Source organism: Solitalea canadensis DSM 3403 (assembly GCF_000242635.2).
Lineage (GTDB): Bacteria > Bacteroidota > Bacteroidia > Sphingobacteriales > Sphingobacteriaceae > Solitalea > Solitalea canadensis.
In genome coordinates, this window is sequence record NC_017770.1 from 2,249,187 (window position 1) to 2,364,529 (window position 115,343).

The window sequence follows — 115,343 nt, forward strand, 5'->3', positions numbered from 1 at the left end:
AACTGGCTTTATAAGCGTTTCCTATAGACTTTTAGTGAAACTTTCTGACCGGATAGATTATCTATCAAAAACTGAAACAGATTATTACAAACCTGTTTATTACATTGATTACGCCAACTTCATCTTTGCACTCCTAATGATCATTTTTGTAATGATTCCGTTAGCAAAAAAATGGCAGGCTAATCCTGCAGAATAGCATTATTAAATCCTGACATTAAAGTGTCAGGATTTGTTTTATATTTGATTATTACGCTTCCCTTTTCTACGCCTCAATCAATCTAAACTTTACATTTTCTCATGTATGTGACAACATACTTACGTTGTACGTAGGTAAACTTGCTTGCGTATTTTCTATTTTTGCAATTGTTTTTGAACCTAAAATTCTAATTGCTTTATAATTATGCATGCTATTTGCTTTAGATGCATACTTTAAAAAGATTATAGAAATAAACAGATCTAACATGAATAAAATCACGACCATTTTACTTTCGTTAATTGCAATAGGCGTAATGTCTTCATGCGGTAATCAGAAAAAGAAAGATCAGGAACAAGAGAAAAACTTGTTTTCTGAGAGCATGTTACTTCATGATGAAGTAATGCCTAAACAAGAAGAGCTTTTTAAATTGAAAAAGAAAATCTCTGGTTTAGGAGCTAAAATGGACAGCTTGAAAATTGCCAATCCTACATTAGATACTGCTGCTTTAAGAATTAAAATTAATGGATTATCAACCAAAATTGATTCTGCTGTTGATAATATGTCTGATTGGATGCATTCATTTACAAGTGATTTGGATCAAAAGTTTGAAGGTAAATCGCATGAAGAGATCATGAAATACCTTAATGATGGCAAACAAAGCATTGAGAATGTTCAAAAAGAATTTAACCAATCAATTTCTGACGCTAATAAATTTTTGAATGAATATAAAGTTAAGTAACCTTATTCCTTTAGTTGCCATTGGAATGGTATTAGCATTTGTTGGCTGCAATAAAACCGACGATAGTAAACTTCCAATCTTAGGTCGTAGAGAACCTGTAACCAAAATGGTTGACGGAAAAGAGGTTATTGATACGCTTTATCAAACTATCCAGCCTTTCCGGTTTGTAAATCAGGATAGCCAGTGGGTAAGCAATGAAACCTTTAAAGATAAGATCTACGTAGCTGATTTCTTCTTTACTTCCTGCCCTACCATCTGCCCTATTATGAAAAAAAACATGCTGGTGGTTTATGACAAATTTAAAGGTAATCCTGAAGTTGGGATCTTATCGCATAGTATCGATCCTCGTCATGATTCTGTTAGTGTATTAAAGAAATTTGCACATAAAATTGGCGTTGAGGGAAATCAATGGAACTTTATTACCGGTAACCGCGACACTATTTACTCTATAGCAGAAAGCAGCTATTTAACTACAGCAAAAGAAGATAATACACAACCAGGCGGAATTGTACACAGCGGTGCTTTCATTTTGGTGGATAAAGATCGTCATATCCGTGGTGTGTATGATGGAACAAATACAGAAGCAGTTGAGCAGATGATGAAGGATATGGATAAACTTCTTTTGGAATACAAAAAGCACTAAACTTCAATTTAAAAATAGGCCGAATTATTATTTAAAATCTCAACTAACACAAGATTGAATAATAACTATTTAAAACCTTGATGAAGAAAAAAATTACAGTTTTAGTTCTTTTGGGAGCTATCGTGGGTGGATTGATCGCTTGTTCTAATCCTAAAGAAATAAAAGAGAAACAATACTATGCTGAAGGCATGTATCTGTATCAAAAGTATTGTCAGAATTGTCATATGGAAAATGGTAAAGGTTTAGGTGAACTAATACCTCCGTTGGCTCAATCGGATTACTTATTTAATAATATGTCTGATTTAGCCTGCATGATAAAAAATGGGAAACAAGGAAAAATGATAGTTAATGGCAAGTCTTATGATGGAATTATGCCTGGCTATAACAACCTGAGCTCTATTGAAATAGCAGAGATCATTACCTATGTTACTAATTCATGGGGTAATAAATCTTCAACCTATTCAATAAAACAAGTTGAAGAAGATCTTAAAAAATGTAAGTAATTTGATACTTTTGCATCATACAAACTGGTCTGTCGCGCTGAAAAGTGAGGAAAGTCCGGGCAACATAGAGCATCCTGCTTCCTAACAGGAAGGTCTCGCAAAACGGGAACAGAAAGTGCCACAGAGAATATACCGCCCCGGCTCTGCTGGGGTAAGGGTGAAAACGTGAGGTAAGAGCTCACGGCTTTGTCGGGCGACCGGCATCGCGGTAAACCTCAGGAGTTGAAAGACCAAATAAACCGGAGCTTGAGGGCTGCTCGCTCAATTCCGGAGGGTAGGTTGCTAGAGATGAATGGTGACATTCATTCGAGATAAATGACAGATATCAATCTGACTTGATCGGATTGAGAAACAGAACCCGGCTTATACGTTTGTATTTTTTTATAAAAACCCCGCAATTATATTTTGAATAGTTGCGGGGTTTTCTATTTTTATATAAATAAATTCCTTGTTATAAGCGCTCTTTATCTTTTAACAAAACAAGAAATTAAATTAAGCTCTTTTTTATCGTTTAAAAATCTACTTAAACATATGGCAAAACTTCTGATCGTTGATGATGAGCGCAGTATTCGTAATACCTTGCGCGAAATTCTTGAGTACGAGAATTATGATGTTGATGACACCGATAATGGTGAGTCAGCACTTCAGTTAATTGCAAAAAACAACTATGACCTGGTGCTGTGCGACATTAAAATGAACAAAATGGACGGATTGGAGGTATTAAGCCGATCACAGCAAACCAATCCTGATCTACCATTTATTATGATCTCTGGCCATGGAACGGTTGAAACAGCCGTTGAGGCCAGCAAAAAAGGTGCATTTGATTTCATTTCAAAACCACCTGATCTGAATCGTCTTTTAATTACTGTTCGAAATGCGCTTGACAGAGGTGCTTTGGCAACCGAAACAAGAGTATTAAAGAAAAAAGTTTCGAAGACCAGGGAAATTCTGGGCCACTCCCCTGCAATCCAGAAAATTAAAGAAACCATTGAGCGTGTTGCTCCTACTGATGCCCGTGTGTTGGTTACGGGACCTAACGGTAGCGGTAAAGAATTGGTTGCGAGATGGATTCATGAAAAAAGCAACAGATCGGCCAGTACAATTATTGAGGTTAACTGTGCCGCAATCCCATCTGAATTAATTGAGAGTGAATTATTCGGACATGAAAAAGGTTCGTTTACCTCGGCAATTAAACAACGTATTGGAAAATTTGAACAAGCACACGGTGGAACATTATTTCTTGACGAAATCGGTGATATGAGCCTTTCAGCACAGGCAAAAGTATTGCGCGCTCTTCAGGAAAATAAAATTACCCGTGTTGGCGGTGAACGTGAAATCGATGTTGATGTAAGAGTAATTGCCGCGACTAATAAAGATTTGTTAAAGGAAATTGAAAAAGGAAATTTCCGCTTAGACCTTTATCACCGCTTGAGTGTAATTATTATCAATGTTCCTGCATTAAAAGAAAGGAAAGGTGACGTGACCTTGATAGCTGAAAGTTTTCTGGATGAAATTTGCTCAGATTACGGAATGCCAGTAAAACAGCTCACAAAAGAGGCTTTACGTGCTTTGGAAAACCTTGAATGGTCTGGCAATATTCGTGAGCTCCATAATATGATCGAACGACTGATCATTATGAGTGATAAAGTTATTACAGATGTAGACGTACAGCTATTCTCTCACTCTCCTCAGTTATCTACTTCGAATGAGAGTAATTTCGACTTTGAACGTTTCAGTAAATTCCAGGAATTCAAAGATCATATCGAAAAACAATTTATAAAGCATAAATTGGAGAAAAACAATTGGAATGTTTCAAAAACTGCTGATGAAATTGACATTCAGCGAAGTCATTTGTATAGTAAAATAGAAAAATTTGGATTAAAACGAGAAGAAATTGGGGCCAATTAAAATGAATCACTTTCTCAAATCCTAAAAATATTTTTTCACAAAAAGATGGCGTTAAAATCGCCATCTTTTTTTCATTATCAATTTAATAACAAATACTTATTTTTATTATAAAATTATTAATGTTTATTTCTTGATTGCAACCCAAACTAGAAAAATATCATTACACAAATCCCTACCAAGCCTTCTGATTGATTTTTCATTAACAAATTTGCAACAAATTGCCATGATTTAAAAAATTTTAGCAATTACATACAAAATCGTAAGTCTAACAGCTCCCTAATTGAAAGATTGGTGTATTTTTTACAAAAAGAAAAAAACATTCATATTTCGAGCTTCAAAGCTGAAAACCCATTTTTCCTACCAATCATTTAATCGAATACTTTTGTGTCATAAATGGCACTTACATTGTACCTCAATAGCGCTAACTATCAATATTAACATTAGCTAGCGATTAATGGATTAACAGTGCCGATCACAAAAAATCTATATTTATTATGTGTGGAATTATCGCTTATGTTGGCCGACAGCAAGCTCTGCCTATTTTGCTTAATGGCTTAAAACGTTTAGAATATCGTGGATACGACAGCGCTGGTATTGCTGTTATGAATCCAGACCTGACCATCTTTAAGAAGAAAGGTAAGGTTATCAATCTTGAAGAACATGCCAATGCAAACTCTATAGACAGCACTATTGGTATGGGCCATACCCGTTGGGCTACTCACGGCGAACCTTGCGACCGCAACTCTCACCCTCACCTTTCAGACAATAAAAAACTGGCAATTATTCACAATGGTATAATTGAGAATTATGCTACGCTTAAGAAAGAATTACAAAGCAAAGGACATATTTTTGATAGTGATACTGATAGTGAAGTATTGATTCATTTCATTGAAGATATTCAGGAAAATCTTAGATGCTCATTGGAAGATGCTGTTCGTATTGCACTTACACGCGTAACAGGCGCTTATGCAATTGTCGTAATGTCGCAAGATGATCCGGATTTGCTTATTGCCGCAAGAAAAAGCTCTCCGCTAATTGTTGGGATTGGTAAAAATGAATTCTTCCTTGCTTCAGATGCTACTCCTATAATTGAATACACTAACCAGGTTGTTTACCTGAAGGATTTTGAAGTTGCTATTATTAAAAATGGTAAACTCACCTTAACCGACCTTGAAAACAATATCCACGACACTTATATCAAAGAGTTAGACATTGAACTTGCTGCTATTGAAAAAGGAAACTTTGAGCATTACATGCTTAAAGAAATCTTTGAACAACCAAGCACCATTTTTGATTGTATGCGTGGACGATTGCTGTTAGAAGATAAAAAAGTATACCTGGGAGGAATCCGCGAATATATTGATCAGTTATCTAATGCTAAACGTATTGTAATTATTGCCTGCGGAACATCATTGCATGCAGGAATGGTTGCGCGGTATTTATTTGAAGAAATCTGTCGCGTGCCGGTAGAAGTTGAATATGCTTCTGAATTTCGTTATGGAAACCCGGTTATCCGTGATGGTGATGTAGTGATTGCCATTTCACAATCAGGTGAAACAGCCGATACATTAGTAGCCATCGAAAAGGCTAAAGAAATGGGCGCTATCATTCTGGGTGTATGTAATGTGGTAGGTTCATCAATTCCACGAGCATCTCATGCCGGTGTATACACACACGCAGGGGCTGAAATCGGTGTTGCTAGTACCAAGGCATTTACAGCTCAGTTAACTGTTCTGTACCTTATCGCGTTGCAGGTTGCAAAAGAAAAAGGTACGATCGATAATGAGCGCTTCAAAAAGCTTATTACTGAATTAGATCTTATCCCTGAAAAAGTGCAGCAGATTCTTGAGAACTCTTACATTGCACAATCATTAGCCAGCTTATACATGGATGCTAAAAGCATGATTTATTTAGGCCGTGGCTATAATTTCCCTATTGCACTTGAGGGAGCGTTAAAGATCAAAGAAATTTCATACATCCATGCAGAAGGCTATCCTGCCGCCGAAATGAAACACGGCCCGATTGCTCTTATTGATGAAGAAATGCCGGTTGTGTTTATTGCCACCAAAGATCATACTTACGAAAAAATCGTTTCGAATATTCAGGAAGTTAAGGCACGAAAAGGCAAAGTAATTGCTGTAGTAAATGAAGGCGATGACGTTGTTAAACACTTAGCTGACCATGTAATGGAAATCCCAGAAACCGACCCGTTACTAACTCCATTACTTGCCGTAATTCCATTACAGTTATTTGCATACTATACCGGTGTTTTAAAAGGTTGCAATGTTGACCAGCCACGAAATTTAGCTAAATCGGTAACGGTAGAGTAATTATATGATTATACCGATTAGTTTAGATTACACCGATTACTTTAAGTGTAATCATCAAACAATCGGTATAATCATTTTTTCATAAAATCTGTGTAATCAATAATTCGTGTAATCACAATCAATATATGGCATTAATAAAAAAGGATTCGATGTTGCAACTCGGTCATAATTTCATTTCGGGTGACCAGATTCCGGAAGGAAAGGACGAGTATTATTTACGCTTTGAGCAATCGAACTCAAATAATTATCGCCAGCTGCGTCGAGATGAGATTCAGCTTTTACAAGCTAACCAAAACCTCTCAGATGACTGGAATAACCTGTTGGTTACAGATAAATTTAACCCAAGTTTTGTAAGAAACTGTAATTTTTACGGTCTGGTTCGCATTGGTGATCTCGAGGAATATTTCCTCGAATATCACGACATGCGCTATCCGGTCGGTTTATATAATTCAACAATCGTTTCCTGTGATTTAGGCAATAACGTTTCGCTGAATAATGTAAATTATGTTTCTCATTACATCATTGGTAATGAAAGCATATTATTCAATGTAAACGAATTGCAGGTTTCCAATTACTCCAAATTTGGCAACGGGATTTTAAAAAAGGGTGAAGATGAGAATGTAAGAATATGGCTTGAAATATGTAATGAAAATGGCGGTCGCAAGATTTTACCTTTTGACGGTATGCTTACAAGCGATGCCTTTCTATGGTCGAAATACCGTGACGATGACGAACTCATGCACAAATTCGTCGAAATAACGGAAAATCAATTTTCAGCTACAAGAGGTTTTTATGGAACAATTGGCGAACAATGTGTGATTAAAAACTGCCAGATCATTAAAGATGTAATAATAGGGAATGGAGCTTATATAAAAGGGGCAAACAAACTAAAAAATCTTACCATTAACAGTTCTTTTGAAAGCCGCACACAAATTGGCGAAGGAGTTGAACTAGTAAACGGTATTATTGGTTTTGGTTGTAAAATATTCTACGGAGTTAAAGCCGTTCGTTTTTCGTTAGGCAATAATTCCTCTTTAAAATACGGAGCACGCTTAATCAACTCAATCCTCGGGGAAAACTCAACCATTTCCTGTTGTGAGGTATTAAACTGTTTGATTTATCCGGGTCACGAGCAACACCATAACAATTCATTTTTAATAGCAGCAACGGTTTTAGGTCAAAGTAATATTGCCGCCGGAGCTACTATCGGTTCTAACCACAATTCAAGAGCTAATGATGGTGAAATTGTTACGGGACGCGGTTTTTGGCCCGGCTTGTGCGTAAGCCTTAAACACAACAGTAAGTTTGCTTCATTTACGCTTTTGGCCAAAGGCTCCTACCCTGCTGAATTGAATATTTCGCTACCGTTCTCATTGGTTTCTATCAATGAACGTGAAGATCTTTTGCAAATAATCCCAGCTTACTGGTGGATGTATAATATGTATGCCCTGGCTCGTAATTCATGGAAATACCATGCCCGAGATGCCAGAAAGATTAGATACCAGGAGTTTGAATTTGATTATTTAGCTCCAGACACCATTGAAGAGATTTTTGAGGCGTTAAGCTTATTAGAAAACTGGGTAGGTGCTGATCGTTCACGTAAAAAAGACTTGAATGGACAAGCAGGTGCTGGTTATGAAGAAATTGGTCGTGCTACTTTATTAAATTCATCAAAAAAACTAAATCAAATAGAGGTTTTAGGAGGAATTGTAGAAGCCAATAGTCGTAAAACCGTAATTCTGAAACCTAGTGAGGCCTATAATTCATATCGGGAAATGATTCATTATTTTGCGATAAAAACGGTAATTGAGTACTCAAGAACGCATAAGTTGGCCAACTTAAACCAAATAATTGCCCGATTAGGCGAAGGTCAACGTAGTAAATGGATTAATTTAGGTGGACAACTGGTATCAGAAAATGATGTAGCCGAACTAAAAAGTAAAATCAAGGATGGTTCTTTAGATAACTGGAATAAAATCCATGATCATTACAATTACTTGCATCGCTTCTACGAGCAACGAAAAGCAGAATATGCCTTTGCTGTATTAAAAGACCTTCATTTAACCAGAACAGCTGTTGACATTGAAAATAAATGGAACGAATGGCTCGACTGGGCAATTGAAATTGCAGAAAAAGTAAAAGACCGTACTTTCGATTCGCGTAATAAAGATTACATGAACGAATTCCGAAAGCTTCCATACGATAATGAGAAAGAGATGGAAATGGTTTTGGGAAATATTAACGATAATGAATTTATTAAAACCGTTCAAACAAGCTATTTGCATTTCCTTGAACATGTAGTTCAATACAAATTTCCGGTAAACGCTTTATAATAAACGATTAAATAATCAGACAGGCTGCGAAAATACGGGGTAAAAGCGTATTTTTGCAGCCTGTTATTTTTTTAGGGTTATTAATTTGTTTTTTTAAGTATTCAAAAAACAAAACAAATGCTTACTCTGAAAAGGTTTTTTTGGCATATTTATAGGCTATTTTGCCATTGTCAAAAAACAAGTAACAATATACTTTTTAAATCAATTTTTGAGTGAAGAACATTCGTAACTTCTGTATTATTGCCCATATTGATCACGGTAAAAGTACCCTGGCCGATCGTTTATTAGAATACACCAAAACCATCAGTGCACGCGAGGCGCAAGCTCAATTGCTTGACAATATGGATTTGGAAAGAGAACGTGGTATCACCATTAAAAGCCATGCGATTCAAATGGAGTATAAAGTTGGAGGAGAGAATTATATCTTCAATCTAATTGATACTCCCGGCCACGTAGATTTCTCCTATGAAGTTTCACGTTCGATTGCTGCCTGCGAAGGAGCCCTGCTTATTGTAGATGCTTCTCAAGGTATTCAGGCTCAAACTATTTCTAATCTTTACTTAGCTTTAGAGCACGACTTACATATTATTCCGATTCTGAATAAAATGGACCTTCCTGGTGCAATGCCTGAAGAGGTTAAGGATCAGATCGTTGATTTAATTGGTTGCGACCGTGATGAAATTATCCCAGCCTCAGGTAAAACAGGTTTAGGTGTCGATAAAATTATTGAAGCTATTGTTGAACGTATCCCTGCTCCTCTCGGCGATCCGAACGGACCGTTACAGGCCCTGATCTTCGACTCAGTATTTAACTCGTTCCGTGGTATCATCGCTTATTTTAAAGTTCTTAACGGCGAAATCCGCAAAAATGATAAAGTTAAGTTTGTAGCTACAGGTAAGGAATATATTGCCGACGAAGTTGGAACACTTAAATTAAACCAGGAACCAAAAGATGTAATCAAAACCGGTGATGTTGGTTATATTATTTCTGGTATTAAGGAAGCCCGCGAGGTAAAAGTGGGTGATACAATTACTAAAATTGACAATCCTGGTGAAGCGATAATTGGTTTTGAAGAGGTTAAGCCAATGGTATTTGCCGGTATTTATCCTGTTGATACCGAAGACTTTGAAGAACTTCGCGAAGCGATGCACAAGCTACAGCTGAATGATGCTTCTATTGTTTTCGAACCTGAATCATCAGCAGCGTTAGGTTTTGGTTTCCGTTGTGGTTTCTTAGGAATGCTTCACATGGAAATCATTCAGGAGCGTTTGGAACGTGAGTTCGGCATGACCGTTATTACTACCGTTCCCAACGTATCGTACAAAGCATATTTAACTAAAGATACAGAAGAAGTAATTGTAAATAATCCTTCAGACTTACCGGATCCAAGTAAGATTGATTTTGTTGAAGAGCCATATATCAAGGCTAACATTATTACAAAGGCTGATTTTGTTGGACCTGTTCTTTCACTTTGTATTCAAAAACGCGGTACAATTGTGAACCAGTCTTACCTTACATCAGACCGTGTAGAATTGGTATTTGAAATGCCAATGGGTGAAATTGTATTCGATTTTTATGATAAGCTGAAAACAATTTCTAAGGGTTATGCGTCTTTTGATTATCATCAGATCGGTTATCGCCAGTCTGACTTGGTAAGAATGGACATTCGTTTGAACGGTGATCCGGTAGATGCGCTTTCTTCATTAATTCACCGTAGCAATGCGTATAACTTTGGTAAAAAAATCTGTGAAAAACTAAAAGAGCTTTTACCACGTCAGCAGTTTGAAATCGCTATCCAAGCTTCAATTGGTGCAAAAGTTATCGCTCGTGAAACGGTAAAAGCCATGCGTAAAGACGTAACTGCAAAATGTTATGGTGGTGATATTTCTCGTAAGCGTAAGTTATTAGAAAAACAAAAAGAAGGTAAGAAACGTATGCGCCAGGTTGGTTCGGTAGAGATTCCTCAATCAGCATTTATGGCGGTACTTAAATTAGATTAATGAAATTACGAGTTGCGTGTTACGAGTTACAAATTAGGTGTACTTATTATGCGCAATTCATAATTATTATAAATGAATTTCGGGTTATTTTTTCAAATAATCAATAACCGGAAACTCAAAACCCGAAACCCGTAATACACAATCATGCAATTACTTGACGGAAAATTAGTATCAGAAAAACTTAAGAATGACATCGCTTTAGAAGCAGCCGAATTTACTAAACAAAGTGGTCGCCAGCCTCATTTGGTAGCTATTTTAGTCGGAAATGACGGTGCTAGCGAAACCTATGTTGCCAGCAAAATGAAAAACTGTGAAAAAGTAGGTTTTAAATCTTCTTTAGTTAGGTATGATACTTCAATTTCTGAAGCGGAGTTACTTCAAAAGATTGATGAATTAAATAAGGATGAAGGTGTTGATGGATTTATCGTTCAACTACCTTTACCTAAACACATTAATGCTGAAAAAGTAACAGAAGCAATTGATCACCGCAAAGATGTGGACGGCTTCCACCCTATCAATCTGGGCAGAATGCAGCGCAATCTTCCTTGTTTTATTCCTGCCACTCCTTATGGCATTTTATTAATGCTGCAGGAATATGGTATTGATACTACAGGAAAATATTGTGTAGTAGTTGGACGAAGCAATATTGTAGGATCGCCAATGAGTATTTTAATGGCCCGCAACAACAATCCGGGCAATTGTACTGTTACTATTGTACACAGCAAAACTCCAGATATTACCGAGTACACTAAAAAAGCTGACATTTTGATTGCTGCAATCGGTAAAGCTGATTTTGTAACCGCTGATATGGTTAAGGATGGAGCTATCGTTATTGATGTAGGTATTAATCGTGTTGAATCATCTGAAACCAAATCAGGCTTTAAGCTTAAAGGGGATGTGAAATTCGACGAAGTTGCGCCAAAAGCATCCTTCATTACTCCTGTACCAGGCGGCGTTGGTCTAATGACTATCGTTAGCTTATTGAAAAACACCCTGTCGGCAGCAAAGAAAGAAATCTATTAATTTTTTAGTTAGAAGATGTGAGACAATAGATATGAGAAATAAAGATCATATCTATTGTCTCACATCTCAAATCTAAAATCTAAAATCTCAAATCTAAAATAAAAATGCACCAAATACCCGAAGATGGAACGTCATTGCCTTTAATGGAAGAATTTTACACTATTCAAGGTGAAGGTTTTAATACAGGAAAAGCAGCATATTTTATACGTTTAGGAGGTTGTGACGTGGGTTGCCATTGGTGTGATGTTAAAGAATCATGGGATGCAGAATTACACCCGCTTACTCCTGCTGATACTATTGTTGATAATGCATCCAAGTTCCCTTCAAAAGCTGTAGTAGTTACAGGAGGAGAACCGCTGATTTATAATTTAGAATATCTTACCAGACAATTACAATCAAAAGGAATCAAAACATTCATTGAAACTTCAGGTGCCTACCCTCTTTCTGGTAACTGGGATTGGATTTGTTTGTCTCCTAAAAAGTTCAAAGCTCCTCGTCCGGATATTTTGCCATTAGCCCATGAGCTAAAAGTAATTGTATTCAATAAATCTGATTTTGAATGGGCTGAGCAACATGCCAAAAGTGTTTCAGCAGATTGTAAATTGTATTTACAGCCAGAGTGGAGTAAGGCAAAAGAAATGACCCCTTTAATTGTTGAGTATGTAATGAATAATCCAAAATGGGAAATCTCTTTACAAACTCATAAATACCTCAATATTCCTTAAACGGATACCTTTCCCACATTCATTTTCTTGTTAAGTTTTATGCATTTTTGTTGAAAATCAATTTAAATGCATTTACTTTTTTGTTGGTTAGCTCACTGATTTTTCTATCAAATTCTCAGCTTAAAATTCACTTTTTAAAATAATTAGATACTATACCTTTAAAGCAAGTGAATAATCCATTATTTCAATTTGTATACAATCATTAACATCTTTTTGCTAACTTAATTATTCAATGAGGTATATAACTATCAAATAACTTATTTGCTAGAAACTAATAACTAATAAACAATTTATACAATTTAAATTTTAAAGTTTTATCTTGTACAATTAACCACACAAAATGAAGCTTAAATTATTGGCCCGAATAGTTAGCTTAGTTTTTTTGATGAGCTTGGTTTTTTCAACACTAAATGCCCAGGTTAAATATTCCACTCAGTCAAAGCAAGCAATAAAATACTATGAAGAATCGGATACATATCTGAATGTAAAAAATTATAAAGGAGCAATTGATGTACTCAATAAGGCTGTAGAAGAAGACAAATCATTTATTGATGCTTATCAGCGGTTAGGTGATATTTACCGTATTATTAAATCTCCTGACAAGGCTAAGCTGAACTATACTCAAGTTATCACCATCGACCCTGATTTTTCAAAAACGAATTACTTTTATTTAGGTGAAATTGAGATCAAAAAAGGCAATTATTCAGAGGCCCAACAACGGCTGAATAAATTCATGATGTATTCTGATAAGTCGCAGTTATTAGTAGCCAGATCAAAGAAATATCTTGAAGACTGCAAATTTGCTATCGACGCAATGAAACGTCCTGTTCCTTTTAGTCCAAAAAATTTAGGAACCGGTATAAACACCAATGCGGATGAGTACTTGCCAAGCTTAACCGCTGATGGAAAAATGATGATATTTACTCGTAAAGAGAATAATAATGAAGATTTTTATACCAGTTCATTAGTTGAAGGCCAGTGGACGCCTGCCAGTAAACTAAGCGGCAATATTAATACACCTAATTTAAACGAAGGGGCTCAAAGCATTTCTTCCGATGGACAGTATCTGTTACTAACTATTTGCAATGCCCCGGGAGGGTACGGTCGATGTGATATTTATTATTCCAGATTGAATGGTTCTGAATGGGAAGCTCCTATTAATATTGGCGCACCTGTTAATAGCGGTGCTTGGGAATCTCAGCCTTGCCTGGCTCCCGACGGACGAACACTCTATTTTGCAAGCGATAGAAAAGGAGGATTGGGAAAAATAGACCTTTGGAAATCCTATCTTCAGGATGATGGTACATGGACAGAGCCTGAAAATTTAGGGCCAAACATTAATACTCCCTATGAGGAACAATCACCATTTATCCATCCTGATAATGAAACATTATATTTTAGTTCAGATGGGTGGTCTGGAATGGGAGGAAGTGACATTTACTACTCGAGAAAAGATACCGCAGGTAAATGGCAGAAAGCTGAAAATGCCGGTTATCCAATCAATACCTATTTAGAAGACTTTTGCATGGTGGTAACCGGTAATGGTAGCAAAGGTTATTTCTCAACTAATAATCCCAATGGAAAAGGTGGTCATGATCTATATTCATTCGATATTCCGCAACAATTAAAACCAAAAGCCTTAACATTTGTCAAGGGAACGGTTTATGACGAGAAAACAAATGAAAAATTAGATGCGGTAGTCGAAGTTCAAAACATAAAAACGGGAGAAACTGTTTATAAATCAGTCTCAAACTCTGAAACAGGACAGTTTTATGCAAGTTTACCACAAGGTAGTCAATATGCGTTGAATGTATCACGAGAAGGATATTTATTCTATTCTGATCATTTTTCCATAAAAAAGGATAATAATACAAGTGTGTTTTCTATTAATGCTCCTTTAAAAGAAATTGCAGTCGGAGAGAAAATCATTCTTAAAAATATTTTTTTTGAAACCAACTCTTACAAACTAAGTCCAGAATCAATGGTTGAGCTGCAAAAAGTAGTTCAGTTTATGAAACAAAACCCTGCCATATCCATAGAGATTTCGGGTCATACTGACAATGTTGGTGATGATCATTCAAATCAATTGTTATCCGAAAACAGGGCTAAAGTAGTATACGCCTATTTACTTCGATCTGTACCTAGTCCTATTCGTTTTAAATTTAAAGGATTGGGAGAGACACAACCTATCGATTCAAATGACACCGATAAAGGAAGAGCAAATAACCGTCGAACAGAATTAAAAATTATTAGCATTCAATAAAAAATGGACACTCAAAATTATGCCAACCATGCCCGAATCGTGAAGGGATTTCATGGTTTATTGTTTTTTCTCCTACTGGCCGGATTGATCGGTTCAATTGTAAACCTCGTAAATGCAGGCAAGCATGACGGTAGTTTATACAGTGCCTCACTGATTCTGTTCTTGTTTGTTTGTGCATCGCTGTTGGCTTATTATTCAAGAGTTTTTGCGTTAAGAGCACAAGACAGAGCTATCAGAGCCGAAGAAAATTTACGACACCTGGCACTAACAGGCAAACTGCTTGACTCGCGTCTGCGTTTAAGCCAGATTATCGCACTTCGATTTGCACCAAATGAAGAATTTGTTGAGCTGGCACACAAAGCTGCTGAAGAGAATTTACCAAGTAAAGAAATCAAAAGGCAAATTAAAAACTGGAAGGCCGACCACCACAGAGTATAAATTTCAAGAGATCGAAATGAATGAAGAGCGTTTGATCGTGTTGTTTGATGGAGTGTGTAATCTCTGTAATAACACTGTCCAATTTATTATCAGAAATGATTCAAAGGGTAAGTTTCGTTTTGCTGCATTACAATCTGAAACGGGTCAGCGATTGTTAGAAAAATATCAACTTGATACAAAGAATTTCAACTCATTTATTCTGATAGATAATAATAAACCCCGGTTAAAATCAACCGGGGCTTTATATCTTGTTAAAAATCTAAGTGGATTGTTCCCTTTGCTTTTTGCTTTTATCATTATTCCTCCCTTAATAAGAGATTGGATTTATGATAAGGTTGCTCAGAATCGGTATAAGTGGTTCGGAAAAAAAGATCAGTGCATGGTGCCAACTCCCGAACTAAAAGCACGTTTTCTAAATTAAATAACTGCTTGACGAACTCTGATCAGTTTCTCCAGCAAGCCTTCCAATAAATCTAATTGAAGCATATTGGCTCCATCAGATTTAGCATTTTTAGGATCTGGGTGAGTTTCGATAAATAATCCATCGGCACCAACCGCAATCGCAGCTTTAGCAATTGTTTCGATCAACTCAGGTTTACCTCCGGTAACTCCGCTTTCCTGGTTAGGCTGTTGCAATGAGTGCGTACAATCCATCACCACAGGAACATTAAATTGTTTCATCTCAACCAGGTTGCGATAATCAACAATTAAGTCCTGGTAACCAAAAGAATTTCCTCTGTCAGTTAAAATGATATTGGGGTTACCTGCATCCTGAACTTTACCAACCGCATGTTTCATTGATGCACCTGATAAAAACTGACCTTTTTTGATATTAACAACTTTTCCGGTTTTAGCTGCTGCTACCAATAATTCTGTTTGACGACATAAGAAAGCTGGAATTTGCAGTACATCTACATATTCTGCTGCTATTGCAGCTTCATGACTTTCGTGAATATCTGTAACAGTTGGAATACCAAACTCCTTACCTACTTTAGCCAATATTTTTAATGCCTTTTCATCTCCAATTCCTGTAAAAGAATCTAAACGTGAGCGGTTAGCTTTGCGATATGACCCTTTAAAAACGTAAGGAATATTAAGTTTATCGGTAATTTTAACGATACGTTCAGCTATACGAAGCGCTATTTCTTCACCCTCGATTGCACAAGGTCCTGCTAATAAAAAGAAATTTGTTGAATCGCTATTCTTAATGTTTGGAATAATCATTTATAATAATGAATGTTTAGAATGAATGCTTAGTTTAAAAATGTCTATGATCTATGAACTATGATCAATTACCCAGCTCTGATAAAAATTTAATTCTCATCAACTGAATTTCCTCTCTCGAATAATCACCTTCTCCAAGTTCGGCTAACGCCAGATCTATCGAATCTTCTTCTGCGGTTCTGAAATAATCAAATACTTCATCCTGCTTATCCTCATCTATTACATCATCAATATAATAGTTCAGGTTTAGCTTCGTACCCGAAGAAACAATACTTTCTATTTCCTGAATAAGCGCAGGCATGCCCAATCCTTTAGAAGAAGCTATATCATCTAACGGAATTTGCCTGTCAATGTTTTGAATAATGGAAACCTTCAGACTTGATTTATTAACGGTTGACTTAACAACCATATCTTGTGGGCGGTCGATATCGTTCTCCTCTACATATTTCTTGATCAATTCGATAAACGGAGCACCATAACGCATGGCCTTACCATTACCAACACCTGAAATCTGCTTGAGTTCATCCATATTAATGGGATACTGACTTGCCATTTCTTCAAGCGAAGGATCCTGGAAAATAACGAAAGGAGGAATATTTTTTTGTTTCGCAATTTTTTTACGCAAGTCTTTTAACATGCCCAGCAAAACATCATCAAGCGCACCACCTCCACCTTTTACCTCATCATCATCAGAAGCTTTGATCTTATCAAAATCTGTGTTAATGATGAATTTAATAGAATAAGGAGCATCAATAAATGATTTTCCGTATTTCGTTAATTTCAGAATACCATAACTGTCAATATCCTTTCCAAGGAAATTATGAATAACAGCCTGGCGCAAAACTGACTTCCATATTACCACTCCCCTGTCTTTTCCACTGCCAAATTCAGGCATTTCATCGTGGCTAAAGGTGTTCATTTCAGCATCTTCCAATCCTGCCAAAATGTTTATAATATGCTCTGCATCAAAGTTTTCACCTAGCGTATTAATTAACCTTAATACCGCAAGTAAATCAGCCTCGGCTTCAAAACGCTCTTTCGGGCTACGACAGTTATCACACATATTAGAACAACTGCTTTCATTGTAGCTCTCACCAAAATAATGAAGAATTTGCTTCCTCCGACATACAGAAGACTCTGCATAATCGATTACTTCTTTCAAAATTTGAGTTCCGATTTCCCGTTCCGAAACAGGCTTATCTTTCATGAATTTAGCCAGCTTGTCGATGTCTTTCTGGTCGTAAAAAGCAATACAATTACCTTCACCTCCATCACGACCGGCACGGCCAGTTTCCTGATAATAGCCCTCCATGCTTTTAGGCATGTCGTAGTGGATCACAAAACGCACATCCGGTTTATCGATACCCATACCAAATGCAATGGTAGCCACAATAACCTGAACGTCTTCCATCAAGAACTTATCTTGTGTTGTCGCTCTCGTATTAGCATCCAAACCAGCATGGTAAGGTAACGCTTTAATACCATTAACATTTAATGTTTCAGCAACCTCTTCAACCTTCTTGCGGCTTAAACAATAAATAATTCCAGCCTTACCATTTTGCGATTTGATATACTTGATAATCTCCTTTAATTCATTCTTTTTAGGGCGAATCTCATAAAATAAATTCGGTCGATTAAAGGACGATTTGAAAACCTGAGAATTTTGCATTTGCAGGTTCTTCTGAATATCCTGTTGAACCTTGGGTGTTGCGGTAGCCGTTAGCGCAATAATTGGGATATTTTCACCTAACTGACCAATAATCTGACGTATTTTTCTGTATTCAGGCCTGAAATCATGTCCCCATTCTGAAATACAGTGGGCTTCATCAACAGCAACGAAAGAAATATCGATATCTCTTAAGAAATCAATATTTTCTTGCTTCGAAAGAGACTCCGGAGCTACGTATAACAACTTAGTTTCGCCGGACAGAACATCCTGTTTAACTTTTGCTGTTTCAGTTTTGTTTAAAGATGAATTAAGAAAATGTGCGATACTGTCAGTACTACCGAAGGCACGTAACTGATCAACCTGATTTTTCATCAAGGCTATCAATGGCGAAATAACGATGGCCGTACCATCACTCATTAAAGCGGGTAATTGGTAACACATTGATTTTCCGCCACCTGTGGGCATAATTACAAATGTATCATTCCCCGAAAGTATGCTGGTTATGATTTCTTCTTGCTCTCCTTTAAATTTTTCAAACCCAAAAAAATTCTGCAAGTTATCAAACAGCGACTTTTTAACCTCCATTATTCGAGAAAAAGTTAAGTAATATTATGGTTTGGATTAGTTTGCTAAATTAAAAATAACATAATTTTGCACATAATAAAAACATCGATCATTTAAATCTTTGAACAAATTGCAAGTATTAGAATCAGCCAAAAGAACGCTCCAGATAGAAGCCGATGCTTTATTAGGATTGCAAACTTACATAAATAACGACTTTGAAACAATCGTTAATATCATTCTTAATTCCAAAGGCCGTGTTGTTATCACCGGAATCGGCAAAAGCGCCATCATAGCGCAGAAAATTGTGGCAACAATGAATTCAACAGGTACTCCTGCATTGTACATGCACGCAGCCGATGCTATACATGGAGATTTGGGAATGATACAAAAGGACGATGTAACCATTTGTATCTCAAAAAGTGGAAATACACCAGAAATAAAAGTACTGGTACCGCTCCTAAAAACATCCGGAAATGTATTAATTGGAATGGCTGGTGATATGAAATCTTACCTGGCAACTCATTCTGATTATGTTTTAAATACAACTGTTGAAACAGAAGCTTGTCCATTAAACCTGGCACCCACCACCAGTACAACAGCTCAATTAGCAATGGGTGACGCATTAGCGGTATGTTTACTTCAGCAACGTAATTTCACCAGCCAGGATTTTGCACGTTATCATCCGGGAGGAGCATTAGGTAAAAGATTATACCTGAAAGTAAAAGACCTTTCTTCTAATAATCAGAAACCGGAAGTGGCCAAAGACGACGATATTAAAAGGGTTATTGTAGAAATTTCTTCTAAACGATTGGGTTCTACTGCTGTTGTGGATAATGAGCACCTTGTTGGAGTAATCACAGACGGTGATTTACGCCGAATGATGGAAAAGAATGAAAACTTTTCTACCTTGCGCGCCGTTGACATCATGAACAGCCAACCTAAAACCGTTGAGGCTTCAGCTATGGCTGTTGATGCTTTGGCACTAATGAAACAATACAATATTTCACAATTAATAGTAGTAGATAAGAATAAATATGCTGGTATTATACACCTTCATGATCTAATCAAGGAAGGAATAATATAATACAGTCGATACTTAAAATGAAGAGCAACAATTACGTAGTTATTATGGCTGGCGGGGTCGGGAGTCGCTTCTGGCCGGTTAGTCGTACCAATTTTCCAAAACAGTTTATTGATATTTTAGGAACTGGTAAAACGCTGATTCAGCAAACGTATGACCGGTTTAAAGACATATGTCCGTCAGAAAATATTTTCTTTGTAACGAATGAAAATTACAGGGAAATTATCAAAGAGCAATTACCGGATGTTATTGATGACAATATCCTGGGGGAACCAGTAATGCGTAATACAGCACCTTGTATTGCTTATGCCTGTCATAAAATATCAAAAATAAACAGTGATGCATGTATTGTTGTTGCCCCTTCTGATCATTTAATTTTACAAGAAGAGGTATTTAAAAACAATATAAGGGAGTCACTTGAACTTGCTGCTAAAGAAGACGTTTTGATCACATTAGGGATAGTTCCAAGCAGACCTGACACCGGATATGGTTATATTCAATACAATAATGTTGTAGTTGAAAATAGTTTTTATAAGGTAAAGACTTTCACTGAAAAACCTGATCTTGAGTTAGCTAAAACATTTATTGCCAGCGGAGATTTTCTTTGGAATGCAGGCATATTCGTATGGAATATGAATACAATTTTAGCTGCATTTAATAAGTATTTACCTGAAATGAATGAAGTTTTCTCCGAAGGAAAAGTTTACTATAATTCTGCCAGAGAAATTGATTTTATTAAAACAGCCTACACTCGTTGCAAAAATATTTCTATTGACTATGGAGTAATGGAAAAAGCAGAGAATGTATATGTTCGTCCAAGTGATTTCGGTTGGAGTGATTTAGGTACCTGGGCATCAGTATATGATGTAAAAAAAGACAAAGACTATGTTGGTAACGTAGTTATCGATTCTAACAAAGTAATGATGTACGATTCTGCAAATTGTATTGTAAGAACACCATCTGAAAAACTAGTTATTTTACAAGGTCTTGACGGGTACATTGTAGTGGAAGAAGACGATGTATTAATGATCTGTAAAAAATCCGAGGAGCAGGAAGTAAAGCAAATCGTAGCGGATGTAAAGCAGAAATTCGGCGAAAAGTATATTTAAAAAATTACGGATTGCGGGTTACGTATTTCGGATTAACTATTTAATTCACAACACGTAACTCGAAACCCGTAATAAATTTATTTTCTTTGTCGTATCGCTTCGTATAAAATTATCCCTGCAGATACAGAAACGTTAAACGAAGCAATATCCCCAAACATTGGAATTTTGGCTTTTGCATCACAGTACTTCATATACTCCGGTGATATTCCATCTTCCTCAGATCCCATTATTATTGCCGTTGGGCCCGTATAATCCACGTCTGCCAATACATTATCAGTTTTCTCTGTACAAGCTACCAACTGAATTCCAGAATCTTTAAGGAACTCCAACGTATCCTTTAATTTCATTTCACGACAAATCGGAACTCTGAAAATTGCACCGGCTGATGTTTTTACTGCATCCGGATTAACTTGCGCCGAACCTCTCGCAGGAACAATAACGGCATCTACACCCATACATTCCGCAGTTCTTACAATGGCTCCAAAATTTCTAACATCAGTTACCCTGTCTAATACCAATAACAAAGGTGTTTTTCCTGCAGCATAGATATCTGGAACAATATGTTCTGTTTTATGATAAACAATTGGAGATATGTATGCAACAACCCCTTGATGGTTCTTTGTTGTTAAGCGGTTAAGCTTTTCAACAGGCACCGACTGGAACGGAATATTGTATTCTGCTATTACTAATCGTAATTCTGCAAAAAGATTTCCAGTCAATCCTTTTTGAATATACAGGCTCTCAATTTCTTTGCCAGCTGTAATTGCCTCAATTACAGCACGAATGCCAAACACAAGTTCGTTGCTTTCTTTTTTAGCAGTGCCAAAATCTCTCATAGGACAGCAAAACTACGAATCAATTCTTTTAATATCTGAATATCTGCCATTTAAATTTTAAACATTTTTTAAGGCTAAAATGCTTTGCATTTTCACGTTTTCCACAAAAAAATAATTATCCACAGCCATCAATCTCCATCAAAAAAATTGAAAACTAGATCATTATCTAACCTTTTATTGTCAATTATTCCACTTATTAACAAACAATGTTAATAACTCTGATTTCATACATTGCTCGTTATCAGGTAGATTTAATAAAAGCAAAATGTCTGTTCAAAAGTCAAAAGACACCTTAAAGATTAAGTAAATATATTTGCGAGCTCAATAACTAAAAATATCTACTTCATCAATATGAGTACTGATAATTTCGATTCCAATTCACGTTCTAAAACTGACAGACGCTCCACAGGAAGAAAAAGCCCTGCACAGCTTATTGGCGGTAAATTACCTCCTCAGGCTGTTGAATTGGAAGAAGCAGTTTTAGGATCAATTATGATCGAAAAAAATGCACTAACATCAGTTATTGAATTCCTTCGTCCTGAGATTTTTTACAAAGACGCTCACCAAAAGATATTTAAAGCCATTATGGACTTGTACAGCGAGTCCTCTCCTGTAGATATTTTAACTGTTACTAATCAATTACGTAAAAGTGGTGATTTAGAAATGGTTGGTGGAGCTTTTTACATTACGGAACTAACTAATCGAGTGGCTTCGGCTGCAAACATAGAGTTTCATGCTCGTATCGTTGCTCAGAAATATTTGCAACGTCAGTTGATTGAAATTTCAACTGAAACGGTAAATATGGCTTATGAGGACACTACTGATATTTTTGAGTTATTAGATAAAGCAGAAGGTGATCTTTTCAAAATTACGGAAGGTAACTTAAGAAGAAATGCCGAAAACATGGCAGATCTTGTTAAAAAAGCTGTTATTGAAATTGAGAAACTCAAAGATAAAACGGATGGTTTAACCGGGGTACCTTCTGGTTTTACCGCCTTAGACCGTGTTACATCCGGTTGGCAAAAATCTGACTTAGTAATTATTGCAGCTCGTCCAGCAATGGGTAAAACGGCATTCATCCTGAGTGCTGTTAGAAACGCCGCAGTAGGCTTTAACTTCCCTGTGGCTGTATTTTCCCTGGAGATGTCATCGGTACAGTTAGTAAACCGTTTGATTGCAGGAGAAGCGGAATTAGAGGCCGAAAAACTTAAGAAAGGAAATTTGGCTCAGCATGAATGGCAACAACTTCATTCTAAAGTTGGTAAACTTGCTGAAGCTCCTATCTATATTGACGATACACCTGGCTTAAACGTATTTGAATTACGTGCTAAAGTTCGTCGTATGAAACAACAGTACGGTATCCAAATGATCGTAATCGATTATCTTCAGCTGATGCATGGTTCAGGTGATGCAAAAGGTAACCGTGAGCAAGAGATCAGTGGTATTTCCAGGGCATTAAAAGGTATTGCCAAAGAACTGAATGTTCCGGTAATTGCACTTTCTCAGTTAAGCCGTGCAGTAGAAACACGTGGTGGTGATAAAAAACCTATGCTTTCTGACTTGCGTGAATCTGGATCTATTGAACAGGATGCCGACATGGTATTGTTCTTATATCGTCCGGAATATTATGGATTTACTCAGGATGAAAGCGGTCGTTCAACTGCGGGGGTAGCAGAAGTTATTATTGCTAAACACCGTAACGGTTCATTAGAGAACGTTCCATTGAAATTCGTTGGTAAATACATCAAATACCAGGATCTTGACCCAGATAACTTTGATTTTGGCGGCTTTGATTCAGCTAATCTAAATGCCGCTTCAGGCTTAACACCTTCTGCCGGTTTTGATGATGAACGTCCTCAGAACTTTATTATCCGTCCGTCTAAAATGAATGAGTTCGATGATGGTAATGATGATTTTGCACCATTTTAGGTTGTCTATTAGCATTAACTCTCTGTAAAAAAAACTAAAGAATAAAAGCAAATAGCCATTAGGATTAATCAGTCGTAAAGGCTAACAAACTAAAAGCCAATACCTAAAATGGTAGTTAGGTATCAGTTATTAAATTTTGCCACTCGACAAGTAGCTAAAAGCTAACTGCTATAAGCTAATAGCTATATTAAAAAGCTTAATATAAGCCCGCTGAACATAATAATGGCTGCGGGTATTTTTGTGAACCTTAACAAACAAAATGTGACTACAATTATACCTATTGAGAAATAATTTATTCCGATAGGTTTTAAAAGAAGGAAAAAAGCTGCAACTACAAAACCAACAGAAACAGCGTTTACTCCAACTAGTGAATTCTTGATACGTGTGATCTTCTTAAGATCATTCCAGAATGGAACAATGAACAATATCAAGATCAATCCGGGTAAATTTATACCTAACACTGCTGCTAAACTTCCCAAAAGTTGCCCCCCTATTCCTCCATTTTTCATGGCCATTCCTCCTAAAAAAGAACTAAAGGAAAAAACAGGTCCAGGAATCACCTGTTGTAAAGCATAACCAGAAAGAAATTCCTGAGTTGTGAGGTATTTTTTAAGCTCAACGAACTCCGTGTACATGTACGGGATCAACACTTGTCCGCCACCGAATATCAATGCCCCATTACGATAGAAGTTCTCAAACAAACGGACAGGTAAACTAAAGAATGAAGTTCTATTGATTAAAGCACCTAACAATGCAAAAAAGATAAGGATACCAAAGAAGTAAGCCACTTTCTTTTTATTTACATTGATTACCAATTTTTCACCCAAATCCCGTTCTTCTAAATTCTTATTAGTTTTAGAAGTAATGTATCCACCAAAAAAAATCAAACCCGGAAACATAAATGGAAATACATGCGGATTTTTAAGCAAAAGCGAACAAGTAAGAGAAACAACGGCCAGCAAAATGGTTAACTTGTTATTCAGTACTTTTCTGGCAAAAATATACCCCGCATAGGCTACAAAACCCAGCGCCATAGGTTCTATGATTTTAAGCAATTTAGGGACCTCAATTTTTGAGGAATAAGTAGCAAAAAGAATTGCAGCCAAAGCCATCAGAATTGCTGATGGCAACAGCCAAATAAGAAAAGTTAAAATGGCAAACCACAACCCTCCTATTTTATATCCGATAGCCGTAATTGTCTGTGTTGATGCAGGTCCGGGCAATACCTGACAAAGAGCATTTAACTCCAATAATTCTTCTTCAGTAAGATAATTTCGTTTTTGCACAAATTCTCGCAACATTAAAGCCATGTGTACCTGCGGCCCACCAAAGGCAGTTAATGTATATTTAAGTACATCACGAAGAAAAAGATTTTTTTTTGGGGTCAAAATCGTATTGTTAAATGATGTCAATATTTAATCAACGTATTACCGTTAGTATAAATGTATCAGAAAGAATCAATTATAGAAATGATTAAAGGATTAATCATCCTCATAATCTAAACCCAACACCGAATTCAATGCCTGCTGCAATTCTGCTGCAGCATGCATTTTACCAGCCTTTCTGGCAATCATTAACCCTTTTTTATAGGTAGCTTCTGCATCATCCTTTTTGCTTAGTTTTTCATAAAGTTTACCCAAATGATAATAGGTACCTACATAATTTTCATCGGTAGTTACTAATTCTGTAAAATAATTTAATGCCTCATCCAGTTGATCAAGCTTAATATATTCGGTTGCTATTGCGTATTTTAGGAATGAATCATCAGGCTCATTCAATAAATATTGTTTCAATTGCTCTAAACGAGTGTTTTGCATTTTGAGAATCTAAGGTTTTAGGTATTTTTACGAAATCAATGTCTACAAAATTAGTAAAATTGAATTTGCTTTATATATTTGTATGCATGCATAATGAATTTTAGAAACCAATCAAATAATAATTATGAAAGTACTAGTTTGTATAAGTAACGTTCCCGACACCACAACAAAAATAGCCTTTACGGATAACAATACACAATTCAATACTGCTGGTGTGCAATATATCATTAATCCATATGATGAAATTGCCCTTGCACGTGCAATTGAGCTTTGTGAAGGTGGAAAAGGAACGATAACCGTTATAAATGTTGGGGATGCTTCAACTGAACCAACTATACGCAAAGCATTGGCTATTGGGGCAGATGATGCAATCCGTGTAAATGCAGCTCCTCGTGATGCCTACTTTGTGGCTAAGCAAATTGCCAATGTTGCTAAAGACGGTGGCTATGACTTTATTTTAACCGGACGCGAGTCAATTGACTATAACGGTTCTCAGGTGGCTGCCATGGTTGGTGAATTTTTATCAATTCCATCCATCTCTATCATTAAAAAATTAGCCGTAGAGGGTGACAAAGCTACTTTGGAGCGTGAAATTGAAGGAGGAAAAGAAGTTATCGAGTCACCTCTTCCATTTATTGCAAGCTGTGCAGAAGGTGTTGCTGAACCTAAAATCCCGAATATGCGTGGAATTATGTCGGCACGTACCAAACCATTAGCTGTAATTGAAGCAGTTGAAATCGCTAAAGTTGCTGAAGTAAAATCTTATGATACCCCTGCTCCTCGTGGTCAGGTTAAGATGATTGCAGCAGACGATGCAGCTAAATTAGTGGATGCATTACATTCAGAAGCTAAAGTGATCTAAATTAAGATATGAGATGTTAGATTGAAGATTTGAGACTTACCTATCAACACAATTCTAACATCTGGTTAATAAATTAAACTGTTTAAAACATTGGATTTGATTAGATAACTAAATAAATTGTTATTACTTACTTCAAATCCTAACCAAAATTATATTTAACAAGACTATGTCAGTATTAGTATATGTTGAAAATGCCGATGGCAAATTCAAAAAATCAACGTTTGAAGTAGTTTCTTATGCAAAAGAGGTTGCAAATCAATTAGGAACAAGCTTAACAGCTCTTTCTATTGGCAATGTAGATGATGCATCTTTAGCTGAATTAGGCAAATATGGTGCTCAAAAAGTACTTTTCGTAAATAATGATAAATTAAAAAGTTTTGTTAACCAAGCTTATGCATCCATTGTAGCTCAGGCTGCAAAAGCAGAAGGTTCTAAAATAGTAGTGCTTGCAGCAAGCTTTTCGGGAAAAGGTCTTGCCCCTCGCATTGCGGTAAAATTAGAAGCTGGTTTAGTTGATGGTGCGGTTGAATTACCTGAATTGGGTGGTGGCAAATTTATTGTTAAGAAAACTGCTTTTTCTGGTAAGGCATTTGCTCATGTTGAATTAACTTCTGATGTTAAGATCATTTCATTGGTTCCTAACTCATTTAAAGTTGTTGAGCGTGCTGAGTCTCCAGCAATTGAAGCTTTCTCGGCATCTACTGCTGAAAATGATTTTAGCATCATGATCAAAGACATCGTTCGCGCATCAGATAAGATCTCCTTACCTGATGCTGAATTAGTTGTTTCCGCTGGTCGTGGATTAAAAGGTCCGGAGAACTGGGGAATGATTGAAGAATTGGCTAACTTATTAGGAGCTGCAACAGCATGTTCAAAACCTGTATCAGATGCAGGCTGGAGACCTCACTCTGAGCACGTTGGACAAACTGGTATTGCTATCAGCCCTAATCTTTATATTGCAATTGGTATTTCAGGTGCAATTCAGCATCTGGCAGGTGTGAGTTCTTCAAAAGTGATCGTTGTAATTAACAAAGATCCTGAAGCTCCATTCTTCAAAGTAGCTGATTATGGCATAGTTGGCGATGCTTTTGAAGTTGTTCCTAAAATTATTGAGGCTGTTAAAAAGCTGAAAGACGCTGCGTAAATCAAGATTTTTTACTGATTTCGGATTCTAAATCCTATATTAGCGTGTCGTTCGGTTTTTAACACCGAACGACATTTTTTAATTAATGAAGAAGATTAAGCTTGATATTGTAGGATTATCATACAGCCAAACCCAGTCGGGGGCGTATGCATTAGTTATGGGTGAAGTTAATGGTCGTCGTCGTTTACCTATTATCATTGGCGGATTTGAAGCTCAGGCGATTGCCATTGAGATTGAAAAAATGACTCCTACCCGCCCGCTTACACACGATCTCTTCAAATCATTTGCCTTAGCCTTTAATATTCAGATTCAGGAAGTTATTATTTATAATCTTGTTGACGGAATATTTTACGCAAAACTTATCTGCTTTGATGGAAAAAAATCGTTGGAAGTTGATGCTCGCACTTCAGATGCAATAGCATTAGCAGTTCGCTTTAACTGCCCGATTTACACCTATGAATTTATCTTATCCCAAGCTGGCATATTGATCGAAGGCAACGAATTCGTTTTCCTTGAGAATGTTGAAGGTAAAGAAGATTCTCCTAATGTTTCATCTCCGGGAGTAAGTAGTTATGCTTCTTTATCAGATGATGAATTACGTGTTCAATTAAAAGCAGCCCTTGAGGAAGAAGCCTATGAAAAAGCAGCCAAAATACGGGATGAATTAAGCCGAAGAAAAGCTTCATAACCAGCAGTATATTTCCTCTAAAATTTTATTTTTGCACCCGTTAAATTAATCTTAAGAGAACAATCAATAATCATGGGTAGATTTACCGGTTTATTCGGCATTGCACTTATTTTGGGCATTGCTTTTTTAATGTCCAATAATAAAAGAAAAATTAATTATCGTGTAGTGCTGAGCGGTTTATTGCTCCAGGTAATCATTGCAGTATTGGTTTTTAAAGTTCCATTTGTACGTCATTTCTTTGAAATGCTGGGTCATGGAATGGAAAAAATTGAACATTTCGCATTTCAGGGTGCATCGTTTGTATATGGAGGTTTAGGTGTTGATAAAGGGAATGGTGTTATTGGTAACTATAACTCCGGTGGATTTGTATTTGCTTTTAATGTTACTGCTACCATTATATTAGTTTGCGCATTAGTGGCTGTATTTTATCATTTTGGTATAATGCAACGTATTGTATCTCTTATTGCTAGAGCAATGAACTTTATTATGCGTGTTAGTGGTGCCGAAGCATTAAGTAATGTTGCCAGTGCATTTGTTGGTCAGGTGGAAGCCCAAGTAATGATACGCCCCTATCTTAAGACAATGACCAAAAGTGAGCTTTTAGCAAGTATGAGCGGAAGCTTGGCCTGTATTGCTGGTGGTATTTTGGTTGTTTATGCTAAAATGGGTGCTCAAGCTGGAATGGACCTGGCTCCTAAATTAATTACAGCAAGTTTAATGGCTGCTCCCGGCGCTTTAGTTATTTCTAAAATTTTATATCCTGAAACTGAAGAAAGCCAAACATTAGGGCATGTTAAACTGGATGTAAAAAGTAATTATTCCAATGTAATCGATGCGATTTCTCACGGTGCGGCAGATGGTTTTAAAATTGCCATGAATGTAATCGCGATGCTGATTGGCTTCATTGCTATTATTGCTTTGCTAGATGCTTTATTGTTATGGACGGGACAACTTTTTAGTCCTGATTTAAACTTAAGCCTTAATTACATTTTCGGCAAAATCTTTTATCCTTTTGCATGGGCTATGGGTGTTCCAAGTGAAGATGTAAATAGTGTTGCTACTTTACTGGGTCAAAAAATAACAGTAAATGAATTTGTTGCCTTTTTGAATTTAACGAGCAAAACGGTGCCGGTTGTTACAGAAAAAGGATTAATGATTGTAAGTATTGCAATTTGCGGTTTTGCTAACTTCAGCAGTGTTGGGATGCAAATTGGCGGTATCGGAGCTCTTGTACCAGAACGTCGTGCGGACTTAGCCAAATTAGGCTTAAAAGCACTATTATGTGGTACATTAGCATCTTATCTTTCTGCTACAATTGCAGGTATCTTGATGTAAGCTATAAAAAAGATTTTAATAAAATTTAATTATTAGTTAAAGCTGTTCCGAAATACGGAACAGCTTTTTTATTTTAGTCCCGCAAACCATTCATCCTATCAATTATATGCACAAACATTACCGGAAAGAAAATAACTGTTTAAACTGCGGAACAACTGTAAATGGAAAATTCTGCTCTGAATGCGGACAGGAAAACATTGAAACAAAGGAAAATTTCTGGCATTTTCTTTCACACAACGTAGGCCATTATTTCCATTTCGATTCTAAATTCTTCAAAAGCATCATTCCACTGATCACAAAACCAGGTGTTTTAACAAAAGAATATATTGAAGGGAAAAGAGCCAGCCACTTCCCTCCTGCCAGCATGTACTTATTTATAAGTGTTATTTTCTTTCTGATTTTATTTGGACAGAAAAGTCTGGTTAAAGTAAATGATCACGGCAAACTTTTAAATGAACAGGAAAAAGAAGCTATTATCAAAAGTACTATTAAAGAAAGTTTAAGCAACTCAACTTTAAAAATTGACTCTGTTCTTTCAGACTCAACTAAAAATAAAGATAATGATCTTTATTGGAGAGGAAAAAAAGGATATACTGCCGAGCAGTATGAGAAAGATCAGCTTAAATTGAAAGAAGCTGACAGAGATGATAGTTTCACTCATTTTATAAATAAAAGAACAATAGAACTTGGGGAAAAAGAACGACAAGAGGCTTTTTGGGAATCATTTAAACATAATATACCAAAAACAATGTTCCTGCTGTTGCCTTTATTTGCAGTTTGTTTGCGTATCACTTTTTATAAGTCGAAACTTTATTATGTAGAGCATCTTGTTTATTCCTTACACCTGCACACGTTTATTTTCATATTACTCTCTGCATTCATCCTTATAGGAGCACTGCCTCTTCCGGCTAATGCTAAAGACTTCCTTACTTTTGCTTTTATTATGACTTTGATTTGGTATATATACCGGTCACTAAGGGTTGTTTACGGACAAGGAAGATGGAAAACTGCATTCAAAATAATGCTTCTCTATTTGCTCTATGCTATCTGTTTTGTTTTCAGCTTACTGCTTATTACGATGATCTTGTTTAGTACTTTTTAGAAAGTGTACAAAAAGATAAAACAAGAAAGCCTCCCGAAAATAATTTGGGAGGCTTTCTTTTATTTAGACTATCAATTTTTATCGTTTTTCAATGTTTACGTAATCGCGGTTAGTATGACCTACATACACCTGACGAGGACGGCCGATTGGCTCTTTATTTTCACGCATTTCTTTCCACTGAGCAATCCAACCAGGTAAACGACCTAATGCAAACAATACAGTAAACATATCGGTTGGGAAACCTAATGCACGGTAAATAATCCCAGAATAGAAATCTACGTTTGGATAAAGTTTGCGTTCAATGAAATACTCATCATGCAATGCAACTTCTTCCAATTTCTTAGCGATATCTAATACCGGATCCTGAATACCTAATTTATCTAAAACTTTATCACATGCTTCTTTGATAATTTTAGCGCGAGGATCAAAGTTTTTATATACACGGTGACCAAAGCCCATTAAACGGAATGGATCATTTTTATCTTTTGCTTTAGCAACCCATTTATCAACATCGCCACCATCTTTCTTGATCAATTCAAGCATTTCAATTACAGCCTGATTAGCGCCACCATGAAGAGGACCCCATAATGCCGCAACACCTGCAGAAATTGAAGCAAACAAATTACAATCTGATGAACCTACGATGCGTACTGTTGAAGTTGAACAGTTTTGCTCATGATCTGCATGTAGAATAAGCAATTTATTCATTGCATCTACAATAACCGGATCCAACTCATACTCTTCTGTACGGTGACCAAAAGTCATATACAAGTAGTTAGAAACATAATCCAGTTTATTTTTAGGATACATTACCGGATGACCGATTGCTTTTTTATAGATCCACGAAACGATAGTAGGCATCTTAGCAAACATACGAACAATGTTCAGGTCTACTTCTTCAGGAGTTTGATTTGGGTGTAATGATTCCGGATAGAATGCTGATAGACAACAAGCTAATGAAGCTAATTGTCCCATTGGGTGAGTTTTTGAAGGATAACCATCAAAAAACTTCAGCATATCTTCGTGAACTAATGTATGACGACTTACGCGAAATTGAAAATCAGTCAATTGCTCTTGTGTTGGCAACTCACCATAAATTAACAAGTAAGAAACCTCAAGGAAAGTCGATTTTTCTGCTAATTGCTCAATTGGATAACCACGATAACGTAAAATACCTTCTTCACCGTCTAAGAATGTAATAGCACTTTTAGTTGCTCCAGTATTTTTATAACCAGAATCTAATGTAATGTGCGTGCTAAGATCTCTTAGCTTACCGATATCAATGGCTTTTTCATTTTCCGTACCTGTAATTACCGGGAGTTCGTACGATTTGTCTCCTAACTTGAGTTGTGCTACTTCTGACATAACTTAATTAAAAATCTGAGTGATATATGGGGCCACAAAATACCCGCACATATTGATTTCCTGTTATGGATAAGAGTCTTACTTGATGCGGGTTTTTTATGGGAGTCCAAATTTAATTATTTAAGATAGATTTAAAAATAAATGTACTTTTCTTTGTCATTTTTTAAAAATCTCTAACGCTTTAGGCAATTTCTATGAAAAATTTCAAAAAGAACGTACTTTGTACCCACAAATAAATACTCCATTTGGAGGTAATGAAAGAATCCCTTCTTTTTCGGTCAGTTTTTGTGTACTGTACACAGAATCTGCGATGCCTTGCCAAGGTTCTAAACAAACAAAATCAGAATTTTGTTTTGCCCAAATCCCAAAAAACGGAAAGTTATTAAAGAAAAAATCTAAACCGCTGTTTTGTAACTGATTTCTGATACTGATTTTTTGGGAGTGTAATCCCTTTAAAACAATCGCATCGTCCTTAAATAATTCATAACTCAATGGAAGCACATTTTCGTTATTCAGAACAATCTTATAAGGCTTACCGATAAGACCATTTTCGACACTCCAACGTTTAATAGTTTCTGTTCTTTCAAATTCCAAAAAGTAATCCGAATATTTCTCGTTCACTGTTAACGGAATTTTGAAAGCCGGATGAAACCCAATTGAGAAATACATTTCTTTGTCATCAGCATTAATCACACGGGTTATTACTTCTAGCACTTCTGCCTCCATTCGATAAACAATTTCAAGACTGAAATTAAACGGATACTTTAACAAGGTTTCAGCATCACTCTCAAGCCTAAACACTAGCTCTTTATCATCATACGATGCGAGCTTAAAGTTCATATCGCGGGCAAAGCCATGTTGAGGCAGATTGTATGATTGCTCCTTATAGTAATAGGTATCGTTTTTGAGTTTACCAACAAAAGGAAACAGGATTGGAGCATGTTTCGGCCAAGTCTCCTCTGCCTGCCACATGTATTCCAACCCTGTTTTTTTATTAAATAAACTGCATAATTCAGCACCCTTGGTTTTTACCTTAATGGATAAAAATTCGTTTTCAAGAATATGCATGTATGTTATATGTTTTGGGTGAAAAGGTCAAAATACAAGAGAATTGATATCCTAATTTTGATTGAATAGTCATCCAAACTGACTCAAGACTATAGATTCAAGACTCCAGACTAAAAAACTAATCTCCGTCTATTAAATTGCCTAAGCCACCTAAAATACTACCTTCCTCTTTACGAGGTCCGGTTGCGAGCGATAAAATACGGCCAGCTAATCTGGATATTGGTAATGATTGAATCCAAACTTTTCCAGGGCCCCGTAATGTTGCAAAGAACAAACCTTCACCTCCAAACAATGAATTTTTTATTCCACCTACAAACTGAATATCATAATCAACGCCATGAGTAAAGGCAACGATACAGCCTGTATCAACTTTTAAAACTTCACCAGGTTGCAATTCGCGCTCAACAACCATTCCTCCTGCGTGTACGAAAGCCATTCCATCACCTTCTAATTTCTCCATAATAAACCCCTCTCCTCCAAACAAGCCTGTACCCAATTTTCGCTGAAATTCGATTCCGATAGAAACACCTTTGGCTGCACATAAAAATGCATCCTTCTGGCAGATTAACTTTCCATCTAAACGATGTAAATCCATAGGAATAATACGTCCAGGATAGGGAGCCGCAAAGGTTACATGCTTTTTACTTTGCCCTTGATTGGTAAAGGCTGTCATAAACAAACTTTCTCCAGTTAGTAAACGTTTTCCTGCTGAAAAAAGCTTACCCATAAAACCTGAGTTTTGCTGACTTCCGTCACCAAAAATTGTTTCCATTTGGATCTCCTGATCCATCATCATAAAACTACCCGATTCAGCGACAACAGTTTCCTGGGGATCCAATTCGATCTCTACGCATTGTAATTCTTCGCCAAAAATGCGAAAGTCGATTTCGTGATTGTTTTTCATTTTATTTTTAGAAATTATCCGATAAAAATACCATTACTTAGCATAAAGTATTACTATCAACAAAAAAATAAATGGCTGTAAAGTGGTACAAACTGGAAGGTATAAATTGGATTGAACAGGATAACAGAAATTATTCTTTAGCCTTTCAAAAAATAGGTTCTGCAAAGATTTGTCTGTTAAAACGAGGAGATGCTATTGACGCTTTTCAGAACAAATGCCCACATGCAGGAGGAAGCTTAAGTGAAGGATGGGTTGAAAATGACTCAATCGTTTGTCCCGTTCATAGGCATAAGTTCGATATCAAAAACGGCAGGGAGACAACAGAACAAGGAAACTGTATAAGAATATATCCTGTAAAAATAATTGATGCTGACCTCTTTATAGGCTTGCCGGTTTCTTACCTTAATCCTATTAACTGGTTTAAATAAACTCGATCAGTTAAAAAAGTAAAAAAACTTTATAGAACCGAATTGGCTTGCTTTAATAACATTTACCACTTCCTTGCTCCTATAGTTATAAGAAATATCCAGTCCAAATTTTCTTTCAGTAAACAAGAAGCCAATTTGCTGACTAAAAACAAGTCGTTGAGGCTCTTTAATTATTTCATTAGGCAAAGGCCCTGGTTCAAATATATTACCCTGTATTGTTGCATCGTATACTACCGAGCTGAGCATAGGAAGTGCATAAAATGACCATTCACTATTTCGTAGAGCACCCTCTCCACCAGAGGACGGTTTAGCATTAAACACCGCACTATTAAACATTTTTTCTAAACCACCGGCCCTGAGTAAAACTCCGGCAGAAGCTCCGATAAAAAATGTACCCAAACGGGCTTCTCCTATAAAAGAACAATCGAATCTTCGATTTTCCAATGAATTTTTAATAAACACTTTTTTATAGGTAGCAGTAAAATCTATACCATAAGAGTTCTTTATTTGATGCTCCCATCCCTGTGGTTCATAATAACCAAATGCATCATGCACCCAGCTTTGCAGCTTATCAACCCCGGTTGATGGACCAATAAGTCCCAGCGAAGCTGACAAATTCAATGCTGATTCTTTTTTATAAAAAAAATCATACATACCCTTCAGGTAAATATACCCGGCATAAGGTCTGTCAATAAGATCCTCGCTGTAATATCCTTTTTGGGCTGTAAAAGGCATAAATATCTCATGGCCTAACTCAAACCCATAAATCTTTTTAACTATATTATTTGAAGTAGCATAATTTTTACTGTCTATCGCTTTTCGGAATGAAAAAAACAATCCATTGGAATAGTACCTATCTCTTCCGGTAAAAGCATAAGAATCATTGTCTGTTTGTCCACCTACCTGATATGCATATTGCCTGTTGTCTTGCGCAAAAACGAACTGATTCATTAGAATGAAAACAGCGCAAAAAAAAGGAAAAAGCAGGCCTGTTCTTGATCTCCCCATTCGACAAATATGTGATTAAAAAACAGTAATGCAAAGAAAAAACAAGCGTTGAACCGGCCCTGGCCAACGCTTATTTCTTTAGATAAAACGGTTAGATCGAGGTATCCTCAACTAATCCAGGCAGAAGTGGGATAAAGAGATTCAACTCTTAAAGAGCAATAGATTTGTGTATTTTGATATGTAAAGATGAAAATGTATTAGTGAAAAACAAGCAGTATTACTACTCAACAAAATGCGTATAACTACGTAATTTTAATCAGTAGTTATACTTTTAATAGAAATTATATGTATAGATTAATCAGTGCTTCATACATTTGCCCATACAAAAACATCAAAATAAAAAACAAAAACAATGAAAAAGAAAATTTCGTTAGCTGAAGCAAAAGAACGAGTAAAAAAATACCGGGAAAACGCTCAAAAAAATACTACTAATATAAAGCTACCTAATTGTGTTGATTTTGATTTAGCTACAATTACCAACATCATCAATAGTCATCAGGTAAAAGGAGTTAGGGCATATTTTACTCAAATTGATGATAACCAGGTAAGTCTTTTTTTAGTTGGATATAATGAAGCAGGAGAAGATGTTTTATCTCATGTAGCAGAAAGTGGTTCAAAAACATTATTAAAAGCTGCTGCAATTGACGGTGAAGTTGATGATCCAATTAGAATGTGTCCACCAGATTGTACTAAAGGTTCTTATTAATCCAATTTTTATGTCATTAACACTAAATGATATAAACACAATCAGCCTTTGTATAGCCCTGCTAACTGGGCTATACAAAATAAATAGAATTGAGATAACTAATAGGGTAATTGTCTATTACATAGCATACACACTTGTTAATGACATTCTGGGTATTTTATTCCAATCACTCTTTAATAATAATCTAATTTTAATAAATTTTTATGTGATCATTAATTTTGTTCTCCTAACTACTCAGTTTAGGCTTTGGAAATTATTTGAAAATGCTAGAGTAACATTTTGGGGCCTTAATATTATTGTTATCTCAATATGGGTAATTGAAAGCTTATTAAACCGTAACTTATTTGTACTCAATAATTATAGTTGGGCTGTTTCGGCTTTTTTACTTGTTATATTAAGCATCCAGCAAATCAATAAAATACTTTTTAAAGAAAAGGGCATTATCCTTATTAACTACAAAATACTTGTGTCTTTAGGGGTAGTTCTTATCCATCTCCTTTATTGTTTAATTGCCTTATTTATTAATTTCAAATTTAATGCAAGCAATGCATTTTACATGAGTGTTTTGAAATTGCACACCCCAATAAGTATTGCTGTTAATATTTTATTTGCCTATGCTATTTTACAAATGCCTGAGCGTAAAAAGTTTCTTTCAATAGATTCCTAAAGATACCAGATCGGTAATTTATACCCAATACCTAATAAGAAAAGATTTTCTACTGCAATTGAGCAATTAAAAATTTCTTCAATATTTTTTTAGACCATAGTCCTTTTTTAACCTAGAATTAATATTTTCGCTTTAACTAACTGGAATTAACAATAATTGATGCAGGCTATTAAGCGTTTGTAATGGATCCAAAGGAAAAAGAACTATATCTTGCTATTATTGTCGCTATTGTGCTTTTCAGCATTATCATCATCTACTTCATCACCTCATTAATTCTTTACCAACGTAGGTTTATTACTTTGCAAAAGGAACGTATTAATGCTGAAATTAATACGCTTGAGAATGAGCGCCGAAGGGTGGCCTCTGAGCTGCATGATGGTATCGGGCCATTAGTTTCATCCGTGAAACTTTATATCAATAGTATTGATGTAGCAGCAGAAGATGAAGAAACCATTTATAAAGCGGGTGCCCATATTGACGATATTATGCAAAACATCAGGCAAATATCGAATAATCTTATGCCCAACACCTTGGTAAGAAAAGGACTTGATGCGGCTATTGCTGAATTTATTGCAAAGGTTGATAACCAGAATAATGTAAAAATTAGCTATTCATGTGAAGCGGCGTCTTTATCTCTTGATAAAGACATGGAAATCAACATTTTTCGAATTATCCAAGAAATTGTTAACAATACCATTAAACATTCGGGTGCGACACAGCTTATTGTCAAATTGAAAAAAGAAAGCAACCAACTGCTTATTCAAACCCGTGACAACGGAAAGGGCTTCGATTTTGACAGCATGAAAAATAAGGACGTAAGTAAGGATGGCGGACTTGGGTTAAAGAACCTTGAAAGCCGTGTGGAAGTCATGGGAGGACATCTTTTCAGAAAAGCTCACCTAATCAAGGTATCGCTTACCTTTTTGAAATACCATTGATTCAAACTCCAACTATTTAAGTACATTTACGTGCTTACAACATTAATGCTCTATGAATTCCCAAGAAATTAAAATTATTATTGCAGACGACCATGAAATTTTTCGTGATGGACTAAGCTTGGTCCTGAAAAAAGAAAAAGAATTTAATTTAGTAGACCAGGCTATTAACGGAGTTGATCTCATCAACAAAATCGGGATTCATGGGCCAGATGTAGTTATTACTGATATCAAAATGCCTATGATGGATGGCATTGAGGCTACAAAGGTTATTGTAGATAAATATCCTTCTGTTAAAATAATTGCGCTTTCAATGTTTGATGAGGATAACCTGATTGCCGAAATGTTTGATGCCGGCGCAAAAGGGTATTTATTAAAAAATGCTCATAAAAATGAGATCATTGAAGCTATTAAAACCGTTTTTGATGATGGCAACTATTTTTGTGAAGCAGCTTCTATGAAGCTGGTAAAAATGATTGCTAAAAGTAAACAGGCTCAAAAACAACATCAAATTGAATTTAACGACCGGGAGATTGATATTATTAAATTCATTTGCAAACAGTTAACTGCTCAAGAAATAGCAGATAAGGTGTTTTTAAGTAAACGTACGGTGGAAGGTTACCGCATGCGTATCCTTGAAAAAATGAATGTTAAAAACACTGCCGGTGTTGTGGTATACGCACTAAGAAATCAGCTTATTACAGAAGAAGAGATTTTGGATTAGATTTGTTAGATCTTTTAGATTATGGTTCATAGATCATGGTTCATAGCCCTATGAATCTATGAACTATTAACTATATGATCCATGAACTATTAACTATGAACTATTAACCTTTTTGCTTCCTCTAACTGCTCCTCTACCGATAACTCTCCGTTAATCCAATTAATAACAGCTCCGTCCTTTTCCATTTTTCGGAAGTAGGTCATTTGTCTTTTGGCGAATTGATGTATGGCTGCTTCTAAACGATCTACCATATCGTCATAAGAAAGCTCTCCAATCAAGTATTGAGTTATGAATTTATATTCCAGACCATAATAGATTATTTTTTCAGGAGGAATATTCCTGTTAAGTAACGCCTTTACCTCTTCCACCATTCCATTTTGTAATCGTGAGTGCAAACGATCCGAGATGCGTTGCCTTCGGGATTCCCTGGAAATATCTATACCAATGGTTTTGGTTTTCAGTGGAGTTTTTTCGTCAGCATTTAGTTGATTCTTTTGTAAATAGGTTCCAATTTCAATAGCCCTGATCAAACGTTTGTTTGTTGAAATATCAGCCAATTCAGTAAAGGATGATGGCAATCGCTGAAATAACTTTAACAACTCTTCTTTTGATAGATCATGAAGTTGACTCCTTAATTCCGGATCAATCGGGATGGCGGTGTACTTATAATTTTTTAAGATAGCATCAATATAAAGTCCAGTTCCTCCACACAGAATAGCCATTTTGTCTTTGGCCATAATCGAATCATAAGCAAGTGCAAAATCCTTCTGAAACTCAAAAATGTTATACTCCTCACCTGCTTCCCTAATATTAATTAGGTGATAAGGAATAGCCTCACCCTGCACAATATATTCTTCTAAATCCTTACCTGTACCGATATTCATATCTTTGTACACCTGACGAGAATCCGCACTGATTATTTCACCATTAATTTCCTTTGCCAACTGAACTGCCAAACGTGTTTTACCTGAAGCTGTCGGTCCAAGAACAATAATCAAATCCTTACTTTCCATCATCCACCAATAAACGATACTTTATATTTCCTGTATTGTAAACTTTAACAAAACCATTGCTTAGTAAATAAGCCTCCTCCGTTACATCTGCTTCCTTTTCGGCCATAATTTCTTCTGGTATCCTGTTAGGATAATACCTCACCCAGCTTCCTTTACTTAACCAAAAAAATTGCGGCTCAGTAATCGTTTCAAATTTAAATCCGAGTTTTTCATAACTTTTCCCAATAGACCAATCTCTATCAGCGTACGTCATGATATCACTTGGCTTCACTTCATTAATAAAATGTTTCAACAATTTGCTTAAGCCACCAACAACGGTATAACCGCTTAAACTCGCAAAACGAATTAATTCATACGATTTGTAATTAACTCCTCTTTTGGGCATAGGCGTACCTGCACTGAAAGAGCAAACAGCCACTAATTTCTCCTGATGAAAAAGTCCGTATTTAAATTTTGCCTGAGTTGGATTTTGCAAATGATTTTCCAGCAGAAATGATTCAAGTTCAGGTTTAGTGATCTTTCTTACTTTTGTAGCTCTGCCATGAATACGTTTTGAAACGCCAATTAACGTGTTTATTCTTCCTTTAACGAGTTCTTGTTTTAGCTGCCAAACATCTTCCCAAATACAAACTGTTTGAATACCATTTAGCCGGTAATTATCAACTAACGTTATCAGATCATTTAAATTATTCGTACTCGTACTAAAAGAATCAATCTCAACAAACAAAAAGCCTAACTTCTTTTCATCAAAAAGTATTAATTTTCCAAAAGCATATTCCGTAAATACACTTTTGAAAGATGAAAAACTAGTTTGAAACCATTGAAAAAAAGAATCGATTGCCGGCATTCACAAGTACTAATTATTGCAAAGGTGCATAAATAAACGAAAAAATGAGGGACATTCATCTTCTATTTTCCTTTTCTATAACTCAGCAAAGCCAGCCAAATTTATAAAGCCCATTTCATAACGTTTGGATTTCAATTAATAAACCTGAATACTATAACATAATTCAGATTAACCAATTAATCTTTAGCCTTATGAAATGATTTGATATTGTAAATGAAATTAAGGAAGAACATGTTTCCTTGAAATCTATTTTTAGCACCAAATTCAGTTATCCAACGAGCAGCAATCATCAATCTACTTTTAGGCAGAAAAACCCTCCCCTCTAAACCCGCTCCAAAAATATGATCCTTATCGCCTCCAAAATCAAGATTACCAATAGGAATTTCGTCTTCACTTACTTTAAATTGCATGTAATAAATAATGTCCGCATTAAAAATCTTTGGTATTGGACTTCCCTCAACCGGCTTGTAGATAGTTTTTGCCAAACCTCCTTGCAGAAAACTCGTTTATAAACATTCCTAAACCCGAGTTTTCTCCACCTAATGTGTATTTACCTGTAGGGATAAACATGCCATAGTCGACTGTGAAGTCAGCACTTTTTGTATGCCAACCCAATTGTATTGGCTGCAGGTAAATATCTGTAAAAGCAAAAACTCGAATTTGCATTTACTAAGTTACCTTCCACTTTATTTGATGCAAAAGGAATTAAGATGGTGTTAAATCCCCAGTTACCCCCAAGCACTTTAACATTCGTTATCCCTGTTACTCCTAATCCGGTAAGAAAAGTATTAAGGTCTGTATTTATGGAAGCATCGTTATCAATGGCATATTTTCCGGTAGTGTAATAATAAACCGGAAGAAAAACATTGATAGAAGGCGGGCCTTGCGTTCCTGCATTCAGGCCGAGATCACCCAAAATATTTCCACCTTTTAGCTGTGCAAAGCTGAAACAGAAAAAAAGAAATTAATGAATAGGATGCAGTACGTTAAAAGGTTAACTATCTTTTTCATAAGAGAGCATACATGAAATTAGTTTAGTACAGGTTAAAATGATTCTCCTGCATTTAAGTAAAAAGCTTTTGATTTGTGGCCCCAGGCATAGTTTAGGATCAGGTTTGTACGGGTTGCTTTATCAAGCAATATCCTGAATCCAACACCAAATGCCGGTTGGATAGATTTAAACAATTTTAAGTCACGATCTTTATCACTGGTAGTCGTAAAATCGGCGAATACGGTACCACTAAACAATTGGTTTTTACTAATTGGAAAACGATACTCAGTTTCGAGATAAACAAGATTGTTTCCCCTAAATAAACCTTGGGTATATCCTTTTCCACTTCTACTACGCTGATCCCAGCCGATAGATGGTAAATTAAGGTAAGGTATTTTACCTCCTGTTACAAAATTGCCATAGGCCCATACTCCAAACACGTGCTGGAGATTAGTTTTACTTAATGGCACAAAGTATCGAACTTCTGCAAATAGCACTGTGCTATTGTATTGGTTTTTACCTATTTTAGGATTTATACGAAAATTGATATTCCCATACCAGCCATGATTGGCATTGATCTGATTATCTCTTGAATCATATAGCAAATTTAAACTAACCCCATTTACGTAATAATTCGTTGGAGCAAAACCATATTTATGGTTGTATTCATAATGCGCTGTATAACGCTGATTGGCGGTATCAAGATCAATATCCTTAATTGACGTATACCCATCCAAGTGGATTCCTGCCCCTACATAAAAGTTTTCGGCCACAGACCATGACGCTGTTTGATGGAATTTTAAATAATTATAATCCATCGGTTGCGCTATAGAATCGATCTCAAAACCCTCATCTTCTCCACGTTTGGGAATAATATCCGTTCCTAACCCATAATTGGGCTGTGAGAAAATATAAAAACGCCAGTCGCCACTCAGAAAAATCTTGTTATTAGATAGCAAAACATTATTCTTAACATTGATCAACCATTGATTTTTAGTTGTATAAGTGATACTTGCATTAATGGTTGAATACTTATCTTCCGGTTTTTTCCCTTTAAAAGTATATTGCCCCGTTAACCCAAACATAAAACCGGTAGCAGGCTGAGATGCTATTACAGGTATGGCCAAAAAGAAACTGTTCTTTGATCTGGCAGTTCTTGAAGTATCCTGTTTCTTCTTTTTGAACAGCACATCACCAATATCTTTTATTGGGTATACCTTTGATGAATCGGTTATCGATTGAGCATTAGTAAAGCCATAACTAATGAACAGGATCAGTACGATAAGCAGATATTTTGAGTAGTCAGGCTTTACAAGTTTGACCATAAAAAACTAATTAGATGTATTTTTCATTAAGCATTGTTAATCAATGTCTTCTGAAACCACCAGCTCTACCCTGTCTTTGAAAGCGTTCCGTTTGCGTTTGGCCGCGTTCGCGGGCAGAGACAGAATGATCCAGATTCTGAAATGTATGCTCATTTGTAGGATTTTGAAACCCTCTGTTTTCAGGCTCTCGTTGCACTCCACCTGTACCTCCGATTGGATTGCTACCAGTTCTTTCAGGAATCGATGGGTGTTGTTCTGTTTTGCCTGCTAAATTACGTTGCCTATCAGCATCGGCTGTTTGTGCAGGTCTTTGTTGGTTAGTTCCCGCTGTTGCAGGCTTATGCTGAGTACTACCTAATGTACCTGCTTGTGTCCAGCCGCCATCTTTATTATTATAATGTTGCCAGTTGCCATTATTATCTTTCCGGTAAACATTACCGTCTTTGCCTGCATAAATACCGTTATTAGTACGAACCGAGGTACCTCCATTAATACCATGAGTAACTACTCCCGATTGTCCGCTTGAAGTACGGTAACCTGTGGTGGTACCATATCGTGTAGTCACATGCCCTGTTTGTACCCATTGTCCTCCACGGGTTGCAACTGAACTTCCCCATTGGGCATAAGCATTGTGCCCTTGTGAAGTAGCAGCATATCCACCCGTCCAGGGATTGTATGCCTGAGCCACCGTTCTTCCTCCATACCACCCCTGAACACTTGCAGAGCGACCGTAACGACCTGTTACCGGATTATACCAGGCAGAAGTTCCGGCTGCACCATAAGGACCATAGACACGTCGGCCGGCAACATATCCACCTGTCCATGGATTGTAAACTACTCCTGCACCATAAGTACAAGGCCATGGACGATAAACCGGATAAGGATACGGGCCCCAGTAAACATAAGGAGGATAGTAATAACCTGTTCCGTAGGTAAGGCACGCACCTAAAGCCATTCCAATAACAAACACACCGAGGTACCCCCCAGTCGTGCTGCTTTCAACAGTGGTTGGAGTAGCATTTGTTTGTGTTACGTAGGTAACATTATAGACCGGAGAACTTGGAGGAATAGTATAAATTTCTTTAGGTACAGAATCGGCAGTTTTCCAGGGTCCGGTTGCGGTGGTCGACATAAACCAAACTCCTTGAAAGCACAAATAATATAAGTCACCAACCTTAATTACTTTTTCTTGTGTATTGGTTGCATACTGCAGTGACGTTCCGGAAATTGGCTTAAACACCGGGGTTCCGTCGTAATTAACCTTTACTTTTTTCTCCACTTCAGCTTTGTTTACCACCGCCGTTGTTGGAATCTGCGCCAACATTACAGCATCAGAAGCCTGTTGCGTACCCGGAACTGAGGCCAATACATTACCTCTTGGAGAATCTTCAGGAATTTTAGTAAAATCGGCCGGCAAGGAGTTTCCTGCGTAAACCCAGGGTCCTGTTAATGATTTTGATGAAAACCATCTACCAGAAAGCAATACGTAGTATAACCCATTTTGCTCAGAAGCAAACACATCATTATCTGTATTATCAATATACATTAACTGCGTATTGGGGATCTTAACAAACTTGGGATCTCCTTCTACCAAAATCAATTCGGCAGGTGAGCTGCTAAAAAATATATTGGGAGCTACACCACCAACTTTAGGCGGAATCATTTTTTTAACCTCATCAAAGTTTTCGCCCGATGGCAGTTTGTCCATGTCGGCAGGAAGTTTGGTTGTAAGAGTCCAATTCCCTTTTAAATCTTTGGACGTTAACCACATATGGTCGACCAAGAGGTAATAACTCTTACTTGTTTTTTCGAAAAAGAGATCCCAATTGGTGTTAACCACATATTGCATGCTATTTTTTTCAATAGGTGCCAATACAGGATTACCTTCTACGATCAATAGAATTGCCGGTTTTTGGCTGTAGAATATTGGAGGAGGATCATTTTTTACGGCAACCGCCTTTGTTTGTATTTTACCTTTCTCCAAATCAGCCATTACCCGATCGACTGAAATAGGGTCGCCTGATTTAGGGACCAATTCTTTAAACAGGCCAGTCATTTTAGCTGATCGAGTATCATCAAGTGCCGGAAAACGAACATCATCCGCACCAATCTTTTTTAAATAGACGGTGTGATTCTCTTTATCCACCATTGTTTCAGCACTAATGGATGCAACTCCTAAAGCTTCTTTTTCTCCCTTCGGTTTTAAGGAAAAAGCTACTCTCGCAGATAATATCTTAAAATCTTTCCAATCATCAACCTGAGGCTGGTAGTAGGTTAAAGTATCTCCATCTTTGATTATTTCCCTCGGCCATCCCAAGTCTTTCGTTTGATCTGTAGTATCTGCAGCTTTACCACTTACCACTCCATCTTTCTTCTCATGCTTGCAGGCCTCAGCGACTAAAACAATGCTTAATAATCCAATAATTATAGTTGTATTGAAAAATGTTCTTCGAATGAGGATTCTCATAAATTGTATAATTAAAATTAAAGCATTTTAACTTCTATTAATTTACCATTTCAAACATTGAAAATCAATAAACTAGCTTATCAATTAATCTTGTTTACCGAAGGAATTTTATAGGTACCGTCGATCATTTCTTTCTTAGGCCAATAGACACGCAACAGTAGGTTAAAATCCCCTGCCGGAGCTGGCAACCAGTTACTTTCTTTATCTTTTCCGGGAGAATTATGTTGTATATAGATATCTGTAGAGCCATCAGTGTTAGTCTTAAGATTACTTCTATCGCCAATAGCATTACGATTGATCGGATTTTCAACCATGTACCCCTGTGGATCGTACATGGTTACTGACCAAAATGCATTAGCAGGTGGTGTTTGGCCTTTTTCAAACCGAATAACATAGTTATTGGCACCATTAAGGGAATTACCTTGACCATCAGAAAATGTAGAAGGGTATATCGCATCTTCAGGTAAATTAGCTCCTAACCCTCCAATAGCTATAAAAGCTCTTGAACTATAATCGGTACCATAACTACCGATTGTGCCTTTCATAGGATTCCACCCATTTACTAAACCTTTTGGCTTAGTGAAAAAATCATTGGCAATAGCAAAGAAATCAGCAGGTATTTTTTTCAAGGCTTCACGAGTAGCCTCATTAAATTTGCCGAGGTCAAATTTTCCTCCAGGAGTAATCCCTAGCGTAGCGAATTTATCAAGCATGGGTTTATCTGCTGCCGATGGTGGATTTTTTACCATTAGTTGATTGCTATAATTAAAAAACTCATCAATTGGCATGGCTTGCACAATTTCATTTGGGCCTACTTTACTGAGAGTTGAATCAGGTGTGGCCTTAGGCGGAGTATAACTTTTACCCCAGTAACTTAACGGTACCAACTTGTACTGACGTTGAAGAGGTACCACCACCTTGTCACCATCCTCTTTACTGTTTACCTGCGTACGGCCAATGATCCAAACCATATTGGTGGGAGCTTTTATTTGCTTCATTTGCGAAGGGACGGTGCCATTCCAACCAGGACCGGTTATCAAGAATGTATTAGCTTTAGTACCTGTGGTTCTACTGCCCGGAGACGTAAAAACATTCGTATATGCATCTAACATTGGCATCATGTAGTATCGGCCATGCGTATCCGGAAGTGATAACACCAAAGGTTCAACAGACAGATCTAATGAAGCGGTAGAATAATAAGTATCAGCATTGGGTCTTACTACATCACGAAAATGCGCATCGGGAAAGGAAGATTTATGGAAAAATGAATTAATCGCAGCTGCATCTTTATTATTTCCATCGTTCATCTTTCTACGTGTAATGTCCATCAATACAAGAGGAACACTAAATACGAATGCATCCTTTGCTGTTTGAACAACAGCGGTATCAACTTTATCTGTCGAAGAACTTTCCTTGTTTTCCTTTTTATTTTGCTTACAAGAATAAAGCACAAGAATAAGTAACAAAATAGAGAGCGTTTTTTTCATAGTTGTTTTTATTTCAGTTTCATGTAATACTCTTTTTCTTTTTTATCAAACTGTTCAATCGCACTACGTAATAATATTCGGGGCATGGTTGTCGCATGTTTATCTAAAAAATGCAAAAGTCTTTTTTTATCCTTTGCACCCGCAAAACGTAACATCCAGCCTGCAGCTTTTTGAACAATATCTTCTGAATCATTTACTAATAATTCACCAATCTTAAAAGTGTCATTAACATCACCCTTTCTTATAAAATAGCAGGTACTTAATATGGCCGTTCGCCTTTTCCATAAATTTGCCGAAACCGCTAACTGATACAAAATATCCCGTGGTTTATCGAAAAGATAACTTCCTGTCATATACAAACAGCCTAAATCAACCAAATCCCAATTGTTTATCCGATCATGCCTGCGCATGTACAATTCATAAAAATCTTTTAACCTTTCCGGTGCAATCTTTTTACTGCGCGAGGCTTTATCCATGATACTAATAGCCCCCGCCCTGACTTCATGAATCTCACTGTCCAACAATTTTTCAATCTCTTCTATTGGCATTTCCCCAAACCCTTTGGCCAATTCAAAGAGTTGTCCCATTTTCACTCCCATAAACACATCCTGTTCACTGTATTGTCCTTCCCCTGTTTTAAAGTAGCGTTGTATTTTTTCTTTTTCTTTATCCGATTGAAGTAATTGAAGTCTTTGGATAAAGTTTTCAGCTGTTAGGTTCATTCATTATATCATATAGATTTTCAAACTATTTCATTTCTTCAATATCATCCATTTTCCAGCTTTTATCAAAATAAGCCTTAGTTGGACCATAAAAGCGCACATAAGTAAACCAATGTTTTCCAGGAATTGTCTGTACCCAGTTCTTTTCTTTCCCTGCCGGAGCTGTTGGGCCAAAATACAGGTCTACTGATCCGTCATTGTTCTTAAGTAAATCTTTTCTTGAAGATAAGTCGGCATTCTTCTGTGGATTATCGATTAGGCAACGAGTAGCTGCATCATAAATGGTCACAGACCAAAAATTTGCGGCCGGAGGATTTGCAGGCATCCTTAAATGATAGGATTTTGCTCCATCCAGCCAATTTCCATCTTTGTCAGCATACGTGGCGAGATAGGCTTGTCCAAAATTAGGCGTTTTGCTGATCATAGCTTTTGAATAGCCAACCGCCTCATAGAAGTAAGAAGTTCGTTGAAAGAACTCATCATAGTTTTGAGCTCGTTGAGATGGATCACTGATAACCATTGGATAATCCCATTCTCTATCTGACCAATGTCGAGCATTTTCAAAACGTTTCTTAAACGAATTGGCAATAGCCATCAAATGCCCTCTATCGGCAGCAGCAGTCAGTATTTTCTTTTGACTTTCTGAGGGATTAAAAGGCTTACCAATCTTAATACCCAGGTTATCTAACCAGGCAATAAACAAGCGGTCACGTTCTTCAACCGGCTCGTTCTGTAAGATGTCATAAAGTCTTTTCCAATATTCTAAGCCTTGAGGCGGGGCCATAAGATATTTTTTCCCTCCTGGCGAAATTACTTTTGTTTGAGGTGAATTGTTTCGTTGTGAATATGGATAGAGTTTTACTGCATTTACTAGTGCTTCATCTTTTTTAGGGTCAGGATCTAGTGCACGCAGGCCAAACCAAATATTCATAGTAGGACAAGTTACATTAAAGTATCCAGGCAATTTATCTGCTACCGATCCGGGAGGATAAAAAATAAACTTCCCTCCATTACCTTTATCAGGGCCTGCTTCACCAATCGCAATGATCTCTCGCTGCCAGCAATCTGTTAAACCACCAGCAATAGCTCCAGGAGGCATTTCTATCACCATAGGACCTGTTTTAGCAAGATTAAAAAAAGACAAAATATACGGTGTAGTAGCATTGGCAGTTAAAATGCCCAGCTTGTCTTCGTAAGTGTTATATAACACTAGATCATTTGATGTCGCCCCAAAAACTTTCTCCTGTGTTTCCATTTCTGATGCAAAAGATACTAATGGAAATGCCCACAAATAACATTGTGTAGCTTGTTGATAATCCATTTCATCAAATAAAATAGGAACTGACTCTTTTGCTGGCAGTTCTCCGTCCATTTTTATCTGGATAGGCTCAAGCTCCGATGCTGCTGTTTGAATAATTTTATTGCTTTCCTTTTCATTTTTAGACTGTTGCTTACATGACAAGAGCACAACAAAAGGAACTAACACGAAAAACATTTTCATAATATAACTTTAACTAATTATGATTTAATTAACTTTTAACACTAATACGTTCGTCAATTTGGTTATTTCATTTCTTCTACATTTCCCATTTTCCATACCTTATCAAAAAATCCTTTTTCAGGACCATAAAAACGAGCCAATAATTCAAATTCTCGTTTAGGATCAGTCGGTACCCAATTAGACTCTTTCCCATCCGGTGCTTTTGGTCCGAAGTAAAGATCTACTGATCCATCTTCATTTTTTTGAATCCCGGGAGTTGTCGAAGCCTTACTAAAATGAGATACTCCTTTTAATAATGCGTGTGTATTACGATCGTATACGGTTACAGACCAATACAACTTTACAGGTACTTTAGCCGGTAAATGCAACCGATACTGTTTAGAACCATCAAATGATTTACCATTGCTATCTTTTATAGTAAGCAAGTAAAACTGACCGGATCCCAAATGCTTAACACTGAAATAAGCCATTGTATACGCTACGGCCTTACCATCAACCGGGTAATTATTGGGATCTGCATAGTTTTCTGACATTGCTTTGATCATTTCCGGTTTTGCCGGGATAGCCCAATGTGTTCCTTCATAAAACGGTGGATCAAATACAGCTTCATATTTTTCGTTGAGCCATTTATGAGCATCTGTTATTGCAGTTGTAAGAATTTCTTTGGTACGGGCATCAGGATTAAAAGCTTTTCCTTTTTCAATGCCAATGGTTTTGAGTTGATCGACCATCGCCATATCTCGAGTTAACCATGGTTCGCGTTGAATAAAGGTGTTCAATGTTTCAAAAAAGCGAAGATCGTAAGGAATAATGTTATCAAACGGCACTTGCAATAAATCAACAAATGTTGTTTGAGGAGGATTGGCTGCTTGTGAATATGAATAAATCTTAACTTTCTTTCCATAATCAACTGCCCGGACTATATCTTGCTTGCTACCATCTGTTAGATTTGAACGTAGTATAATAAACCCGGTATAAGTGGATGAAGGCATGGGAAAATAACCGGCAGGTACTTTATCCTTATATCCCGGAGGAAGAATCAAATATTTCCCACCTTTACCTTTATCAACACCTGCCGGGCCAACATCCTCTATAGCCGTTTGCCAACCATCATCTATTGAACCGGTAATGGAAGACGCACCCTTTGCAGGAGGTATTTCCAAAACTACCGGACCTTTTCGGGTGTCATAAAATGGATTAATATAAATGACATCCGGGTTAGGCGTTAGTGTTTGATTGTTTGCATTAATTAATCCCGACCAATACACCACTTGGTTATAATCCCCTTTTGCTTTCAGTAGGCTTTCGTGCATTAATTCAGAGTTGACAGCCGGCATACCCCATATTACTGCATTAAATGCACGACTATAGATAGCTTGCTCATTGGCGTTAGCGGGCTTAAATGCTTGAGATGTTGTGTCTTTTTTATTATTAACATCTCTTTTATTTTCAGCAGCTTTATTGCATCCTGTGAGCAATAAAATTGATAAACCATAAAGAACAATAGTTTCTTTCATAATCATTCTGGCAATGACTTGTATTAGTCGTTGTAAATGTGACACTTATCTATTAATTTGACGGAGTGCTTAACTTTCGCATCACTTCATCTAAATTAAAACTAGCAGGTTTTTGTCTGGGAGGATATTGTTTAAAGGATTGGAGCCATTGTCCTACCAAAGCTTGTGATCCGTAAGTCATAGGTGCGTGGTGAACCAACCACAAGTTGTACATAATTGATTCATCGCCGCGTTCAAAAGGATCAGCATAAATATCGAACACTTTAGGAAACCGAAGTTTTTCAAACCCCTTCATCCATACGTCGAGTCCAGTATGATTTTGTTCTAAAAAAACAATCTTCCATCGATTATAGCGGATAGCAAAGATATCACCATCATCGCTCCAATAAATGAATTCTTTACGAGGCGATTCTTTCACTTCACCTTTAAAGAAAGGAATTAAATTATAGCCATCAAGATGAACTTTTGCCGTTTTACTTCCGAGTTTATATCCATTAAGCGTTTTAGAAACTACATCAGCATCTCCTGCAGCAGCACAAAAGGTCGGAAGGAAATCTTCATGAGAAAACATCTCATTATAAACGGTTCCAGGCTTAATAACATTTGGCCAACGAATTAAAGCCGGCACTCTAAAACCACCCTCCCAGTTTGTCGCTTTTTCACCTTTGAAAGGAGTAACACCTCCATCAGGCCAAGTCATTACTTCTGCTCCATTATCGGTTGTATATACAACTATGGTATTTTCGGCTATACCTAATTTATCTAATTCGTCCAGAAGCCTGCCAACATTATCATCATGTTCAGTCATGCCATCGGCTTGTAACCCCAACCCTGTTTTTCCGTCGTATTTTGGACCCAAGTGAGTAAATACGTGCATACGAGTTGAGTTATACCAACAAAAGAAAGGCTTACCAGCTTTTACCTGTCTATCCATATAATCAATAGCTGCACTGGTAAACTCCTCGTCTACTGTTTCCATCCGTTTTTTGGTAAGAGGCCCGGTATCTTCAATTTTTCCATCTGCGGAAGATTTGATCACACCACGTGGTCCAAATTTCTTTTTGAATTCAGGCATTTTAGGGTAATCAGGATCTTCCGGTTCTTCTTCTGCATTTAGGTGGTAGAGATTTCCAAAAAACTCATCGAATCCATGTTTTGTGGGCAAAAATTCATCTTTATCACCCAAGTGATTTTTTCCGAATTGACCTGTAGAATAACCTAACGTTTTTAAGTATTCTGCTATGGTAGGATCTTCACCCCTTAAGCCAATATCAGCACCAGGCATCCCTACTTTAGTTAATCCGGTACGGATAGGTGATTGTCCGGTTATAAAAGCAGCCCGCCCTGCAGTACAGCTTTGCTGGCCGTACCAGGAAGTAAACAAGGCCCCACTGGATGCAATACGATCAATATTGGGTGTGGTAAACCCCATCATCCCCCGGTTATAACAACTTGGATTAAACCATCCAATATCATCTCCCATAATCACCAAAATATTGGGTTTCTTTTGGGCAAAAATTTGATTGCTTATCATCACTGTTAAAGCAACGATGAAGCATTTTCCAATTGTGATGACATTTTTCATATTCTTATTGCTTTTGTTTTTAACTATTGATTTTGCCTAAATAAGGCCAAAGTATTATCGCAAAACCGCTTCATTTTTTGTTGGATTCTAATCATTTTATGCCGGATCCACGTTTTATACTGAGATTCCGGTTCTAATAATTCTTTTTCTGAATCACTTGCAACTAAAACAGGTGGGGATTTTGTCAAAAAATGAGAGCGTTTTGTCATTCGTTTAAATGGTTTTTACATAAAGTCTGATGAATGTTGTTGCAAAAAATAATACCTGCCGGTCCGAAGACCGACAGATATAGCTAAACTATTAGAGAGCATGTTTCTTATTCAAATGAAAAAATCTTCTTCCAATCATTTTTCATGCTGATGATTATCCAGCCTCTTTTTGGCCCTTCATCTAAGCCCTTATTTAATGTGCCTATTTTTGACTGACGATCATAAGCAAACTCGCGATCGGCGTCATCATGATGAACGATTAACCCTAATCGTTTACCTGAAGCAGAAGTGGTGTATTCCAGCATTTGAAAATCGCCGTCTGAATTTCCAAAAGCAGCGATCGGAATTCGACCAATGTGCTCGTGTATGCCTACCGGTTTTCCCTCTTTATCATCCAATAAGCTTAAAGCCGGAGTTCGTAACAAAGAAGGGACTCCATCAACAACCTGATATTTCAGTTTCATTTTAGTACCCACGATCTGTTCCGGAGGAATTCCATAAACCCGTTCGGCCCAAACACGCATAAAATCAATATCTCCACCCGAAACAATAAATGTTTTAAACCCATTTGCACGTAGATAAGTCAAAACCTCTAACATGGGCTGAAATACACATTCAGTATAGAGTTTCTTAAATTTTGGATGTTGAGCGGATTCAATCCATTCTTTCACAGAAGCGTTAAACACATCAGTAGTCATTCCGGCATGGGTCGCCATCATGATGGCCAGCAGTGATTTCTCCCCTCCTGCCAAAGCACCTTTCATACTACCGGCCAGTACCGATTTAAATGGTTCCTTGGTTTTCCACTCCGGATGTTTAGGTGCCAATACTTTAACCTGATCCACGGCAAACAGAAACTGAAAATACAGCGGTTGTTCACTCCATAATGTTCCATCGTTATCAAATATGGCTATACGCTCAGGTATGGGTACAAAATCAGCCGATCCCTCCGTTGTAACAGCTTTCACAAAATCGATAATGGACTGTTTTGTTGCCCCTTCATTCCATGAGGGCAAGGGATCTTGTGCTAATAGGTTTAACGGAAAAATGAAAAGCAGGAAGAAGAACGACCTTAAAAAAGCTTTCATAACGTTTACATTAATAAGGCAATCTCATTAGTAATAAGATTGCCCTGATTCCTTATTTCTTACCAATATTTCTATTTAGTTCTTCAATAACCTGGTCTATTGAAAACGATGCAGGTCGCTGACGTGGTGGAAACTGTCGATAGGAAGCTAAATAAGCACCTACTTTCTCTACTGCAGGTAATATCAGGTATGCATGATGGGTTAACCAATCATCATAACCTGATGCACCACTATAAGAATATTCATAAGGATCTGACTTTAAATCAATAATTACCGGAGCACGCAGGTTCATCATTGGATTTCTCCAAATATCCATTCCGGTAGCATTTTGAATGGAGAAAATATATTTGAAACGTTCATCTCGATAAGCAACTAAATGTCCGTCATCATCAAAATAAACAAATTCTTTACGAGGGCTTTTGGCTGATTTTCCTTCTAGGTAATCAACCTGATTATAACCATCCAGGTACACTTTGAAGTTTTTACTACCAGCCTGAAATCCGTTCCTCACCTTAGTGGTTAAACTTTGATCATCTCCTGTAGCAGCTACAAGTGTAGGAAGCCAATCCTCTGCTGAAAAAAGTTCTGTTAAATTTGTCCCTGGCTTAATATGGCCTGGCCAACGTACTAAAGCAGGAACACGGTAAGCACCCTCCCAGTTAGTATCTTTTTCTGAACGGAATGGAGATGCACCACCATCAGGCCACTGATTTTTCATGGCTCCGTTACCAGAGGTATAAATAACAATTGTATTATCTGCTACGCCCAGTTCATCTAAAACTTTCAGGAGTTCACTAACCATTGCATCATGTTCAACCATTCCATCTCCTTGGATGCCTGCATCAGTTTTACCCTGTGAAGCTGGTTTTAAATGTGTATAAACATGCATTCGAGTTGAATTAAACCAAGTAAAAAATGGTTTTCCAGCCTTAACCTGACGGGTAATAAAATCTTTTGCTGCTGTAAAAAATTCTTCATCTACCGTTTCCATTCTTTTCTTGGTTAATGGTCCGGTGTCTTCTATTTTTCCATCAGCAGTTGATTTCAAAACTCCTCTCGGACCGAATTTTTTCTTAAACTCAGGGTCTTTGGGATAATCCGGACTTTCGGGTTCTTCCTCAGGATTAAGATGATATAGGTAGTGGTTTTTACCAAACTGTCCACATACATACCCTAGCGGTTTTAAAAATTCGGCAATCGTAGGATCTTCTTTTTGCAAGCCAATTGACGAGCCTGGTAGCCCAACTTTAGTTAATTCGGTTCGAAAAGGACATTGCCCCGTTATAAAAGCGGCCCTTCCGGCCGTACAACTCTGTTGCCCATAATAATTTACAAAGACACCACCTTCTGCTCCTATCTTATCAATATTTGGAGTCATAAATCCCATCAACCCTCTGCTATAAGCACTCACATTTGACACGCCAATATCATCTCCAAAAATGACCAGGATATTAGGCTTTTTTTGGGCTTGAGATTCGAAAGCATTAAGAAAAAGTAATCCGAATGAAAAGGAGTATATCGATCTTTTGATAACCCTTAGGAGACGCGTTCCGTTAATCATGAGAATTTAGTATTTGTTAAACATTATGAAATGATTTGCAATACTTATTCGCTCCGGAACGGTATTTAAAAAGCTAATACGAAATGTAAAGAGATACTACAGAATGAGAGCACATAAGTAAATTTTGATTACAACTATTAATTTACAATTTTAATTCAAACAAAAACAACATTTTATTTAAAAACAGGTATTGTTATTCATTATATCATTTGTCTTAATTAAAAAACAATCCTCCTCCACGATATTCATGTTATTCATTTTTTTTACTGATTAATTATTATTAATTTCCTGTATATCACTTTGATATAGAGTACTATGAAGCTTTGTATCATTAAATAACGCTATGCTCTCTTTTCAAAAAAAAACACAAACACCAAAAACTGAGGTGGCAGTAACACTTGATAGTTTACTGCTGCAACAATATCATTCATCATCACTACGCTTTTTTCTACATCAGCTTTCTTCTACTGTTTTAGCCGGAAGACATCTTTCTCACATACGCGGACGAGGTTTAGATTTCGAGGATTCAAGAATTTATGTACCTGGAGATGATATCCGCAACCTCGACTGGAAAATCAGTGCTCGCACCGGAAAAACACATACTAAGGTTTTTAATGAGGAAAAGGACAAAGTCTTGCTGGTAATGGTCGATCAAACTTCAGGTATGTTTTTCGGTACAATTAATAAAACAAAATCAGTTGTAGCGGCAGAGTTGGGTGCATTGATTGGCTTTAGCACGTTAGACAATGGTGACCGTTTTGGAGGCATTGTTTTTAATGAAACGGATAGTTTTTTATTGCGCCCATCGAAAATGAAGTCGTCCCTAACGCGCTTTCTTCAGGTACTTACAGACTATAACCAAAACCTAGTAAAGACCAAATCATATAGTGCAGAAAGTGAGAAATACACAGAGAACATACTTAAGCAATTAGCATCACTTACTTCTCAAAACATGATGGTTGCATTAGTAAGTGATTTCAGGCGATTGAAAAATGAAACTTATGAACATCTAGCTCATTTACGAATGCATAATGACGTAATTCTGTTCCATGTATATGATCCATTTGAATGGCAGTTGCCCGAACAAGAGTTTATTTATAGCAATGGTAAACGCCAGATCAGGGTTAAAAACAATCAAAAAAGTTTGATAAGAAAAATCAATAAACACTTTTCAGATAGTCGTAATGATTTTTTTGACAAGATATCTGGTCTCAAGATTCCGGTAATTCATATTAATACAGAAGAGCCAGTAGCTGAACAGTTCGGAAAATGGTTTGCCAAATAAACATTCATTATGGAGCCATCAAAAGCATTAGATACCCTTCCGCCTCCTGTCCTTCATCCCGCAATAGAGCCACCCCCTATTGAGTTCTCATACGCTGCGCCAGGATGGTGGTTATTATTATTGCTTATCATTGGATTGGTTTACCTAATTATTAAAACAACCATTCACTATCTACAACAAAATGCCTATAAAAAACAAGCGCTAAAAACAATTAAAAATATTACGTCTACTTCGCCGGAGCCTTATTTAACTGTATTAAAAAACACTGCAATTCAGGCGTATGGCCGAGAACAGGTGGCAGGATTGTATGGAAAGACCTGGATTGATTTTCTTGATCGCTCCATTAATGGAAAGCAATCCATAGCATCGATTGAACATTTCTTTGGTAATGAATTATATACTGAAACAGCTACGGTAAAAAACACAGAGGAACTAAAAAACTATGTAATTTTTTGGATTAAACATCATGCTGCACGACTGGCTTAATAGTATTGACTGGCACCACCTGGCTAAGCAATTTGGTGTTGATGCTGAAGGAACTTTTCAGTGGGGACGCCCCTGGGCTTACTGGTTATTGCCTGTACCCTTAATTGTTTGGTTGTTATATCCACCTAAGAAATACAAGGCAGCTTCTTTACGATTCCCTTCCTTTGACCGTTTGCATGAGGCCTCAGGAATTCGCACCAAAAAAGGAACCAGGATTTTACACCGCAGTTTACTTCAGTTTATCAGCATGTGGGTGGTCTGGGTGCTGATTATAGTAGCATTTGCCGATCCTCGCTTGATCGGTAAACCTGATAGAAAAATAATTACCAGCAGAAGCTTTTTAATTACTGCTGATATTTCTAATAGTATGGGAACAACAGACTGGTCGGTAAACGGACATGCAGCCAGTCGATGGACGGCAGTTAGATCGGTTATGAATGAGTTTATTCAACGAAGAGAGGGTGACCGTATGGGCTTAGTTTTATTTGCCTCTCAGCCATTTCTGCAAACACCGTTCACGCCGGATTTATCAGTCGTAAAAACATTATTAAATGAATCGGATGTGGGTATGGCCGGACAAGTTACTGCCATTGGCGATGCAATTGGCTTAGGAATCAAGCTTTTTAGATCCGATACTTTGAAAACAAAAGTAATGCTTTTGCTAACAGATGGAGTTGATGCAGGCACTAATATCAGTCCGCTGGATGCCGCTTCCGCCGCTGCCCGCGATGGTATTATTATCTACACCATTGGAATCGGACAGCATCAACGATTTGGAAGCGATCTGGATGAAGGTACTTTACAGGGAATTGCTGCCCGAACCGGTGGAAAGTATTTCAGAGCTTATAATCACCAGAGTTTAGAACAAGTTTATAAGACACTTGATCAACTTCAACCCATAAAATTCACAGAAGAACAATATAAACCAGTTACTGAGCTTTATTTCATTCCACTATCGGCAGCCCTGGCTTTAGGCGTGGCGACTTTGTTTGTGATGAGTTTAGTGAGGTTGTTTGTTTAAAGGGATTACGGGTTGTGGGTTACGAGTTGTGGGTTGATTTAAATTAAACTCATAATCAAACCCGAAACTCGTAACTCGAAACCCGTAATAAAAAATGATAGATATTGAAATACTAAAGGAAAACTTTCATTTTTTGAGGCCCAAGTTATTGTATGCCTTGGTTCCGGTTGTTGCTGTGTTTTTGTTAACATGGCTGACGAGAAGGAAGAAGGAAAAATGGATAAGGCTGATACCGGAGCACCTTCGTCCGTATATGGTTATTAGCAGTAGTAACAGAAGCTTATACCTGGCTCGGTTTGCTTTATTGTTTATTATGTGCCTAATGGTGGTGATGATGGCAGGTCCGACCTGGCAACAGCAAGATATCCCCGGAAAGAAGAATGAATCAGTCTTGTTAATCATACTTGATCTTTCGCAAAGTATGATGGCAACTGACCTTGCACCTAACCGACTTGAGCGTGCTAAGTTCAAGATTCGCGACTTATTAAAAACCAATCCGCGTTGCCGGGTGGGTTTAGTTGCATTTGCAGGAACAGCGCATATGGTGGTTCCGTTTTCTGATCAATACCAGGCTCATTTGCTTCAATTGCAAAATATGGTGCCTGCTATAATGCCTTTAAAGGGAACCGATCTCTCCTATGCATTTAAGATGACAGACACCTTAATGAGTCGTTTTAAAGCCCCCAGTACAGTTTGGTTGATTACAGATGACCTTGATGAAAATGCAGTTAAAGTGCTGAAAGACTTTACAACAGATACACCACATACTATTGCACTTACTACCCTGGCAACCCCACAAGGAGCAATAGTACCGGGAACAAAAGCAATCAGCAAACTAAATGTCGCAGCTGTTAAGGAACTTAGCGGCAACCCCAAAATAAGAACAACTGTTTTCACATTAGATAATACGGATGTCGAAAAGTTAGTTGAGCAAATCCGGAAAAATCAAACCTTGCAAGACAAACCAAACAGTAAACAAAGCATCTGGATTGATCAAGGTCCGTTTCTTTTCTGGCTATTATTACCCTTAGGAGCGCTATGGTTTAGGAGGGGTTGGCGAGCTGTGTGTTTACTTCCCTTTTTAGTTCAACTTTCGTCGTGCGGAAACTTATCAACAGATGATTTATGGTTCACAAAGAACTATCAAGGGCAAAAATTAATGAAACAAGGCAAGTACAACGAAGCTGCCAAAAAATTTCAAGACCCTGCACATAAGGCAATTGCCTATATGAAAGCAGGAAGTGAAGAAAAAGCAGTTGAATATTTTGAAAAAGATAGTACAGCAACGAGTTTTTACAACGAAGGATTGGTTTATGCTAAAAGCGGAGACTATAACGCCGCTGCCAACGCTTTTTCAATGGCTGTAAATATGGATTCATCCCTTATAATGGCGAAAGAAAATCTTGATGAGGTAAAAAATTACTTGAAAAAAAAGAAGGTTCTTGAAGAGCGAATTGCCGCTCAACAAAACAAGCACGCAAAAACAAAACAAGGTGAAAGAGCAACGCACCATAAAGCAACACCCGAAGGCGGTGATGAAACAGAAGGTACCTCCAAACAAAAAGCCCCTCCAGGAACTCCTCCTCAATCGGCAGTAAATGATCCGGGAGGAACTACAGATGAGAAGAAAAACATGAAACCTTCTGACCCCGGCAGCAACTTCAGCAATGTTTTGATACGAAGAGTTCCACTGGATCAGACAGAGTTTCAAAAACGCAAATTTCAATTACAATACAGACGCTATTATGAGGATGCTCCTAAACCGGAGAATAGCTGGTAATTAAAATCTTAAGTATGGTTTTTAGAATTAAAACATTGGTTAAATCTATACTGCATAAGAAACAGCAGTTTCTTTTGGGTTTCAGCTATGCTTTTATTCATCTTTTCCTTTTCATTGTACTCATCCTGTTATCCATCTCTGTTCGGGCACAGGATGCTCATGCTTATATTGATTTAAGTATTTCACCTAAAAAAGTATATGCGGGACAACCTGCAATTTTAACCTACACTGTTTATACGGATCAATATTTTACGCAACCACCAGAGGTAAGCAATTTGCAAATGAATGGTGCTTTTTTAGTTCCTTATGATCGTTCGTATTCAATTACATTGCAAAAGAATGGCAAGAATATGCCTGCCATTCAGTTTATGTTCAGAATATTTCCGGTGGAGGCCGGTAAATTAGTTTTGCCTCCGTTAAAATTTACCGTCACTGTTCCAACAGAAAAAAATCCTTTAGGTGTTGAAAGAAAGATACAATCGCACGGACTTACCTTAAATGTACTTAACCCACCTGGAGGTCCACCGGGAGAAAGTATTGTGGGCACTTCAGCAACATTGAATGAAAAATGGAGCAGACCGCTAACAACAATAAAAGAGGGTGATGTGGTAGAAAGAGATATAACCATTCATGCAGGAGGAACTGTTGCGGGATTATTACCTGCAGTGAAACTAGATAGCCTGGATTGGGCTCAGATTTATGAAGGAACCCCCATTACAAAGGATAATCGTCCTCCGGGAAGTAATGCCATCAGTGCCTATCGCACTGAACGATTTAAATACCTTTTCAGTAAAACAGGAAAGCACAAATTACCTGAAATTGAAATTAACTACTGGAATCTATCCACTCATCGATTAACTAAACTAAAGATTCCGGAGCATGAAATTGATGTAAAGGAAAATAAAAACCTGGGTATGCTTCGGTCGATCCAGGACTCAATTGATGAAGCTTTCCTGAAGGCAACTGATCCTAAAACAGCAAAAGCAACTCCGAAAACTTACTTAGGACTAACACCAAAACAATGGCTTTTTCTGTTAATCAGCCTTGGCATTTTATGGTTTATTATAAGACGAATGATTTTACCTCTTTTCAGATTTGTTCGCAACAAGTTCTATTCTTATAAAAAAACAGAAGCATATCTATTCAAAAAATTAAAGTGGAAGGCTTTTTTCGGTAAGCAAAAGGAAACTTATAATCTGTTGAATCAATGGTTGCTTACATTACCGGGAAATGTAAAAACCTTAAAAGACCTTGCTAATGAAACTTCTATGCCTGAATTAAATCAGTTAGCGCAAAAGATAAATAATGAATTATTTGAATCAAATGCAGCAGAATCAGCTGCACTTAAGCATGCGACGCTTTTCCCGCTATTATCAAAAGCAAGAAAAATTCAATTAGATAACTATAACCCAAAGAAAGAACAGCAGGATTATACGGTATTGAATTGGACAACGGACGAAAATAGTTAATCCGTTAATTAGATTAACCAAGTAAAGCAATTGTTGAACTACGTCTATGAACTACCATCCATAGATTATGAACTAAAAAGCATGAGTACGCTCCAGGAAATTAAAAAACTTCAGACAAATGTTTCTCAGCAGATCATTGGTCAGGATCAGTTGATAAACCGCATTTTAATGGGATTATTAGCCAATGGAAATTTGTTATTGGAAGGACTACCAGGTTTAGCAAAAACCCGTGCCGTAAAAACACTGGCCAGGTACTTGGATACAGGTTTAAGTCGCATTCAGTTTACGCCTGATCTTTTACCTGCCGATATTACCGGAACAGAAATTTATCAACCTGATGCTTCCGAGAAATTTGTATTCCAAAAAGGTCCAATTTTCAGCAATTTGATTTTAACGGATGAGATTAATCGCGCTCCGGCAAAGGTACAATCGGCTTTGTTAGAGGCGATGGAAGAACGTCAAGTAACAGTTGCCGGAAAAACCTACAAAATGCCTGCTCTATTTATGGTTTTGGCCACACAAAATCCAATTGAACAGGAAGGCACTTACCCCCTGCCAGAGGCACAAATGGACCGTTTCGTAATGCATGTAAAAATTGATTACCCAACTCCTGAATCTGAAATAGCCATTTTAGCATTGGTTCGTTCTGAAGAAGGCAATCATTCGGCACAAGCCACAATAGAGAAAACTGCTACTGAGCATATTTTCACTGCCAGAAAAGAGATTCAGCAAATTAAGGTATCTCCGGCAATAGATAAGTATATTACTGATTTGGTTCATTGCACACGCTATCCAAAGAAATTTAGTGAAGAATTATCCAAATGGATTGAATATGGCGCCAGTCCGCGTGGAGCATTAAGTTTAGATAAATGTTCACGCGTAAATGCCTGGTTAAATGGAAACGATTTTGTGAGCCCCGATGATGTAAGAACCGTCTTTCATGATGTGATCCGCCATCGTTTAATATTGGGCTATGAGGCAAGCGCAAAAGGCATAACAAAAGAACAAGTTATGGATGAAGTATTAAAAGTGGTCGCAGTGTTGTAGATTAGTAACTTTTATTAACTCGAATGAAACTATTTTTAGCCCTAATTTTATCAAGTTTATTTTTTTTCTCATCCTGTACTTCTAATGAAAAGAAACAAAAAGTTGCTGTTTCAGATACTGTTAATGTAACCAACTGGAACAAAAGTATTCCGGGTAACTACAGTGCACAGACACAACTTCATTTCGATAGCACTGCTATTAAGGTATTTCTGGAGAAAAACCCTGACCTAAAGCCTTTTTCTGATGATATGCTTAAATTTTACCGGAATCGGAAATTTGCCTATGCATGGTTTGATAACAAAGGATTAATTGAACAGGCCAGTAACTTAAATAGTAGAATCCAACATTTGGGTGATGAAGGATTGTCTGGCAAAGTTCCTTATGCTGATAAATTAGACACCTTGATGCAGACTTTGCATAATTCAAAGGCTGATGTTTCTACAGAATTAATGCTAACCGGTAATTATTTCGCGTTTTCGAAAATAGCCTGGCAAGGTGGAGTTAACGATAAGGACATTAAAGAAATGGAATGGTTTCTGCCACGCAAAAAACTTGATTACCAAAAATATCTTGAAGAGATTGTCAGCCAGCCTTCCGAACATTTGATAAGTAAAGACCCTGCCTATCAACAGTATGATCTTTTAAAAAGCAGTTTAAAGAAATACCGCGACATTGCCGCTACTAATAAATGGGATATCATTAAGGCCGACAAAAAATCCTACAAACCAGGTGATTCATCCGACGTAATAAAAAAGATCCGAAGTCGGCTAACCTTGTTAGGTGACCTTAAAGCCGACAATGGCAGTGCGTTATATGATGATGTATTGCAAACAGCCGCCAAGCAGTATCAATTTCGACATGGCTTAACGGAAGATGGTGTAATTGGCAATGCTTTTATAGCAGCTTTAAATGTTACTCCCCAACAACGCATTCAGCAATTATTAGTGAATATTGAAAGAAGCAGGTGGGTGCCTGAAAAGGTAACCGGATCCCATTTAATCGTCAATATTCCATCTTTCAAACTGTATGCCTTTCAATCCGACACGCTCGATTGGAGTTGCAATGTTGTAGTTGGTAAAGCTATGACCAAAACAGTAGTTTTTAATGGTGATTTAAAATACATCGTATTCAGTCCTTATTGGAATGTTCCTCCAAGTATTATTAAAGGTGAAATATTACCGGGAATGAACAAAAATGCTAATTACTTAAAAGATCACCGCATGGAAATAGCAGGTAAGCAAGGCAGTTTACCTATTATCCGTCAGTTACCCGGCCCATCAAACTCATTAGGACAGGTTAAGTTTCTATTTCCGAATTCATTTAATATTTACCTGCACGACACTCCTTCAAAAGGTTTATTTAAAGAAGATCAACGTGCATTTAGTCATGGATGCATTCGGGTAGCCGAACCTAAAAAATTAGCCACATACCTTTTAAGACATGACAGTACCTGGACAGATGCAAAAATCACTGCAGCAATGAATGCCGGCAAAGAAAAAACTGTTGTATTAAAGAAAACTGTTCCAGTATTTATAGCCTATTTCACCGCATATGTAGATCATAACGGTTTATTGAATTTCAGAAAAGATATTTATAACAGGGATAAACGATTGGAAGAGATGTTGTTTAAGAAATAGGTCCATGGACCATAGACCATAGCTAATATGTAGAAAAAACTATTGACTATGGACTATGGTCTAACTTAAACCGGAATTACTTCCTCATAAAGTCCTCCATAGCCAATATATGTTACTCTTTTTTCATTGCCTGAAAGCGTTGCTTCATAAAAACGGACTCCGGCCTGGGCTATGCCGTCCATGAACTCGGGATAAGTTGTTTTTCCTTGTTGGTTATCTCTGATGGCTTTTATGGTTAGCTCCCGGTTAAACTTTTCTTCAATACTGCGTGGCTGAACAGTTCCTTCGTGCAAATGTGTATGACCGTGCTCTAAACGATAAAGTATGGATCCAGTTGCTACGTCAACCGTATAGGATTGAATTCCTACTTCAATTAATTGTCTTACCAACTCAGGATAATTGGAAGCTGTTTTATAAACATGCTGAATTTGATCGTGTAAACTCATAGTTGATTTTATAGGTTAACCAGCCAATCCGCCGGTCATACTAAAGATAATGATTGACAACACTAATAAGGTAATAAAAACATACAAGTAATCTTTTTCAATAATAAAGGCTAGTGCAGAAAAAGCGACCCTAAATATGGGTGTTGCTATCAGTACAATTACTCCTAACTGAATTATTTCTCTACCCTTATTTTCAGAAACACCTTTAATTACACCGTACAGACTTGTATAACCGGACGGCTCGCCGTTAAACATGGAATAGTGCTCCACCTCATAGCCATGCCTGTACAGATAAGTAATTCCTCCAATAATTACCATAATACTTGATAAGGCAACTCCATATCGAAGCAGTTGCCCGATAATGATTTCCACATCACGTTCATCCCAAAACGATTTCGAAAAAAATCTTTTCATTTAATCAGAACCTACCTGTAAAACCATTATACATCATCTCTAAAGCTAAAAATACAATAACCATACTAAAGACAATTTTAAGGTACTTAACATCCATACTTGTAAGTAATTTCGAACCAGTAAAGGCACCAGCCAAAACACCCAAAACCACAGGAAAAGCAATTCCGGGATCTATATAACCTCGTTGCAAGTAAACCACTGCACTTGCTGCGGCTGTTACACCGATCATAAAATTGCTAGTGGTTGTTGACACTTTAAATGGCGTATGCATTACCGTATCCATTGCTAAAACCTTCAACGCTCCTGATCCAATTCCTAACAACCCAGACAAGATTCCTGCTATAGACATTATTGCATATCCACCGGGAACATTTCGCACCGTATAAGCAACTTCTCCGGTTGCCGTTGGGTACGTGTTATTTAACTTTAATAAACTTGCAATATGATCTGGGTTAGCAATATCCAAGTAATCTGCCTTTTTACGCAACGTCATAATAGCTGAAAATATCAGCACAATACCAAACAGTATGGCCACGAAATTAGTTGGTGTATAAACTGCAAGTATTGCTCCTACAACAGCTCCACTTGTTGTGGCTATCTCAAGAAACATTCCAAGTCTGATATTGGTAATACCCTCCTTTACATAAGCAGAAGCTGAACCCGAAGAAGTGGCGATGGAAGCCACCAAAGCCGCTCCTATTGCATAGCGGATATCAACCCCAAGAAATAATGTAAGCAATGGAATAATTACCACCCCGCCTCCTAAGCCTGTAAGAGAACCTAATAAACCCGCCAGATAGGCTCCTACGAGTAATATGATGGTAAATTCGAAAATGATCATTTTTAATATTGGGTTAGCGGGTTGCGAGTTATGGGTTACGAATTGTGAGTTATAGTTATCATTATTAAATAATTTCACTTTAAATCAACTCCTAATACGAAACCCGAAATCCATAATTTCACTTTAACAACCCGTAACTCGAAATCCGTAACCCGCAATTTCACTTTAACAACTCGAAACCCGTAACTCGCAACCCGTAATTATATAAATCTAAAAAGCCTCCTGGAAATTGAAATAAAATCCACTACTGCCCTTTCCTAATCCATAGTCTAAGCGGAGATTCATTCTCGGTTGTACTTCTACTCTAAAACCAAAACCACCGTTAGGTAACCAATTTTTGAACTCGGTGGGATCTTCACCAATAGAACCTGTTCCCAGCCACCCTACCACTCCATACTTGGAAGGCTTTTTATCCTTTTTGTAAAAAGTGTGCCGATACTCTGCAATACCAAACAACATGGACTTATCACGGTATTGTCCCCATAAATAGCCACGTAAATCAAATGGAGTTCCTAACTGAGACATTTCTCCATAGGGCACGCTCCCAACTGCAAACCGCCCACGTAATTGAAATGCTAGTGTATGTCCGGGCTTAGTAATGGAAAAATACTTTCGTGCATCAAAAGAATACACCTGGTAATTATTATCACCTCCTAAAAATCCTCCATAAAAAGCAAGTTGCGCCTCTAAAAATATACCCTTCCAGGCATTTACAGCAACATCACGCGTATCATGCTGAAATAATAGTCCAAAGCCTGAATTAAAAGGTTTATCGTTAAATTGCTGATAAGTGAGATCGGCAGCTACACCGGGACTGGGGTCTTTTCCCTTTGTATAGTTGATATCCAATACAGCTCCTGCAAAAAAGGTCTTCTTAAATTGCCATAAGAAACGAGGATATATTTGAAACCACGTACGAGTATATCCCGTGGTAGAATCTCCTTTAGGGGTATTTCTACCATTATCATAACCAATACCGAAATAATTGTCGTCCATGTTTTTAAACCACAAATCAGTATACAAGCGATATTTGTCTTTTTTGAAAAATATAGAGGAACGGGTGGCAAAAAAATAGGATCCGGTTGAACCCCAACCAATATTAAAGGGTGCTGATGAACGCTGAAGTGTAGTATCAACTTTATCCATCCTCCAGGAAGTCAACACACCTCCGGCAATGGTAAATCCTAATTCGGGAGTATAAGCAGGACCCGCTAAAGGAGTAATCATAAATTTACCCTCTTTCTCCTTCTGTTTTTTAGCAAGTTGTCGCTTTTCTTTTTTAGTAAGAGAATCTGCTTGTTGTGCGTTTACTATGCCGGAGCCAAATAAAAATAATAGCAATAAAAGAGAGTGTAAAAGCTTATTCATAGAGGTTAGAGCGTTTAAATAGAAGTTAATTTCTGTTATTAATATAACTGAAAGTTTCGGCTTTTACAATGGAGTACCTGAAATGCCTTCGATACCTGTTTACGATGAAGATGCTGATAATTTATTACCAAAACCTGTTAAAAAACAGCGATTTATCGGTTAAATTAATTGGGGTTTAAGAATGGATTGTGTAATTTAAGTACACTGATCAATCTTTAATTTATGTCAACTACAATTTGCCCTCCGGATATTACCCACCGCTCATATAACTTTACCATTGAACGTGTGGTTGCCTTACCTGCTAATCAAGTGTTTAAAGCATGGACCTCCGATTTTGATAAATGGTTTGCGGCAGAAGGAACCTTGTTAGGTAAAGTGGAAGTAAATGCTCCTTTCTTTTTTGAAGTACACCACAACGGAGAACGTTACCCACATTACGGACGATTTTTGAAACTTGAAACCGACAAACTGGTAGAAGTTACCTGGCTTACCGGGCCAAAAGGAACACATGGAGTAGAAACGGTTTTAACAATAGAACTGCAGCCCGACCCAAAAGGAACTCATTTAAAACTAACCCATGCAGGCTTTCAGGATGAAGAATCCAAAAAACAGCATAAAGTTTCATGGCCTTTTGTGCTTGACCAACTGGAGACGAAACTTAAGGGTAACGCATAACCAACAAAAAGTCCTTTACAAAATTGTAAAGGACTTTTTATTATCCACCATCAGTTCCTCGGAGCACTAAGGGTCTCTACATCTTTTAACCGCTTCATTGCATCCTGCATTTTCAACATACCATAATTAATTCCACTAGGATTTAATGTACTTCCTGTTTGGTAAGGATATTTATCGAAATCAATGAAGAAATCTTTAATCTGAGCCTGAATTGGCACGAGTAACCAAATATTTCGAGCTAAAAAATCAATACTTCCACCTCCTTCTTCAAGCCCCTTTTCATAAGGATCCATTCGTAAATTGGCTATCAAAGCCCAAGCTGGTGTTTCTCTAACTCCAGTGGCAATATTTCCATGAGATACAGCAAAACTCAATTTCCAATCATTCCATCTTATTGCATTCAGGTTTCCACCCTGATCAAAATACATAATGCGCTCTCGAGGTCCCTTGGTTTCTTTACCTTGGAAATAAGGCATAAAGTTGAAACCATCCAAATGCACTTTAAACTTTTTACCGTTGGCAGTAAATCCGGAAACCATTTTTTCTTTAATATCAGGAATACCTGCAGCCGCACATAAGGTTGGGAACCAGTCGATTAGTGAAATAACATCATTATAGGTTGTTCCCGGTTTTATAACTCCTGGCCATCTGATCATCATTGGTATACGCATACCGCCTTCCCAAGTGGTTCCCTTTTCTCCTTTAAACATGGTCATTGCACCATCCGGCCACAAGGCAATTTCGGCACCGTTATCGGTAGTGTAAACAACAATAGTATTTTCTGTAATTTTAAGATCGTCCAAAAGCTTAAGTAATTCTCCAACCATACCATCATGTTCAACCATACCATCAGCATGTATACCCTTTCCTGTTTTACCAAGAGAAGCTGCTTTTAAGTGCGTAAATACGTGCATACGAGTTGAATTAAACCAGCAGAAAAAGGGTTTATCAGCTTTTGCCTGACGATTGATGAAATCTTTAGCTCCGGCTAAAAACTCTTCGTCAACGGTTTCCATCCGTTTGGTATTCAAAGGTCCGGTATCTTCAATTTTACCATCAGCAGAAGCCTTAATAACACCTCTTGGACCATATTTTTTCTTAAACTCCGGATCTTTTGGATAGAAATAACCTTCAGGTTCTTCTTCCGCATTTAAATGATAAAGATTACCGAAGAATTCATCAAAACCATGTTTGGTAGGCAAATGTTCATCCCGGTCGCCAAGGTGATTTTTTCCAAACTGACCGGTAGCATAGCCTTGAGTTTTCATTACATCGGCAATTGTTGGCATCCAATCCTGAATACCGTGAGGATCACCAGGCATACCAATCGTTAATAAACCGGTGCGAAAAGGTTCTTCCCCTAAAATGAAAGAAGCACGCCCTGCTGTACAGCTTTGTTGCCCATAAGAATCGGTAAAGATTGCACCTTCATTGGCAATACGGTCAATATTGGGCGTTTGATAACCCATAAGTCCCTTGGTATAGGCACTTATCTGAGGAATTCCAATGTCGTCGCCGAAAATGACAAGAATATTGGGCTTTTTCTGAGCTTGCACAGTTTCAGCAAGCAGCATTGGCAAGGAACACATACCAAGCAAACATAATTTTAGAGAGCGCATGTTTATAAAGTATTAGTGAATTAATCTATCAGAAACTTAACTATCATAGATAGTTTTAATTTAACAAAAACTATTTAAAAAAAGCCAACTCACTATCACTAATACAACAAAAGGACAGCTAATGCTGTCCTTTATATACCTATTTTCTGGAAATCTTTTAGGTTCTTAGTCTTCAACTACCACCTCAGCTCCGGGAGCATTGATTTTTACAGACTCAATTCCGTTGTCACGTCCTGATGCAGATTCATACATTTCACTATTACCAATGATTTGTCCATTAGTTGCTTTTAAGTTGAAATAGTATTTACCGTTTGTAGAGGTTTTTTTATCGAATTTGCTTTCGTCCTGAGAATTTTTCTTTACAGACTCAATTCCATTTTCACAAGCAGCTTTAGTAGTGTACATTTCACTTGCTAATATGGTTTGACCGTTATTGGCTTTTAATGCAAAATGGAACTGGTCATTTTTACCTTTTTTGATAACAAATTTTCCCATAGTAAAATATTTTTTGTTTGAATACTAAAATATAAATCTTTCTTTGATATTAAAGATTAATGAAAAACTTTAATATCAAAGTGATAAATAATTTACACTTCAAGATTCCTACAAAAAATACCGTTTATCAGGTTTTATTTTAAAAAACCTAATAAATAAGCTAATCCCATCAGCACAATTACGGATACAATAAAAATGACGAAGAAACTTCCACTGAACTCTTTACCTATTAAAAAGTTACCCCTATTTTCTCTTTCTTCATGTGGTTCTCTCATAGCTGTAAGTTTTAATTTTGTCTATATTTTAAAACGAAAAACAGAAGAACAAATTACAATAATTACTGATATATAGAAAGTTACAAAATCTGTTCCTTATATAATTTATCAAATGTTATTTCTGCATCCAATGTTAATCCAGTACAAACTCTGGATGTTTGTACAACTGTACTTCGTTTTGCAGTAAGCCACCTGAAACGAGATGGAAGGTCAAGCTGTGCAATCGGGCCACCATCTTTTCCCCCTTCACTGATACGTTGAAAAGAGCGTAAGTTTTCTTCCAATTCTGAAAAATCTAATTCACCGAAAGCTGCTTTCAAACGAGGCTCATTTAACTCAAATTTTGCCTTCAGGTATTTTTGTTTGGCACTGTAAAGAATAAGTCCAACATTCAAGAATTCATCACGTTCTACCCTAGGTACCACGCGAATGACGGCATACTCATATAACTGTTTCTCTTGCATGGTTGGCTTCATTTACAAAAATTGATGAGTTAGCAATTCTTATGGTTAAAAATCGGGCGTACATTTCACGTTGTTCTTCTGCCGATTCAAAAGATCGTTCGGTTAACCAGTCCTCTGGCAGTAATGCTATAATGGATCTTATACGTTCTTCGGTCAGTAATACCTTAAACTCTTGGTCAACCTGCTCAAGCATCGTTGCCTGATTCAATAACACATGATCCTTAATTAGGGAAAATGGCCGTAATGCCTGCTCTTCCCAATTTAATCCCGAATGATGAAAATACAAAGAGGCCCCATGATCAATCAGCCAAAGCTCTTTATGCCACATTAGCATATTGGTATTGCGCGCTGTACGATCCATGTTCATCAGTAAGCAATCAAGCCATACAATCTGAGATGCTAACTTTTCATCGAGAGTTGTTACTGTAGGATCGAATGTGATAGCCCCAGATAAGTAATGTAAAGCTAGATTTAACCCAACACTGGCCTTCAATAAATCCTGAATTTCTTCATCGGGTTCAGTACGACCAAAAGCTTCATCAAGGTTAGCAAAAACCAACTCAGGAACTCTGAAACCTAATAAATGGGCAATCTCCCCACCAATCAGTTCAGCAATTAACGCCTTGGGACCTTGACCGGCTCCCCGAAATTTCAATACATATAAAAACTCGTCGTCAGCCTCAGCGATTGCCGGTAACGAGCCTCCCTCCCGCAAAGGCGTAACATACCGGATCACGTTGACAGTCCGGAGATGGGGTTGGTGGTTGTTCATCAAATGATTTATGCTATATAGGTGAAACACCTAATTATTATTTTCTAACTGATTTGTTGAATCTTTTTATCCCAGATTTCAATAAACTGTTCTTTAAAATCGTTAGTTAAAAAGGAGTTTTCAACTTTATCTACTATTAACTTTCGTCCTTCTATGAATTTTTTATAAGCATTTTCTTCAACTTTAGGCAAGATCTTAAGAGATTTTGCAAGTGCATTAAAATCCTTCCTGTTTATCTTTTTCTTCTTCGCATTTAATGTAAGGGCAAGTTCCTCTTTGTCCGGTGGATACACTAGATTAATATTTAACAGATCATATGCCGGAGCAAAATAGATAGCATCCTCCCCATGCAATAATGAGAAATTCTTAAGATGCATGTCATTATTTCCTGTAAGAAAACTGAATACAACCAGTTCGAAATAAGTTAAAACATCAATACCTGAATTTGTGCAATACTTCAGAATAATTTTACCCGCCTGCTCGTATGAACCTTTATACTTATTTTCTGTGAGAAACTCGGATAATTGACAAAAGTCTTCAACATGTACCTTCTCACCGTTTACCCTATCAAAACGTTTAGCCACATAAGCTAAATTACCTTCTGTTGTCCGAATAAGAGCATGCTTACATACCGGAAGTTTAAACACTTCTGCCAAATGCATTGTCAAGTCCTCAACTTCAGGCATAGAGGGATAATGTTCATGTTGAGGCTTTAATATAAACTCTCCCCATAAACCAACAATTGTTAGCCTATCTTTCCCTTTTTCTTTTTCAAGAGATAAAGAGAGCTTTGGTTGTACTCCTGTAATTGCAATTCGTTCGTTTACTGTTTTTGTTGCAAGGTCATTCAACAATTGCTTATTTAACGCTAGCTTTGGTAAACCATTTACACCAAAAAAACGTTTACAGCAACTTGAATGATATTCTCCTTCATTAACAGGTTTATAACAAAAAAAACAATTAGCCATAACTTATTCTTTTACAGGTATTACACTAACAGCCCCTATTGAATCTCTACATAATGTGATTAATAATTCAAATCGGTCATTAGTTTTCAATTTCCAGTGTTCTTCGGCAATATGCAATAGCCATCCTTCTGGGATCAGACCATCAAAAAAAGGAAAAAGGACTTTACTTTTATAAGGTTCGGCCCTAACTGGCAATGTTAAACTGACAGGCTTTTGAGGAAATTGATGAATGTAATCCTGATCATATATAAATTCATAACCCTCATCGGTTTCAATCAGCATTCCTGCGAAAATATCTTTATAATAGATAGAGGCTCTATTAGTCATTACTATTTACTGATTTATTTATTACCCCCATTTCACTTCCAAACAAACTTAAAACCTGATTTACTTTGTCTAAACGTAATGTTTCTTTACCCTGTTCCATTTCACGGATTAAACGTAACCCAACCCCTGCCTTTAAAGCCAAATCCTCTTGGGTGAGCTTAAATTCTTTTCGTTTTGACTTTAGAAACCATGAGAGATTGGTCATATTTATACCCTTTAAGGTATAAATATAAAACAATTATTTAATATTATACCCTAAAAGGTATAAATTAGCTGAAAAGGGATTAAATATACCCGATGAGGTATAAAATTGACTATTATGTATGTCAACTGAAATTGACTACCGGAAAACCAGTAGAAAAAATACACGTTTTCTGTGATTACATTTCAATTTGCGGGGGTGTAGTTTTGCCGGTATTGTTAATCACAGTTAAACTGATTATATTGAAAAAGCCGGTCATTGTGTTGATCGGCTTTTTTTGGGTGGATGAAAATTACTTTTCTCTCCTAATACTACAAATTTAACAAGTAATTTGTACTTCTCCCTCCACTATCATCTTTACTCAAAATACCTTTATTTATCAAATCCTGTATATCCCTAGTGGCAGTATCATGAGAACATTTAGCAATTTTAGCCCATTTAGAGGATGTTAGTTTGCCTTCAAAGCCATCGAGTAATTTGTTCAGCATTAAACGCTGTCTTTCATTGAAGGTTTGAGCAACAGGCATACTCCAAAGCTTGGCTTTTCTTCTTACTGAAGATAATACAATATCAGAAGCGTCTATCGCTCTTTCCAGACATTCTAAAAACCACTGAAGCCAACCGGTAATGTTTAAATCACCCGACTGAGTTTTCTCTAATATGTTATAGTATTTATTTCTTTCAAGCCGAATTTGCCTTGACATGCTATAAAATCGTTGTGATGTTCCATCGGCTCTTGTTAATTGTATATCAGCTATTGCTCTGGATATTCTACCGTTACCATCATCAAAAGGGTGAATTGTTACAAACCAAAGGTGAGCTATTGCAGCTTTTATTACTGGATCTATCCTTACATCACTATTAAACCACCTTAAAAAAACATCCATTTCCTGAGGTATCCGATCCGAATCAGGTGCCTGAAAATGTACTCGTTCTCTACCAATAGCTCCGGAAACGACCTGCATTGGATCATTTTTAGAGTTATTTCGCCAATTTCCAACAACAATACGATGCATACCGCTACGCCCTACTGGAAATAAAGAAGAATGCCAGCCAAACAGACGCTCTTCATCAAGCAATTGGTCATATTGCTGAGTTGCATCAAGCATCATCTCAACCACCCCATCTACATTTCTGTCTGATGGAATTAATCCGTTAACATCCATTCCAAGCCGACGAGCTATTGACGATCTAACTTGATCAATGTCTAACAGTTCACCTTCAATTTCACTGGATTTTACCACGTCCTGGGTTAATGTTTGCAAAACAGCCTCCGATCGCAAATTAAATCCCAATTGTTCCATTAAGCCCAGTAGCTTACCTTGCTTATACCGCACAGTTGCTAACGGAGACATCAATTCTTCTGCATCCCATATGAATTCAGGCCATTTTGAAAGTAAATGAATGTACATTATACGCATATTTTGCGTTAAATATACTAATTATTCTACGCAAAACTAATTTTAGACGCATTTTTTGCGTAGAATAAACCAACTATTCTACGCAAGAATATAAAACAATATAATTGAACCCTATATTTATTGAGATTGAACAAACGCATTCCCTTAATCAATCGCTTTATACTCGCTTTTGAGCAAAGAATAAACTGCAGAATCTTCCAGCTTATTATCTTTATTATAATGTTCTCTTAAATGACCTTCTTTCGTAAATCCAAACTTTTGAACAAGTTTTAAAGAAGGAATATTGTCAGGACTAAGAAACGCCTCAATTCTGTTTAATTTCATTGTTTCAAAACCATACTGAATGATCGGTTTCAATGCTTCAGTCATAATTCCTTTTGCTTTAACCGCTTCATCAAATAAGCCATAACCAATCTCTGCTCTAAAATGATCGAGGTACCAGGTATGATAACCGCACCAACCAATAATATTGTTGGTCTGCTTATCAATCAGATGAAAATAGAGGAATGTTTTATTAAAGGTTGATAATCCTTTTTTTACTTTTTCCGTTTCGACTTTTAAATCTTCATCAGTTCCAATACCAAACAACTGCTTTATTTCATTATCTGAATGGTTGTTAAAGATCGATCGATAAACGTCGTCGGTCAGCTTTCTGAGGGTTAGTCTTTCGGTTTCTATGGTTTCAAATAGCATGGTAGAATTTGTTACTAAAAGAGGAATTTACACTATTTAAACTATTAAACTCAAGTTGTTATAATCTTTACCAAACTTTTTGCCTTGTTTTAATCGTTCGTCATCTACAACAAACCCTTTTAGGATAAATTCTTTAAGTGTTTTAGTTGCCCAAATTCGGAATTGCGTAACTTGAAAACTGTTTACGCGATAGCCTACGGCTATAATGGCATCGAGTTGTAAAAGTTAGTAAGGTAATTTTTACCATCTGCTGCAGTTATTCTAATTTTTCGAACAACTGAACCTTCTTGTAATTTCAGCACTTTTAAAAATTTCTTTCAGGTGATAATTGATGGTATTATTTTCTACGCCAAAAAGCTCACTCATTCTTTTTTGGGTAAGCCAAAAGGTTTCATCATTAAAAATGACCTCAATTTTTACATTACCTTCGGGTGAAGTGTAAAATATGATGTCGTTATGTCGATTTTTTTCTGCCATAGTTAAAATGTAATTTCCGCTTTATCCAATAAGTCCTTTAAATTCTCAATGCTGCTTTCAATAGACGTATTATCATTAAACATTTAATTACTCAAATTCTACTTTCTCTTTATTTAAAGTTGTCCACCTACACCTTTAAACTTTTCAATGAACAAAGTTAGCTTTTGAAACACCCTTTGCTTTTTTGTTAAATATTGAGGATTTAAAGGGCTCATTTTGGGTAAAAGTGCATTCAGTTCCGTTCCGTTTTCACTGGCATATTCACGTTTTAAGGAAGCTGTTATATACCGCTTTGCTTCTGCCTCATTTAAGTTCTCATCTGCAATTAATTCTGAAGCTTCCGTTTTCTGTTTGCGTTGTGCAAATGCAAAGAATGACTCTATGACATTTGCTTTATCCTGAAGGGTATCAAGGTCAGTTTCATTTATAAAATCAACTACCAAACTCTCCTTTGCTCTATTGCCTACACTTGCACGAATTACTCTACGGATCTCTTCAATTAAAGTAGCTTTGTCTTTGGTTTTTTTGTTATGCTCAAAAATTAATTCAAGAATGTAATCAAGGTTTATTTCTTGTGATTTTAACAGGTCAACTTCAAACACTACATCATCCCAGTCGATCGTAGATTCTTCAGATGCTGCGCCGCTTTTCTCACGTCTTAACCAGTCTCGTATATCATTATAGGTTGAACGATAATCCTGAATGGTCCGTTCTTTCAGCAATTCAATTTTCTGCATGGAGGCTATATCCTCATCCGTTACAAAATGCTCCTTTTTAAACGCTTCAATAGCGGCCGGGTCATTTTTATTTATCGCTTGAAATGCTTTCAGGTTATTGAATTCATCGTAGTTCTGGAGTATGTTTTCTACACGCAGGTACTCTCCAAATAGTTTTGAGAATTCTTTTTTGTCTCTTTCTGTTACAATTGCATCAGGATTGGGGAACTTTTGATTTAAGTCTTTTACAACTTCAATGTAACCTCTGCGTGCTTCGCCTGTAACAATGTCCGTAAAGCCCTCCAAATATTCTTTGTAGCTCTTTTCAAGAACAACATTTTTGGTATTACTATCACCAAAAAGGGTAATGGCATCAATAGTTGCTTTTTCTAAATCCCTGAATGTAACAATATTGCCAAAAGTCTTTGTAGCATCATAAATTCGATTTGTCCTTGAAAACGCCTGAATCAAGCCATGATAACGCAAATTCTTATCAACAAACAATGTATTAAGTGTAGGAGCATCGAATCCGGTTAGGAACATTCCAACAACAATAATTAGGTCAACCTCTTTATTTTTTACACGTTTTGCAAGGTCACGATAATAATTCTGAAATTCATTGCTGTCAACACCATAGCTGGTTTTGAACATTGTGTTATAGTCATTGATCGCTTTAGTTAAAAACTCTTTGGCGCTACTATCCATTGCAGATGGTTCAAAGCTCTCGTCAACTATTTCGCCTATGGCGCTCTGCTCTTCATTTGCTGCAAAGGAGAAGATTGTTGCAATTTTTACTGGCTTATCGCTATCTTTTTGCAAATTGTTTAATTCCTCATAATAACATTTAGCGGCATCAACACTACTTACTGCAAACATGGCATTAAAGCCTTTGTTACTCCCTTGATTTCTGTGCGTTTTTATCTTGAAATTCTGTAAGATATATTGGGATATTTCTTTAATACGAGAAGGGTGAAGCAAAGCCTTTTTGTTTTCCGCTGCACTTAACTTTTTCTCATCTTGTTCTGATTCTATTCCCTTAAACTGAGGCCGAACATCATTATAGTCAACTTTGAATTTCAGTACTTTCTCATCTCTTATAGCATCAGTAATTACGTATGAGTGTAACTCGCGACCAAATACACTTGCTGTAGTTTCAGCACCTAAGGCATTTTGAGGGAATATCGGTGTTCCAGTAAAACCGAATTGATAGAACTTCTTGAATTTCTTTTGCAGATTCCTTTGTGCCTCTCCAAATTGCGAACGGTGTGCTTCATCAAAAATGAAAACTACCTGCTTTTGATAGATGACTAAATCACTCTCAGTTCTCATGAGGTTATTTAACTTCTGAATGGTTGTTACGATAATTTTATTATCATCCTTTTCAATATTCCTCTTTAAACCTGCTGTGCTGTCAGAGCCATTTACACTATCGGGAGAAAAGCGTTGATATTCTTTCATCGTTTGAAAATCCAGATCCTTACGGTCGACTACAAAGAATACTTTATCAATAAAATCAAGTTGTGTGGCTAAACGTGCCGCTTTAAAACTGGTCAGTGTTTTACCTGAACCTGTGGTGTGCCAAATATAACCGCCTCCTTCATTGGTTGACCATTTTTTTGTTTGATACGAACTGGCAATTTTCCATAAGATTCTTTCTGTGGCGGCAATCTGATAGGGTCTCATGATAAGCAGCGTATCGCTGGTATCAAAAACCGAATAGGTGAGTAATACATTTAAAAGGGTATGTTTCTGAAAGAAAGTTGCTGTAAAATCCTTTAGGTCTTTAATCAACGTATTGTCAGCTTTTGCCCAGTTCATGGTAAAGTCAAAGCTATTTTTATTTCGCTCAACAGTGTTCGCAAAGTAACGACTGTCAGTACCGTTTGATATGACAAAGATCTGTACGTATTTATAGAGTGAGCTTTTACTGTTAAAACTTTCTTTGGTATAACGGTGTACCTGGTTAAATGCTTCACGGATCGCAACCCCACGTTTTTTTAATTCTACCTGCACCAAAGGCAATCCATTGACCAATATGGTAACATCATAACGATTTGCATGTGTTCCTTTTTGTTCAAATTGCCTGATGACCTGCACTTTATTGCGTGCAATATTCTTTTTATCTACTAAGTAGATGTTTTTAATATGTCCATCATCAAAAACGAAATCGTAAATATAATTGTCGTGTATCTTCCTTGTTTTTTCCACAAGGTTATCACTTGGTTTATCTAAATATTCTTCTACAAAACGAGCCCACTCAGCATCTGAAAACGCCACATTGTTCAGCGATTGCAATTGCACTTTTACATTCGCCAACATCGCTTCTGGCGTATTTAGGTTTATCGGATCTTCATAACCTTGATCAATGAGGTCCTGGATGAATTCACGCTCAAGAGCTGCCTCTGTTTGATAGACAGCAGGCGCCTCATTCACCTCATAATATTTGGTAAATTTATCAAGTACAATGAAGTTGTTTGATTCCGCTATGGTTTTATACTGCATCAATTTTTCTTTTTGGCTTTTTGCTCTATGGTTTTCAAACTTTCTAAGTAGTTTTTTTCTGCTTCACTTAGTGTTTTTTGCTGGTATTGTTTGTATTCGTTGATTGCTTTTTCAATAGCTTGGTCGTGGCTTATGCTTCCTGCTGTTTGCAATAATTTTTCTCCGCTCATTGTTAAAATACGGTCTAAATGCGTTGCCCAATCTTTCATGGTCATTGCTTTTTCCCGTTCGGCTTGTCGTTCGGCAAAATCCAAATAACCCGAAACAATTTGCCCTAATGCTCTCAGTTCTTTTTCGTTCAAATAATTCTTTGCTATCACCACATCTTTTAAATGTGGTTGGGTGCCCGAAAAGGTCATCAAGCCCATAAATTCTTTTTCAGCATCGGCACGGTTAAAAATCACTTCGGCTGCGGTTTGTCCGTGAACGGCAAAGTGAATTTTGTTTTGTACTTTCTTAAAAAACTCAATGGAAAGATCGGCTTTATGGTCGTAATCAATACTGGTGGCGTAAATGTCTAACACCTGCCGGTAAAACACTTTTTCAGATGCACGAATATCTCTGATGCGCTGCAACAGTTCTTTCCAATAACCGCCGCCACCAAGGTTTTTAAGGCGTTCGTCATCCATGGTAAAACCTTTACGGATATACTCGTTGAGGCGTTTGGTTGCCCAAACACGGAATTGCGTTGCTACTTTTGAATTTACACGATAACCGAGTGAAATTATCATGTCTAAATTATAGTGTTTGGTATCGTAATTTTTGCCGTCTGCAGCAGTTCGTAAGAATTTCTTACTAACTGAATTTTCATTTAATTCACCCTCGGCAAAAATGTTCTTGATGTGTTGGGTAATGCCGGGACGCTCTACTCCATACAACATTGCCAACTGATCTTGCGTAAGCCACACATCTTGTTCGTTCATACGTACGTCCACCGAAATTTTCTCGTCTTCGGTTTTAAAGATGATGAACTCCGAACTGCCTTCTGTATTTTTAATCTTTGCCATTGTCAATTCTCAATTAAAAGGTTAACAACTGCTCCCGATAATATTCATACTGCTTTTTCCTTAACTCAATTTCCTTTGGCAGACCTTCGCTTATTGAAGTGGTGAGTATGTCGAATTTATCGAGGATGGAAACAATGCGGGCTTGTTCTTCGAGCGGAGGAACAGGGATTTTGAAACTCTTTATCATGCTAGAATTTAAATCACCTCTTGCACCTTGACCAAGATTTTTTAGATTCTCATAATTAAAACTAACCCAATGAAAAACATACCTATAATTTGCTTTTTCATTATTTATTTCCAAACATAAACAGTGCTGATTTGTGGTTAATGGAATTTTATTAATAGCAGACCGTCCTGCTGTTGCTCCAGAAATTGCTATAATTACACAATTAATTGGAATCCATTTGGTAGCAGTATTTTTTAATGCAAATTCAGTAATGAACATTTCAGTGCTGTTAATATCAGAAAATTTAACCTCTTGAGTACGGAGCCACGGGATAGTGCCACTATCGTAAAATTTAGGATTGCCAGCTTGTGGTGTACTTCCTGAATAAGATTTTATAGTTATCTCCCCCAACGTCTTCCACTCCACTTCTCCATCTTCAAAACTTAACAACTGTTCACGATAGTAGTTATACTGATTTTTACGAGCTGTAAGCTCTGCTGTAAGCTCTGCTGTAAGCTCTGCTGTAAGCTCTGTAAACGTATCGAGAATACGAACAATTTCTTTTTGAATTTCGAGGGGAGGGATGGGGATTTGGAGTTTCGCCATATCCTTAGCTGATACATCAATAACCTTTGTGCCTTTAGCATACTTCCTTTTCTGGCTTGCAAAATCTTCGGTTTGGGTGAAATAAGCAAAGTATTTACCCAAAAGAAGATGACTCGGCTTAATGATTGTGGCATGTCCGCCAGTGACAGCTTGCATCCTTCCAAGGTAAACAACGGCTTTTCCTACATCTTCAATATTCTCACTTGTATTTGTGATAACGATATCGCCTGTTTCAATTTTCTTTAAAGTTTTAGCTAATTCTAGTGATACAAAAGATTTGGTTTGTGTTGTGCTCAGTCCATAATAAGTATAGATTTGACCGTAGTGAATAGCTGGAACGCCGGTTTCGGCAAAGTCTTTTTTTTGCAAACCATTACCACGAACCAATTCCGAAACTTCCCCCAAAGCTTTCCACTCCACTTCAACGCCTTCTAATAATTTTTCTAAATAACCCATGTTTAATTGTTAATGATAAATGGTTAATGGTTAATGTTGGTTTTTGGCTGATTTGATAATTACGGTTAGTAATTTTATAATCTCAACAGCATCGTTGTTGATGCTTTCAAATTGCTCCCTGGTCAAATAATCGGTTGCTTGCAATAATTCTAACCAATATTTTGTTTCGTTGATTTCTTTTTGAGCAATTGCCATTTTATGTTTAAAGTCGGTTTTGGATTCAGCGTGTTCCGCCTCTCGAACCATTGCACCAACACTTGTGCACTCTTTTTTCTGCTCGCACAAATACTGATACAATTTCACAATTCGCACCGCAAACCCAAAACTTTTATTTTTGACTATATTCTCTTCCATCCCATTGATCATTTACCATTGATCATTCTATCGGACAAGTAGTTTTAACTACACTTACATCAAATTTTTGGATTTTGCCCGTTGGTGCGTCTTTCCACGTGGTTAATCCCATATTTTCTTTTTGGAGGCCGGCTCTGTTTACAATTACTTCGGCTGCTGTTTGCCCGTGTATTGCCCAATGCAGTTTGTTTTGCACTGTGGCAAAAAACGTTTGGTTGCCTGGGCGGTTACATCATAATCAATGGCTGTGGCATAGATGTCGGTTATTTTTTGATAGAATTTTCGTTCGCTCAATCGGATCTCCCGTATCCGTTGTAGCTGTTCTTCAAAGTATTTTTTCCCGAGAATGGTCCCGTCATTTTTCAGACGTTCGTCATCCATCGCAAAACCCTTAATAGTAAATTCCTGCACTATTTGCGTTGCCCATTTGCGAAACAAAACGGCTCGTTCAGAATTTACTTTGTAACCCACAGCAATGATGGCGGAAAGATTATAGTGCTGTGTGTTATAGCTTTTGCCATCTGTTGCAGTTATCCGGAATTTCCGGATAACTGCAACTTCTTGTAATTCATTGTCTTTAAATATCTTTTGGAGATGCTCGCTAATGGTTCTTACATTTACGTTATAGAGCGTGCCCATCATTTTTTGTGTCAGCCATACATTTTCATCAGCATAAATAGCATCAACACCGCCCTCTCCTGTAGCTGCAATAAAAGTTAAGTATTCTGCCGAAGAAGAACGTACCAATGACTTTTTATCGGTATTCTTTTTCATTATCCTTCAATTTCTCTAACAATCAAATCAATATCAGCTCGAAGCGCATTTATCTTTTTCACAGTTTCTGATATCTCCATATTCAACTTAGCGATATTTATTACCTCTCTATTATCTTTAGCTTCAACATAGGAACTTACAGAAAGATTATAATCGTTTTCAGCAATTTTGTTGTTGTCTATAGATTTTGCTATGTGGTCAACATCTGCTTTGCTGTCGAATAGCTCCATAATCTTTTCAATGTGTTTGTTTGTAAGCACATTGTTATTGGTTGCTTTTTTGAAGAAATCTTCACCACTTGCATCTATAAATTGCGTTTTATTATCAGGCTTATGTTTAGAAAGAACCAGAATGTTTACGGCGATAGAAGTACCAAAAAAAAGGTTTGGTGCTAAAGAAATAACAGTTTCTACAAAGTTATTGTCCACCAAATATTTTCTGATTTTCTGTTCCGCACCGCCACGGTAAAAAATACCAGGAAAACAAACAATAGCAGCTCTGCCTTTACTTGAAAGATAACTTAGGGCATGTAATACGAATGCAAAATCAGCTTTTGATTTAGGAGCCAATACACCGGCAGGTGCAAAACGGTCATCATTAATTAGTGTGGGGTCATCGTCACCAATCCATTTTATGGAGTAAGGAGGATTAGACACGATGGCATCAAAAGGTTTTTCATCGCCATAGTGCGGGTCAATGAGAGTATTGCCCAGGGCAATATTAAACTTGTCGTAATTGATGTTGTGCAAAAACATGTTCATACGGGCCAGGTTGTACGTGGTGTGGTTCACTTCCTGCCCATAAAAACCTTCTTCAATAATATGATTATCGAAATGTTTTTTGGCTTGCAACAGTAAAGAGCCAGAACCAGCCGCTGGGTCGTATATCTTGTTTACTTTTTCCTGCTTGTGCATGGCCAATTGGGCAATGAGTTTGGAAACGTGTTGTGGCGTAAAAAACTCACCTCCTGATTTTCCGGCATTGGCGGCATAGTTGGAAATCAAAAACTCATAAGCATCGCCAAAAAGGTCAATATGGTTATCTTCAAATTTCCCAAAATTCAATTCTTCAACACCTTTCAAAACAGCAGCCAAGCGAGCGTTCTTACTTTCAACGGTATTTCCAAGTCTTGTGCTTGTGGTGTCAAAATCGGCAAATAATCCTTTTATATCTGGTTCAGATGCGTAACCATTTGCGGAACTTTCAATAGCGTCAAAAATCGCTTTTAAGTCGGTGTTAAGATTGGTATTGGTATTGGCTTTTTCAGCCACATTTACAAAAAGCTGACTGGGATAAATGAAGTAACCTTTCGTTTTAATGGCATCATCTTTTATTTCGGGTGTAATTACACTATCCGATAAGCTTGCATAGTCAACGCTATCATCACCACCTTCAATGTAGTTGGTAAAGTTTTCACTAATAAAACGATAGAAAAGAGTACCTAAGACAAACTGTTTAAAGTCCCATCCATCAACTGATCCACGAACATCGTTGGCTATTTTCCAAATTTTAGCTTGCAATTCTGCTCTTTGTATTGTGCTTGTCATTTTTTATCGTTTATTATGCCTATTGATTTTACTCTTAATATCATTTACTCAAACACATCTACAATTTTTTTATAGAGTGTATTCTCGCCCAGATTTGAAAAAAAAATGTGACATCAATTCTTTTTCTTAATTTTTTTTGATACAGATTTTAATGCTTCATCTGCCGTTGGTTCATCTTTTACCAATTGCATCAGTTGGTCTGTAAGCCAAAGGGTTTCTAACTCTACTTTATCAGCTTTAAGGATTTCAGCCAAGAGTGGAATTTGTTCCTTTTTCAATGGGCGTAGTCCCTTCTCAATTTTACTAAGCTGGGCTGTATCCATATCAAGCTGTGGAGCCACCTGCCGTAGGTACAAGTGTTGTGCTTCCCTTAGCATTCTAATTCTTTCACCTAATTGGCTTTCCATTGTCTTATTTTTGACTTGTCAAATATTGGCAAATATAAACAAATAAAAGAAAGGGTGTACCGACTTATTTTGCAGCCCCGCCTGTTCGGACAGACAAGCTTGCAAAGTTTGCAAACTGTACAACGAGCCATCGGCCGCCTCTCAAAAGGGAGGGAGTAAGGCCATAAAAAAGCCTCCGGTGGAGGCTTGAAAGATGCAGTTAGAAGTTGTTTCAGGAACGGGCAAATGTTAGAAGCAGACTATAATCGCCTTTGTCGGCTGCCTTTACTGCCCGAAAGTAAGCCGCACGGGCATCGCCCTCGCTGGAAAGATTGGCAGCACCCCAGGTGAACACGGGCAGCTTATAGATTTTCTCAATGATAATATCGGCCATAAGTCGGCTATGCCTGCCGTTGCCATTAGCAAAGCAATGAATGCTTACAATGCGGTGTTTGAACCGCACTGCAATTTCATCAGGAGGGTAGGTATTATGTTCGTGCCAGTAACGCACATCATCCAGCAGGTACCGCAATTCGGTGGTTATTTGCCATTTATCTATGCCAATGTTCTTGTTGGTTTTACGAAACTCACCTGCCCAGGCCCCATACATCGGCATACATGCGTTTATGCACCGTGCGGACAAAATCTTCTGTAAAAACCAGCTCCGGCTTAAAGGAACGCCCTAATGTCCACTGTACGGCCTGTTCTATGTTTTGCTGCTCAAATTCGTCCAGTTCGCCATGGGTGGCAATGGTAGGAATGAGCAACCCTTCTTTCTCTTCTTCATCTAAGGGGGTTTGTCCATCAATGTATTCTAAATCTAATCCCATAAGATTTTAGGCATTTCGTTTTGAATGGCTGTTGCTCTTTCCTTGATGGCCGCTTCAATCCGTTTTTTTGAATTGGCCTGGTCTTCGAGCTTCATGGTGTTGGCGGTCCGCATTACAATTTGGGTGGCCAAATCGGTGGCCCGTTTTTCGATGAGGGCATCCAGCGATCCGTCATTGGGCACAAAGCCATAGACCAACTGCATATCCATAGCACGGGCAATTTCCCGGAGGGATTTGATGGTAATGGAACCGTCCTTTTCCCGCTTCTCAATATCCATTACTCCCTGCTTGGAAACGTTCAACTTGTTGCCGAGTTGCTGCATAGTCATCCCAATGGTGGTGCGGATGGCTTTTATCCATCCGGTGGGTGGCATGGCCACCTGTTTGAGTGAAGCAAAGCCCAGCATTTTGCTGTTGAGCTGTTGCAGTTGGAGTGATTTTTTGCCCATAAAGTAAAGTTATAGCTTGACTTTTACAAGGCAAAAGTAAATCTAATACTTAACTAATGCAAGTTATTAGTAAAGTTATTACTTGACTTTACTACCCGTTCGGTAAAGCCGTGACTTGACTATTTAGGACGAAAATAGCCTGCAAATAACTGATTAACAATATAGATAACGGATTTTTACTACAGTGTTCTGTAGTGGCCAGCCTTCAGCTTTTCCAAAGCCTTGCCGGTGGCATTGTGGAGAATATCATCCACGGTACTGGCAGAAAGTTGGAACTGCTTGCCGGTTTCAACGGCCTGTTGACGGGTAAATTCTGCCGGTAAAGCATCAAAGAATTTGCGTTTGCTATCGCCTGTTTTGAATTGGGTGCTTCGCTTTGTTTGGGCAGGTTGTTGAATAGGAACCCCACTCTTGCTTAAATACATTGCCCAGGGCGTCCGCTTCGGTTTCGCAAATAATACCTGTGCCTTCGTTCTGCTCCAAGTGCCAAAGGATTTTTGCATAGCTGGTATTTGCCGGAATGTAGACCACTTTAAAAGAAGATAGTTACTTTCCAATACAAAACCTAGTAAAAATACTATCCAGCAAATCCTCATTCGAAATATCACCAGTAATTTCACCTAAATGATGTAAAGCACGTTTGATTTCGAACGCCAACAATTCACCTCCAAAAGGTTGATCCATCAAACGTAACGTATCGTCCAATGCTTCATTGGTTTTTTGAAGTGCTTCAAGGTGACGCACGTTGGAGATCATGGTTTCGTCGTTATTCAGTTGATCTACATGGGCTTTATGCAATAACGCTTCTGTAAATTTATCAAGGTTAATCCGGTCTTTGGCTGAAATGAATAACATCCCGTTTAAACCTGCATATTGTTTTTGCAATTCCGTTTCGCTGGTTCTATCTAATTTATTGGCTACTAATAAAATAGAGTCGATTGAAGTATGTTGACCCAGTTCTTCTACAATTGCTCGTAATTCATCTGCTGATGTTTCTTCCGGATCGAATAAATAAATAACCAGTGCTGATTGGCGAATCTTCTCGTAGGCCTTCTCTACTCCTATGGATTCAATTTTATCAGAGGTTTCGCGGATACCAGCTGTATCTATAAAACGGAAATTAATTCCACCTATGTTTATTTCGTCCTCAATGGTATCTCGCGTGGTTCCGGCAATTTCAGAAACAATCGCTCTTTCTTCATTCAGCAAAGCATTCAGCAACGTTGATTTCCCTACATTGGGCTTGCCTGAAATAACTACCGGAATACCGTTTTTAATAGCATTCCCTAAGTCAAACGACTTAATCAGTTTTCGGATTACCGATTGAATGCTGCTAATTAATGCTTTTAACTGGGGACGGTTGGCAAACTCTACATCTTCTTCGGCAAAATCTAATTCCAGCTCAATTAGCGCAGCAAAGTCGATCAACTGCTGACGTAATGCCTTTAGCTCATTGGAGAATCCTCCACGCAGTTGGCGTAATGCCATGTTATGCGAGGCTTCGGTGCGACTGGCAATCAAGTCGGCTACAGCTTCTGCTTGTGAAAGGTCTAATTGGCCGTTTAAAAATGCGCGTAACGTAAACTCTCCGGGCTTCGCAATTCTTGCTCCGTTTTTAATAAACAGATTAATAAGCTTTTGGATGATATAGGGTGAAGCATGGCAAGAAACTTCTACCGAATTCTCACGGGTATATGAGCTTGGTGCTACAAATACGGTAGCCAAAACTTCATCGATAATGATTCCATCTTCTCTAATCGTTCCGAAATGAACGGTATGAGAGGGTTGTTTTTCTAAATCCTTCCCATGAAACACTTTGTTACAAATAGAAATTGCTTCCGGACCTGATAATCGGATGACCGCTATTGCACCTGTTCCCGATGGAGTGGCTAATGCAACAATGGTATCTTCTGCAAATGGAGAATTAGAAAACATTTAATAAAAATTTGGCTTTATGCCGCAAAGATAAGATTATTATTAGCTGTTAGCTATTAGCAATTAGCCGTTGGAAAATGAACAAAGGATAACTACTCAAAGTTAACAGCGAACGCCTATTCATAGTTTTTTAGCCTTTTCGGCTCTTAACATTTCACCGAAGGTTAAATTGTACTGCATCGCATTTAATGTTAACGCTATGCGCCGTGCGCGGGTAGGTTCAGTTTTAGCACTATTGATCCAGTTGATAAAGTAGTTTTGATGAGATTTGGGTAATCTTTCAAAGCTTTGAAGCACCTCCGATTCATCTTGCAGACAATCATAAAGATCTTCCGGCATTTCAATTTTAAAGTCTTTATCCTCTTCCAACTCTACATGCAACATAGCTCCTGCCGACTTACCTAATTTCTTACGCAGTCCGGCATTAAGGGCGATAATAAAGTTACCTTGACCAACAGGAAACATGGCCATTCCATTTATGGGGGTATTATCAAGGGTTCCTTTTACCCGTAGTTCTTTACGATTTCCAGGTTTGATTTCCTGAGCCAAATCAGCCGGAATATCAACATAAGTCCAGCCCGTTTTTTCAGCATTCTTCTTGTATTGAAATATGACAGCTTCAAAGGTTACCATGAAGTGAAGATAACCGCAAAGACGCAGAGGCGCAAAGAAAATTACGAATTATGTGTTACGAGTTACGTGTTATTAGTTTTTCAGAAGTGATAATTCTTAACATGAAACACTCTACAAAAAATCAAAAACCTTTTGCAGCTTAGCGACTTTCCTTAAGCGGTATAACTATGAATGTTAATAGTTGCCGACATAGGGATAACTCGTAACTCGAAACCCACAACCCGAAATCAAAAAACTTAGCGGCTTTGCGTCCTCCCTTTAAAACTTCTCTTCAATCCCTAACCCAAACAATGCAAAATCATAGCGGGCGGGATCAGCAGGATCAAACTGCCGGAGGTTTTGGCTGAGTTCGAGGGTTGTTAACCAGTCGACTTGCTTACGGGTAATTAAACCAAGTTTGCGCGCCACTCGTTCTACATGCAAATCTAGCGGACATAAAAGGTCTTTCATCTGAATGGTGTTCCAGATTCCAAAGTCAACGCCCTTATCGTCTTTTCTCACCATCCAACGCAAAAACATATTTAAACGTTTACAGGTCGATTTATTATTCGGACTGGTTACATGCTTTCGTGTACGATGCGGATAATCGGGCAAGGAGAAAAAATAGGTTTGAAAGTGATTTAAGGCCACTTCAACATTTACCTCTTTATTGTGAGGGATAAAAGCCTGTTCTAAGCTTTCGTAATAAGCATAGTGATGCTTAAAAAACTCAATAAAATATAGGGTATCGGTAGCATTAAACGTGCGGTGCTTAAAATGAAGAAAACGTTTTAAATCCTTCTCTTCATGTTGCGTAATAAACTGATGAGGAGCACCATCCATCAACGAAATCAATTCATTACATTTATTGATAATCGTTTTCCGCTGGCCCCAGGCTAAAACTGCCGCCCAAAAACCCATTATCTCAATATCCTGTTTCTTCGAAAATAAATGCGGAATACAAATCGGATCGTTAGGAATAAAGTCGGGTTGGTTGTATTGCTCAGCTTTTGCGTCGAGGAAAGGCTTTAAATCTATTATATTCATTGTATATTTCGAGTTACGGGTTGCGGGTTACGTGTTAAACACTAACTAAAAATTATGTATCGAGTTTAATAGTTCGTCCAAAACACGAAATTCGTAACCCGTAACCCGTAATTAATTTAAAACCCCAAATTCCCTAAACCCGGAATATTCGGCATTATCGTTTTCATTTCTGCAGCCATCAGTTGATCGGCTTGTTCTAACGCACGGTTTACGGCTACAGTAATTAATTCCTCCACTTCTTCCCTGTCGCGAACATTAAACACGCTTGGGTTAATTTTTATGTCCAACACCTTACGGTTTCCATTACAGGTAACCACAACAGCACCATTGTCAACCTCACCGGTTACACTAATGGTTTCAAGGCGATTTTTAATCTCTTCCGCCTTTTTCTTCGCTTCAAATAAATTGCCTAACATGGTTCTTCTTGTTTTATGTTATTTAGGACCATAGTCCATGGACCATAGACCATAGTGACTACATTACTTAGATAATAAACTAATTATCAATAAAATACTCAATTACAATTAAATATTTATCACGTAAAGTACCATGGTCTATGGACTATGGACCATGGACTAAACACTCGCCAGTGCCTTCTCCAAATCCTCAATTAGATCTTCCACATCTTCAACACCAACGCTTAAGCGGATAAGTGTATCTGTAACACCGCTTTTTAAGCGCTCTTCGCGAGGAATAGAAGCATGCGTCATTGATGCAGGGTGACCGATCAGTGATTCAACACCTCCTAATGATTCAGCCAATGAGAATAAATGCGTACCGCTTAAAATCTTCATGGCATCTTCCATTTTATCACCTTTCAGAGAAAACGACATCATGCCGCCAAAATCACGCATTTGCTGTTTTGCTATTGAATGGTTGGCATGATCTTCGAAACCTGGCCAATATACTTTATCTACTTTAGGATGATTTCTTAGGTAATGAGCAATGGTCTTTCCGTTTTCAGAATGACGCTGCATGCGCAAATGAAGCGTTTTAATACCTCTTAAAACAAGGAAACAATCCTGAGGACCAGGTGTAGCTCCACAAGCATTTTGATAGAATGCAATCTGCTCTGCTAGTTGATCATTATTTACCACTAATGCGCCCATAACCACATCCGAGTGACCCGACATGTATTTAGTCAACGAGTGCATTACGATATCAGCACCTAAAGTCATTGGATTTTGCAAATAAGCCGATGCAAATGTGTTATCAACACCTAATAAAATATGGTGTTTTTTAGCAATTGCCGAAGCTCCTGCAATATCAATGATCTTTAAGGTAGGATTGGTTGGCGTTTCAATCCAGATCATTTTTGTATTTGAATTGATATAGCTTTCAATATTTGCCACCTCTTCCATCCCAATGAAATGAAACTTCAATCCGTAATTCTGATAAACTTTGGTAAAAATGCGATAAGTACCTCCGTATAAATCGTTAGTACAAATGATTTCATCACCAGGTTTAAACAATTTCATCAAGGTATCAATCGACCCCATACCGGTACTAAAACAAAAACCATGTTTGGCATTTTCAAGAGCAGCAATGTTATCTTGAAGCTGCGCACGTGTAGGGTTTTGTGTACGAGCGTATTCATAACCCTTATGATTTCCAGGAGCTTCCTGCACGTAAGTTGAAGTTTGAAAAATTGGTGTCATGATGGCTCCGGTAGACGGATCAGGGAAAACACCTGCATGAATGGCTTTTGTACCGAATTTCATATTCTTAAATATTGCTATTAATTAAGTGAATGTTAAGATACTTTACAATGTGGCAATAAAATTGTTATTAGTCTTTTTGCAGTTTACGAGTAAAAACAATTTTTAAAACACAAAAGAAAGAAAAACAATTCATTTAATTTATCAACTAATCTTAATTATCTAACGCTCATGAGATTAATCTCCTCTAAGGTCATCGTCATGCTGGGCATGCTTGGCTTAATGTTTACCTCCTGTCAAAAGGACGATCAAAAAGTTTCCAAATCAATGGATGTCGAGGCTTCTGTTCAGGGAGTTTCAAAAAATGACATCATCGTTGCCGATTTATTTGAGCAGATCAACATCATTTCAAGAAGCAACCCTTCTTTAATTGACGAAAGTGCTAAAAGTAAAGCTGTAGAGGGTTTTGGAGATGATGTTTTGGGTCATTTGGAAGATTTCTCATGTGCCAAAGTTAAGGTTAATGTTGGATGGCCAAAAGTGGTTACTGTTGATTATGGAGCAGGTGGATGTGAAGATCCTAAAACCAAAAAACTTCGCAAAGGCAAAATCAAGCTTACTTATAATAAAGTATGGTTAGCCCTTGGATGCGAGGTAACAGTAGAATTTGAAGATTACTGGTGTGGCGACACTAAATTTGATGGTTATTGTAAAATTACTTCAACAGGTATTGCTAAAAATGGCAACCTTAAGTTTAAATTAGAATGTGAAGGAACTAAGATTCACTGCGAATGTGTTGAAAGATGGTCTTGCAAAAAAGAGATTGAATGGTGCAATAATGGCACACTGCTAAACATTTTTGATGATTATTATTCAATTACAGGCTATGGTGAAGGTTCTGATAACAAAGGCAACTATTTCACCGAAAAAATTAAAGTTGCCCTTATCAAAAAAGCCTTCTGTCCTTGGATAAGCAAGGGTTCTATAGAACTTAGCTCAAGTAAAGCTCCATTATGTACGTTAGATTTTGGTGCGGGCGATTGTGATGCAAAAGCAACTTTAACTATTAATGGAACTACCAAACAAATCGATCTATAATTTTTCTTATTCCTAACGTTTATTTAGCGTCGCATTCAGGTAATGCGGCGCTTTTTTTGCTTTTACCTCTTCCTGTTGATTGGTATACAATGCCTATTAGTTAAAGTTTAATTATTAAGCATTGTATACACAAACAATCGCCTGATTTATCCTACATTTTTAGTTAAGAAATAAACTTAATTTACTTTAATTCAAGTATTTGGTTACTATTTTTAACTATCGCTTTAAAAACTGAAACGAATTATTTTTTTCATCGTTAAACTCTTTTAGATTCATTTGGTCTGACAATAAAAACTAACCACAATAAAAAAATATGAAACTTATCACCTCAAAATCACTTGTTCTTGCAGCAGCAATTGCATTAACTTTTACTTCCTGTAAAAAAGATGATAACGAACCGTCTGCTAATGCAGAACAAACATCGGCTGTTGATAACCAATTGGCTGACGATATAACCACTGATGAGATTGACTTATTTCTTACTGCCCTTCAAAATAAAATGCCTAAAACTACCACTAGCGCATCTGTATCGGTTGAAACTACTGATACTGGAACCGACACACGTACGGGTGCCGTGGTAACTATTACAGGTGAAGGATTTCCGAAAACCATTACAGTTGATTTCGGTACTGAAGGAAAAACGGTAAACGGTATTACCCGCAAAGGTAAAATCATTGGTACGTTAACAGATTATTGGTGGAAACCCGGAGCAGAATTAAAAATCGTTACGGAAAATTTCTCCTTAAATGATGTAAAAATCACAGGAACTAAAATCTTCACAAGCAAAGGTTATAATGAAACAACAAACAGTTACACTTATACAGTAAAAGTTGACAGAGCAAAAATCAACAGTGATAATCAAACTTTCACCTGGAGTGCCGAACGAACTATTACTTACTATACCAAAGGAACCATTACTGCACTTGACGACTATTTTACGGTAACAGGTGCATCTTCCGGAACTAACCGCGCTGGCGATAGCTTTACAACAACGATTACTACAGAACTTAATAAACCTATTATTTCTCGTTGGTTTGTTTCTGGAGTTATCCAACACCAAGTAGGTTCTCGTCCGGTAGCAGTACTTGACTATGGAAATGGAACAACTGATAATAAAGCCACTGTTACAATCGGTGGAACTACAATTGAAATTTCTTTGCACCGATAATTGTAAAAATATATTATAAACAAAAATCCCTGTAGCTGAATACGCTACAGGGATTTTTTGTAGGTATTATCAACTTCATTATTTTCATCATAAAAACTATTGGATAAAGTTATTATTCTTGTATATTGATGTTAAAACATCAAATTCCTGTTAAACTACATGAGAAAAAGCAAAGAGGTATGTGACATGAGTAGTTGCTTTTTATGCAAATATTGTATCAAAGAGTGGCTACCGGCTGTTGAGAGCCATAAAAAAAATTTCGACTACAAAAAAGGTGAAGTAATATTTAAAGAAGGAGATCCGGTTGAAGGAATTTATTTTGTTTATAAAGGCAAAGTAAAAGTACACCAAAAATGGGGCGAAGATAAAGAGTTGATCATCCGGTTTGCGAACTCCGGAAGTGTATTTGGCCATCGTGGATTAGGAAAGTATACTTCCTACCCGATTTCCGCAACTGCCATCGAACCGACTACGGTTTGCTATATTAGCAAAGACTTTTTCCTTGCAACCCTTAAAGTAAATCCAAATTTGCTTTTTGAAACAATGCTTTTCTATTCGAATGAACTACAGATCTCTGAGCAAAAAATGAAAAACCTAATGCATATGTCGGTAAAAGGACGAGTTGCCAATGCATTATTATCATTAATTGACACATTTGATCTGGATGAGCGCAAATTCCTTAGAGCAACGTTAAGCAGGCAAGATATTGCCTCCTACGCAGGAACCACTTACGAAACTGCCTTTAGAATAATGAGCGAATTTGTTTCGGATCGGGCTGTTATTATTGAAGGGAAAAAGATAGGAATTGTAAATGTTGACTACCTAAAGGAGGTAGTAAAGCAGGAAACAAAATAAATTTACAACAACAACCCACCTTTGTTGTAAATTTACACAATGACTACGCAAACAAAAGATTTCACCCATTTGGATGAAAATAATCAGGCTACAATCGTTGATATTGAATCTAAAAAAATCACGACCCGTATAGCGGTTGCTCAATCAAGAGTGTTTTTACCTCAGGATGTGCTGGTAAATTTTGTTAATGGTGAAATTGTATCAAAAAAAGGTGCTGTATTTCAATCGGCTATAATTGCCGGTATTATGGCAGCAAAAAAAACACCTGACCTGATTCCCCTTTGTCATACACTCCTGCTTGAAAATTGTAAAATAACCATCAATGTCGAAAACGATGAAGCGGTTATCAATTGTACGGTTAAAACAACCGGAAAAACAGGTGTTGAAATGGAAGCACTAACCGGAGCCAGCATTGCCGCTTTAACAATTTATGATATGTGCAAAGCTTTATCACACGATATGATCATCAGAGAAACTAAACTTATGAGCAAAAGCGGAGGAAAAAATGATTTCGAACGAAAATAATGCCCAGTTATACGCTTTGATCTTATGCGGAGGTTTTAGCAAACGCATGCAAACGGATAAGTTTCTTATTGCCTACCATAATAATGTTCCTCAATGGCTGTATCTTCATAATTTACTGACACCTTTAGTCGAGCATGTTTTTATATCATGCCGAAACGATCAGGTTTCCGCTTTTGATCAACAATATGCGCTTATTGAAGATTCAATTGAAGGAAGTAGTCCAAGTGTTGGTTTGTTAAGTGCCCATAAAGCTCACCCCGAAGCAGCATGGTTGGTTATTGCCTGTGATCTTCCTTTGCTGACCGATCAATCGTTGCAATTGCTGATCAATGAACGTGATCCTATTAAATATGCAACAGCCTTTATTAGTCCCGAAAATGATCTTCCCGAACCGTTAATTGCTATTTGGGAACCTAAAGGCTTAGCTGTTTTGAGAGAGAATTTTGAAAGCGGTTTTAATTGTCCACGTAAGACACTGATCAACAACAACATTAAGCTCATTAGTAATCAGTTGCCTCATGAACAATTAAATGCGAATACCCCGGAAGAAATGGATTACGTACTTAAAAACTGGAAGGTTAATAGCTAAAAACAAGAAGCCCGGGACCGGGCTCTTGTTTATAATATTCATTAATAAATTGGTTGACGCAATAAAAATAATATTTTAAAGCATTATGGCAAATTTTATTTGTTAAATATTTGTCAACACAAAGTTAACTTTCCCGTTTTCACAAATTGGGCAACAATAATCTGGTGGTAAATTTTCAAATGAAACACCTACTGTTATATTATTTAATTCATCGCCATACGCTTCATCATAAATAGATAAACAACTTTTACATTGATAAACCATTTTTAATGCAGTCGTTTCTTCCTGTTTCGAATCATCAATTAACTCATTGTTAAATTCATCATTCAATCCCTTCTCTTCATAATACAAGCGACAAAGCTCAGCAAGGTGTGTATCCAATTCTGTTAATACGATCCTCTTTTTATAGGCAATATAGTTTTTAGAATTAGCATTGAAATTGGGAGTATACAGTATATCGAACCTATCTGTACTCTTCGCATTATCTTTTCTGTAATTATGCAGCTTTTTGATTACAACAGAACCGAATAGTCCCGTTCTTGGCTGAGTTTTGATAGCGAAGCATAGTCCATGAGTTTTCAAATCAGTACTATCGAACTTTCGGGCAAGGTATTTTTTAATAGAAAGTCCTTCTGTCGAAAGATCTTCTACCTGCCAGTTCAATTCATTTGATGCATGCCTGACGTTAATCTGATGCTTACCTAAAATATAACTCCAATATTTTTGATCATCGCGCTCAATACCTTTCACAATCAGTGATTTCCAGGGTGTGGTATAAACACGCCCAATCTTTGTCTTTAGGCAAATCGCACAGATATCTTTCAAAAACGAAATGGAAAAAACTTCATCTCTCCTGTAAATACCTAACCAAACTTTCTTCCCATAATTATTAAATCCTTCATAATAAGGCAATGAAAAATCAGGAAACTGAAGTTCTTCTGTTTGGTTTTGGTAGATAAAAGCATTTGTCGCTTCTACTTTTTCCTGCAAAAGGAATCCGTTTGCGGTTGTTTTATCATAAAAAAGAGGCTTATTGTTTAAAATGATATCCTCAATTGTTTTAGTTAATAATGGAATGTCATCTGTATAGATCAAACCCTCCCATTTATAATTAACAGAAACTTTAGGAAAACGAATGTACAAATACCAATAATTGGGAATATTGCTGGAAATAAAGTTGATATTTCCGGTAAAAAAAGGCACAAAAGTTTGTGAACTGTCAACAATGTTGAGTTTCAGCTGCGGTTTAAAATCGAATGAATCTAATATATCTGCATAAACACCTTCTGTAAGCCAATTCGAGTGATTAAATAATTCATCCGCTACATAAGAACTAACGATATTCGGAAACTCATCAAAATCGATTTCATGAAACATACCTGATTCACTAAGTATGGCTGTGAACATTTCGACTTTTCCGTGCGGAAGTGTTAAATACATTTGCTGACGCATACCCATTTGCACTTCTTTCACACCAACTGTTTCAGCAGCTTTAACAATAATACGCAGATCACCGGCCGACAAAATCCCTCCGGGTAAATTGATCTTTACTATGCATCTTGGCTTACCCATTATACCTCCACCGCTAATTGTTCCAATTCTATTTCCAACAATCGCTGCACTTCCGGCTTGCAAGAACCACAGCCTGTTCCGGCCCCGGTTGCTGAACAAATTTCCTTGAGCGATAAGCAGCCTTGTCTTATTTGTTGCTGAATATTTCCTGCACCCACACTATTACAACTACAAACCAATTTTCCGATTACAGGTTCAGCTTTTTTGCCGCTTCTTAATAAGCCCAGACGTTTTTCGCTTAGTTCAATTTTATTAGCAATTAGCTCTTTGTACTCTACAAATTCATTTTTATCACCAATTAAAATCGCTCCTACAAGCCTGTCTTCATGGATAATACACTTCTTATAAAACCGCTTGGACAGATCTTTAAAGATGATCTCTTCATAATCCACTGAATCCGGAGCTTCTGTTATACCCATGCTACACAAGTCAAAACCATGAACTTTAATGATATTCATCAACAGAGTCCCTTGATAAAAACTTGAAACATCACCATTCAAGTAATTGGCAACTACTTCAGCCTGTTGTTCAGCTGCTGCCGTGATACCGTAAAGCATTCCATTAAACTCTGCTATTTCACCAATGGCAAAAATAGAGGGATCTGATGTCTGCATTCTTTCGTCAACAATAACCCCTCTTTTAAACTCTAACCCACATTCTTTAGCAAGTTCAATATTGGGTACGGTTCCAATAGCAAAAACGATAGCATCACAATTAATTGTACGGCCACTTTTTAAGCGTATAGAGGTTACTTTAGACTGCCCATTAATCAATTGTACTTCATCATTATAATAAACTTCACAACCCTGATCAATCATTTCCTCGTGTAAAAGCTGACTTCCCAAGGCATCTAACTGTCGATCAAGAAAACGGGATGAACGTTGGATAATCGTAGCTTTATGGTTGATTTCGGTTAGCGAAGCTGCTAATTCCAGACCTAACAAGCCACCACCGACAATTACTACCTGCCCGCCCGTTGGCAGATAGTTCTTAAAATTGTCAGCATCAGTTCTGCTCCGCATGGTAAAAATCCCCTCAAGAGTAGGAAGATTTTTAGGAGTAGCCGCCCTGCTTCCGGTAGCCAAAATCAGAACATCAAACGTAGTAACCAAACCATCAGAATCTGTAATGCATTTATTCTTACGATCAATGTGTTTAGCACTTATACCTTTTTTAAAATTGATGGAATAATCAGGTTCTTCATGCTCATGCATTTTAATGAGCTGCTCCCAATTTTGTGCTCCTGAAATATAATCAGGCAACATTACCCGGTTGTAGAAAGGAAACTTTTCGGCACTGAAAATGGTAATATCATCGGTTCTATTAAGTTCACGGTACGCCTTAACAAATCCGAATGCTCCTGCTCCTGCTCCAATCACCACCACATGTTGTTTGGGCTTGGTAAACTTTTGTACGTTTACAGCGCAAAATTTAAAATCAGGTTCTTTAGATAAAGGATCGAGCAAGTTATTGGTGAGATTATTTGCTCTGTTTAAATCACTGTTTAATAATTTCCCCCAATGCATCGGCAAAAAAACAACCCCTGATTTTATTGCAGTTGTTAAGGAAGCTTTCATCTGCACATTTCCTCTTCGGGAGGTTATGCTAACTATATTTCCATCTTCAACACCCAATGCAACTGCATCTTCCGGGTGAATTTCGACTAAAGCTTTGGGCAAGTGCTGATTGAGCTTATTTACCTTCCCGGTTTTGCTCATGGTATGCCATTGATCCCTCGTGCGTCCTGTAGTCAAGATCAGAGGAAAATCGGTTGTTGGCAGTTCACTGGTCAGCTGATCATCGACCGAATGAATAATTGCTTTTTTGGATGACGTATAAAACTGTTTATCGGTGAATAAACGTTTTGAATCGGGTATCATTTTATCCTTCGGATAAGGCCATTGAACCGTTTTAAGGCCCTTTATTAACCCATAAGTCAATCCTGAAATATCAATTGAAGTTTCTGCTGTTAATTTCGTGTGTTCCTGATAAACTTCGGCGTCAGTCTCATAATCAAAACCGGGGTAACCCATTTTTTGAGCAAACCGACAAATGATCTCCCGATCGGGCATTGCTTCTCCCGGAGGATCGATCAATTTAGTCAAATGACTTATCCGGCGTTCAGAATTAGTCATAGTCCCTTCTTTTTCGAGCCATGCAGCAGCCGGAAGAATTACATCGGCATAGGCTAACGTCTGCGGTTTGGAACTTATTTCCTGAACGACTACAAACTTGGCTTTTTTTAATGCTTTTTCAACAAACCTTACATCTGGCAAGCTCACTAACGGGTTGGTACACATAATCCAAATTGCCTTTAGCGTACCTTTATCTAATGCCTCAAACATTTCAGTGGCGGTTAATCCCGGTTTTTCGGAAATAACAGTACCACCCCAAAATTCTTGAACATATTTTCGGTGTTGAGGGTCATTTAGATTGCGGTGAGCGGGTAAAAGATTGGAAAGTCCACCCACTTCTCTTCCCCCCATTGCATTAGGTTGTCCGGTTAATGAGAATGGCCCGGATCCGGCTTTACCGATATGTCCGGTAATGAGATTAAGGTTGATTAAACTTAGGTTTTTATTAACACCAACCACGCTTTGATTTAATCCCATTGTCCACATGGATAAAAAACCCTTTGCAGCACCAATATACCGTGCTGCAAGAATTATATCCCTGCTATCAATCCCGCAAATCTGTGCGGCTTCTTCCAGCGTTTTTGAAAACACTGTACTTCTATAATTCTCAAATCCCTCCGTATGATCATTTATAAACTGGTAATCGATATCTTCATTTTCAATTAACACCCGGCCTATTGCATGATTTAAAGTAACATCAGTTCCAGGATTTATCTGCAAATGTAAATCGGCGATGGAACAACTATCGGTTTTTCGCGGATCAACCACGATGATTTTCACATGGGGATTTTCGGCTTTATGAGCTTCAACTCTTCGCCAAATGATTGGATGACACCAGGCAGGATTAGCTCCGGTAACGAAAAAACAGTCTGCCAATTCAATATCATCATAACAAACCGGAACACTGTCTTCTCCTAAGGCCATTTTATAACCCATAACCGCACTACTCATGCACAAACGTGAGTTGGTATCTATATTATTGCTTCCTATAAACCCTTTGATGAGCTTATTTACCACATAATATTCCTCCGTTAAGCATTGTCCGGATATATAAAAAGCCACGGAATCCGGGCCGTACTTTTCAATAAAGGTTTTAAAAACTGCAGCCGTTCTATCCAATGCATCATCCCAGCTCACACGTTGAAGCGGCAGGTTTTTATTATACCGCATTTGAGGATAAAGTAGTCGGTCAGTTCTATCATTAACGGTATAATGCAGGTTCATTCCTTTACTGCAAAGCATTCCCTTATTAACCGGATGATCTTTATCACCTTCGATGGCGACACTTCCCTTCCGGTCTTGCCAGGCAACAATACCGCAACCTGTACCACAATAACAGCAAGTAGTTTCCACTTTAATTCTCTTATCAGCTGCCATACGGATTAAGTACTAAAAGTTTATTTGTAATAACCTGTCAAGTGATTTAAATGTCTATTAAATGCACTAAAACTCAATTTTAAACACTATTATCTTTCGTCACCTTCGGTGGGACTTACTTTTTTTCTTCAGCAAAAAAAAGTAAGCAAAAAATGCCGCCGCTGCGTACAGTTCTTTTCCAGTTTGTGCTAATATTAAGTTCATCTCTACCGAACTGTACAAGGCGGATTGACTCATTTGTTCATTAGTGCTGTATCTATATAAAAATCAAATCGCACATTAGGTTTATAATGCTTTGATTATAAAGTCTGAAATTCCACTTTTTCCTTAACTGCTTCACCCTGAAACTGAAATCTCGATAACCCTATTAAAACCCCAATAATTAACACACCAATGCCTATATAGAAAAATGCATTCGCATAAGAAATTGTAGTGGATTTAAATAGAAAACCGACAAGTACTGCTCCTAGATTTCCTCCGGCTCCTACAATTCCGCTTACACTACCAATGGCATTTTTATTAATAAAAGGAACAATTGAATAAGTGGAACCATTGGCCATTTTAAGAAAGAAGGCAAAAAATAACATAGCTATAATTGCCAGCGTTAAACTCGGGGCTTGTGCAAACCATATTATTCCAATGCCTTCTAAGGCCAGCAATAAGCCAAGCAAGTATCCTTTCCCCTTTAAACCATACAGATTTCCTACTTTATCACTGGCAATACCTCCTATGGCTCTTGCAAACAAGTTCATCATGCCAAATATGCCGGCCAAGGCTCCTGCAAGTATCATTGTGGTTTCAAAGCGGTCGACAAAGAAAAGCGCCGCCACATTATCGATAGTTATTTCAATCCCGAAACAGGCCGCATAGGCTATGGCAAGCAACCAGGTTCTGTAATCTTTTAAAGCGATCATAAAGCTGCCCTTTTGTTTTACGGTTTGTTTGCGCTCTGTTTCATTGAAGTTTCCTGCGGGTGTATCTTTGGTGTATTTGTAATAGATGAATGCCATGATCAGGAGAATGACACCGGGAATGATCATCGCCAAACGCCATGAGTTCGCTTTATCCACATAACCTAAACTCACCAACGCAGCTGCAATCAATGGCATTAACAAATTAGTAACGCCTCCACCTAAATTTCCCCATCCCCCTGCCACTGCATTTGCTGTTCCAACAATATTGGGGGCAAACATCATAGATGTATGAAATTGAGTGATCACGAACGAAGCACCTATTATTCCGATTACCAACCTAAACAATAGAAAGCTTTCGTAACTATTGCTTAGTCCTATTCCTAAAACAGGAATCGCTCCTACAATTAATAAAATAGTAGCTGTGATGCGAGGTCCAACCGAATCACAAAGTTTACCAACTAATAATCGTGCAAAAATGGTGGCAGAAACGGAAGCAATCATAATATTGCCAACCTGCTGCTTATCTAAGTGTAGCTGTTCACGCACTAATGGCATGAGAGGCGCAATACCAAACCATCCGAAAAAACAGAAGAAGAAGGTGATCCAGGTAATGTGAAAGGTTCGCATTTGAACCCCACGAATGGCAAATATATTAAGCTTTTTAAGTGGTTTTAAGTCGAGGTTTTCCATAACAATTTCTTTAGTGAAGTGATTGAACAATGTTATTTTGAAAAGATAAATTCAGGTTTAACGGTAACTGAAAGGTAGGCCCACTGCGGTGTGGCGTCGAAACTTGTTGGAGAAGCTGCAGGTAGTTGCCCTTTGGCATAGGCCATCGCTTCTGTTGCCTTCATCCACGAATAACCCAAATCGATACTGGTGAACTTATTTAAATTATAGTTGAGAGTAAGATCTATTTCGTCACCTAACTTGGTCTGATCTGTAGAGGTTAACTGGTTGGCAACTGCAAAATGATGATAATCTAATCCAAAGGCTAGGTATTTTCCCGTAATCTTTGTTTTCAGGTACGCATTTTTAAGTCCTTGTGCCGGTGAACCCGTTCCTGCATAGAAATAATCCATATAGCCCCAAAATTTATGTGGAGTTCCGTATAATGGATCAAAACGGCGATCCTCGGTTGAAACAGTACTGTTTCCTGATAGAGCATCATATCCGGGCGTAACAGAAAACTTGCCTTTTGTAATGCTTGCATTTACAGTGTAGTGATAAGCATTCAGATTAATATCGTCCCGATTATTTCCCGACTGGCGATAATAAGCCAGCTGAAATCGTAATCCGCCATTTTTTATAATAGTTGGAAATGACTGAAGAAACATTAATCCATAGGTTTGTCGGTTAGCTGTTCCTTTTACGTCGAAATACCGACCATAAACCAAACCTCCACCTATTTCAGTGCTGCCTGTTCTATACTTTCCAAAAGCATCATTAAAGAATAGTCCTGAAATTTTTGTATTATGAATTCCTTTGCTTAGATAAAGACTTACAAATTGCTTATAATCCTGATTACCTCCATTAGTGGTAGGTGGATTGCTATAGGTTGGTTTTCCGCTTGCTGAACTAACTCCATCGGGATTGGTTAAAGGCACCATGCCTTCTGGTGTTGTTACCAAAACACCAATATCATTTTTTACATATTGTGGAACATTGCCAGGCACATAAAAACCTCCCGACATCTTTTCTCCATTTTGATTGATGGCGTAACCAATATCCAACTGCCATCCTTGATGTGTTGCTTTAAGCAAGGCCATATCAAACCGTCGGGCTTGTTGCAACCAATCAAGATTGCCAATTAAGCGTGCATCATCATAGATCAACTCTTGGCGACCAATTTTTAATGACAGGTAATCAATAAATCGGAGTTTATTCGAAGTATCTGCCTTGTTGGCTAAGATTACTTCTGCCCAAGCCTCGTGTAACATCAGTTTATTACCATCGGCACTGCTAATGCTTGATGCATCTTGGCCCCAAACTCTTACATCTTGAATGGCACCTCCCACCACCAGAAAATTCCATTTATATCCAAGGTTAATCCGGGTTCTTTGAGAAATAAAACTTGCCGGATCGGCGGTGGTGGGAAGTAAATTGGAAAATCCGCTACGGTATTCTCCCCTGGCCCTTAATTGTGCACTTAATGAGAATTGAGCCAGCGAACTGCCAGCAGAACAAATTATCAGAAAAAAGCACAAAACGGGTGGTACAAATCTATTTTTTGAATACATTTGAGTTAGTTTTAAGTAAATAATCAGATCTTGAAACATGCACCCCAGCGCAGACCGCAATTCTTCGTTGGGGTTTTCTATTTTAGTACTCTTTACTCCAGGCTTATATACACTTTCCCGTTTTCAACCTTAACCGGATATACTTTTATTTGATATTCATCATTGGTAAGGCATTGTCCGGTTTCCAGCGAAAAGGTGTTTTTATGAAATGGGCAGGCAACTTTTGGTTCACAATTTTCACCTGTACTACCAATCATGCCGCGCGACAAAACCATTTGTTGCTTGTGTGGACAAAGATTTTGAGTGGCATACCATTCATTCCTTCGTTTAAAATTAAAAATGGCAATTTGTTCATCCTCTACTTTAACACACGCCCCTCCATTTTCAGGAATATCGCTGGCATTACAGGCCAGTACCCATGCTGTTAGTACGTCTTCAATCATTATAGTAGTTTTTATGTTTGTTGATTATAGGTTACCATTGAGCAGCCATTACCTGTTCTCTAAGTGGTTCAAAAACAATATTTGGATCTTTTTCTTCTGGAGCATTAACAAAATGGCTGAATTTCTTTTTTAAATGTTCACTTTCAACAACATCCTTCCACTCACATTTATATTGGCTTATCAATACTTTCATTTCTTCTTCCAATACATCGGCAATTCCCAAACTGTCATTCACTACCACGTTTTTCAAATAGCTAATACCTCCATCCATTTTGTTTAGCCATGTTGCCGTTCTGGTTAAAGGATCAGCAGTTTTGATATAGAACATCAGGAACCGATCAAGGTATTTTATACAAGTTTGACTATCAATATCAGCCGCTAATAGTAAAGCATGTTGAGGTTTTGAACCACCGTTGCCACATACGTATAAATTCCATCCTTTTTCAGTAGCTATTATTCCAAAATCTTTAGATTGAGCTTCGGCACATTCTCGGATACAGCCGGAAACACCGCCTTTTAATTTATGCGGCGACCGTAAACCTTTGTAACGATTCTCTACCTCAATAGCGAAAGAAACACTATCATGCAAACCAAAACGACACCAGGTACTTCCGACGCAACTTTTTACGGTACGCAAAGATTTCCCGTAAGCGTGGCCGCTTTCAAAACCGGCATCAATCAATAGTTTCCATATGGCTGGCAGATCATTTAAGTGGGCTCCGAACAAATCAATACGTTGTCCGCCTGTAATTTTGGTATATAAGCCGAATTGTTTGGCAACTTGTCCGATTACAATTAATTTATCTGGTGTAATTTCGCCTCCAGGGATACGAGGAACAACAGAGTAAGTTCCTCCCTTTTGAATATTTGCCAGGAACCGGTCATTGCTATCCTGAATGGTATCTTGCTTCAAGATCAAATCATTCCATAGACTTGCTAAAATACTTGCTACCGCAGGTTTACACACCTCACATCCATCGCCACGACCAAACGTATCCAATACTTCATCGTAATTTTTAATGCTGTTTATCTTGATAAGATCAAGTAATTCCTGACGAGAGTAGTTAAAATGCTCGCAAATATTGTTCTTAACATACTGACCATTCTCCTTTAAAGTTCCGGTGATAAGATCTTTTACTAATGGAATACAGCCCCCACAGCCTGTTCCGGCTTTGGTACATTTCTTCATCCCTTCAATGGTCGTGATCTCTTTATCTAAAACAGCCGAACAAATAGCTCCTTTATCAACAGCTTCACAAGAACAGATCAGCGCATCATCGGGCAAACTCATCACTCCTGCACCTTCTGATGCTGCCCCTCCTCTTGCTCCCAGAATCAGATCTTCAGGGTTTGGGGGCAAAACGATCGAATTATTAACCGTTTGAAGCAACATATTATAGGAATCGGCATCGCCAATAAGAATACCTCCCAATAAATATTTACCATCATGAGAAAGGTTAATGCGTTTATAAATACCCTTATGAGAATCTTCGAAAGTGATGGTTTTACAATGAGGTTCAGCAATAAAAGGGTCGCCATAACTTGCTACATCAACCCCTATTAATTTGAGCTTGGTGCTCATATCAAAACCCTTAAACTGTTTATAATTTTGGTATAAATAAGAAGCGACAACTTCAGCCATTTCATAACCAGGAGCCACCAAACCATAGATCATACCATCAAATAAAGCGCACTCACCAATTGCAAAAATCTTTTCATCATTGGTTTGCATGTATTCATTTACTACTATGCCACCTCTAATCCCAGTCTCCAAGCCACATAATTTTGCCAATTCATCCCGCGGACGGATACCAGCCGAAATCACCAGCATATCCGACTCAAGGGTAGTATTATCTGAGAATTGTAAACCTTCAATCGAGTCGTTTCCGAGTATCAACGATGTACTTACGTTTAAATGCAACTGCAAACCTAAATCGGTTAATTTAGCTTGTAACAGCTTACTCCCGCTTTCGTCAATTTGCCTCGGCATTAAACGTGGAGCAAACTCAACCACGTGCGTTTCATCAATACCTAAATCAATGAGCGCCTTGGCTGCTTCCAGTCCTAACAAGCCACCACCCATCACTGCTCCTTTTTTTGCATGTTTAGCATACTCCCTGATTTTTTCCAAATCTTCAATAGTGCGATAAACAAAAACTCCTTGTTTCTCTACACCTGGAATATTGGGAACAAAGGGTGCTGATCCTGTGGCTAATACTAAATAGTCATATGACTGAAGAATTCCTTTGGATGAATGAATGGTTTGCTCTTCCCGATTAATCTCTTTAATAGGATCATTCAAATACAAGGTAATGTTGTTATCAGCATACCATTTAATTGATGCCATACTCAGATCATCAGCAGTTTTTCCTGAAAAGAATCCACTTAAATGAACACGATCATAAGCGGCTCTTGGCTCTTCTCCAAAAACAATTAAATTAAATTCACTTGTTTTTGATATCAATTTTTCACAAAACTTATATCCAACCATTCCATTTCCAACAACAACTATACTTTTCTTATAAAATTCACTCATATTAATACTGTTATTTAATTTTTAAATGGTTTAAAAACAAAAAATGAATTATTTAAATAAAAAACATCAATAAAAATTTAAATAATAAGATTAATACTATAAAATATGATGTACATTTAAATATTTTGTATTTCAATAAGATAAAATTACAATTAATTATGATTAAAATCACAAAAAAAATAAAAATTAAATATTTTTAAACCGTATTTTTATAGAATAAAATTTAAATAAATAACATTTATTAGAATATTATTACTTAAATAGACTCAAAAACCTCAATAATTATAACAAATCTTAAAAAACAGGAATAAAAACATGAAAAACCAACCAGAATTAGTAATTATTGGCGCAGGACCAGGAGATCCGGAATTAATTACCTTAAAAGCAATCAATATTTTAAAAAAAACCAATGTTATCTTATATGATAATCTTGTAAACAGAGATTTATTGGAATATGCGGCGGAAGAATCAGAAAAAATATATGTAGGTAAAACCCCTTACCTGGATTATACACCACAAGAACATATTCATGAACTTATTAAGGAGAAAGCATTCAACAAAGGATTGGTTGTGCGTTTAAAAGGTGGCGACCCTTTTGTATTTGGCCGCGGCATGGAAGAAATCATTTTTGCCCGACAAAACAATATCCCTGCCCGGTATATTCCGGGGATTACAAGTATGCTGGCTGTTGGCATGTCTGATATCACGCTAACTCACAGGGGAATTAGTGAAGGCGTCTGGATAATTACCGGAACAAAAAAAGACGGGACATTATCAAGAGATATTCAACTCGCTTTGCAAAGCAACACAACCTTAGTTATCTATATGGGTATGAAAAATCTTTCGGTAATAGTTAATGAATGCATTAGCTGCGGAAAGGGCCATACACCCGCTGCATTAATTCAACATGCTTCCCTTCCATATTCGAAAACAATAAAGGGTCAGATAAAAGATTTAGAGGACCTTGCCATAGAAAATGAAGTAACACATCCTGCATTAATTGTAATCGGAAAAGTAACACAATTAGATACGCATGCTTTTTAAATTGTGTGTTGCGTATTACGAATTGCGAGTTACGAGTTGTGTATTAGTTATTACGTATTAGTTTTAAAGGCAAGTGACAATTTGTAATGCAAAACCACAACTCAAAATCTAAACCTTTGCGTCTTAGCGCCCCGATAACTATCGGGATTGCGTGAATTTCTTATTTTAAACATTCAAATAAGGTTACGTTTATCGGCAATAACTCGAAACCCATAACTCGTAATCAAGACCTAATACATCCAAACAGGATACACTTCTCCTGCTTCAAAAAAATCTCTATTTTCCGGCAACTCCATAAAAGCATTTGCAGAAGTTAATGTGGCAAAATCACCGGACCCATTGGTTGCGTGAGGATCTGCCATTAGATAGCCTTGCGAAGAAATTGAAAGCTTTACCGGAACAAAAAAAGTTAGCGGCTTATCAAATTTTAAAGCTGATGCTAAAACTGCACGAGTAATTATCGATTCTTGAGCGAACTGTAGTGATTTAAACAGCCAAGGGAAAACAAAACGGTGTAAACACATAAAACCAGAAACAGGATTACCCGGTAAACCAAAAAAAGGAACCTTATTTTCGGCTAAGCCAAATAAAAAAGGCTTTCCCGGCCGTTGTTTTACTTTATGAAATAAAATAGTTACGCCAAGTTCATTTAACACTTGCGGTATATAGTCAAATTTACCAGCAGAAACACCTCCGGAACAGATAATTGCATCTTTCTCTTTAAACAAAAGCGAAAAATTTGCAGATAACACTTCCTTATCATCTTTGAAATGATGGATAGATGCCTCTATTCCGATATTTTTGAATTGATTATATAAAGCGTATACGTTTGACATACGCAGTTGATGCTGCTCGGGCTGGTCTGTTATTTCAACCAGTTCGTCACCGGTAGCAACAATAGCAATTTTCGGTTGTTTACTAACTAGTGCCTTATCCTTTCCTACAGTTGCCAATACCGCAGTTTCGGCACCGCCAATTCGTATTCCCTCATTTAACAAAACAGCTCCCAGCTCAACATCGCTTCCTCTTACATGGATGTTCTGATTTCTTTTAATCTCTTTAACTACGGCAAAAGATCCTGTTTCATTTTTAACCAGATCTTCATATGGAATTATGGTATCTGCATTTTCAGGAACAATAGCACCAGTCATTACCTCAACACAACCATTTCCATGCAATGTTTTTTGAGGCATACCAGCCGCTTGCAGATCTTCGATTTCGAACGTTCTTTTACCTTCAGCATAACTACTCCACTTAATGGCAATACCATCCATGGTAACCCGATCAAAAGGTGGAAACGGTCGGTCTGCGATTATCTTTTCTCTTAATATCCTTCCTTCTGCCTGCTTAATAGCAACGAGTTCTGTTCCAAAATCGGCGGCAGTATTTATTACGGTTTCAAAAGCTTCGTTAACAGTCAGCATAATGTATTAATTACGGATGTGCGGCAACCCAAATTTCACCATCTTCAAAAAACTCTTTCTTCCAAATAGGTACTGTTTCTTTTAATGTGTCGATTGCAAATTGACAGGCTTTAAATGCGGCGTCGCGATGATAAGAGGAAACTGCTATTAAAACCACCACATCGCCCGGAAGTTTCTCTCCTGTTGCATGATGGATGGCTATCTCCTGGATATCAAATTGTTTTTTAGCTAATTCGGCTATTTTTTCCATTTCGTCCAAAGCCATTGGATGATAGCATTCGAAGAAAAGCTTTACTACTGCTTTCCCTTTAGTGTGATTCCTAACCTGACCAATAAATAGGTCTACTGCTCCGAATTGGGGTTTACTAACCAGTGATATTACTTCTGCAGCATCAATAGTATTGGCAATATGTATATGTGGCTTCATGCTATCCTCCACTAACTGGTGGTATTAGTGCAATTTCATCAGTTGCATTAATCAAAACATCGTCAGCTGCATAGTTTTTATTTACAGCGATCATCAAAGAATTAAGTTTTTCCAATGACGGATACTGGTCATATAATTTGGCTCGTAATTCACCAACACTCTTAACAGTTCCTTCCAATTGGTACTCAGGAGAGCCAATTATATCTTTAGTAACTCCAAAAAGAAGAATCGTATGTTTCATAATCTATTTATTTTGATTATTTTAATCATCTAATCAATAATCTTGTTCCGGCGTACAACACCAACATCGCTGTCGCAATGGTCACCCATTTCTCACTGAATTTTTTAGCACTTAATCGAGTCCCTATTTGTCCTCCAATAATCACACAAATCAACAATGGTATGGTAAACATGGGATCAAAATTGATCTGTTTCCTTGAAAACTGACCCAGTATGCCAGAAATTGAATTCACTAAAATAAAAAAACTGCTTAATCCAGCTATGTTTTTGGCTGTATCAAAATGAGCAAGTTTTAATAAGGGCGACAAGAAAATTCCACCTCCAATACCAGTCATACCTGATAAACCTCCAATAAATCCTCCAGCTATACTAAATTTATACCTCGGCTGATCTTCTATAACTCCATCACGGGCATTAAATATAGGTAATAGACGATAAAACATTAACAATGCCGAAATAATCAATGAGATTCCTAATATTAAAAAGAACACATGCTGTTTCAATGGAATGTAGCTACCGATAAAAGCCATAGGAACACTGGCTATACTTAGCCAAAGCGCCTTTTTTAACGGTAAATAACCTTGTTTATAGAAATTAATCACACCACCTGTTACCACCACAATATTGCACAACAATGCTGTTGACTTCATTAAATAAACATTAACCCCCATTAAAGCCATTATAGCCATGTAACTAGACCCTCCACCAAAGCCGGCAGTGGAATAAACAAACGCTACAATTAAAAAAAGCAAGCAAAGCTGGTAATCCATTTTTTATTAATTAGGGGTTGAGGATTCTATTTGCCGCAAAGACGCTAAGACACAAAGGAATTTATTAGTTACTTTAACTTGCGCCTTTGAGTCTTTGCAGTTATTCAATAAATAGCTACTGCCTCATCAACTTCGCGCGACCAACTATCTATTCCACCCGCAAGATTATAAACTTCTTCGAAACCTTGCGCTAATAAATCTTCTCCTGCATATAAGCTTCTGATTCCGTGGTGACAAATTAACACGACTGGCTTTTCTTTATCAAGTTCCTGACATCTGAATAGTATGTCGTTAAGTGGAATATGAATTGAACTTTGAATGTTACATATATTCCATTCATCCAATTCCCTCACATCGACAAGTTGTATTTTTTCCGGTTGATTTAATTTCTCTGCCAGCTTTTGAGCAGAGATTGTTTTTAACCGATTTCTGGTACATAGTGATTTGTAATCTTCTGTTCTTAGATCGGTGAGTGTTTTATTTACTGGAACAAGCTGATAATTAAGTACAAACTGACTATTTTTTAATGTATCGATCATCAGCAATTTATTAACAAGCACTTCTCCTACGCCTGTAATCAGCTTAACTACTTCATTGGCCTGATAACAGCCAATAATACCAGGCAATATTCCTAAAACGCCATTTGTATTACAATCTGCCACAACTCCTTTTTCAGGTGCTGACGGGAACAAACAGCGATAAGTAGCACTACCATTAAAATTAAACACACTTATCTGACCTTCAAACTTATGGATGGCGCCATAAACAAAAGGTTTATCGAGAATTACACAAGCGTCATTGATCAGGTAACGAGTTTGAAAATTATCGGTGCAATCAACCACTACATCAAACATTCCAATAACAAGCAAGGCGTTATCAACGTTTAACCTGTCATTAATAATCACCACTTCAACTTCAGGATTCATCGCCCTTAAACGTTTTGCAGCTACCTGCACTTTGGGTTTACCAATTTCTTCAGTTGAATATAAAACTTGTCGATGCAGGTTACTTTCGCTAATTACATCATTATCAATAATTCCAATTTTTCCAACTCCCATGCCTGTTAAATATTGCATCACAGGAACACCAAGTCCTCCTGCACCTACAACCAAAACGGAGGCTTGTTGAAGCTTTAATTGAGCAGGTTCTCCAAAACCTTCTAATAATAATTGACGGATATATCGATCTGAGTTTAATTTCATGTTAATAATAATTTATGGTGAGCAAATTATTCATTAATAATCTGAGGAGATTGAGAGCTGAAAGATAATGACTTTCCAGCCTTTGAGAGCCGGAAAGTCAAATTTATATGCTATGAAAAAGTATTTTCGTTTTTATTTAACTTGGTTTTTCACATCCTTTTCGGGTGTAATACCACCAGTTAATACCAGTTGCTATTATGAAGTAAATGATCAACCCTATAAAAAATGGTGCAGGATTTTTATCATTCAATTTCATCGTTGTTCCTATTAATGTACTGTATATAAATGGCCCAAAAGCGGCAATTGCAGCAGTAAAACCGATAACCCCTGCCGCCTGACGAGGCGAATGAGAAAATATGATCGGATACTGCCTGAACGTTGCTGCATTACCTACCCCTGTAAAGAAGAAGATGGCCAGCATAATTGATAAAAATGCAGGGAACTGACCTAACGAAGTAGGTGTTAAACATCCCAAGGCTACCAATAAACCGCAACAAATGATTAAGGCAATACCTGTTATATGTGTTAAAATTGCACCGCCAAATTTATCAGTAAGCGGACCAAATAACACCCGGGCAGCTGAGCCAATAAGCGGACCCAAGAAGGCATAGTGTAAAGGATTAGGTGCATTTTCGAATCCACCGTATAAAGTTTTTATCAGCATCGGAAAAGCAGCTGCTAAACCCGAAAATGCGCCGAAAGTCATTACATAGGTGATGGTACAAAACCAGGTATGTTTGTTATTAAAGATATCAAACTGCTCTTTAAATGAAGATACTACAGGAATACTTTTTAGCTGTTTCCAGGCAACAAAACCAATGATTAAAAGAAATGGCACATAAACAAGGGCTGCATTTTGAAGCCAAACATTACCTGTGCTTCCGTCTGGTTTAGTGATCTGTTGAGGATCACCAGATAAAAAGCCAAATGCAGCGGCTCCTATAATCCATGGAGTAATAAATTGCACTACGCTTACTCCAAAGTTCCCAATACCTGCCTGAATTCCCAATGCTGTTCCTTGCATTTTCTTTGGAAAGAAAAAGCTGGTACTTGGCATAAAAGATGAAAAATCTCCACCGCCAAAACCAGAAAGAAAAGCCAGGATCATAAATATGGCAAATGGAGTATCCCTATTCATCACTGCCACCCCGATTCCGATACACGGAATAAGTTTCAAGAAAGTTGCTGTAGTGATCACATTGCGAGTTCCATAGATCGGAATTAAAAACATGTGACAAATACGTAAAATACCAGCCGCTAAACCGGGCATTGCAGCCAACCAAAAAAGCTGGTTATCCGTAAATGTAAAACCTATTTTAGGTAACATTACCACCACAGCACTCAGTAAATACCAAGTTGAAAATGATAATAATAAGGCTACTGTTGTTATTCGCAATGTTCGCCATGCAATCACCTTCCCTGTGCTGTTCCAGAAGTTTTCATCTTCCGGTTTCCATTCTTTTAGCCAATGTGAAGCCATATTTTTATATTAAAGAGATAAAAATTATTCGTGTTCGATTTTAGTTGCTAATTCTGGAGCTTTCCTTTTAATCATTGCGGCTATTGCGGCATGCATCCACCATAATGAAACAAGTGAAATCGCAAACATCAGTATCCATGAGCTCGTCCATAAACCTGTATATTGAAGTAGGTAGCCAAACACAATTGGATTAATAAATCCACCCAATCCGCCAATTAGCCCTACCATGCCTCCTACCACACCTACATCGTTTGGAAAGTATTCAGGAATATGTTTATAAACCGCTGCTTTACCAATACCCCAAACAATGCCAATAAGGAATACTAATACAATAAATACCCAAATATTTGCCTGAAAATAAATTCGGGTAGTACCTTTAGCCAGCAATTGCTTTTTCTTTACTTCATCACCTTTTTTCACCACTGGTTCTTGCCAGGTATTTTTAGTAGGAAGAATTAATGCTTTTGCATCAATTTCATCATGAGCTTTTTTATTCTTTTCTACCAGGTAAACATCATTATTTACCTTAATAAGACTATCTGTTACTTCCGTTACTGTGCCTGCATGCTTGGCCATTACACCAAAACCTGGTGAAAAAATTTCCATACGAGGTATAATCAACAGAAAACTGATTACAACAGAACTACCAAGTACCCAATACATTACTTGTCGTGCTCCAAATTTATCGGATAGCCAACCACCTGCTGCACGAATAACTCCTGAAGGCAGACTAAATATGGATGCAAAAATTCCGGCTAAAACCAATGAAACCTGGTACACATTTACACAATAAGGAACCAACCATTGTGAAAAAGCTACAAAGCATCCGAATACGAGGTAATAATACAATCCAAAACGCCAAACACGCTTGTTTTTTAAAGGTGTAAGCATTTGAGCTAACGATTTTCCTGAAGCCGCTGGCTTAATATTATTGGTTAACGACCAAAACAGGATACCGGTTACCACTAAAACTGCAGCATAAATTACAGGAAGTGTCCGCCAGCCATCTGGATTATTGTGAGTAAGGTTTTTGAGTAAAGTGGGAGCCAATAAAGTAGTGATGGCAGCACCTGCATTTCCCATTCCGAATATACCTAAAGCTCTTCCCTGCCACTCCTTAGGATAACATACGGAGGTGTAAGCAACACCAACCGCAAAACTGGTACCCACCATACCGAACATAAAGCTCAGTAATAAAAAAGAAATGTAGCTATTGGCCTGTGACAATAAAAACATAGGAATTGAACAAGCGAGCAGTAAAATACTGAAAACTTTTCTGCCACCAAATCGATCTGTCCATATTCCTAATGGCAATCTGAATATTGATCCGGTTAACACAGGAATTCCAATTAACCAACCAACTTCTACAACTGACCAGTTAAAAATGCCGTTATCCACCAAATAAGTAACTAATACGCCATTTAACATCCAGCATGCAAAACACACTGTAAATGCAAGGGTATTCATGAATAAAATCTTATGAGACTGTTGAAGCGATTTATTATCCATAACTTGGTAATTATATCGATACAAAACTCTGATAGATGACCACGGCAAAAAATGATTTATATCATGCTTTTAAAAATAATTTATTAATTAATTTGCAAAATAACATGATATAAATTATAAAAAAATCCAGACCAACTATGGCAATTTGTTATATTTAACATATCCTGTATATTTAAATGTAGGCAGATTAATTATAGAAAGTCTAACTCAATACATACTTGAATTAGTTAGCATCATGAAAACTTTAAACATTCGTGCATTATTGATTGCTACATTTTGTTGTTTATGTACCATTGGACTCGTATTCCTTGGCTCCAGAAAACTTCAAAATTTTGACGCTGCTCTTATCGTTTACCTCTTCGGAACCTTATTTGCACTGTTCGGAGTAATCTATAGATACACTGTCTGGCTGCAACGACCACCAACCTGGCTTTATTTTAAAAGAGGCTGGCAGTTGCTCTTTTCCAAGAGCTTCATTGAATATTTTATTCTATCAGTAAAAAAAATCTTCGTTAACATCGGTTTCCAGCAATTTATTTATCCCAGAGGACGTGCAAGATGGTGGGGACACTTTTTATTAGCCACCGGATGCATGATTGCCTTTTCGGTTACCTTTCCCTTAACCTTTGGCTGGATTCACTTTACGATGAACCCTGAAACAAGTATTAATCCCGCAGTTACTAATATGTACGAGGCTCATGTTTTCGGCTTTAAGGTAATGGAATTTAGGTTAGGATCTATTATGGGTTTCTTTATTTTCCATATTCTTAATTGGTGTTCATGGCTGGTCATTATCGGATGTTTATTGTTTATGAGACGCCGGTTTACTAATGCCGGACAAATTGCTATTCAAACTTTTGAAGGTGATTTGCTTCCACTTATCCTGCTTATTGCCATTTCTGTAACAGGACTAGGTCTTACTTACGACTATGAATTTCTGAAAGGAATAACCTACGAGTTTATGGCTGTTACACATGCCGTAACTGTTATTATGTTTCTTATATGGATTCCATTTGGTAAGTTTTTTCACATTATTCAGCGTCCGGCACAAATTGGGGCTCATTTGTATCGCAGAGAAGGCGAAAAAAGAGGAATGGCGGTTTGCCCTCATACCGGAAATGAATTTGCAACGCAGATGCATATAAACGATTTAAAAGAAGTTACTAAAGAATTAGGATTTGATTTTACGCTTGAAGATGGTTCATCACACCTTGATCTGAGCCCCGAAGGTAAAAGATCTGCTTTAGCTAAAGCGCATTTGAAAGCACGCCAGGAAAGTGGCAAATTCTTCTAATCATTCGTTAAATTTAATTATCATGTCAAAACTCCCCGTATCAGCCGATAAAATTATTAAAGAATTTGGACCTCATTTAAATTATGCTCCAACAGAAGGTTATTTGGGAAGAGATGAACCGGATAAGGTGGTGCCAACCCATTGCTGCTTTTGCGGAATGCAATGTGGTATCAAATTACTGGTTAAAAACAATAAAGTAGTCGGCTTCGACCCTTGGATGGAATTTCCATTTAACGAAGGCAGATTATGTCCAAAAGGTGTTCAACGTTATTTACAGAACAACCATCCCGACAGGCTACTCGATCCTTTGATAAGGGTCGAAGGAAAAGGTTTTGAGAAAACAACATGGGAAGATGCGATGGATCGCACGATTTCAGAAATAAAACGAATCCAGAATACCTATGGGAATGACGCCTTTTCTATGCTTTCGGGTGTTAGCCTTTCCAATGAAAAGAGTTACCTGGTAGGCAAATTTGCCCGTGTAGCCCTAAAAACAAAAAATCTTGATTATAATGGCCGTCTGTGCATGGTAAGTGCAGGCGCCGGAAATAAAAAAGCATTCGGACTTGATCGTGGATCAAATAATTACGCTGATTTAGAAAAAGCCGAAGTTATCTTCGTAACAGGTGCGAATGTTAGTGAAACCTTCCCTACGCTAACCCATTGGATATGGCGTGCACGTGATAACGGGGCTA

Annotated in this window: 109 protein-coding genes, 1 other RNA gene and 1 pseudogene (2 of these 111 cut by a window edge); 43 read left to right on the forward strand and 68 right to left on the reverse strand. The window is 37.4% G+C overall.

All coding sequences use genetic code 11. The features are described 5' to 3' along the window. From SOLCA_RS09245 to SOLCA_RS09305, 14 genes are all read left to right on the forward strand, one after another. On the forward strand, positions 1-196 hold the end of the coding sequence (locus SOLCA_RS09245) for a hypothetical protein (protein ID WP_014680182.1). It extends 1,166 nt beyond the left edge of the window; the window shows 196 of its 1,362 coding nt (coding positions 1,167-1,362); the start codon falls outside the window, past its left edge; its stop codon occupies positions 194-196. A gap of 265 nt (positions 197-461) precedes the next feature. Beyond that, complete coding sequence (locus SOLCA_RS09250) at positions 462-935, forward strand: hypothetical protein (protein WP_157604543.1); 474 nt, start codon at positions 462-464, stop codon at positions 933-935. Continuing rightward, positions 916-1,578 (forward strand): SCO family protein, encoded by a 663-nt coding sequence (locus SOLCA_RS09255; protein ID WP_014680184.1) that lies wholly within the window; start codon positions 916-918, stop codon positions 1,576-1,578. The genes SOLCA_RS09250 and SOLCA_RS09255 overlap by 20 nt, the downstream gene beginning before the upstream one ends. Positions 1,579-1,658: 80 nt before the next feature. Next, entirely contained in the window at positions 1,659-2,081 is a 423-nt protein-coding gene (locus tag SOLCA_RS09260; RefSeq protein WP_014680185.1) for a c-type cytochrome, read from the forward strand. 16 nt (positions 2,082-2,097) lie between these two features. Further along, positions 2,098-2,463, forward strand: an RNA gene (rnpB, locus tag SOLCA_RS22640) — RNase P RNA component class A. Positions 2,464-2,612: 149 nt separating this feature from the next. Beyond that, entirely contained in the window at positions 2,613-3,989 is a 1,377-nt protein-coding gene (locus SOLCA_RS09265) for a sigma-54-dependent transcriptional regulator (RefSeq protein WP_014680186.1), read from the forward strand. A 494-nt stretch (positions 3,990-4,483) separates the two neighbouring features. After that, positions 4,484-6,319: a glutamine--fructose-6-phosphate transaminase (isomerizing) gene (gene glmS / locus SOLCA_RS09270; protein ID WP_014680187.1), complete on the forward strand. Its 1,836-nt coding sequence runs from the start codon at positions 4,484-4,486 to the stop codon at positions 6,317-6,319. A gap of 125 nt (positions 6,320-6,444) precedes the next feature. Then, positions 6,445-8,652 carry a DUF4954 family protein gene (locus SOLCA_RS09275; protein ID WP_014680188.1) on the forward strand — a complete coding sequence of 736 codons (2,208 nt, stop codon included), beginning with the start codon at positions 6,445-6,447 and terminating at the stop codon, positions 8,650-8,652. Positions 8,653-8,864: 212 nt separating this feature from the next. Continuing rightward, entirely contained in the window at positions 8,865-10,652 is a 1,788-nt protein-coding gene (gene lepA, locus SOLCA_RS09280) for a translation elongation factor 4 (RefSeq protein WP_014680189.1), read from the forward strand. A gap of 144 nt (positions 10,653-10,796) precedes the next feature. After that, positions 10,797-11,675: a bifunctional 5,10-methylenetetrahydrofolate dehydrogenase/5,10-methenyltetrahydrofolate cyclohydrolase gene (locus tag SOLCA_RS09285; protein WP_014680190.1), complete on the forward strand. Its 879-nt coding sequence runs from the start codon at positions 10,797-10,799 to the stop codon at positions 11,673-11,675. Positions 11,676-11,779: 104 nt separating this feature from the next. Next, the gene (locus SOLCA_RS09290; protein ID WP_014680191.1) at positions 11,780-12,400 is read left to right on the forward strand and encodes a 7-carboxy-7-deazaguanine synthase QueE; all 621 of its coding nucleotides are present in this window, start codon (positions 11,780-11,782) and stop codon (positions 12,398-12,400) included. 340 nt (positions 12,401-12,740) lie between these two features. Further along, positions 12,741-14,663: an OmpA family protein gene (locus SOLCA_RS09295; RefSeq protein ID WP_014680192.1), complete on the forward strand. Its 1,923-nt coding sequence runs from the start codon at positions 12,741-12,743 to the stop codon at positions 14,661-14,663. Positions 14,664-14,666: 3 nt separating this feature from the next. After that, positions 14,667-15,101: a DUF6526 family protein gene (locus tag SOLCA_RS09300; RefSeq protein ID WP_014680193.1), complete on the forward strand. Its 435-nt coding sequence runs from the start codon at positions 14,667-14,669 to the stop codon at positions 15,099-15,101. Between the two features lie 16 nt (positions 15,102-15,117). Continuing rightward, complete coding sequence (locus SOLCA_RS09305) at positions 15,118-15,522, forward strand: thiol-disulfide oxidoreductase DCC family protein (RefSeq protein ID WP_014680194.1); 405 nt, start codon at positions 15,118-15,120, stop codon at positions 15,520-15,522. Here the strand turns inward: SOLCA_RS09305 and kdsA are convergent. Together kdsA and recQ are read right to left on the reverse strand one after the other, a co-directional pair. Next, on the reverse strand, positions 15,519-16,325 hold the full coding sequence (kdsA, locus tag SOLCA_RS09310) for a 3-deoxy-8-phosphooctulonate synthase (protein ID WP_014680195.1): 807 nt from the start codon (positions 16,323-16,325) through the stop codon (positions 15,519-15,521). The two genes, SOLCA_RS09305 and kdsA, sit on opposite strands and share 4 nt — an antisense overlap. Before the next feature lie 64 nt (positions 16,326-16,389). Continuing rightward, entirely contained in the window at positions 16,390-18,579 is a 2,190-nt protein-coding gene (recQ, locus tag SOLCA_RS09315; RefSeq protein ID WP_014680196.1) for a DNA helicase RecQ, read from the reverse strand. Between the two features lie 100 nt (positions 18,580-18,679). On the opposite strand from recQ, the gene SOLCA_RS09320 reads away from it, so the two are divergent. Together SOLCA_RS09320 and SOLCA_RS09325 are read left to right on the forward strand one after the other, a co-directional pair. Beyond that, positions 18,680-19,642, forward strand: a complete 963-nt coding sequence (locus SOLCA_RS09320) for a KpsF/GutQ family sugar-phosphate isomerase (RefSeq protein ID WP_014680197.1) — start codon at positions 18,680-18,682, stop codon at positions 19,640-19,642. 17 nt (positions 19,643-19,659) lie between these two features. Further along, the gene (locus tag SOLCA_RS09325) at positions 19,660-20,748 is read left to right on the forward strand and encodes a mannose-1-phosphate guanylyltransferase (protein ID WP_014680198.1); all 1,089 of its coding nucleotides are present in this window, start codon (positions 19,660-19,662) and stop codon (positions 20,746-20,748) included. Between the two features lie 77 nt (positions 20,749-20,825). On the opposite strand, the gene rlmB is transcribed toward SOLCA_RS09325, so the two are convergent. Next, the gene (gene rlmB, locus SOLCA_RS09330) at positions 20,826-21,584 is read right to left on the reverse strand and encodes a 23S rRNA (guanosine(2251)-2'-O)-methyltransferase RlmB (RefSeq protein ID WP_014680199.1); all 759 of its coding nucleotides are present in this window, start codon (positions 21,582-21,584) and stop codon (positions 20,826-20,828) included. A 351-nt stretch (positions 21,585-21,935) separates the two neighbouring features. Here rlmB and dnaB point away from each other — a divergent pair, with 351 nt between their 5' ends. After that, complete coding sequence (dnaB, locus tag SOLCA_RS09335) at positions 21,936-23,513, forward strand: replicative DNA helicase (RefSeq protein ID WP_014680200.1); 1,578 nt, start codon at positions 21,936-21,938, stop codon at positions 23,511-23,513. A gap of 182 nt (positions 23,514-23,695) precedes the next feature. Here dnaB and chrA read toward each other — a convergent pair whose 3' ends face one another. Beyond that, positions 23,696-24,901, reverse strand: a complete 1,206-nt coding sequence (chrA, locus tag SOLCA_RS09340) for a chromate efflux transporter (RefSeq protein ID WP_157604544.1) — start codon at positions 24,899-24,901, stop codon at positions 23,696-23,698. Between the two features lie 93 nt (positions 24,902-24,994). Continuing rightward, a complete protein-coding gene (locus SOLCA_RS09345; RefSeq protein ID WP_014680202.1) occupies positions 24,995-25,330 on the reverse strand; it encodes a tetratricopeptide repeat protein in 336 nt (111 codons plus the stop codon). Positions 25,331-25,454: 124 nt separating this feature from the next. Here SOLCA_RS09345 and SOLCA_RS09350 point away from each other — a divergent pair, with 124 nt between their 5' ends. The 5 genes from SOLCA_RS09350 (at position 25,455) to SOLCA_RS09370 (ending at position 30,461) form a co-directional block, all read left to right on the forward strand. Further along, positions 25,455-26,192 (forward strand): electron transfer flavoprotein subunit beta/FixA family protein, encoded by a 738-nt coding sequence (locus SOLCA_RS09350; RefSeq protein WP_014680203.1) that lies wholly within the window; start codon positions 25,455-25,457, stop codon positions 26,190-26,192. A gap of 166 nt (positions 26,193-26,358) precedes the next feature. Beyond that, on the forward strand, positions 26,359-27,336 hold the full coding sequence (locus SOLCA_RS09355) for an electron transfer flavoprotein subunit alpha/FixB family protein (protein WP_014680204.1): 978 nt from the start codon (positions 26,359-26,361) through the stop codon (positions 27,334-27,336). 85 nt (positions 27,337-27,421) lie between these two features. Next, the gene (locus SOLCA_RS09360; protein WP_014680205.1) at positions 27,422-28,024 is read left to right on the forward strand and encodes a bifunctional nuclease family protein; all 603 of its coding nucleotides are present in this window, start codon (positions 27,422-27,424) and stop codon (positions 28,022-28,024) included. 72 nt (positions 28,025-28,096) lie between these two features. Beyond that, on the forward strand, positions 28,097-29,359 hold the full coding sequence (locus tag SOLCA_RS09365; RefSeq protein ID WP_014680206.1) for a NupC/NupG family nucleoside CNT transporter: 1,263 nt from the start codon (positions 28,097-28,099) through the stop codon (positions 29,357-29,359). 106 nt (positions 29,360-29,465) lie between these two features. Then, positions 29,466-30,461 (forward strand): DUF3667 domain-containing protein, encoded by a 996-nt coding sequence (locus tag SOLCA_RS09370; protein WP_014680207.1) that lies wholly within the window; start codon positions 29,466-29,468, stop codon positions 30,459-30,461. Positions 30,462-30,539: 78 nt separating this feature from the next. Here the strand turns inward: SOLCA_RS09370 and SOLCA_RS09375 are convergent, their stop codons facing one another. From SOLCA_RS09375 to SOLCA_RS09385, 3 genes are all read right to left on the reverse strand, one after another. Further along, positions 30,540-31,826: a citrate synthase gene (locus tag SOLCA_RS09375; protein WP_014680208.1), complete on the reverse strand. Its 1,287-nt coding sequence runs from the start codon at positions 31,824-31,826 to the stop codon at positions 30,540-30,542. Between the two features lie 204 nt (positions 31,827-32,030). Further along, complete coding sequence (locus tag SOLCA_RS09380) at positions 32,031-32,894, reverse strand: aldose 1-epimerase family protein (RefSeq protein WP_014680209.1); 864 nt, start codon at positions 32,892-32,894, stop codon at positions 32,031-32,033. A 118-nt stretch (positions 32,895-33,012) separates the two neighbouring features. After that, complete coding sequence (locus SOLCA_RS09385) at positions 33,013-33,798, reverse strand: TIGR00266 family protein (RefSeq protein ID WP_014680210.1); 786 nt, start codon at positions 33,796-33,798, stop codon at positions 33,013-33,015. Positions 33,799-33,869: 71 nt separating this feature from the next. Between SOLCA_RS09385 and SOLCA_RS09390 the strand changes: the two genes are divergently transcribed. Further along, entirely contained in the window at positions 33,870-34,226 is a 357-nt protein-coding gene (locus tag SOLCA_RS09390) for a Rieske (2Fe-2S) protein (RefSeq protein ID WP_014680211.1), read from the forward strand. Between the two features lie 6 nt (positions 34,227-34,232). On the opposite strand, the gene SOLCA_RS09395 is transcribed toward SOLCA_RS09390, so the two are convergent. Next, positions 34,233-35,234, reverse strand: a complete 1,002-nt coding sequence (locus SOLCA_RS09395; RefSeq protein ID WP_014680212.1) for a lipid A deacylase LpxR family protein — start codon at positions 35,232-35,234, stop codon at positions 34,233-34,235. A 352-nt stretch (positions 35,235-35,586) separates the two neighbouring features. On the opposite strand from SOLCA_RS09395, the gene SOLCA_RS09400 reads away from it, so the two are divergent. The 4 genes from SOLCA_RS09400 to SOLCA_RS09415 all read left to right on the forward strand — a co-directional run bounded on the left by SOLCA_RS09400 (position 35,587) and on the right by SOLCA_RS09415 (position 38,266). Further along, a complete protein-coding gene (locus SOLCA_RS09400; RefSeq protein WP_014680213.1) occupies positions 35,587-35,940 on the forward strand; it encodes a hypothetical protein in 354 nt (117 codons plus the stop codon). A 10-nt stretch (positions 35,941-35,950) separates the two neighbouring features. Next, positions 35,951-36,607, forward strand: a complete 657-nt coding sequence (locus tag SOLCA_RS09405) for a hypothetical protein (RefSeq protein WP_014680214.1) — start codon at positions 35,951-35,953, stop codon at positions 36,605-36,607. 182 nt (positions 36,608-36,789) lie between these two features. Continuing rightward, positions 36,790-37,545, forward strand: coding sequence for a sensor histidine kinase (locus SOLCA_RS09410; protein ID WP_014680215.1), 756 nt, complete (start codon positions 36,790-36,792; stop codon positions 37,543-37,545). A 52-nt stretch (positions 37,546-37,597) separates the two neighbouring features. After that, positions 37,598-38,266 carry a response regulator transcription factor gene (locus tag SOLCA_RS09415; RefSeq protein ID WP_014680216.1) on the forward strand — a complete coding sequence of 223 codons (669 nt, stop codon included), beginning with the start codon at positions 37,598-37,600 and terminating at the stop codon, positions 38,264-38,266. 89 nt (positions 38,267-38,355) lie between these two features. On the opposite strand, the gene miaA is transcribed toward SOLCA_RS09415, so the two are convergent. The 14 genes from miaA to SOLCA_RS09485 all read right to left on the reverse strand — a co-directional run bounded on the left by miaA (position 38,356) and on the right by SOLCA_RS09485 (position 54,579). Next, complete coding sequence (gene miaA / locus SOLCA_RS09420) at positions 38,356-39,282, reverse strand: tRNA (adenosine(37)-N6)-dimethylallyltransferase MiaA (RefSeq protein WP_014680217.1); 927 nt, start codon at positions 39,280-39,282, stop codon at positions 38,356-38,358. Continuing rightward, entirely contained in the window at positions 39,269-40,126 is an 858-nt protein-coding gene (locus SOLCA_RS22300; protein ID WP_014680218.1) for a hypothetical protein, read from the reverse strand. The genes miaA and SOLCA_RS22300 overlap by 14 nt, the downstream gene beginning before the upstream one ends. 176 nt (positions 40,127-40,302) lie before the next feature. After that, positions 40,303-40,611: a transporter gene (locus SOLCA_RS09430; RefSeq protein WP_014680219.1), complete on the reverse strand. Its 309-nt coding sequence runs from the start codon at positions 40,609-40,611 to the stop codon at positions 40,303-40,305. Beyond that, positions 40,583-40,792 carry a transporter gene (locus SOLCA_RS23940; RefSeq protein ID WP_157604546.1) on the reverse strand — a complete coding sequence of 70 codons (210 nt, stop codon included), beginning with the start codon at positions 40,790-40,792 and terminating at the stop codon, positions 40,583-40,585. The genes SOLCA_RS09430 and SOLCA_RS23940 overlap by 29 nt, the downstream gene beginning before the upstream one ends. Further along, a complete protein-coding gene (locus tag SOLCA_RS09435; protein WP_042479592.1) occupies positions 40,716-41,042 on the reverse strand; it encodes a transporter family protein in 327 nt (108 codons plus the stop codon). Before SOLCA_RS09435 ends, SOLCA_RS23940 begins: the two co-directional genes overlap by 77 nt. 128 nt (positions 41,043-41,170) lie before the next feature. Beyond that, a complete protein-coding gene (locus SOLCA_RS09440; protein ID WP_014680220.1) occupies positions 41,171-42,442 on the reverse strand; it encodes a BamA/TamA family outer membrane protein in 1,272 nt (423 codons plus the stop codon). A 40-nt stretch (positions 42,443-42,482) separates the two neighbouring features. Next, positions 42,483-44,909 carry a hypothetical protein gene (locus SOLCA_RS09445; RefSeq protein WP_014680221.1) on the reverse strand — a complete coding sequence of 809 codons (2,427 nt, stop codon included), beginning with the start codon at positions 44,907-44,909 and terminating at the stop codon, positions 42,483-42,485. Between the two features lie 80 nt (positions 44,910-44,989). Beyond that, complete coding sequence (locus tag SOLCA_RS09450) at positions 44,990-46,396, reverse strand: DUF1254 domain-containing protein (protein ID WP_014680222.1); 1,407 nt, start codon at positions 46,394-46,396, stop codon at positions 44,990-44,992. Positions 46,397-46,404: 8 nt separating this feature from the next. Further along, positions 46,405-47,118, reverse strand: coding sequence for a DNA alkylation repair protein (locus SOLCA_RS09455; RefSeq protein ID WP_014680223.1), 714 nt, complete (start codon positions 47,116-47,118; stop codon positions 46,405-46,407). A 25-nt stretch (positions 47,119-47,143) separates the two neighbouring features. Then, positions 47,144-48,619 (reverse strand): DUF1254 domain-containing protein, encoded by a 1,476-nt coding sequence (locus SOLCA_RS09460; RefSeq protein ID WP_014680224.1) that lies wholly within the window; start codon positions 48,617-48,619, stop codon positions 47,144-47,146. A gap of 62 nt (positions 48,620-48,681) precedes the next feature. Continuing rightward, on the reverse strand, positions 48,682-50,136 hold the full coding sequence (locus SOLCA_RS09465; protein WP_157604547.1) for a DUF1254 domain-containing protein: 1,455 nt from the start codon (positions 50,134-50,136) through the stop codon (positions 48,682-48,684). 52 nt (positions 50,137-50,188) lie between these two features. Continuing rightward, positions 50,189-51,721 carry an arylsulfatase gene (locus SOLCA_RS09470; RefSeq protein WP_014680226.1) on the reverse strand — a complete coding sequence of 511 codons (1,533 nt, stop codon included), beginning with the start codon at positions 51,719-51,721 and terminating at the stop codon, positions 50,189-50,191. 316 nt (positions 51,722-52,037) lie between these two features. Further along, positions 52,038-53,018 carry an HAD family hydrolase gene (locus SOLCA_RS09480; protein WP_014680227.1) on the reverse strand — a complete coding sequence of 327 codons (981 nt, stop codon included), beginning with the start codon at positions 53,016-53,018 and terminating at the stop codon, positions 52,038-52,040. A gap of 52 nt (positions 53,019-53,070) precedes the next feature. Beyond that, on the reverse strand, positions 53,071-54,579 hold the full coding sequence (locus SOLCA_RS09485) for an arylsulfatase (protein WP_014680228.1): 1,509 nt from the start codon (positions 54,577-54,579) through the stop codon (positions 53,071-53,073). A gap of 343 nt (positions 54,580-54,922) precedes the next feature. On the opposite strand from SOLCA_RS09485, the gene SOLCA_RS09490 reads away from it, so the two are divergent. The 7 genes from SOLCA_RS09490 to SOLCA_RS09520 all read left to right on the forward strand — a co-directional run bounded on the left by SOLCA_RS09490 (position 54,923) and on the right by SOLCA_RS09520 (position 63,304). Then, positions 54,923-55,864 carry a DUF58 domain-containing protein gene (locus SOLCA_RS09490; protein ID WP_014680229.1) on the forward strand — a complete coding sequence of 314 codons (942 nt, stop codon included), beginning with the start codon at positions 54,923-54,925 and terminating at the stop codon, positions 55,862-55,864. A gap of 9 nt (positions 55,865-55,873) precedes the next feature. Continuing rightward, positions 55,874-56,350 carry a DUF4381 domain-containing protein gene (locus SOLCA_RS22305; protein WP_014680230.1) on the forward strand — a complete coding sequence of 159 codons (477 nt, stop codon included), beginning with the start codon at positions 55,874-55,876 and terminating at the stop codon, positions 56,348-56,350. Continuing rightward, the gene (locus SOLCA_RS09500) at positions 56,331-57,371 is read left to right on the forward strand and encodes a vWA domain-containing protein (RefSeq protein ID WP_014680231.1); all 1,041 of its coding nucleotides are present in this window, start codon (positions 56,331-56,333) and stop codon (positions 57,369-57,371) included. The genes SOLCA_RS22305 and SOLCA_RS09500 overlap by 20 nt, the downstream gene beginning before the upstream one ends. 94 nt (positions 57,372-57,465) lie before the next feature. After that, positions 57,466-59,151 (forward strand): vWA domain-containing protein, encoded by a 1,686-nt coding sequence (locus tag SOLCA_RS09505; RefSeq protein WP_014680232.1) that lies wholly within the window; start codon positions 57,466-57,468, stop codon positions 59,149-59,151. 14 nt (positions 59,152-59,165) lie between these two features. Further along, positions 59,166-60,620 carry a BatD family protein gene (locus SOLCA_RS09510; protein WP_014680233.1) on the forward strand — a complete coding sequence of 485 codons (1,455 nt, stop codon included), beginning with the start codon at positions 59,166-59,168 and terminating at the stop codon, positions 60,618-60,620. An 81-nt stretch (positions 60,621-60,701) separates the two neighbouring features. Then, complete coding sequence (locus tag SOLCA_RS09515) at positions 60,702-61,667, forward strand: AAA family ATPase (RefSeq protein WP_014680234.1); 966 nt, start codon at positions 60,702-60,704, stop codon at positions 61,665-61,667. Positions 61,668-61,690: 23 nt separating this feature from the next. Continuing rightward, positions 61,691-63,304 carry a L,D-transpeptidase family protein gene (locus tag SOLCA_RS09520; protein ID WP_014680235.1) on the forward strand — a complete coding sequence of 538 codons (1,614 nt, stop codon included), beginning with the start codon at positions 61,691-61,693 and terminating at the stop codon, positions 63,302-63,304. Positions 63,305-63,369: 65 nt separating this feature from the next. Here the strand turns inward: SOLCA_RS09520 and SOLCA_RS09525 are convergent, their stop codons facing one another. The 4 genes from SOLCA_RS09525 to SOLCA_RS09540 all read right to left on the reverse strand — a co-directional run bounded on the left by SOLCA_RS09525 (position 63,370) and on the right by SOLCA_RS09540 (position 66,373). Beyond that, a complete protein-coding gene (locus SOLCA_RS09525) occupies positions 63,370-63,750 on the reverse strand; it encodes a DUF1398 family protein (RefSeq protein ID WP_014680236.1) in 381 nt (126 codons plus the stop codon). A gap of 15 nt (positions 63,751-63,765) precedes the next feature. After that, the gene (locus SOLCA_RS09530; RefSeq protein ID WP_014680237.1) at positions 63,766-64,164 is read right to left on the reverse strand and encodes a DUF1634 domain-containing protein; all 399 of its coding nucleotides are present in this window, start codon (positions 64,162-64,164) and stop codon (positions 63,766-63,768) included. Positions 64,165-64,168: 4 nt separating this feature from the next. Then, positions 64,169-65,005, reverse strand: a complete 837-nt coding sequence (locus SOLCA_RS09535) for a sulfite exporter TauE/SafE family protein (protein ID WP_014680238.1) — start codon at positions 65,003-65,005, stop codon at positions 64,169-64,171. A 210-nt stretch (positions 65,006-65,215) separates the two neighbouring features. After that, on the reverse strand, positions 65,216-66,373 hold the full coding sequence (locus SOLCA_RS09540) for a BamA/TamA family outer membrane protein (protein ID WP_014680239.1): 1,158 nt from the start codon (positions 66,371-66,373) through the stop codon (positions 65,216-65,218). Positions 66,374-66,595: 222 nt separating this feature from the next. Here SOLCA_RS09540 and SOLCA_RS09545 point away from each other — a divergent pair, with 222 nt between their 5' ends. Further along, positions 66,596-67,048 carry an SRPBCC family protein gene (locus SOLCA_RS09545; protein ID WP_014680240.1) on the forward strand — a complete coding sequence of 151 codons (453 nt, stop codon included), beginning with the start codon at positions 66,596-66,598 and terminating at the stop codon, positions 67,046-67,048. 50 nt (positions 67,049-67,098) lie between these two features. Here SOLCA_RS09545 and SOLCA_RS09550 read toward each other — a convergent pair whose 3' ends face one another. The 28 genes and pseudogenes from SOLCA_RS09550 to SOLCA_RS09675 all read right to left on the reverse strand — a co-directional run bounded on the left by SOLCA_RS09550 (position 67,099) and on the right by SOLCA_RS09675 (position 89,869). Next, positions 67,099-68,667 (reverse strand): arylsulfatase, encoded by a 1,569-nt coding sequence (locus tag SOLCA_RS09550; RefSeq protein ID WP_014680241.1) that lies wholly within the window; start codon positions 68,665-68,667, stop codon positions 67,099-67,101. Between the two features lie 165 nt (positions 68,668-68,832). Beyond that, positions 68,833-69,162 carry a YegP family protein gene (locus SOLCA_RS09555; RefSeq protein WP_014680242.1) on the reverse strand — a complete coding sequence of 110 codons (330 nt, stop codon included), beginning with the start codon at positions 69,160-69,162 and terminating at the stop codon, positions 68,833-68,835. 134 nt (positions 69,163-69,296) lie between these two features. Beyond that, positions 69,297-69,437, reverse strand: a complete 141-nt coding sequence (locus SOLCA_RS23130; protein ID WP_014680243.1) for a hypothetical protein — start codon at positions 69,435-69,437, stop codon at positions 69,297-69,299. Between the two features lie 80 nt (positions 69,438-69,517). Further along, positions 69,518-69,901, reverse strand: a complete 384-nt coding sequence (locus tag SOLCA_RS09560) for a DUF3037 domain-containing protein (RefSeq protein WP_014680244.1) — start codon at positions 69,899-69,901, stop codon at positions 69,518-69,520. Beyond that, entirely contained in the window at positions 69,879-70,673 is a 795-nt protein-coding gene (locus SOLCA_RS09565) for a HipA family kinase (protein ID WP_014680245.1), read from the reverse strand. The genes SOLCA_RS09560 and SOLCA_RS09565 overlap by 23 nt, the downstream gene beginning before the upstream one ends. 44 nt (positions 70,674-70,717) lie before the next feature. Further along, the gene (locus SOLCA_RS09570) at positions 70,718-71,641 is read right to left on the reverse strand and encodes a HipA domain-containing protein (RefSeq protein ID WP_014680246.1); all 924 of its coding nucleotides are present in this window, start codon (positions 71,639-71,641) and stop codon (positions 70,718-70,720) included. A 3-nt stretch (positions 71,642-71,644) separates the two neighbouring features. Continuing rightward, positions 71,645-71,968, reverse strand: a complete 324-nt coding sequence (locus SOLCA_RS09575; protein ID WP_014680247.1) for a HipA N-terminal domain-containing protein — start codon at positions 71,966-71,968, stop codon at positions 71,645-71,647. Next, entirely contained in the window at positions 71,961-72,173 is a 213-nt protein-coding gene (locus tag SOLCA_RS09580) for a helix-turn-helix transcriptional regulator (protein WP_014680248.1), read from the reverse strand. The genes SOLCA_RS09575 and SOLCA_RS09580 overlap by 8 nt, the downstream gene beginning before the upstream one ends. 308 nt (positions 72,174-72,481) lie before the next feature. After that, positions 72,482-73,582, reverse strand: a complete 1,101-nt coding sequence (locus SOLCA_RS09590) for a Fic family protein (RefSeq protein ID WP_042481059.1) — start codon at positions 73,580-73,582, stop codon at positions 72,482-72,484. A gap of 153 nt (positions 73,583-73,735) precedes the next feature. Then, the gene (locus tag SOLCA_RS09595; RefSeq protein WP_014680250.1) at positions 73,736-74,284 is read right to left on the reverse strand and encodes a GNAT family N-acetyltransferase; all 549 of its coding nucleotides are present in this window, start codon (positions 74,282-74,284) and stop codon (positions 73,736-73,738) included. 36 nt (positions 74,285-74,320) lie between these two features. After that, entirely contained in the window at positions 74,321-74,491 is a 171-nt protein-coding gene (rhuM, locus tag SOLCA_RS23945) for a RhuM family protein (RefSeq protein WP_217166273.1), read from the reverse strand. Positions 74,492-74,545: 54 nt separating this feature from the next. Beyond that, positions 74,546-74,761, reverse strand: a complete 216-nt coding sequence (locus tag SOLCA_RS23465) for a hypothetical protein (protein WP_052308570.1) — start codon at positions 74,759-74,761, stop codon at positions 74,546-74,548. Between the two features lie 113 nt (positions 74,762-74,874). Continuing rightward, entirely contained in the window at positions 74,875-77,979 is a 3,105-nt protein-coding gene (locus SOLCA_RS09605; protein ID WP_014680251.1) for a type I restriction endonuclease subunit R, read from the reverse strand. Next, on the reverse strand, positions 77,979-78,986 hold the full coding sequence (locus SOLCA_RS09610; RefSeq protein ID WP_014680252.1) for a virulence RhuM family protein: 1,008 nt from the start codon (positions 78,984-78,986) through the stop codon (positions 77,979-77,981). The genes SOLCA_RS09605 and SOLCA_RS09610 overlap by 1 nt, the downstream gene beginning before the upstream one ends. A gap of 13 nt (positions 78,987-78,999) precedes the next feature. Then, the gene (locus SOLCA_RS09615) at positions 79,000-80,214 is read right to left on the reverse strand and encodes a restriction endonuclease subunit S (RefSeq protein WP_014680253.1); all 1,215 of its coding nucleotides are present in this window, start codon (positions 80,212-80,214) and stop codon (positions 79,000-79,002) included. 30 nt (positions 80,215-80,244) lie between these two features. Next, positions 80,245-80,568 (reverse strand): four helix bundle protein, encoded by a 324-nt coding sequence (locus tag SOLCA_RS09620; protein ID WP_014680254.1) that lies wholly within the window; start codon positions 80,566-80,568, stop codon positions 80,245-80,247. Between the two features lie 22 nt (positions 80,569-80,590). Beyond that, positions 80,591-81,342 (reverse strand): annotated as a pseudogene (rhuM, locus tag SOLCA_RS09625) (RhuM family protein). Next, complete coding sequence (locus tag SOLCA_RS09630) at positions 81,342-82,889, reverse strand: type I restriction-modification system subunit M (protein WP_014680255.1); 1,548 nt, start codon at positions 82,887-82,889, stop codon at positions 81,342-81,344. The pseudogene rhuM (SOLCA_RS09625) and the gene SOLCA_RS09630 overlap by 1 nt, the downstream one beginning before the upstream one ends. A 113-nt stretch (positions 82,890-83,002) precedes the next feature. Then, positions 83,003-83,296 (reverse strand): helix-turn-helix domain-containing protein, encoded by a 294-nt coding sequence (locus tag SOLCA_RS09635; protein WP_014680256.1) that lies wholly within the window; start codon positions 83,294-83,296, stop codon positions 83,003-83,005. Positions 83,297-83,507: 211 nt separating this feature from the next. Continuing rightward, on the reverse strand, positions 83,508-83,918 hold the full coding sequence (locus SOLCA_RS09640; protein ID WP_217166205.1) for a mobile mystery protein B: 411 nt from the start codon (positions 83,916-83,918) through the stop codon (positions 83,508-83,510). Then, the gene (locus SOLCA_RS23475) at positions 83,863-84,105 is read right to left on the reverse strand and encodes a hypothetical protein (protein ID WP_217166207.1); all 243 of its coding nucleotides are present in this window, start codon (positions 84,103-84,105) and stop codon (positions 83,863-83,865) included. Before SOLCA_RS23475 ends, SOLCA_RS09640 begins: the two co-directional genes overlap by 56 nt. Continuing rightward, a complete protein-coding gene (locus SOLCA_RS09645) occupies positions 84,096-84,554 on the reverse strand; it encodes a mobile mystery protein A (RefSeq protein ID WP_014680257.1) in 459 nt (152 codons plus the stop codon). The genes SOLCA_RS23475 and SOLCA_RS09645 overlap by 10 nt, the downstream gene beginning before the upstream one ends. 179 nt (positions 84,555-84,733) lie before the next feature. Continuing rightward, positions 84,734-85,057 (reverse strand): hypothetical protein, encoded by a 324-nt coding sequence (locus tag SOLCA_RS09650; protein WP_157604548.1) that lies wholly within the window; start codon positions 85,055-85,057, stop codon positions 84,734-84,736. Positions 85,058-85,100: 43 nt separating this feature from the next. Then, positions 85,101-86,489 carry a tRNA uridine-5-carboxymethylaminomethyl(34) synthesis GTPase MnmE gene (gene mnmE, locus SOLCA_RS09655; RefSeq protein WP_014680258.1) on the reverse strand — a complete coding sequence of 463 codons (1,389 nt, stop codon included), beginning with the start codon at positions 86,487-86,489 and terminating at the stop codon, positions 85,101-85,103. Positions 86,490-86,609: 120 nt separating this feature from the next. Beyond that, entirely contained in the window at positions 86,610-87,122 is a 513-nt protein-coding gene (locus tag SOLCA_RS09660; RefSeq protein WP_014680259.1) for a YdeI/OmpD-associated family protein, read from the reverse strand. Between the two features lie 258 nt (positions 87,123-87,380). Continuing rightward, positions 87,381-88,148, reverse strand: coding sequence for a TIGR02757 family protein (locus SOLCA_RS09665; protein ID WP_014680260.1), 768 nt, complete (start codon positions 88,146-88,148; stop codon positions 87,381-87,383). 116 nt (positions 88,149-88,264) lie between these two features. After that, the gene (locus SOLCA_RS09670; RefSeq protein WP_014680261.1) at positions 88,265-88,564 is read right to left on the reverse strand and encodes a YbaB/EbfC family nucleoid-associated protein; all 300 of its coding nucleotides are present in this window, start codon (positions 88,562-88,564) and stop codon (positions 88,265-88,267) included. Positions 88,565-88,723: 159 nt separating this feature from the next. After that, positions 88,724-89,869, reverse strand: a complete 1,146-nt coding sequence (locus tag SOLCA_RS09675; RefSeq protein ID WP_014680262.1) for a trans-sulfuration enzyme family protein — start codon at positions 89,867-89,869, stop codon at positions 88,724-88,726. Positions 89,870-90,037: 168 nt separating this feature from the next. Here SOLCA_RS09675 and SOLCA_RS09680 point away from each other — a divergent pair, with 168 nt between their 5' ends. The 5 genes from SOLCA_RS09680 to SOLCA_RS09700 all read left to right on the forward strand — a co-directional run bounded on the left by SOLCA_RS09680 (position 90,038) and on the right by SOLCA_RS09700 (position 94,041). Further along, entirely contained in the window at positions 90,038-90,904 is an 867-nt protein-coding gene (locus tag SOLCA_RS09680; protein ID WP_014680263.1) for a hypothetical protein, read from the forward strand. 313 nt (positions 90,905-91,217) lie between these two features. Beyond that, the gene (locus SOLCA_RS09685) at positions 91,218-92,072 is read left to right on the forward strand and encodes a hypothetical protein (protein WP_014680264.1); all 855 of its coding nucleotides are present in this window, start codon (positions 91,218-91,220) and stop codon (positions 92,070-92,072) included. Between the two features lie 159 nt (positions 92,073-92,231). Further along, positions 92,232-92,927, forward strand: a complete 696-nt coding sequence (locus tag SOLCA_RS09690; RefSeq protein ID WP_014680265.1) for a Crp/Fnr family transcriptional regulator — start codon at positions 92,232-92,234, stop codon at positions 92,925-92,927. 39 nt (positions 92,928-92,966) lie between these two features. Beyond that, positions 92,967-93,452: a cyclic pyranopterin monophosphate synthase MoaC gene (moaC, locus tag SOLCA_RS09695; protein ID WP_014680266.1), complete on the forward strand. Its 486-nt coding sequence runs from the start codon at positions 92,967-92,969 to the stop codon at positions 93,450-93,452. Beyond that, the gene (locus tag SOLCA_RS09700; RefSeq protein ID WP_014680267.1) at positions 93,433-94,041 is read left to right on the forward strand and encodes an NTP transferase domain-containing protein; all 609 of its coding nucleotides are present in this window, start codon (positions 93,433-93,435) and stop codon (positions 94,039-94,041) included. Before moaC ends, SOLCA_RS09700 begins: the two co-directional genes overlap by 20 nt. Positions 94,042-94,143: 102 nt before the next feature. On the opposite strand, the gene SOLCA_RS09705 is transcribed toward SOLCA_RS09700, so the two are convergent. From SOLCA_RS09705 to nirB, 6 genes are all read right to left on the reverse strand, one after another. Further along, entirely contained in the window at positions 94,144-95,613 is a 1,470-nt protein-coding gene (locus SOLCA_RS09705) for a rubredoxin (protein WP_014680268.1), read from the reverse strand. Next, a complete protein-coding gene (locus SOLCA_RS09710; RefSeq protein WP_014680269.1) occupies positions 95,613-99,125 on the reverse strand; it encodes a nitrate reductase in 3,513 nt (1,170 codons plus the stop codon). Before SOLCA_RS09710 ends, SOLCA_RS09705 begins: the two co-directional genes overlap by 1 nt. Positions 99,126-99,424: 299 nt before the next feature. Next, a complete protein-coding gene (locus SOLCA_RS09715) occupies positions 99,425-100,729 on the reverse strand; it encodes an MFS transporter (RefSeq protein WP_014680270.1) in 1,305 nt (434 codons plus the stop codon). A gap of 32 nt (positions 100,730-100,761) precedes the next feature. Beyond that, on the reverse strand, positions 100,762-102,279 hold the full coding sequence (locus tag SOLCA_RS09720) for an alginate export family protein (protein WP_014680271.1): 1,518 nt from the start codon (positions 102,277-102,279) through the stop codon (positions 100,762-100,764). 92 nt (positions 102,280-102,371) lie between these two features. Continuing rightward, positions 102,372-102,722: a nitrite reductase small subunit NirD gene (gene nirD, locus SOLCA_RS09725; RefSeq protein ID WP_014680272.1), complete on the reverse strand. Its 351-nt coding sequence runs from the start codon at positions 102,720-102,722 to the stop codon at positions 102,372-102,374. 31 nt (positions 102,723-102,753) lie between these two features. Next, a complete protein-coding gene (nirB, locus tag SOLCA_RS09730) occupies positions 102,754-105,258 on the reverse strand; it encodes a nitrite reductase large subunit NirB (RefSeq protein WP_014680273.1) in 2,505 nt (834 codons plus the stop codon). Between the two features lie 315 nt (positions 105,259-105,573). Here nirB and cobA point away from each other — a divergent pair, with 315 nt between their 5' ends. Further along, positions 105,574-106,302 (forward strand): uroporphyrinogen-III C-methyltransferase, encoded by a 729-nt coding sequence (gene cobA, locus SOLCA_RS09735; protein ID WP_014680274.1) that lies wholly within the window; start codon positions 105,574-105,576, stop codon positions 106,300-106,302. 230 nt (positions 106,303-106,532) lie between these two features. Here cobA and SOLCA_RS09740 read toward each other — a convergent pair whose 3' ends face one another. From SOLCA_RS09740 to SOLCA_RS09770, 7 genes are all read right to left on the reverse strand, one after another. Continuing rightward, complete coding sequence (locus SOLCA_RS09740; protein ID WP_014680275.1) at positions 106,533-107,726, reverse strand: molybdopterin molybdotransferase MoeA; 1,194 nt, start codon at positions 107,724-107,726, stop codon at positions 106,533-106,535. A gap of 10 nt (positions 107,727-107,736) precedes the next feature. Beyond that, on the reverse strand, positions 107,737-108,153 hold the full coding sequence (locus tag SOLCA_RS09745; RefSeq protein ID WP_014680276.1) for a molybdenum cofactor biosynthesis protein MoaE: 417 nt from the start codon (positions 108,151-108,153) through the stop codon (positions 107,737-107,739). Position 108,154: 1 nt separating this feature from the next. Beyond that, entirely contained in the window at positions 108,155-108,394 is a 240-nt protein-coding gene (gene moaD, locus SOLCA_RS09750; protein WP_014680277.1) for a molybdopterin converting factor subunit 1, read from the reverse strand. Between the two features lie 25 nt (positions 108,395-108,419). Further along, positions 108,420-109,163 (reverse strand): sulfite exporter TauE/SafE family protein, encoded by a 744-nt coding sequence (locus SOLCA_RS09755; RefSeq protein WP_014680278.1) that lies wholly within the window; start codon positions 109,161-109,163, stop codon positions 108,420-108,422. 104 nt (positions 109,164-109,267) lie between these two features. After that, positions 109,268-110,365 carry a HesA/MoeB/ThiF family protein gene (locus tag SOLCA_RS09760; protein ID WP_014680279.1) on the reverse strand — a complete coding sequence of 366 codons (1,098 nt, stop codon included), beginning with the start codon at positions 110,363-110,365 and terminating at the stop codon, positions 109,268-109,270. A 136-nt stretch (positions 110,366-110,501) separates the two neighbouring features. Further along, on the reverse strand, positions 110,502-111,845 hold the full coding sequence (locus tag SOLCA_RS09765) for an MFS transporter (protein ID WP_014680280.1): 1,344 nt from the start codon (positions 111,843-111,845) through the stop codon (positions 110,502-110,504). A 24-nt stretch (positions 111,846-111,869) separates the two neighbouring features. Further along, positions 111,870-113,354, reverse strand: coding sequence for an MFS transporter (locus SOLCA_RS09770; RefSeq protein WP_014680281.1), 1,485 nt, complete (start codon positions 113,352-113,354; stop codon positions 111,870-111,872). Between the two features lie 235 nt (positions 113,355-113,589). Between SOLCA_RS09770 and SOLCA_RS09775 the strand changes: the two genes are divergently transcribed. Together SOLCA_RS09775 and SOLCA_RS09780 are read left to right on the forward strand one after the other, a co-directional pair. Then, positions 113,590-114,648 carry a hypothetical protein gene (locus tag SOLCA_RS09775; RefSeq protein ID WP_042479609.1) on the forward strand — a complete coding sequence of 353 codons (1,059 nt, stop codon included), beginning with the start codon at positions 113,590-113,592 and terminating at the stop codon, positions 114,646-114,648. Positions 114,649-114,670: 22 nt separating this feature from the next. After that, positions 114,671-115,343, forward strand: the start of a protein-coding gene (locus SOLCA_RS09780; protein ID WP_014680283.1) for a molybdopterin oxidoreductase family protein. 1,544 nt of this gene lie beyond the right edge of the window; only the first 673 of its 2,217 coding nucleotides appear in the window; the start codon lies at positions 114,671-114,673; its stop codon lies off the right edge, out of view.

Bases quoted from the DNA above. Each gene is read 5' to 3' on its own strand.
- SOLCA_RS09360 (WP_014680205.1), top strand. From the start codon at position 27,422: ATGAAGAAGATTAAGCTTGATATTGTAGGATTATCATACAGCCAAACC.
- SOLCA_RS09395 (WP_014680212.1), bottom strand. From the start codon at position 35,234: ATGGGGAGATCAAGAACAGGCCTGCTTTTTCCTTTTTTTTGCGCTGTT.
- SOLCA_RS09265 (WP_014680186.1), top strand. From the start codon at position 2,613: ATGGCAAAACTTCTGATCGTTGATGATGAGCGCAGTATTCGTAATACC.
- cobA (WP_014680274.1), top strand. From the start codon at position 105,574: ATGAAAAACCAACCAGAATTAGTAATTATTGGCGCAGGACCAGGAGAT.
- SOLCA_RS09595 (WP_014680250.1), bottom strand. From the start codon at position 74,284: ATGCTATTTGAAACCATAGAAACCGAAAGACTAACCCTCAGAAAGCTG.
- SOLCA_RS09405 (WP_014680214.1), top strand. From the start codon at position 35,951: ATGTCATTAACACTAAATGATATAAACACAATCAGCCTTTGTATAGCC.
- SOLCA_RS09645 (WP_014680257.1), bottom strand. From the start codon at position 84,554: ATGGGCAAAAAATCACTCCAACTGCAACAGCTCAACAGCAAAATGCTG.
- SOLCA_RS09295 (WP_014680192.1), top strand. From the start codon at position 12,741: ATGAAGCTTAAATTATTGGCCCGAATAGTTAGCTTAGTTTTTTTGATG.
- SOLCA_RS23130 (WP_014680243.1), bottom strand. From the start codon at position 69,437: ATGAGAGAACCACATGAAGAAAGAGAAAATAGGGGTAACTTTTTAATA.
- SOLCA_RS09345 (WP_014680202.1), bottom strand. From the start codon at position 25,330: ATGCAAAACACTCGTTTAGAGCAATTGAAACAATATTTATTGAATGAG.
- SOLCA_RS09275 (WP_014680188.1), top strand. From the start codon at position 6,445: ATGGCATTAATAAAAAAGGATTCGATGTTGCAACTCGGTCATAATTTC.
- moaC (WP_014680266.1), top strand. From the start codon at position 92,967: ATGACTACGCAAACAAAAGATTTCACCCATTTGGATGAAAATAATCAG.
- nirB (WP_014680273.1), bottom strand. From the start codon at position 105,258: ATGAGTGAATTTTATAAGAAAAGTATAGTTGTTGTTGGAAATGGAATG.
- SOLCA_RS09550 (WP_014680241.1), bottom strand. From the start codon at position 68,667: ATGCGCTCTCTAAAATTATGTTTGCTTGGTATGTGTTCCTTGCCAATG.
- SOLCA_RS09255 (WP_014680184.1), top strand. From the start codon at position 916: ATGAATATAAAGTTAAGTAACCTTATTCCTTTAGTTGCCATTGGAATG.
- SOLCA_RS09745 (WP_014680276.1), bottom strand. From the start codon at position 108,153: ATGAAGCCACATATACATATTGCCAATACTATTGATGCTGCAGAAGTA.
- SOLCA_RS09660 (WP_014680259.1), bottom strand. From the start codon at position 87,122: ATGGTAACCTTTGAAGCTGTCATATTTCAATACAAGAAGAATGCTGAA.
- SOLCA_RS09760 (WP_014680279.1), bottom strand. From the start codon at position 110,365: ATGAAATTAAACTCAGATCGATATATCCGTCAATTATTATTAGAAGGT.
- SOLCA_RS09250 (WP_157604543.1), top strand. From the start codon at position 462: ATGAATAAAATCACGACCATTTTACTTTCGTTAATTGCAATAGGCGTA.
- miaA (WP_014680217.1), bottom strand. From the start codon at position 39,282: ATGATGGAAAGTAAGGATTTGATTATTGTTCTTGGACCGACAGCTTCA.
- SOLCA_RS09530 (WP_014680237.1), bottom strand. From the start codon at position 64,164: ATGAAAAGATTTTTTTCGAAATCGTTTTGGGATGAACGTGATGTGGAA.
- kdsA (WP_014680195.1), bottom strand. From the start codon at position 16,325: ATGATTATTCCAAACATTAAGAATAGCGATTCAACAAATTTCTTTTTA.
- SOLCA_RS22300 (WP_014680218.1), bottom strand. From the start codon at position 40,126: ATGCCGGCAATCGATTCTTTTTTTCAATGGTTTCAAACTAGTTTTTCA.
- SOLCA_RS09770 (WP_014680281.1), bottom strand. From the start codon at position 113,354: ATGGATAATAAATCGCTTCAACAGTCTCATAAGATTTTATTCATGAAT.
- SOLCA_RS09400 (WP_014680213.1), top strand. From the start codon at position 35,587: ATGAAAAAGAAAATTTCGTTAGCTGAAGCAAAAGAACGAGTAAAAAAA.
- SOLCA_RS09670 (WP_014680261.1), bottom strand. From the start codon at position 88,564: ATGTTAGGCAATTTATTTGAAGCGAAGAAAAAGGCGGAAGAGATTAAA.
- SOLCA_RS09715 (WP_014680270.1), bottom strand. From the start codon at position 100,729: ATGGAAAACCTCGACTTAAAACCACTTAAAAAGCTTAATATATTTGCC.
- SOLCA_RS09650 (WP_157604548.1), bottom strand. From the start codon at position 85,057: ATGCAAAAATCCTTTGGCACTTGGAGCAGAACGAAGGCACAGGTATTA.
- SOLCA_RS09470 (WP_014680226.1), bottom strand. From the start codon at position 51,721: ATGAAAAATGTCATCACAATTGGAAAATGCTTCATCGTTGCTTTAACA.
- SOLCA_RS22305 (WP_014680230.1), top strand. From the start codon at position 55,874: ATGGAGCCATCAAAAGCATTAGATACCCTTCCGCCTCCTGTCCTTCAT.
- SOLCA_RS09775 (WP_042479609.1), top strand. From the start codon at position 113,590: ATGAAAACTTTAAACATTCGTGCATTATTGATTGCTACATTTTGTTGT.
- SOLCA_RS09590 (WP_042481059.1), bottom strand. From the start codon at position 73,582: ATGTACATTCATTTACTTTCAAAATGGCCTGAATTCATATGGGATGCA.
- SOLCA_RS09505 (WP_014680232.1), top strand. From the start codon at position 57,466: ATGATAGATATTGAAATACTAAAGGAAAACTTTCATTTTTTGAGGCCC.
- dnaB (WP_014680200.1), top strand. From the start codon at position 21,936: ATGAGTACTGATAATTTCGATTCCAATTCACGTTCTAAAACTGACAGA.
- SOLCA_RS23475 (WP_217166207.1), bottom strand. From the start codon at position 84,105: ATGGGATTAGATTTAGAATACATTGATGGACAAACCCCCTTAGATGAA.
- SOLCA_RS09555 (WP_014680242.1), bottom strand. From the start codon at position 69,162: ATGGGAAAATTTGTTATCAAAAAAGGTAAAAATGACCAGTTCCATTTT.
- SOLCA_RS09480 (WP_014680227.1), bottom strand. From the start codon at position 53,018: ATGAAAGCTTTTTTAAGGTCGTTCTTCTTCCTGCTTTTCATTTTTCCG.
- SOLCA_RS09630 (WP_014680255.1), bottom strand. From the start codon at position 82,889: ATGACAAGCACAATACAAAGAGCAGAATTGCAAGCTAAAATTTGGAAA.
- SOLCA_RS09415 (WP_014680216.1), top strand. From the start codon at position 37,598: ATGAATTCCCAAGAAATTAAAATTATTATTGCAGACGACCATGAAATT.
- SOLCA_RS09285 (WP_014680190.1), top strand. From the start codon at position 10,797: ATGCAATTACTTGACGGAAAATTAGTATCAGAAAAACTTAAGAATGAC.
- SOLCA_RS09520 (WP_014680235.1), top strand. From the start codon at position 61,691: ATGAAACTATTTTTAGCCCTAATTTTATCAAGTTTATTTTTTTTCTCA.
- SOLCA_RS09375 (WP_014680208.1), bottom strand. From the start codon at position 31,826: ATGTCAGAAGTAGCACAACTCAAGTTAGGAGACAAATCGTACGAACTC.
- SOLCA_RS09765 (WP_014680280.1), bottom strand. From the start codon at position 111,845: ATGGCTTCACATTGGCTAAAAGAATGGAAACCGGAAGATGAAAACTTC.
- SOLCA_RS09440 (WP_014680220.1), bottom strand. From the start codon at position 42,442: ATGGTCAAACTTGTAAAGCCTGACTACTCAAAATATCTGCTTATCGTA.
- mnmE (WP_014680258.1), bottom strand. From the start codon at position 86,489: ATGTTTTCTAATTCTCCATTTGCAGAAGATACCATTGTTGCATTAGCC.
- SOLCA_RS09710 (WP_014680269.1), bottom strand. From the start codon at position 99,125: ATGGCAGCTGATAAGAGAATTAAAGTGGAAACTACTTGCTGTTATTGT.
- SOLCA_RS09575 (WP_014680247.1), bottom strand. From the start codon at position 71,968: ATGACTAATAGAGCCTCTATCTATTATAAAGATATTTTCGCAGGAATG.
- SOLCA_RS09665 (WP_014680260.1), bottom strand. From the start codon at position 88,148: ATGAATATAATAGATTTAAAGCCTTTCCTCGACGCAAAAGCTGAGCAA.
- SOLCA_RS09350 (WP_014680203.1), top strand. From the start codon at position 25,455: ATGAAAGTACTAGTTTGTATAAGTAACGTTCCCGACACCACAACAAAA.
- SOLCA_RS23940 (WP_157604546.1), bottom strand. From the start codon at position 40,792: ATGCAAATTCGAGTTTTTGCTTTTACAGATATTTACCTGCAGCCAATA.
- SOLCA_RS09565 (WP_014680245.1), bottom strand. From the start codon at position 70,673: ATGAACAACCACCAACCCCATCTCCGGACTGTCAACGTGATCCGGTAT.
- SOLCA_RS09545 (WP_014680240.1), top strand. From the start codon at position 66,596: ATGTCAACTACAATTTGCCCTCCGGATATTACCCACCGCTCATATAAC.
- SOLCA_RS09620 (WP_014680254.1), bottom strand. From the start codon at position 80,568: ATGGAAGAGAATATAGTCAAAAATAAAAGTTTTGGGTTTGCGGTGCGA.
- SOLCA_RS09700 (WP_014680267.1), top strand. From the start codon at position 93,433: ATGATTTCGAACGAAAATAATGCCCAGTTATACGCTTTGATCTTATGC.
- SOLCA_RS09325 (WP_014680198.1), top strand. From the start codon at position 19,660: ATGAAGAGCAACAATTACGTAGTTATTATGGCTGGCGGGGTCGGGAGT.
- SOLCA_RS09615 (WP_014680253.1), bottom strand. From the start codon at position 80,214: ATGGGTTATTTAGAAAAATTATTAGAAGGCGTTGAAGTGGAGTGGAAA.
- recQ (WP_014680196.1), bottom strand. From the start codon at position 18,579: ATGGAGGTTAAAAAGTCGCTGTTTGATAACTTGCAGAATTTTTTTGGG.
- SOLCA_RS09365 (WP_014680206.1), top strand. From the start codon at position 28,097: ATGGGTAGATTTACCGGTTTATTCGGCATTGCACTTATTTTGGGCATT.
- SOLCA_RS09720 (WP_014680271.1), bottom strand. From the start codon at position 102,279: ATGTATTCAAAAAATAGATTTGTACCACCCGTTTTGTGCTTTTTTCTG.
- glmS (WP_014680187.1), top strand. From the start codon at position 4,484: ATGTGTGGAATTATCGCTTATGTTGGCCGACAGCAAGCTCTGCCTATT.
- SOLCA_RS09605 (WP_014680251.1), bottom strand. From the start codon at position 77,979: ATGCAGTATAAAACCATAGCGGAATCAAACAACTTCATTGTACTTGAT.
- SOLCA_RS09570 (WP_014680246.1), bottom strand. From the start codon at position 71,641: ATGGCTAATTGTTTTTTTTGTTATAAACCTGTTAATGAAGGAGAATAT.
- SOLCA_RS09370 (WP_014680207.1), top strand. From the start codon at position 29,466: ATGCACAAACATTACCGGAAAGAAAATAACTGTTTAAACTGCGGAACA.
- SOLCA_RS09535 (WP_014680238.1), bottom strand. From the start codon at position 65,005: ATGATCATTTTCGAATTTACCATCATATTACTCGTAGGAGCCTATCTG.
- SOLCA_RS09675 (WP_014680262.1), bottom strand. From the start codon at position 89,869: ATGAAATTCGGTACAAAAGCCATTCATGCAGGTGTTTTCCCTGATCCG.
- SOLCA_RS09380 (WP_014680209.1), bottom strand. From the start codon at position 32,894: ATGCATATTCTTGAAAACGAATTTTTATCCATTAAGGTAAAAACCAAG.
- SOLCA_RS09510 (WP_014680233.1), top strand. From the start codon at position 59,166: ATGGTTTTTAGAATTAAAACATTGGTTAAATCTATACTGCATAAGAAA.
- SOLCA_RS09485 (WP_014680228.1), bottom strand. From the start codon at position 54,579: ATGATTAACGGAACGCGTCTCCTAAGGGTTATCAAAAGATCGATATAC.
- SOLCA_RS09680 (WP_014680263.1), top strand. From the start codon at position 90,038: ATGAGATTAATCTCCTCTAAGGTCATCGTCATGCTGGGCATGCTTGGC.
- SOLCA_RS09465 (WP_157604547.1), bottom strand. From the start codon at position 50,136: ATGAAAGAAACTATTGTTCTTTATGGTTTATCAATTTTATTGCTCACA.
- rlmB (WP_014680199.1), bottom strand. From the start codon at position 21,584: ATGAGAGATTTTGGCACTGCTAAAAAAGAAAGCAACGAACTTGTGTTT.
- nirD (WP_014680272.1), bottom strand. From the start codon at position 102,722: ATGATTGAAGACGTACTAACAGCATGGGTACTGGCCTGTAATGCCAGC.
- SOLCA_RS09690 (WP_014680265.1), top strand. From the start codon at position 92,232: ATGAGAAAAAGCAAAGAGGTATGTGACATGAGTAGTTGCTTTTTATGC.
- SOLCA_RS09525 (WP_014680236.1), bottom strand. From the start codon at position 63,750: ATGAGTTTACACGATCAAATTCAGCATGTTTATAAAACAGCTTCCAAT.
- SOLCA_RS23465 (WP_052308570.1), bottom strand. From the start codon at position 74,761: ATGGCAGAAAAAAATCGACATAACGACATCATATTTTACACTTCACCC.
- SOLCA_RS09450 (WP_014680222.1), bottom strand. From the start codon at position 46,396: ATGAAAAAAACGCTCTCTATTTTGTTACTTATTCTTGTGCTTTATTCT.
- SOLCA_RS09705 (WP_014680268.1), bottom strand. From the start codon at position 95,613: ATGGGTAAGCCAAGATGCATAGTAAAGATCAATTTACCCGGAGGGATT.
- SOLCA_RS09290 (WP_014680191.1), top strand. From the start codon at position 11,780: ATGCACCAAATACCCGAAGATGGAACGTCATTGCCTTTAATGGAAGAA.
- SOLCA_RS09610 (WP_014680252.1), bottom strand. From the start codon at position 78,986: ATGGCAAAGATTAAAAATACAGAAGGCAGTTCGGAGTTCATCATCTTT.
- SOLCA_RS09560 (WP_014680244.1), bottom strand. From the start codon at position 69,901: ATGCAAGAGAAACAGTTATATGAGTATGCCGTCATTCGCGTGGTACCT.
- SOLCA_RS09755 (WP_014680278.1), bottom strand. From the start codon at position 109,163: ATGGATTACCAGCTTTGCTTGCTTTTTTTAATTGTAGCGTTTGTTTAT.
- SOLCA_RS09580 (WP_014680248.1), bottom strand. From the start codon at position 72,173: ATGACCAATCTCTCATGGTTTCTAAAGTCAAAACGAAAAGAATTTAAG.
- SOLCA_RS09390 (WP_014680211.1), top strand. From the start codon at position 33,870: ATGGCTGTAAAGTGGTACAAACTGGAAGGTATAAATTGGATTGAACAG.
- SOLCA_RS09500 (WP_014680231.1), top strand. From the start codon at position 56,331: ATGCTGCACGACTGGCTTAATAGTATTGACTGGCACCACCTGGCTAAG.
- SOLCA_RS09685 (WP_014680264.1), top strand. From the start codon at position 91,218: ATGAAACTTATCACCTCAAAATCACTTGTTCTTGCAGCAGCAATTGCA.
- SOLCA_RS09410 (WP_014680215.1), top strand. From the start codon at position 36,790: ATGGATCCAAAGGAAAAAGAACTATATCTTGCTATTATTGTCGCTATT.
- SOLCA_RS09490 (WP_014680229.1), top strand. From the start codon at position 54,923: ATGCTCTCTTTTCAAAAAAAAACACAAACACCAAAAACTGAGGTGGCA.
- SOLCA_RS09445 (WP_014680221.1), bottom strand. From the start codon at position 44,909: ATGAGAATCCTCATTCGAAGAACATTTTTCAATACAACTATAATTATT.
- SOLCA_RS09540 (WP_014680239.1), bottom strand. From the start codon at position 66,373: ATGAATAAGCTTTTACACTCTCTTTTATTGCTATTATTTTTATTTGGC.
- SOLCA_RS09355 (WP_014680204.1), top strand. From the start codon at position 26,359: ATGTCAGTATTAGTATATGTTGAAAATGCCGATGGCAAATTCAAAAAA.
- SOLCA_RS09260 (WP_014680185.1), top strand. From the start codon at position 1,659: ATGAAGAAAAAAATTACAGTTTTAGTTCTTTTGGGAGCTATCGTGGGT.
- SOLCA_RS09460 (WP_014680224.1), bottom strand. From the start codon at position 48,619: ATGAAAATGTTTTTCGTGTTAGTTCCTTTTGTTGTGCTCTTGTCATGT.
- SOLCA_RS09305 (WP_014680194.1), top strand. From the start codon at position 15,118: ATGAATGAAGAGCGTTTGATCGTGTTGTTTGATGGAGTGTGTAATCTC.
- SOLCA_RS09385 (WP_014680210.1), bottom strand. From the start codon at position 33,798: ATGAAAAACAATCACGAAATCGACTTTCGCATTTTTGGCGAAGAATTA.
- moaD (WP_014680277.1), bottom strand. From the start codon at position 108,394: ATGAAACATACGATTCTTCTTTTTGGAGTTACTAAAGATATAATTGGC.
- SOLCA_RS09300 (WP_014680193.1), top strand. From the start codon at position 14,667: ATGGACACTCAAAATTATGCCAACCATGCCCGAATCGTGAAGGGATTT.
- SOLCA_RS09515 (WP_014680234.1), top strand. From the start codon at position 60,702: ATGAGTACGCTCCAGGAAATTAAAAAACTTCAGACAAATGTTTCTCAG.
- SOLCA_RS09740 (WP_014680275.1), bottom strand. From the start codon at position 107,726: ATGCTGACTGTTAACGAAGCTTTTGAAACCGTAATAAATACTGCCGCC.
- SOLCA_RS09455 (WP_014680223.1), bottom strand. From the start codon at position 47,118: ATGAACCTAACAGCTGAAAACTTTATCCAAAGACTTCAATTACTTCAA.
- SOLCA_RS09635 (WP_014680256.1), bottom strand. From the start codon at position 83,296: ATGGAAAGCCAATTAGGTGAAAGAATTAGAATGCTAAGGGAAGCACAA.